A 108538-nucleotide genomic window follows, 5' to 3' on the forward strand; every position below is an offset into this window, starting at 1 on the left:
CGGCTTCATCAAGGTCGACCGCGTCTCACGCACGTCCGCTCGCGGGGTGTACGCCGCCGGCGACTGCACCGGAGTCCTGATGCTCGCCTCGGTGGCCGCGATGCAGGGCCGGATCGCCATGTGGCACTTCCTCGGCGACGCCGTGGCGCCGCTCGACCTGAAGAAGGTCTCCTCCAACGTCTTCACCGCCCCCGAGATCGCGACGGTCGGCTGGTCGCAGCAGGCCGTCGACGCCGGCGAGATCCGTGCCGACGTCGTGATGCTGCCGCTCGCGGGCAACGCGCGGGCCAAGATGCAGGGCGTACGCGACGGGTTCGTCAAGCTCTTCATCCGCCCCGGCACCGGCATCATCGTCGGGGGAGTGGTCGTCGGACCGCGCGCCTCCGAGCTGATCCACGTCGTGTCCCTCGCGGTCGCCGAGTCGCTGACCGCGGACAAGCTCGCCCGGGCGTTCACGGTCTACCCGTCGCTGAGCGGCTCGATCGCCGAGGCTGCTCGCCGGTTGCACAAGGTCTGACGCTCGGGTGTTGCCCGACCCCACGTCCAGACTCCGCTTCCGTGAGATGACGGAGACCGACCTGCCGGACATCACGACGCTGGACGTCGCCGCCTCGCGAGGGCCGGAAGGCTGGATCGCCCTGGAACCGGCGCAACTATGCCGAGCTCGGGTTCGGGTTGTGGGTGATCGAGACCCACGCGGGGAGTTCGTCGGTGACTGCGGCTTGACCATGCAGGAGGTGGACGGCAGCTGGTGGGTCGAGGCCGGTTGGCACGTGCGCTCCGACCTGTGTCGTCAGGGGTATGCGACGGAGGCGGCCGTGGCCGTGCGAGAGACCGCTCGCGTCGCCGGTGTCGAGCACTTGATCGCGATCATCCGTCCGCACAACGTGGCCTCGCAGCGGGTAGCGGCGAAGGTCGGACTCGTCCTCGAGCGCGAGATCGACAAGTTCGGCGGTCCGGCCCCCGGTCTTCGGCGCACGCCCGGGGCTCTGACCCCGGTCAGGCCGTTTCGCAGATGTAGATCTGTAGCGCCGCGTCTGCGGTGAATGGCGTACGGGACCAGTCTCCGAAGCGTTCCACGACCCGGAGACCGCCGAGCGAGAGCAGCAGCGGCAGTTCTTGGGGGAAGATGCACCTGATCTCGAGCGGCGCGATCACGAAGTCGGGCTTGGAATCGGTCGAGAAGAACCACCTCCCGCGGGTCACCTGCGCGGCCGCGTCGTAGGTCTCCGCGACATCGACATGCACGACGCCACGATCGGGATCCACGAACGACAACGCGTCGCGCCTGCGTCGCGTGCCGTCGGCTCGGGCAAGCATGTGCACGCTCGGGTTGAACACGTCGAAGCCGAGCCGCGCTCCGGGCGCCAGTGTCGTCGCACCGACCGGAAGCAGCGCACCAAGTCCTCAGCTTCCAGCAGATGGAGCAGTGAGTTCGCGGCGATGAGCACGAGGTCGAACGTTCGGTCCAGGTCGAACTCGCGCATGTCGCCCTGCACCCACTCCACGTCCACGCCGCGCTCGTCCGCCTTGCGCCGAGCCTCGGCAAGCATGTGCGGCGACAGCTCGAGGCCCGCGCACGGATGACCGTCGGACGCGATCGGGATCAGCTTCCGTCCCGTACCACTTCCGAGTTCCGGGACGGAGCCGCCTTGTTGATCGGCCTCGGTCCGGTAGAAGTCGACGGCTTGCTCTCGTCCGGGAAACAGTCGGTCGTACAACGTCGCATCCGAGTAGAACTGCTCGCTCATGAGGTCTCGCTCCATGCCGGATCTCGGGACAGCGCCCACTCCTCGGCGAGCAGCGCATACTCCACCTCGTCCAGCCAGCCAAGGATCCGGTGCCACAAGGCCTTGCGGGCCACGCGCTCCCCGGCGCATGCCCGCGCGCTGGAGCACAGCTACGGACGCAATGTTGTCGGCGTTTGCGGCGGCCGTGACCCGCCGCAGGCCGAGCCCGTCGAACGCCGCGCACAGGAGTGCTCGCGCGGTTGCCGTACCGACGCCTCGTCCTGCGACCCGGGGGTCAACGATGTAGCCGATGACGCCGTCCGTGCCCGTGGGACGTCCGGGCTGACCGGGACCATCAACGACGTCGAGGAACCCCATCGCCACGACACGGCCGTCCAGCTCCACGACGCAGGAGTAGTCCGTCGGGTTGCTCGGTACGGCGAGCCACTCACGGCGCAAGTCGTCGGGATCCACGAAGGTGCGCACCATGAAGTGATTGACCCCGGGGTCGTTCCGGAAGGCCTGCAAGGCCTCGATGTCCGACGCGACGGCCTCACGGAAGAGGAGGCCATCTCTCCGCATCGGCCAAGGACCCTCATGCATGGCCCAGAGCGTTGCAGGCCCACCACCGGGCGGCAACGGGATTTGGACCTTCGGCAGACGGTGCTCGCCGGGGCGGTGGGCCGCGATCAGCGGTTCTTGCGTGCCTTCCCGGCGACTCTGATCCCCGCGGTCGAGGTGATGAACTTGTGGATCACCGGGTTGTTGACCTCGCCGTACACACCCGGAAACGCGGGTACGGCGCATCCGAGTCCGTAGCTGACGATGCCGACTCGGACACGGCGACCGTTGGCGAGGTTGCCGAACAACGGGCCACCCGAGTCGCCCCGGCAGGAGTCACCACCCAGTGTCTCGGCACAGAGCTCGGAGCCCGGTTGGAAGCCCATCAGCCCGTTCGTCACGCAGTTCTCGTCCGCGACCGCCTCGACGTCGACCGCCTTCAGGTTCGCCGAGACGAACGGCGAGCCGAAGAACTCCGTCCCCCAGCCGGCAACCGTGAGCGGCGCACCGTCCTGTTCGAGGCTGTTGTCCCTGAGCGGGACCAAGGAGATCGCCGGCGCAGCGATGTCGCTGGAGACGTGGATCAGCGCCGCGTCGAAGGTGCCGGTCTCCTCGTAGTCGGGGTGCACGACGATCCGGTCGACTGACAGGGTCTGCCCGGTCGAGAGATCGTCGATGTTGGTCCGGCCGACACCGACTCGGATGTCTTGCGGGTTGGTGTCCACCATGCAGTGGGCAGCCGTGAGCACCCACCGCTTCGCGACCACCGAGCCGCCGCAGAAGTGGCCGTCGCTGCCTGAGGAGCCCTTGTCCCGGATCGAGGCCATGAACGGGAATTCGCCGTCCCGGGCTTGGTAGCCCCCGACGATGGCTTCGGCTGGGCCGCTCGCGAGTCCTGAGGCGAGAGCGAGCCCGAGGCCGGCAACGCCGGCGGTCAGACGGGACGGGAGACGCATGGGGGTCCTTCCAGTAGTGGCCCAGACCAGTTCCAACGACTCGACCGCCCTCGGGGTTATCCCGCCCGGTCGGGGTTTGCCCCGTTGAGTCCAAAGCGTGCAGCAACCGCGCGTATCGCGGCAGTTGAGTGCGCTCGCGCCTAGTGGCCGGGAACGGTCTTTACCGACGACTGAATAAGGGTGAGAGTCGTGCCCGGCTCAACACACGGCATGCCCGGTTCGGCTCTTGTCGCTGCGGCTGCGCCCCCGGCTTCGACCAAGTCGCCCTCGGCAATCTCTCGGCCATCAGCGGTGACGACGACCTGCTCTCCATCCGGCTTCACGGAGGAAGTGAAACCATCGGGCCAAACGACACCCATCACCGTGCCGATGTGTGGGCATCCCCGGGACGTAAAGCCGAGCGCCCCACTGATCAGTGCCTTACGCGAAGGGTCGCCCGGCCGCCGGGACGACTTGCTGATTTCCACGCTGGTATCTGATGCGGTCGAGGTCACGAGGTCAGTGACTTCGTAGCATTCCTCGTCGTCGATGCCATTTGGAATGGGATCGAGGCTGAGCGACCGAGGCACTCCCGTGTCGTCCACGACGTATTCGACCGCGTCGGGTCGGGCGGACTCAGCCAAGTCAACAATGCCTTGCAGGGTTGGAATCTCAGTAAGCTCCGGCTCGTACAGGGTAGTCGTCGTTCAGGTTTTCGACGGCCCGTACTTGTTCGTCGCGCACGGTGATCCGATAGTCCCCAAGCAGGCCCCGTTCACCGCACGAGGATGTCAGCGTGAATGCGTACGACTCTGGCAGCGTCATGGCCACGTCAGTTTCGGTCGAGGTTGTCGCCGAGGCAGCAGGCTCAGCCGGGTCTGGTCCCGTCTGATCGCCACACCCGGTGAGCGAGGCGCACACGGCGGCGAAGAGCGTGGCGAACGCAGTACTACGTCTGGTCACGGTAGAGAGACGGTTCTGCCCGGAATGGGTTCCCGATCACCTGCTCTGGTGCACCACGAGCAGGGATCCCCTCGTCGTAGTGCTGTCGGGCCAGCAGCCCTGCGCACCCACATCAAGCAGTTGAGTGCGCATCATGAAAGTGCACGCCTCGCGTTGGTCTACGTGCGCCCGGTGAAGCGGTAGTCGCCGTTGGGGAGTTGTTGGGTGAGGTAGCGGGTGTCGTGGGCTCTGTGGTGGTGGTGGCAGCAGAGGAGGGCGGCGTTGTCGAGGTCTGTTTTGCCGCCGGCGGACCGGGCGTGGGGGTGGTGGGTTTCGCACCGGGGCTGCGGGGATGGTGCAGCCGTCGGTCTGGCATTGGTGGTGCTGGATCCGGATGGCCTTGCGTTGGGCGGCGGTGTGGAGCCGGCGGGATCGGCCGAGGTCGAGGATCTCGGACTTGCCGCTGAGGACGGCGGGCAGGATCTTGGCCCGGCAGGCGAGCCTGCGGGCCTGTCCGGCGGTGATGGTGTCGCCGGTGTCGAGGGTCGCGACGCCGGACTTCTCCAATGACGCGGTGAGCTGGTCGAGGTTGAGGTGGACGGTGACGGTGGTGGCGGTGCCGCCGTGCGCGGGGAGCACGTCAGCGGGGAGTGCTTCGAGGAGGTCGCCCAACGCGAGGCCGAGGAGTCTGGCGGTGGGGATGCGTTCGCCGTCGTTCTCGGAGGCGGTGCGTCGGGGTGAGGCGAAGGCTTCGAGGTAGGTCATGAGCCGGGCGGTGGTGGCGTTGGAGATGATGCCGCCGATCCGGTTGGTGCCGTCGCCGCGCGGGGTGACCGTCAGTCGGGTGTGTTCGGTGGCGCGTTGTTCTTCGCGTTCGAGGGCTTTGCGTTCGGCTTCTTCGCTGAGCTCGGGCGCGACGACTTCGAGGACCTTGCTCGCCGGGCGCTGTAGTTCGGTGGGGGCGAAGTCGTCGGCGAGGCTGATGAGGTGCAGCTCTGCCTGCTCGCGGACCTCGGTCGGGACTTCTTCTGGGAGGTCGTCGAGGGCGCGGGCGATGACGACGGCCCGGTCGAGGTTGACCCGTCCGTCGAGCACCGCGGCACCCAGTGCACGTGGTCGGTGTCGAGGGACCGGGCGAGGTGGTCGAGGCCGATGCTGGGTCGGTGGTCGTGGCGGGTGGTGGCGGCGTACCAGTGGCCGACGCGTTTGGCGCCGTGTTCGTCGGCGACGTCAGCGGAGGCTGCCATGACGGTGAGCAGGAGTCCTTGGGCGCGGGTGATGAGCGTGGAGAGCTGACGCATCGTGGTGGCTTTGTCGGTGGTGGGGACGAAGGTCGGGTTGAAGGTGGTGGCCTTGTCGAGCTGATCGGAAAGGCTCGCGACAATGTCCAGCAGCGGGTGCTGGTGAACATTGTCGTGGGTGGTTTCCATGACGTGATTCTACGCCTGAAAAGCATAGATTAAAACAGGTGTTCGAGTTATCCACAGGCGAATTCGCGCATTTCGATATCCACAGGCATTTCGCCCGAAAGTGGCCCACGATTGCGTCGCAGTGATGAGTTCTCGCGCCCGCATCCGTCATACCTACGACAGGTTTCGATGAGGCGGAAGGATGACGGTGATGAGCGTGGACACGCGGGTGGAGGAGCTGGGCATGGGCGAGATGGACGAGTGGGAGTTCTCGGGGTTGGCGCAGCGCCATCACCGGGAGCTGCACGTGCACTGCTACCGGATGCTCGGTTTGTTCGAGGATGCCGAGGACGCCGTACAGGAGACGCTCCTGCGGGCCCGGCGTCGGCGGGAGACCTTCGAGGGGCGGTCGACGTTCCGGGCCCGGCTATACCGGATCGCCACCAACGCCTGCCTCGACCTGCTCGCCAAGCGCCGACCGGACCCGGCGACCGGCGGCGAGGTGCTGTGGCTGCAGCCCTACCCCGACCGGCTGCTGGATGAGCTGCCCGCGGACGACGCCGACGAGCCGGAGGTCCTCGCCGTCGCGCGGGAGACGATCGAGCTGGCCTACCTCGTCGCCGTACAGCATCTGGCGCCGCGACCGCGGGCGGTGCTGATCCTGAGGGACGTGGGCGGCTGGTCGGCGAAGGACGTTGCGGAGACTCTCGGGGACTCGGTCAACTCCGTGAACAGCGCGCTGCAACGTGCCCGCGCCGACATGCGGGAGCACCTGCCCGCCGAGCGGCAGCATTGGAGCAGCGACGAGCTGGACGCCGAGACGCTGGAGCTCGTGCGCCGCTACGCCCACGCCGGGGCTGCAGGTCGGCCGCGAGGCGGTGGTGAGCTACTGGATCGAGAGCGGCTTCGAGCGGATGACGGGTCTGCGCGCCGTCCCCACCGCCGTGAACCGGCAGCCGGCCGTCGCCTTCTACCAGTGGGACGAGGAAGAGGAGGCGTACCTTCCACTGACCATCGACGTCCTGCGGGTCATCGACGGCAAGATCGCTGAGATCACCACGTTCCACGACGACCAGTTCATGCGCCTCGGGCTCCCGACCCCCTCGTGGGGTACATCCGCGACGGCTCGTACGGCGACGACTTGACGACTGCCACGCTGGCGCTCCTGAACGCGGCCGACCCGGCTGCTGCCGAAAAAGGAGAATCAGATGGGGAAGACGCTCGTACGTCGATCGATCACGACGGGAATCGCCACCTTTGCCGCCATTGCCGTGGCCGCGGGACCCGCCAGCGCACACTTCTGCTTCAAGACGAACCTCAATGACAAGGCGGCCGAGGGCATGGCCGGGTCCGCCAACTGGATGTCGTTCCACGACCCGGCCTTCGAGTTCACTGGACTGTGTGACGCCGGGATCGAGGTCCCGGCCGACGCCGCGGGAGCCAGCTCGGACACCCTGATCAACTCGCACGGCACGATGGCAGGCGGCACCCTCCGCAAGGGACCGGACGCGGGAACGAAGTCGATCTCCCACCTCGACTTCGAGGCGATCGATGCGGCCTTCCCGGCGGCGGCTGCTGCCTGCGCCTGATCGGGGTTTCGTGACGGGCGTGGGGCGCCCTCCTCAACCGCCGGACATCAGGCGGTGAGGACCGTCTCATAGTGCTCCACGACCGGGAACGGGTCGTAGAAGTGGTGCAGCAAGGCTCGCCACTCCCGGTATTCGGCCGACCCACGGAAGCCCTCGGTGTGGTCCTCGAGCGTCTCCCACGTCACCAGCAGGAGATAGCCCGAGGGCCGCTCGAGGCAGCGGGACAACGTCAGTCCGCCGAAGCCGGGCATCGAGGCGATGATGTGCCGGGCTTCGTCGAAGGCGGCCTCGAACTCGGTCTCACGGCCGGCGATGACGGGCAGGACGGCTTGTTCGAGGATCACCGGACGATCGTGTCACTGCCCGCCGCCACCGCTGTCACCGCTGCCCTCCCCACCTGCGCCGCCACCACCGAACGTTGCGCCGATGCCGCGCGCTCGCAAGTGGGCCTCGGCCATGTTCTTGCGGTTGCGCGACGTCGGTCGCTCGTTCATGAGGCTGCGGTGGCTGTCGAGGATCGCTGCGACGCCGCCCGCCTCGTGGACCGGGACGTAGCGGTCGCCGATCCTGATCAAGCGCGTCACCGGAGCCTCGCCGCCCGCCAGACGTCGTGCGTCGGCGGCACAGACCGGCACGGTGCGGGCCACGCCGCCGAGCGGCGTCCAATCCACGTCGCTCATGCTCGGGCCGTGGCGCGGGTCGAAGAAGCAGGGCTCGCGTCGGGCGGGCAGGGGTTCGCCCGCCACCAGCGCGAGCACGGCCGCGCGGTGGTAGTGGGCGTCGGCGAGGAGCTGCTCCGATGCGAGGACGTCCTCGACCGTCGTCGACGTGTCGACCTTGTCCTTGGCCTGCTCGTAGTGGACGAGCGCTTGCCGGTAGTGGTGCGCGGTCTCGGAGCTCAGGTCGTCGGCCGGGGGTGTCGATGTGCAGCTCGGCCAGCTGCTCACCCGGGTCTGTCACGTCACCGTTGGCCAGCTTGCGCGCGACGCGCCGGGCATCGAGCTCTGCGAGCCTGCGCCGGCGTGCCTTCCGGAACGGCCTCCACCCCATCACCGGACCCTAGACCACCAAGCACAACTACAGGTTTGTAGTTCTCGCCGCCCTGTTGTCCCGCGTGGACCGGCCATGTTCTGATCAATCGTCACGCCAGTCACACCCGTCCCACAGATCACGGAGTCCGACGCCCTCATGCGCCGCCTTTCCCGATTCCTGACCATCGTCGTCGCGACCACGATGAGCCTCACCACGCTCGCCGCGCCCGCCGAGGCGCGCCGGGTCGAGACCTTCCCGGTCAGCGGCGCCGCCACGATCACGATCACGGGGCACGGCTACGGGCACGGCAAGGGCCTGTCGCAGTACGGCGCCGAGGGGGCCGCGCAACAGGGGCTCACGTGGCGCCAGATCATCGATTTCTACTACCCGGGCACCACATGGGGGAGCACAGGGGAACGATCAAGGTGCTGATCTCCGGCGACACCTCGAGCGACGTTCAGGTCCTCGCGCAGCCGGGGCTCAAGGTCACGCGGCTCACCCAGCGGACGACGTGGACGCTGCCGGCCAACGGCGCCAAGCGGTGGCGGCTCCAGCCGTCGGGTGCCGGGACCCGGGTGCAGTTCAGGAAGTCGGCGGGCTGGCAGACCCGGAAGTCCTTCCCGGGCGAGGCGGAGCTCTCGGCGGCCTCGAAGAAGCTCGCGCTGGTCAAGAACGGCACCACCTCGACGTACCGCGGCAGGCTCCGCTCGGCCATGCCGACGCCCGGAGCGGGCACCCGCGACACCGTCAACCTGCTGAGCCTCGAGGCCTACCTCAAGGGCGTCGTGCCGCTCGAGATCCCGGCGCTGTGGAGCCGGGACGCGGTGAGCGCGCAGTCGGTCGCGGCCGGGACCTATGCCGCCGCGGAGCGCTCGCACCCGAGTGCCGCGCACTACGACCTGTGCGACACCAGCCACTGCCGGGTCTACGGCGGCTACGACGTCGAGCACCCGAGCGCGACGACCGCGATCAAGGCGACGGCCCGTCAGGGCCTGTTCTACGACGGACTGCCCGCGTTCACCCAGTTCTCCGCGAGCAGCGGCGGCTGGACGGCGGCCGGCTCGACGCCCTACCTCGTGGCCAAGGAGGACCCCTACGACGGCTGGGCCGGCAACAGGAACGCGACCCGGACGTTCGACGTGGACGACGCGACGCTGGAGCAGCACTACCCGACGATCGGCGACCTCACCTCGATCGAGGTCGCGACCCGCGACGGCAACGGCGAGGTGGGGCGGACGGGTGCAGGCGATGACCCTGTTCGGCAACGCCGGTCGCGCCGACATCAGCGGCGACACCCTGCGAACCGTGCTCGGCCTGAAGTCGTCGTGGTTCACCTTCACGGTCACGCCGACGACCACACCACGAAAGCGCTAACCCGGGACCAGCACCGGGTCGCCGCCCTCGACCGCCCGGGTTCCCGGTACGGCGATGCGCGCGACCGTGCCCGCACGCGGAGCCGTGATCGAGGCCTCCATCTTCATCGCCTCGATCGTCGCCACCGTCTGGCCGGCCTCGACCGTGTCGCCCTCGGCGACCCCGACCGTGACGACGCCGTCGAACGGTGCCGCGACGTGCCCGCCGTCGGAGGTGTCCGCCTTCTCCGCGGACGCCACCGCGGAGGCGACGTTGCGGTCGCGGATGCCGACCGGTCGGAGCTGGCCGTTGATCGTGCACATCACGGTCCGGATGCCCCGCTCGTCGGGCTCGCCGATCGCCTCCAGCCCGATCAGCAGGGTCTTGCCCTCGCCCAGCGAGACGGAGTGCTCCTCGCCGGCACGCAGGCCGTAGAGGTAGTCCGGGGTGCGCAGCACCGACACGTCGCCGTACGTCTCCCGCGACTCACGGAAATCCTTGGTCGGGCCGGGGAAGAGCAGCTCGTTGAGGGTCGCGCGGCGGTCGGTGGCCAGTCCGGCCGACTGCTCGGACGTGAGGGTCGACGCGGGTTCCTTCCACGTCCGGCCCGCCAGCGCCTTGGTGCGGAACGGCTCGGGCCAGCCGCCGGGCGGGTCGCCGAGCTCGCCGTTCAGGAAGCCGATCACCGAGTCGGGGATGTCAGAACGAACCGGGGTCCTCCTCGAAGGCGCGCGGGTCGGCGCCGACGGCCACGAGGTGCAGCGCGAGGTCGCCGACGACCTTGGACGACGGCGTCACCTTCACGACGTTGCCGAGGATGTCGTTGGCCGCGGCATACATGTCCTCGACCTGCTCGAACTTCTCGCCGAGGCCGAGCGCGATCGCCTGCTGGCGCAGGTTGGACAGCTGGCCGCCGGGGATCTCGTGGCGGTAGACGCGGCCGGTCGGCGCGGGCAGGCCGGACTCGAAGGGCGCGTAGACGCGCCGGGTCGCCTCCCAGTAGGGCTCCAGCGCGTTGACGTGCGCCAGCGACAGCCCGGTCTCGCGGGGGCTGTGGTCGGTCGCGGAGACCAGCGCCGACAGCGCCGGCTGCGAGGTCGTGCCGGCCATCGACGCGCACGCGGCATCGACCGCGTCGACGCCCGACTCGATCGCGGCGAGCAGCGTCGCGAGCTGGCCGCCGGGGGTGTCGTGCGTGTGCAGGTGCACCGGCAGGTCGACTCCCGGCGCAGCGCGGTCACCAGCGTGCGCGCGGCCGGCGCCCGCAGCAGCCCGGCCATGTCCTTGATCGCGATGACGTGCGCGCCCGCCTCGACGATCTGCGCGGCCAGCTTGAGGTAGTAGTCGAGCGTGTAGAGCCGCTCGTCCGGGCTCGACAGGTCGCCTGTGTAGCAGAGCGCGACCTCCGCGACGGTCGTCCCGGTGGCCCGCACGGCCTCGATGGCGGGACGCATCTGCTCCACGTCGTTGAGCGCGTCGAAGATCCGGAAGACGTCGATGCCGGTGGCAGCGGCCTCCTGCACGAAGGCCTCGGTGACCTCGGTCGGGTACGGCGTGTAGCCGACCGTGTTCCGGCCGCGCAGCAGCATCTGCAGGCAGATGTTCGGCACCGCCTGCCGCAGCTGGGCCAGCCGCTCCCACGGGTCCTCGGCCGGGAAGCGCAACGCGACGTCGTACGTCGCCCCGCCCCACGCCTCGAGGGACCACAGCTGCGGTGTCGTGCGGGCGACATGACCGGCGACCGCGACCGGGTCGCGGGTGCGGACCCGGGTCGCGAGCAACGACTGGTGCGCGTCGCGGAACGTGGTGTCGGTGACCGCCACGGTGTCCCGGGCGCGCAGCCGACGGGCAAACTCCTCGGGGCCGAGGTGCAGGAGCTGCTGGCGGGTCCCGTCGGGTGCCGGGGCGGCCGGGTCGATGCCGGGAAGCTTGGTGACCGGGTCGATGGTCACCGGCGCGGCGCCGTACGGCTGGTTGACGGTGACGTCGGCGAGGTAGGTCAGCAGCTTGCTGCTGCGGTCGCCGGAGGCGCGAGCCGAGAGCAGGTGCGGGTGCGTCTCGATGAAGGAGGTCGTGACGCGACCGCCGGCGAAGTCGGGGTCGTCGAGCACGGCCCGGAGGAACGCGATGTTGGTGGAGACGCCCCGGATGCGGAACTCGGCGACCGCGCGGCGGGCCTTCTCGACGGCCTTGTCGAAGGTCCGGCCCCGGCAGGTGAGCTTGGCCAGCATCGAGTCGAAGTGCGCGCTGACCTCGGCACCGGTGTAGGTCGTGCCGCCGTCGAGGCGGACGCCGGAGCCGCCGGGCGAGCGGTAGGTCGTGATCTTCCCGGTGTCGGGGCGGAACCCGTTGGCGGGGTCCTCGGTGGTGATCCGGCACTGGAGGGCGGCGCCACGCACCGAGACCGTCTCTGGGACAGGCCGAGGTCGGCCAGCGTCGCGCCTGCCGCGATCAGGATCTGCGACTGCACGAGGTCGACGTCGGTGATCTCCTCGGTGACCGTGTGCTCGACCCGGATCCGAGGGTTCATCTCGATGAAGACGTAGTTGCCCTCGGGATCCAGCAGGAACTCCACCGTGCCGGCGTTGCGGTAGCCGATCTCGGTCGCGAAACGGACCGCGTCGGCGCACATCCGATCCCGGATCGCCGGGTCGAGGTTGGGCGCAGGCGCGATCTCGATGACCTTCTGGTGGCGGCGCTGGACGGAGCAGTCGCGCTCGAAGAGGTGCATCACGTTGCCCTCGCCGTCGGCGAGGATCTGCACCTCGATGTGGCGCGGGTCGACGACGGCCTGCTCGATGAAGACGGTCGGGTCGCCGAAGGCGCCCTCGCCCTCGCGCATGCAGGTCTCGATCGCCTCGCGGAGCTGCGAGCGGTCGTTGACGCGGCGCATCCCGCGACCGCCACCGCCCGCGACGGCCTTGACGAAGAGGGGTGCGGGGATCGCCTCGGCGGCCGCGACGAGCACGTCGACGTCGGTGCCGGGCTCGACGCTCTGCAGGGTCGGCACGCCGGCCGCCTTGGCGGCGGCGATCGCGCGCGCCTTGTTGCCGGTCAGCGTCAGCACCTCGGCGGTCGGGCCGATGAAGGTGATGCCGGCGTTGGCGCAGGCCTCGGCCAGCGCCGGGTTCTCCGAGAGGAAGCCGTAGCCGGGGTAGACCGCGTCCGCGCCGGCCTTCAGCGCGACCGCCACGATCGCGTCGGGATCGAGGTAGGCACGCACGGGGTGGCCGCGCTCGCCGATCTCGTAGGCCTCGTCCGCCTTCAGGCGGTGCTCGGAGCCACGGTCCTCGTGGGGGAACACCGCGACCGTGCGCGCCCCGATCTCATAGGCAGCACGGAAAGCGCGGATCGCGATCTCGCCGCGGTTGGCGACGAGCACCTTGGTGAACATGGGCCGAAGGCTACGAGACCCAGTGTCACACCCCTTTGCTACTCGTCCGTACCGCGGGCGATCGCCCGGCCCGCGGCGCGTCCCGAGAAGATGCAGCCGCCCGGGAACGTGCCCTCCGGGGCGTTGTAGCCGTGCACTCCGCCGCCGCCGAAACCCACGACCTCGCCAGCGGCGTACAGGCCGGGCAGGGGAGTGCCGTCGGCGCGCATCACCCGGGAGTCGAGGTTGGTCTCCAGCCCGCCGAGAGTCTTGCGGGACAAGATGTTGAGGCGTACGGCGATGAGCGAGCCGTGCCCGCCATCCAGGGATCTTGTGCGGCTTGGCGACTCGCATGAGCTTGCCGGTGCGGTCCTTGCGCCCGTTGTGGATCGCCATCACCCGGACGTCCTTGGTGAAGGGGTTGTCGACCTGTCGGTCGCGATCCTCGATCGCGGAGCGGATCTGAGCGTGGTCGAGGACCTTGTCGCCACGTGCCAACGCGTTCATGCCGTCGACGAGCTCCTCGAGTGTGTCGGCCACGACGAAGTCCTCACCGTGCTCCTTGAACGCCTCCACCGGCTTGGTCGCGCCCTTCCCGAGGATCCGCTCGGTGACCATCATCTTGAGATCCTTGTCGGTCCAGTCGGGGTTCTGCTCGGAACCCGAGAGCGCGAACTCCTTCTCGATGATCGACTGCGTGAGGATGAACCACGAGTAGTCCGCGCCGGCGGCCGGGACCTGCTTCATCGACCCGATCGAGTCGGACCCCGGGACGCCGGACAGGCCGACGAGGCGCTTGCCGTTGGCGTCGAACCACATCGATGACGGGCCGGGCAGGATGCGGATCGCGTGGTCAGGCCAGACCGGGTCCCAGTTGTGGACCCCCTCGACGTAGGCCCACATGCGGTCGCGATTGACCACGCGGCCGCCGGCCGACTCGCTGATAGCGAGCATCCGCCCGTCGACGTGCGCCGGCACCCCGGCGATCATGTGCTGCGGCACGGGTCCGACCCGCTCGACCGGCCAGTTCTGCCGCATCAGGTCGAAGTTGTGCCCGATGCCACCGGACGTGACGACGACTGCGGGCGCATTCAGCTCGAAGGTCCCGGCCGCTTCGCGGCTCGACTTCACTCCGCGCGCGGAGTCGTCCTCGACCAGTCGGGTGCCCCGGACGCCGACGACGGCACCGTCCTCGACGACGAGCTCGTCGACCCGGTGACGGAAGCGGAACTCGACGAGGCCGGCCTTCTCGGCCTCCGGGACGGGCTCGGCGAACACGCGGACGACCTCGGGGCCGGTGCCCCACGTGAGGTGGAATCGCGGCACGGAGTTGCCGTGACCGCTGGCGCTGCCGTCACCACGCTCGGCCCAGCCGACGAAGGCCAGCGACCTCAGCCCCGGGGCCCGCAGGTAGTCGCGCTTCTCGGTGGCCGCGAAGTCGACGTACGCCACGGCCCAACGTCGTCCCCACGTGTCCTCGGCGGCCTCGCCCTCGAGGCGGTCGGGCTCCGGCGGAGCCGAGCCAGTCGGCCAGTGCGAGCTCGCGCGAGTCCTTGATGCCCATCCGGCGCTGCTCGGGGGAGTCGACGAAGAACAGTCCGCCGAGCGACCAGAAGGCCCGGCCGCCGAGGTTGTTGCGGTTCTCTGGGTCGAGCACCAGCACGGACTTGCCGGCCCGGACGAGCTCGTGGGTGGCGACGAGGCCGGCGATGCCGGCTCCGACGACGATGGCGTCCGGGGTGCTCATGGTGTCTCCCGGTGTGAGGTGAAGAAGGGCTGGGTCAGGCCGGCGAGGAGGCGCAGCGTTGCGTCGTCTCGCCGCGGATCGGGGAGGACCTCGGCCACGGCGGCCTCGCCGTCGAGGTAGTTGACGATGATCCGGAGCACGGCACGGAAGTCGTTGCTCCACAGGTCGCCGGCGAAGGCGTTGCCCGCGATGGCGGTACGCCGGTGGTAGTCGCGCAACGCGGGTTCGAGGTCGGCACGGAGCTCCGCATCGGTGCGGGCGGCGCGCACGAGCTCGTGCCAGACCCGGTTGGAGCGTGAGCGCACGAGCCGGCGCAGGGCGACGAGCGCGTCCGAGGACCGTGTCACCGCTCAGGGTCACGCCGGCGAACTGCGAGGCGAACTCGTCGGTCTGCCGCTCGGCCACCCGCTCAGCGGTCGCGACGAGGAGAGCCCGGCGGTGCGGGAAGTGCCGGAAGAGCGCGCCCCGGCTCAGCCCGGCCTCCGCGCACACCGCGGCGACGGTCGTGTGGGCGTAGCCGGCTGCGGCGACGACCACCTCGGTCGCGTCCGAGCAGGCGCCCGATGGTCTCCTCGCGGCGCTCGGCCCGGCTGCGGCGGCTGGTGGTCGGCGTGGGCATGACGACACCGTAGCATTTAGAAAGTGAATGCTCTCTAAGTTGGATCGTGAGGGAGTCGGTGACATGATCGGTCGATGCGCCGCTTCGCCGTCCCGGCTGTCCTCCTCCTCACGACCACGGCGTGCTGGAGCGGCGATGCTGCCGAGGGGATGCTCGAGCCCCGCACCTTCGGCGACCTGCCGGCCGAGATCGACTACGTCGCGCTCGGCGACTCCTACAGCGCCGGCCCGCTGATCACCACCATCCGCTCCGACCCCTCGGGCTGCGTCCGCTCCACCGACAACTACCCGGCCTTCCTCGCCGGCTGGCTCTCCGTCGAGACCTACACCGACGTCACCTGCTCGGCCGCCGACACCGACGACCTCACCTCGCGCCAGCGCCCGGTCGACGGCAAGCGCGTGGCCCCGCAGCTCGCCGCACTGTCCGCCGAGACCGACCTCGTGACGCTGGGCATCGGCGGCAACGACTTCGGCATCTTCTCGTCGCTCCTCGAGTGCGTCGACGGTTGTACGGCGACCCGCGAGCAGGCACTCCTGCGCAACGCCGGCCGGGTGGAGCAACGGGTGGCGGGCGCCGTACGCGCCATCGCGAAGCGGGCTCCGGACGCCGAGGTCTTCGTCGTGGGCTACCCGCAGGTGCTGCCCGAGGAGAAGACCTGCCGGGCCGTCCCGCTGCCGCCCGCCCAGCTGTCGGCCGCCGCCGAGGTCGCGGCCCGCCTCAACGCGTCGCTGCGCGCGGGTGCTGAGGCCGGCGGTGCGGCGTACGTCGATGTCGACCCGGCCTCGGAAGGACACGACGTCTGCGCGGGCAAGGCGGCGTGGATCAACGGTCCGCAGATGCGGCTGGGCATCGCGGCGCCCTTCCACCCGGTGCTCGCGGGGATGCGCGGCGTCGCCGCCGAGGTGTTCGCGGCCGTCACCGGTGACCACGCGCCGGCGGGCGAGCGGGCCACGCCGCCGCGGGACGCGATCGTCCGCAACTGACGGGCGTAACCGACCAGCGCCCGGGGTAGTCCCAAGGGCATGACCGTCTCTCGCGTGGCCCTGACCGTCCTCGTCGTCGCCTCCGGCCTCGGCTGGTCCGGCGCCGCAGCTTCCTCCGAGGGCGCCCCGTGTCGCGGCGAGGTCGCGACCCTCGTCGGCACCCCGGGAAAGGACGACCTGCGCGGCACGGACGGACGCGACGTGATCGTGGGGCTCGCGGGCAACGACCGGATCGACGGCCGCGATGGCGACGACCTCGTCTGCGGCGGTGACGGCCGGGACCGGATCAGGGGCGGCGATGGCGACGACCGGCTCTACGGACAGCTGAACGGGTTCACGATCGATCGTGGCGGCGGCACGTGGTACGGCGACACCCTCGAGGGCGGGCCCGGGGACGACCGCCTCGTGCCGGGCGTCGACCCGCGCGGCAACGACTACGACGGCTACGAGCAGGTCACGATGGCGCACTCGGACGTGGCGGTCGTGCTGGACCTCTCGGCACCGGGTCGGTGGGGATCGGTCAGCGGGGAGGGCCATGACCGGATCCGACTCGTCAGCAAGCTGTGGATCATCGGGTCGGCCCACGATGACACCATCACCGGGTCGGACGGCAACGACATCCTCATGGGCGGCCCGGGCGACGACACGCTCGAGGGACTCGGGGGCCGAGACCTGCTCGACGGCGGCTCCTACCGGCCCGCGGCCGGGGGCGACGACGTCGTGGAGGGCGGCGAGGGCCCCGACACGATCTCGAGCTTCGGCGGCCGCGACGTGCTCCACGGCGGACCCGGCAGCGACCGTGTCAATGCGTGGGGCACCCTGCCGGTCCAGGGCGTACGGCGACGAGGGCCACGACGACCTCCGGGGCATGGCGGTCGCCGAGGGCGGCTACGTCGTGGACGGTGGGCCGGGTGACGACTCCGGGCTCCTGAGCAGCCCCGTGCTCGACAGCTTCTCCACCGAGTGCTGCCCGCAGGGCGGCACGGCCGTCTTCGACGAGGCCACGGGCGCCCGGGAGGTGAGCTTCTTCGCCGGCCGGGTGTCGTCGGCGGCCGTCTCCTCGACGGGCACCGCGGTCGGCCTCGAGGACGTCACCCCGGGTGACGAGTTCTGCCCTGGACCTACTCGGGCACCGACGGTCCCGACGTCGTCGTCGGCAGCTACTACTTCCCGCTGCACGCCGCCATGCTCGGCGGCGACGACGTCGTCACCGGGTCCAGCAAGGCCGACACCATCGACGGCGGCGACGGCCACGACCGGGGCTTCCGGATCACCGCGAAGGACACCGTCACCGGGCTCGAGGAGACGTCCCGGACCGAGCTGATCAGTCCTTGAGCTCGCAGATGACCGCGCCGTTGGTGACGGTGGCGCCGACCTCGGCCACGAGGCCGGTCACGGTGCCGGACTTGTGGGCCTTGAGCGGCTGCTCCATCTTCATCGCCTCGAGGACGACGATGACGTCACCCTCGGCGACGACCTGACCCTCCTCGACGGCGACCTTGACGATGGTGCCCTGCATCGGTGAGGTGACCGAGTCGCCGGACGCCGCGGCGCCGGCCTTCTTGGCCGCACGCTTGGGCTTCTTCGGTCCACCCGCGCCGCCGCCCACGGACAGGCCACCGAGACCTGCGGGGAGGACGACCTCGAGGCGGCGACCGCCGACCTCGACGGTGACCTTCTGGCGCTCCTCGGGCTCGTCGGCGTCGGCCGAGGCTCCGGAGTAGGGGACGATCTGGTTGTCGAAGTCGGTCTCGATCCACGTCGTGTAGACGGTGAAGTCGCCCTCGCCGGACGGGGTGGACGCACCGACCCGGGCCGGGTCGTTCACGACGACCTCGTGGAAGGTGATCGCGGTCGGCATGCCGTCGACCTCGAACTCCGACAGTGCCCGGCGGGAGCGCTCGATCGCCCGGGTGCGGTCCTTGCCGGTCACGATCAGCTTGGCCACGAGGGAGTCAGAAGTTGCCGGGGATCGTCTCGCCGGCGACGTAGCCGCCGTCGAGGCGGACGCCGGGGCCCGACGGGGGTTCCACACCGTCAGCGTGCCGGGGGCGGGCATGAAGTTGTTGCCGCCGTCCTCGGCGTTGATGCGGTACTCGATCGAGTGGCCACGGACCTCGGGGTCGTCGTAGCCGAGCTCCTCGCCGGCAGCGATGCGGAACATCTCGCGGACCGGGTCGATGCCGGTGACCTCTTCGGAGACGCAGTGCTCGACCCGGAGGCGGGTGTTGACCTCGAGGAAGGAGATGGTGCCGTCGGCGGCGACGAGGAACTCGCAGGTGCCGGCGCCGACGTAGCCGGCTTCCTTGAGGATCGCCTTGGAGGAGTCGTAGAGGCGCTTGTTCTGCTCGTCGGTCAGGAACGGCGCGGGCGCCTCCTCGACGAGCTTCTGGTGGCGGCGCTGCAGCGAGCAGTCGCGGGTCGAGACGACCACGACGTTGCCGTGCTGGTCGGCCGGGCACTGGGTCTCGACATGGCGCGGGCGGTCGAGGAACTTCTCGACCGGGCACTCGCCGCGACCGAAGGCGCTGATCGCCTCGCGGACGGCCGACTCGAACAGCTCGGGGATCTCCTCGAGCGTGCGGGCGACCTTGAGGCCGCGACCGCCGCCGCCGAAGACCGCCTTGATGGCAACCGGGAGGCCGTGCTCCTTGGCGAAGCCGATGATCTCGTCGGCGTCCTTGACGGCGTCCTTGAGGCCCGGAGCCAGCGGGGCCCCGGCGGCGAGGGCGATCTGCTTGGCCTTGGCCTTGTCGCCGAGGCCCTCGATGGCCGCGGGGGACGGTCCGATCCAGATCAGGCCGGCGTCGATCACGGCCTGCGCGAACTCGGCGTTCTCGGCGAGGAAGCCGTAGCCGGGGTGCACCGAGTCGGCGCCGGAGTCGGCTGCGACCTTGAGGATCTTGGCGATGTCGAGGTAGGTCTCCGCCGGGGTCGCGCCACCGAGCGCGTGGGCCTCGTCCGCGAGCCGGACGAACTGGGCGTCGCGGTCAGGGTCGGCGTAGAGCGCGACGCTGCCGATACCGGCGTCCTTGCAGGCGCGGATGACGCGCACTGCGATCTCGCCACGATTGGCGATGAGGACCTTCTGCAACCCCCGGTTCTCGGGCACGAAATACTCCCCGGCTTCCTCGACGACTTCCGTTGCGGAGACTATCGCCCCCCGTCGGACGCCCCCGACCGAGGTCTCAGTCGCGGACGGGAGCCGGGTAGGCGTGTACGGCGCCCCTGGACCCGGATCCGGACGGTGTCACCGGCCGCCGGGGCCGAGGGGCCGGGCACTCGCGCCACGAGCGCGGTGCTGCCGGCGGTGAGTCGCAACGCGGCGTCGTGGCCGTAGAAGCTGACCTCGTCGACGTGCGCCTCGACGCCGCCGGGGTCGAGCACCACCGGGTCCGGGCGGATGACGAGCACGAGCGCGTCGGCCGCCGCGGGGTGCGTCAGGGTGACCGTGCCGAGGGCACACGTCGCCGCACGACCCTCACCGGTCCGGCCCTCGAGCGAGGTGGCGCCGCCGACGAAGCGGGCGAGCTCGGGGTCGTGCGGGGTGAGGTAGACGTCGGCGGGGGAGCCGGCCCGGATCAGGCGCCCGTCGCGGAGCACGGCGACTGGTCGGCCAGCGACAGCGCCTCGGACTGGTCGTGGGTGACGAGCAGCCCGGTGGCGCGCGCGGCCCGGAGGGCACGGGCGACGGCGCGCCCGGTGGACTCGCGCAGCGAGGCGTCGAGGGAGGAGAAGGGCTCGTCGAGCAGCACGACGCTGGGGCCCGGCGCCGGGGCGCGGGCCAGCGCGACCCGCTGCTGCTGCCCGCCCGACAGCTCGTGCGGCTGGCGGGTGCGGAAGACGCGCGGCAGCTCGACCGGGTCGAGCATCTCGTCGATCCGGTCTCCTTCTGCCCCCGGGGATCGGCGGAGTGCCCGCGGCAGTCCGAAGCCGATGTTGCCGGCGACGTCGAGGTGCGGGAAGAGGGCGCCCTCCCCGGGGGACATAACCAACCTTGCGCTCCTGCGGCTGCACCGGTCGGCCCCGGGCCCGCGACGATCCGGTCGTCGAAGGCGATCGTGCCCGCGTCGGGGGCCGGGGAAGCCGGCGATCAGGCGGAGCAGCGTGGTCTTGCCGCACCCGCTCGGGCCGAGCACGGCCGTCAACGAGCCGTGCGGCACGTGCAGGCTGACGTCGTCGACGGCGACGGTGTCGGTGAACGCCTTGCGCACTCCCGTCATGGTCAAGGCACTCATGGCGTCAGTCTCTCCTGCCGCATCAGCAGCAGCGTGGCGGGCACGGAGATCAGGACCAGCAGCAGTGCGTGCAGCGCCGCGGCGCCGTACCGAAGCTCAGAGGACGCCGACCAGAACTCGGTGGCGAGGGTGCGGGTGCCGATGGGGCTGAGCATCAGCGTGGCGGTCAGCTCGGTCGAGATCGCCGGGAAGACGAGCGCGGCCCCGGCGCCGAGGCTGGGCGCGATCAGCGGCAGCGTGACGCGCCGGGCGGTGGCGATCGGGCCGGTGCCGAGGCTCTGCGCGACGTGGTCCAGCACGACGGGCGCCTGCTCGAGGCCGGAGCGCACGGAGACGACGGCGCGGGGCAGGAAGAGGATCGCATAGGCCACGATCAGCAGCAGCGCCGTCTGGTAGATCACCGGCACCGGGCGCAGGCTCGCGACGACGAGCGCGAGGCCGACGACGATCCCGGGCAGGGCGTTGGCGACGTAGGTGCTGCGCTCGACGAGGGTGCTGACGCGGTTGCGGTGTCGGACGGCCAGCCGGGGCGACCGGGATCGCGGCGAGCGTGGTGGCGATCGCGCCGACGGCGGCCAGTCCGACGGTGCTGCCGGTGGCGGCGAGGAGCTCACCGATCGGGAACTCGGTGGAGGCACCGACGACGAGCCAGTGCACGAGTGCATAGGCGGGCACGCCGACCGCGAGCCCGACCGGGGGCGGCGACCAGCGCCACCAGCGGCCACCGGAGGGCGCGGAGCTGCGCCGGCTCCGACAGTCGCGCGGCGCCGTGGCCGATGCGGGCGTAGTGGCGGCTGCCGCGCAGGCGCAGCTCGGCGAGGAGGAGGAAGAGGCACAGCAGCACGAGGACGCCGGCCATCGCGGTCGCGGCGGAGCCGTTGAAGGTCGAGCCGTACTGGTCGTAGATCGCCGTCGTGAAGGTGGGGAAGCGGAGCAGTGCAAGGGCGCCGAACTCGGCGAGCAGGTGCAGCCCGACCAGCAGCACGCCACCCAGCAGGGCGGGTTTCAGCTGCGGGAGGACGACCCGGGCGAACGTCTGCCACCGGCTGTGGCCCAGCGACCACGACGCCTCCTCCAGTGCGGGGTCGAGGCCGCGGAGCGCGGCGACGGCGGGGAGGTAGACGAGGCGGGTAGTAGGAGAGCGTGATGACCGGGAACGCCCCACCGAAGCCGTGGATCGAGCGGTCCAGCGAGATCCACGCATAGCCGTTGACGAAGGCGGGTACGGCGAGGGGCGCGACGAGCAGGCCGTGCCACAGCCGACGTGCCGGCAGGTCGGTGCGCTCGACGAGGACCGCCAGCGCGACGCCGAGCGCCGCGGTCGCCGCCATGCAGGCCATCGCCAGCGTGACCGTGTTGCGCAGCAGCTCCGGGATGCGCAGTCGGACCACGAGCTCCCAGAGCTCGACCGGCCCGATGATGACGGTGTAGACGGCGACGTACGCGAGGGGGATCAGCGCCAGCAGCACGACGACCACCCCGGCCGCAAGCAGCAGGGGTGGTGTCGGGGGCTTGTTCAGCTTGCTCAGAGCAGGCCAGCTTCGGTCATCAGCTCGGTGACACGGGGGCCGTTGAGGCTGGAGACGTCGACCGTCGGCGGCTCGAGCTCGTCGAAGGGCTTCACGTCGGGGTTGAGCGTCGCCTCGGGGTTGAGGGGATATTCGAGTGCGTAGGACTCAGCCATCGCCTGTTGGGCCTCGGTGCTGGTCAGCCACTCGACGAACTCCTCGGCGGCTGCGGCGTGCTCCGAGCTCTTGAGGATGCCGGCACCGGAGACCGACAGGAACGCGCCGGGGTCCCGGTCGCCGAAGAAGTGCAGCGCGGAGCTGTCGGAGTCGGCGCCGCTCTCCTGCTGGTCGCGGTACCAGTAGTAGTGGTAGGCGATGCCGGCGTCGATCGCGCCCTCGTTGGCCTCCTGCATCACCACCGGGTTGTTCTGCAGGATGACCCCGTTGGCCTTGAGACCCTCGAGCCGGGCGCGGGTGGCGTCCTCGCCCTCGAGCTCGAGGACGGCGCTGACGATCGCCCGGAAGTCGGCGCCCGTGGGGGAGAAGCCGACGCGGCCCTCCCACTCGGGCTCGGCGAAGTCGAGGATGCTCGTGGGGAGATCGGCCTCGGTGACGTTGTCGGTGTTGTACATGACCACGGTCGAGCGGCCCAGGAAGCCGACCCAGTTCTTCGAGCTCGGGACGTAGGCCGCCGGGATGGTCTCCAGCGCACCGGCCGGCGCGGGCGCGAACAGGTCGGCGTTGTCCACGATGCTCATGGCCGGGGAGTTCTCCGTGAGGAGGACGTCGGCCGGGGAGTCGCTGCCCTCCTCGACGATCTGGTTGGCCATCTCGAGGTCCTTGCCCGGACGCAGCTCGACGTCGAGGCCCGACTCCTCCTCGAAGAGCGGCACGATCTCGTCGAGCAGCTCCTCGTGCTGGGCGTTGTAGATCACCGGGTCGGGCGGGTTGAGGATGCTGCACGCGCTCAGCGGTGCGACCCGGGGCGGCGGTCGCGACGACGGCGAGCAGGCGGCGAACAGGAGTTGTCACGTGGCAGTCCTCAGTCGGGGCTTTAGGGTCGCCTAACCTTAGCGCTGTCCGGGAGGTTAGCGATCGTTAACCTCTCGCGCTACGCTGCCGCCCATGACCTTCGAGTTGTCGCCCGAGCACGAGCAGTTCCGTCGCAGCGTCCGTGACTTTGCGCAGGCCGAGATCGCGCCGCATGCCGCGCAGTGGGACCGCGACCATCACTTCCCGACCGACGTCGTGCAGAAGATGGGCGCGCTCGGCCTGATGGGGCTCACCGCTCCGGAGGAGTACGGCGGGTCCGGGCTGGCCGGGGAGGACGGCGGCTTCACCAGCCTCTGCATCGCGATCGAGGAGATCGGCCGCGTCGACCAGTCGATGGGGATCACGCTCGAGGCCGCGGTCGGGCTCGGCATCAACCCGATCCTGACCTACGGCACGGCCGCGCAGAAGGAGGAGCACCTCCCCTCCCTCGTCGCCGGTGAGCAGCTCGCCGGCTTCGGCCTGACCGAGCCGGGTGCCGGCTCCGACGCGGGCGCCACTCGCACGAAGGCCGACCCGGTCGAAGGCGAGTGGGTCGTCAACGGCGCCAAGCAGTTCATCACCAACTCCGGGTCCTCGATCACCTCACTGGTGACGGTCACCGCGAAGACCGGCGAGCGCGAGGGCGGGCGCCCCGAGATCTCCACGATCATCATTCCCAGCGGCACGCCCGGCTTCACTGCCGAGAAGGCCTACGACAAGCTCGGCTGGCACGCCTCCGACACCCACCCGCTGTCCTTCGAGGACGCGCGTGTCCGAGGCCAACCTGCTCGGCGACCGCGGTCGCGGCTACGCCCAGTTCCTCGCCACCCTCGACGACGGCCGCGTCGCGATCGCCGCCCTCGCCGTCGGCTGCATCCGAGCCTGCCCGGACCTGTCGCTCGGAATACTCCATGGACCGCCAGACCTTCGGCGGCCCCATCGGCCGCAAGCAGGGCGTCGCCTTCCGTGTCTCCGACCTCCGGGTGATGCTCGAGGCCTCTCGCCTGCTCACCTACAAGGCCGCCGCCATGAAGGACGCGATGGACGCCGGGGCCGGTGTCTCGACCAAGGACTTCAAGCAGGCCGCCGCTATCGCCAAGCTCTACTCCACCGAGTCGGCGGTCACCGCGACCCGGATCGCGACCCAGATATTCGGCGGCTACGGCTTCATGGAGGAATATCCCGTCGTCCGCTTCTACCGCGACGCCAAGGTCCTCGAGATCGGCGAGGGCACCTCCGAGATCCAGCGGATGCTGATCGCCCGGGGTCTCGGCCTGCCGGTGGAGTAGACCGGGGCAACCTGCAGGCACTGCGGCGCGTCTCTCTCGTGACGAGAGGGGCGCCCATGCCCGGTCTGTTCGTGCGGCGCCCGGGTGGCGTCGCTCCTGCCGGTGCTCCTGCTTGCCGGGTGCACGGAGGGTGCCGAGCGCCCCGCGACAGCCGCTCCGACGCAGCCCCCGACCTCGAGTCCGACCGTGACTGAGGAGGTCGTCGACCGCCCGAGCCCCGAGGAGATCGTCGACGACCCCGAGTCACGACTCGTCGACGTGCAGTTCGTGCCGGGGGACCGCGACCGCCGCGTCGCCCTGTGGCGCCTCTGCGCCGGCGCGAGCTGTCTGTCCCGAAGGCTGGCCATCGCCGTCACGACCGACGGCTTCAGGACCCGGGACCTTGGCCGACGCCACCCGGCACCACGCGTTCGTCCGGCTCTCCGCCGGCGGTGAGGTCGTCGTGCTCGACTACCAGCGTGGCTTGAGCCTTGATGTGGTCCGGGCCGACGGGTCAGTGCTGCCCGTGGACATGGTCAAGGACGTCGCGCCGGTCGCGCGCGGCGAAGTGGTCGCCGGCATGGTCTTCCGGCCGGCGAGGAACCGGTTCTGGGCGACGGACCCGGAGACGGCGACGGCGCATCTGGTGCCGGTGCCCGACGGAACCCACGAACTCATCCAGACCGACACTGGCCAGCTGCGCGCGTTGATCGAGCGACAGTCCTATGCGTGGTCCGTCGACGGGGAGTCACGTGGTCACGGGTCTTCGACGGCCCGGGGCGCAACTTCCTGACGAGCTTCGTCGCGTCGACCGATGACACTCACGTGGTGGTCCATGGCGGCGACGGCGCCACCCTCTTCCCGTTCTCCGAGATCCGCCGACTCGAGAGTGATGGGGACTGGTCCGTGGTCGTGCCCGCCGACGACCCGATGGCCTACCTCGGACCTACCCCGGTCCCGGCCGACGGCCGCTTCGTCGCCAGCGTCCACTTGTGGAGCGACAACGGCCCGGCAAGGCAAAGGCCGAGGGGCACGCCGCCGGGCATCTACGTCTCCGACGGCGAGGACTGGTCGACGTACGAACGCATCGAATCGGGTGCGCCCTTCGAGACTCCGGTGCCATTCGAGCCGATGGTGACCGACATCGACGTGACCGCCGACGGCGCCCTCATCACCGCGATCGGGCCGGACCAGACCACCGCGTGGACCTCGCGAGACCTCGGGGGCGACATGGCGCGAGATGCGGGTCCGCTGAGGCGATAGCCGTAGCCTTGCAGGCGTGACACCGAGGGGCCGCCAGCTGGCGGGGGAGATAGGCCGCTATCTCGCGGTCGGTCTCGGCGCGACCATCGTGTCCTTCTTCCTCTTCAACGGACTGGTCCACGGCCTCAACACCGCCGATGTCGCGCCCCTCAACGGGCACCCGATCCCGGGCTATGTCATCGCCAATCTCGTCGGTACGGCGATCAGCTACCGCGGCACGCGTTCGTGGGCCTTCCGCCACCGATCGACCACGCACCTCGACGGCGGTCGCACCGCGTTCGTGGCGATCAGCGTCGCCACCATGATCATCCCGATGGCCTGCCTCTGGTTCAGCCGCAACGTGATGGGCCTCGACGACCCGTTCTCCGACAACATCTCGGCCAACGTGATCGGCCTCGCACTCGGCAATGCAGGCACGGTTCGTGCTGACGCGACAGTTCGTGTTCGGCGTACGCGACGAAGCCGAGGCACTCGACAGCGTCTGACGCCGGGTGCACGATGAGGCGCATGCGACCTCGCCGCGTCACTGCCCTGATCGGGAGCGTGGCGCTCGTGCTCGGACTTGCCGGGTGCGGTGTCACCCGCGGCGACGACAGCAGCGACATCTTGATGATCATCCCCAACAGCCCCGGTGGCGGTTACGACTTGACGGGTCGCGACGCGGTGCAGGTGCTGGAGGACGACGACATCACGGGCGGCAGCATCACGGTCCAGAACATCGTGGGCGCCGGCGGCGCCGTGGCCATGACCGAGCTCTGTCGGCGAGGTCGGCAACGAGAACACCCTGATGACGGTCGGGCTCGGGGTGGTCGGCTCGACCTACTCCTTCGGCAGCCAGTTCGGCCTCAGCGACGCCACCCCCATCGCCCAGCTGATGAGCGAGCCCGAGGGAATCCCGGTGCCCGGCGACTCGCCGTACAGGACGCTCGACGACTTCCCCGGCGGCCCGGAAGGCAGACCCCGGCTCGCTCGCCGTCGGCGGTGGGTCGTCGCCGGGCGGCCCCCGACCACCTCTTCCCGATGCAGCTGGCGGCGGAGGCCGGCATCGACCCCAACGAGGTCAACTACGTCACCTACGACGGCGGCGGCCCGCTGACCAGCGCGCTGCTCGGCAAGAAGATCGACGCCGGCTTCTCGGGCCTCCCGGAGTTCCGGGGATCGATCGAGTCCGGCGAGCTGCGGGTGCTGGCGGTCTCGGGGGAGGAGCGCTACCCCCGATGGCAGCCCCTTCGCGGAGGCGCCCACGCTGACCGAGTCGGGTGTCGACCTGGTCTTCCTCAACTGGCGCGGCGTGCTGGCGCCGCCGGAGATCAGCGACGAGCGCACCGCCGAGCTGATCGGCTACTTCGAGGAGATGCACGAGACCCCCGAGTGGCAGCAGGTCGTGGCGGACAACGGCTGGACCGACGACTTCAAGACCGGTGAGGAGTTCGGTGAGTTCATCACCGAGCAGGACGACCGGGTGTCTTCGACCCTCGAGGAGCTGGGACTGCTGTGAGCGACCAGAAGACCGCCGTCCCGTCCGGTATCGACCGCGCGCAGTTCCGGGCTCGCCGTCGTCCTCGCGCTCGTCGGGGTCTACACGATCGTCGACGCCCGGGGGCTCAACGTCGGGTTCGGCGATCCGATCGGGCCACGTGTCTTCCCCTACGCGATCGGCACGGTCATGGTCGTGCTGGCGGTGCTGCTCGCCGTGGCCACGGCTCGTGGCGACGTACCGCAGGCGGAAGAGGGTGAGGACGTCGACCTCACCACCCCGGCCGACTGGCTCACGGTCGGCAAGCTCGTCGCGATCCCGGTGCTCAACATCCTGCTGGTGAACATCCTCGGCTGGGCCATCACCGGGGCGCTGCTCTTCGCCGGCTGCGCGTGGGCCCCGGGCTCGCGCACGCTCGTGCGCGACCTGATCGTCGGCGTGGTGCTGGCCGTGGGCAGCTGGTACTTCTTCTACGTCGGCCTCGGGGTGCCGCTCTCGCCGGGCATCCTCGACGGGATCCTGTGAGGCCGCCGTGGACACCCTGAACCTCCTCCTCGACGGCTTCGCCAGCGCGCTGACGCTGGAGAACCTGCTCTACGCCGCCATCGGCGTGCTGCTCGGCACCTTCGTCGGCGTGCTGCCGGGCATCGGCCCGGCGATGGCGCTGGCCCTGCTGCTGCCGGTGACCTACGGGCTCGACGCCACCCGGGCGCTGATCATGTTCGCCGGCATCTACTACGGCGGGATGTACGGCGGGTCGACCACCTCGATCCTGCTGAACACGCCGGGTGAGTCGGCATCGGTGATGACGGCGATCGAGGGCAACAAGATGGCCAAGAAGGGACGGGCCGCGCAGGCCCTAGCGACCGCCGCCATCGGCTCGTTCATCGCCGGCACCATCGGCACCCTGCTCGTCGCCTTCTTCACGCCGTCCATCGCGACGTGGGCCGTCGAGATCGGTGCGCCGTCCTACTTCGCGATCATGCTGCTCTCGATGGTGCTGGTCAGCAGCGTGCTCGGTGCCTCCAAGCTCCGTGGCTTCATCGGCCTCGCGATCGGGCTGACCATCGGGCTGATCGGCCTCGACCCGTCGACGGCCCCGGGCCCGGCTGACGCGCGGCTTCCTCGAGCTGGCCAACGGCGTCGACATCGTCGTGGTCGCCGTCGGCGTCTTCGCCATCGGCGAGGCGCTGTGGACCGCGGCGCACCTGCGCCGCAGGCCGATCGACGTCATCCCGGTCGGGCGCCCCTTCATGGGTCGCGACGACTGGCGCCGCTCCCGGGCGCCATGGCTGCGCGGCACCGCCTTGGGCTTTCCGTTCGGCGCCCTGCCCGCCGGCGGTGCCGAGACGCCGACCTTCCTGTCCTACATCACCGAGCGCAAGCTCGCCGCCCGCCGCGGTGGCGCCGACGAGTTCGGTGAGGGCGCCATCGAGGGCGTCGCCGGGCCGGAGGCCGCCAACAACGCCAGCGCCGCCGGCATGTTCGTCCCGCTGCTGGCCCTCGGCCTGCCGGTGACGGCCACGGCGACGATCCTGCTCGCGGCGATGACGAAGTACGGCATCGTGCCCGGCCCGACACTCATGACAGACCAGCCCGACCTGATCTGGACGCTGTTGGCGAGCCTGCTGATCGGCAACACCCTGCTGCTGGTGATCAACCTGCCGCTCGCGCCCCTCTGGGCCAAGCTGCTGCAGATCCCGCGCCCCCAGCTCTACGCCGGCATCCTCTTCTTCGCCTGCCTCGGCGCCTACAGCGTCGGCCAGAGCTCGTTCGACCTGCTCCTGCTGCTGCTCTTCGGCGGCCCGGGCTTCGCGATCCGGCGCTTCGGCATCCCGGTGCTGCCGCTGATCCTCGGCGTCATCCTCGGGCCGCTCATGGAGTTCAAGATGCGCGAGGCCCTCGACCTGTCCAACGGCGAGGTCAGCGGACTGTTCAACGAGCCGCTCGCGATCTTCGTCTACTTCCTCGTCGTCCCGGCCGTCGTCGTGCCGCTGCTCATCGCGCGGTTCCGGCCACCGGCGCTGCTCGAGCACCATGACCCGGAGGTCTCCTGATGGCTGTCGTGATCGGCTTCATCCCGGACGAGTACGGCGAGGCGGCGCTGACCGCAGGCCTCGAGGAGGCCCAGCGTCGCCGTACGGGCGTGGTGGTCGTCAACAGCACGCGCGGCGACTCGCTCATCGACAAGCGCTACCTCGGATCCTCGGGCCGGACGCTGCTCGACGAGCGGCTCGCGGCGAGCGGCGTCGACCACGAGGTGCGACAGACGATGGGCCGCGACGTCGCCGAGGAGATCCCGGCCGTCGCCGGCGAGATCCATGCCGACGCGATCGTCATCGGCATCCGGCACCGCACCCCGGTCGGCAAGCTGATCATGGGCAGCGTCGCCCAGCGCGTCATCATCGATGCCGCGTGCCCGGTGGTGGCGGTCAAGCCCTAGTCCCGGTCTCCCGCCACAGGTCGGTCCACTCGTGGCCGAGCTCGGCCACCGTGTCGCGCACCAGCGGCAGGCTGACACCCACCACGTTGTGGTGGTCGCCCTCGATCCGCGTGACGAACGCGCCCCCGAGGCCGTCGACCGTGAAGGCACCGGCCACGTGCAACGGCTCGCCGGTGGCGACGTAGGCGGCAATCTCCGCGTCACTCAGGTCGGCGAAGTGCACGATCGTGCTGGCTGTCGCGGCGGCCACCCGGCCGGTAGCCGTGTCCGCGCAGGCAGTGCCCGGTCTGGAGCACGCCCGAGCTGCCGCGCATCTTCAGCCACCGGTCGACGGCGTCCTCGCGCGACTCGGGCTTGCCGAGCGCCTCGCCGCGCAGCTCCAGCACCGAGTCGCACCCCAGCACCAGTGCGTCCCGGGGCAGGTCGTCGCGCTCCGCGACGGCGGCGCACTTGAGCTCGGCCAGCTGCAGCGCGAGCTCGGCCGGTGGCAACCCGTCGAGCTGGGACTCGTCGACGCCGCTGACGATCACCGTCGGGTCGACCCCCGCACTTCGCAGCGTCGCGAGGCGGGCGGGGGAGGCGGAGGCGAGGACGAGCTGCATGGGACGACCCTAGGGGCTGAGCCCCGCTCGCCCCGGCAGCGGTGAGTGAGCCACATTCTGGGGACGGAAAATGTGGGTCAGTCACCTCCGGTTGGCGCGTCCTCGTACGACTTGCCCGACAGCGGTGAACCACCCACATTCTGGAGCAGGAAAATGTGGCTGAGTCACCGCTGTCGGCGAAGCAGGCGAGGTCAGAGGCGGGCCAGCGCCGCCTTCAGCGGGTCGAGGCCCAGCGAGCCGAGGTCGAGGGCCGCGCGGTGGAAGGCCTTCAGGTCGAAGGCGTCGCCCCGGCGCTGCTGCACCTCGGCACGGGACTCGAGCCAGATGCGTTCGCCGACCTTGTACGACGGAGCCTGACCCGGCAGGCCGAGGTAGCGCTTCACCTCGAACTGCAGCACCTCGTCGTCCATCCGGCAGTGGAGTCGCATGAACTCCAGCCCCAGCTCGGGCGTCCACGTCTCGCCGGGGTGGAACGCGGTGCCGTCGGCGCCGAGGGTGTTGTCGGCGGGGATCTCGAGCTCGAGGTGCATGCCGATGTCGACGATCACCCGGGCGGCTCGCAGGGACTGGCCGTCGAGCATCCCGAGCTTGTCCGCCGGGTCGGCAAGATGCCCGAGCTCGTCCATCAGGCGTTCGGCGTAGAGCGCCCAACCCTCACCGTGGCCGCTGCACCAGCACATCAGCCGCTGCCAGCGGTTGAGGCTCTCCTTGCGGTAGGCCGTCTGGGCGACCTGCAGGTGATGGCCGGGGACGCCCTCGTGGAATACGGTCGTGACCTCGCGCCGGGGGTGGAAGTCCTCGATGCCGTCAGGCACGGACCACCACATGCGGCCGGGACGGGTGAAGTCCTCCGACGGGCCGGTGTAGTAGATGCCGCCGTCGTTGGTGGGGGCGAGCTTGCACTCGATGCGGCGGATCGGCTCGGGGATGTCGAAGTGCACGTCGGCCATCTCGGCGATGGTGCGGTCGGCGAGGTCCTGCATCCAGTCGCGGAACGTCTCGCGTCCCTTGATCACCCGGGTCGAGTCGGCCTCGAGGTGGGCGACGGCGCCGTCGACGGTCGAGCCGGGAAGGATCTTGTCGGCCGTCTCGGCCATCAGGTCGGAGAGGCGCTGGAGCTCGATCCAGCCCCGGGCGTAGGTCTCGTCGAGGTCGACCTCGGCGCCGAGGAAGTAGCGGCTGGCCAAGGCGTAGTGCTCGCGCCCGACCCCTTCCTTGTCGCGGCCCTGCGGCTCCAGCTCGTCGGAGAGGAACATCCCGAAGCTCGCGAAGGCGCGGCTCGCGGCCTTCGCGGCGTCCGCCAGCTCGGGTGCGTTGACCCGCTCGATCAGGCCCGCGAAGAAGTCGCCGCCCTCGCCTGTCTCGCCGGTCCAGCGGCGTACCTGCTCGGCGACCTCGGCATATTGCCGCGCCGCGACGACGTTGCCCTTGCGGGCCTCGTCGGAGAGCGTCACGCGCAGACCCCTCGACAGCGGCGGGCACGGCGGCCGGGCGCGCGCCGATGTTCGCGACCGCCTCGTCACCCTCGGTCGGCATCAGGTCGAAGACCTCGCGGATCTCGTGCAGGCCGCTCCACAGCACCGACATCCGCGAGCGGCTCAGCCCGGCGGCCTCCAGCTCGAGCTCGAGGCGGTTGCGCTCCGGGAACGAGTCGCGCGCGGCTGCCTCGCGGTCGTCGACCGGCGTGGCCGCCTCGACGGCCTCGACGGCTGCGCGCACCAGCGCGATCCGCTCGTCGTAGCCGGCCGGCGACAGGTCGGTCAGTCGGTCGTCATGGCCCGCGACACCGATGGCGGTCGCCGCGATCGGGTCGAGGGACGCATAGTCCTCGACGAACTGGTCACACAGGGCATCAATGGTCCGTTCGGTCACGGCACCACCCAACCACTCGCCGCCGACATCGGCGAACGAGATGTGCTCAGCGCGGCAGGCTGCTGGCGCGCCAGCCGCCGGGGCCGTGCGCGAGGGGCGTGCGCACGCGTCGCGCGGGCTGAGACCACTCGGGCGTACGGCGTGGAGCCGGCGCGCCCGTCGACGACCCGAGCGCCGAGAAGACCGCCACGAGCGCGGCGATCTCCTCGGGGGTCGCGTCGGTGTTGACGACCTTCAGCAGCGGGGCGTCGGGCTTGTCGGCAGTCATCAGAGCGGGATGTTCCCGTGCTTCTTCGCCGGCAGCGTGGCGCGCTTGGAGCGCAGCAGCCGCAGCGAGCGGACGATCTCCGAGCGCGTCTCGTGCGGCATGATCACCGCGTCGATGTAGCCGCGCTCGGCCGCGATGTAGGGGTTGGCCAGCGTGTCGTCGTACTCTCGGACCAGCTCGGCCCGGCGCTCGGGCTCGTTGCCCGCGGCGACCGCCTCGGCGATCTCGGGGCGGTAGAGGATGTTGATGGCGCCACGGGCGCCCATCACCGCGATCTGCCCGGTGGGCCAGGGAGACGTTGATGTCGGCTCCGAGGTGCTTGGAGCCCATCACGTCGTAGGCGCCGCCGTAGGCCTTGCGGGTGATGACGGTGACGAGCGGGACGGTGGCCTCGGCGTAGGCGTAGATCAGCTTGGCGCCGCGGCGGATGATGCCGTTGAACTCTGGTCGGTGCCGGGCAGGAAGCCGGGCACGTCGACGAAGGTCAGCACCGGGATGTTGAAGGCGTCGCAGGTGCGCACGAAGCGCGCGGCCTTCTCCGAGGCGTCGATGTCGAGACAACCGGCGAACTGCATCGGCTGGTTGGCGACGATGCCGACGGGACGGCCCTCGACGCGGCCGTAGCCGACGATGATGTTGGGCGCGAACATCGCGTGCACCTCGAGGAACTCCCGGTCGTCCAGGGACCGACTCGATGACCGTGTGCATGTCGTAGGGCTGGTTGGCCCCGTCGGGGATGAGCGTGTCGAGCTCACGGTCGAGGTCGCTGACCTCGAGGTCGGCGGGCTCGTCGAAGGTGAACGGCTCGTCGAGGTTGTTCTGCGGGAGGTAGGACAACAGCGCCTTGGTGTACTCGATCGCGTCCTCCTCGTCGGAGGCCATGTAGTGCGAGTTGCCCGACTTGGTGTTGTGCGTGCGCGCACCACCGAGCTCCTCCATCGTGACGTCCTCGCCGGTGACGGTCTTGATCACGTCGGGGCCGGTGATGAACATCGCCGACGTCTTGTCGACCATGATCGTGAAGTCGGTGACGGCGGGGGAGTAGACGTGGCCGCCGGCGCAGTTGCCCATGATCAGGCTGATCTGCGGGATGACGCCGGAGGCGTGCACGTTGCGCTTGAAGATCTCGCCGTAGAGGCCGAGCGAGACGACGCCCTCCCGGATGCGGGCGCCGGCGCCCTCGTTGATGCCGATGATCGGGCAGCCGGTCTTGATCGCGAGGTCCATGACCTTGGTGATCTTCTCGCCGTAGACCTCGCCGAGGGAGCCACCGAAGACGGTGAAGTCCTGCGAGAAGACGCAGACTGGCGGCCGTCGACCGTGCCGTAGCCGGTCACCACGCCGTCGCCGTAGGGGCGCCGCTTCTCGAGGCCGAAGGCCACCGAGCGGTGCCGCGCCAGCTCGTCGAGCTCGACGAACGAACCCTCGTCGAAGAGCATCCCGATGCGCTCGCGGGCGGTCTTGCGACCCTTCGCGTGCTGCTTCTCGATCGCCTTCGCCGACCCGGCGTGCACGGCCTCGTCGAGGCGACGCTCGAGATCGGCGAGCTTGCCCGCGGTCGTGTGGATGTCCCTCTGCCCGAATTCTTGGCCGGTCGGGACGTCGGTGCCCTCGCCGGGCTGCACCTGTGCGCTCACTGCAGTGGCCTCCTGTGGTCTCCTGCGCCAATCTAGTGCCCATGACTTCCGTCCCCGCACCGCGCCCAGCCCTCGATCCCGAGCGCATCGCCACCCCCCGGGGGTGGCGGGTCGAGATCACCGACGCCTCGCCCTCCACCAACGCCGTCGTCGCCGAACGTGCTCGTGCGGGTGAGGACGAGGGCCCGGTGGTCGTCACCGAGCACCAGACCGCGGGCCGGGGCCGCCTCGACCGGGTGTGGGAGACACCCGCTCGGAGCTCGCTGACCTTCTCGGTGCTGCTGCGACCCGACGTCCCGGCGCAGGACTGGCCGTGGCTGCCGCTGCTCACCGGCTACGCCGTCCGGGCCGCACTCGCCGACCGGTTGCCGGACATCGCGCTGAAGTGGCCCAACGACGTCCCGGGTCGAGGAGCGCAAGGTCGCCGGGATCCCGGTCGAGCGCATCGACACCCCAGCCGGCCCCGCCGCCGTCGTCGGGATCGGGATCAACGTGTCGCAGTCGCTCGAGGAGCTCCCGGTCGCCCCGGCCACCTCCGTCGAGCTCGAGACCGGCGAACCCGTGGACCGGACCAGCCTGCTCGGCCGGGTGCTCGGCTCCCTGCACGGACTGCAGGGCCTGCTCCACGACCCGGAGGCACTGCGGACGGCGTACGCCGACGTGTGCTCGACCATCGGCCGCGAGGTCGACATCCACCTGCCCGGGGGCCCGGACGGTCAGCAGGTCCGCCGGGGGAGGCCCTCGACATCGACGCCCGCGGCGCCCCCGGTCGTGAGCTCGGGCGACGGGACCTTCACCGTCGGAGCCGGAGATGTGATTCACGTGCGCCCGCAGCAGTGACATGATCGGTGCGTGGCCTACCCGACCAAGCTCCTCAACGACGGTGAGCACGTCGTCATCTCGACCCGCACCCACCCGAAGGCGCTGATCGGCCCGGCGATGATCCTGATCGTCGTCGTCGCTGCCGTGCTGACGCTGGCGAACATGACCGACTCGACCGTGCTGGGCGCGATCGCCGGTGCTGTCTCGGCCGGCATCGTCGTGTGGTTCGTGCTGCGGCCCTTCATCGACTGGCTCACCACCACCTACACGTTCACCAACCGCCGCTTCATCAAGCGCTCGGGCCTGATCGCGAAGGAGGGCCGCACGATCCCGCTCAACCGGATCAGCGGCGTCGACTTCGAGATCGGCGTGATCGACCGGATCTTCGGCTGCGGCACGCTGATCGTCTCTGACGCGAGCACCAACGGACGCGTGCTGCTCGACGACATCCCACATGTGGAGCAGGTTCAGCTCAAGGTCGCGGAGGAGCTCCATGCCCCGGCGGGCGGCGACCGGTCTGACGATGGCACGTGAGGGGCGGCGTCCCTCCTCGGACAAGTCCGCCGAGGCGGAGCTGAGCGTGCCCGAACGACTCGACCTCGCCGTGCTCGGCGAGGCCCCGACGCTGAACGCCGCCGAGGTGGCGGCCGAGACCGGGGTGACCATCGACCGGGCCCGCCGCCTCTGGCGAGCCCTCGGGTTCCCGGAGATGGGCGCGGAGCGCGCCTTCAGCTCGGTCGACGTCCGTGCCGTCTCGTCGGTGATGTCGATCATCGACTCCGGCAGCGTCGACTTCGACATGGCCCTCAACCTCACCCGCGGAGCCGGCCAGACGATGGCCCGGCTCGCCGACTGGGAGGTCTCGACCCTCGCCAACCGGGTCGAGGAGCTGGAGGCCGGTGAAGAGGCGACGGGCTCGCGGGTCGGCTCCGCCCTCCGGCTCATCGACGAGCTCAGCGGCCCCTTCGAGGAGATGCTCGTCTACACGTGGCGACGCCACCTCGCGGCGGCCGTGGCCCGGATGGAGGCGATGGGCGCCGCCCACGACGACCTCCACACCATCGACGTCACCGTCGGCTTCGCCGACCCGGTGTCCTTCACGGCCCTGTCCAACCAGCTCGACCGCGAGCAGATCGGCGACCTCGTCGAGAAGTTCGAGACCCGCTGCCGGGACGTCGTCAGCGTCCACGGCGGTCGGATCATCAAGAGCCTCGGCGACTCGGTGCTCTTCGTCCTCAACGACCCCGTCCCCGCGATCGAGGTCGCCGAGGGGATCATCAACGTCATCGGCCGCGACCCGCGGATGCCCGACGTGCGCGTCGGGCTGGCTTCCGGCCCGGTCGTCCCGCGGCTGGGCGACGTGTTCGGCCCTCCGGTCAACCTCGCGTCACGCCTGACGGCCGTGGCGCGTCGCAACCGGCTGATCATCGACCGGGCGACGGCCGACCTGCTGCCCGAGGACGACTTCGAGTCCCGCCGGCTCCCGGCCCGTCCGGTGCGTGGCTTCGGGCTGGTCGAACCCGTCGCCGTACGCCGCCGCTGAGCGCGCGCCGCGATCGCGGACGTGCTCCGGCCCGGTCTGGACCAGTCCTCCGACTTTCGTCGAACGCGCAGCGCGCCGGGTCGCCCGTTCCTACGTTGTCCCGGTGCTGTCCGTTCAGGATGTTCTGGTGGACCCGCACGCTCGACGGGTTTGGCGGGGGAACGGGAGCTCGAGCTCTCGCGCAAGGAATTCGACCTCCTGCTGGCGCTGATGAGCCGTGCGGGCGATGTGGTGACCCGTGCCGAGCTCATGCTCGAGGTCTGGAACACCAACTTCTGGTCCTCGTCCAAGACGATCGACGTCCACACGGGCTGGCTCCGTCGCAAGCTCGGCGACGACCCGCGCTCGCCGGCGCTGATCACCACCGTCCGCGGCGTCGGCCTCCGGTTCGAGGACGGCTCGAATGCCGCGGAGTCGACCGGAGAGTCACTGCCCTAGGGTTCAGGGCGTGTCAGAACGCGCACCGACCCTTGCCGTGATCGGCGGCGGCCAGCTCGCCCGGATGATGGCGCAGCCCGCGATCGCACTCGGGCTGCCGCTCCGGCTCCTCGCCGAGGCCCCCGGTGTCTCCGCTGCCCGGGTGATCCCCGACCAGCTCGTCGGCGACTACACCGACTCGGCCACGCTGCGCGCGGTCACGGCCGGGTGCCCGGTCGTCACCTTCGACCACGAGCACGTCCCGACCGACCACCTGCACGCACTCGAGGCCGACGGCATCGCCGTGCGACCCGGGCCGGGCGCCCTCGTGCACGCCCGGGACAAGGCCGTCATGCGGGCCCGCCCGGCCGAGCTCGACGTGCCGTGCCCGCGCAACGCCGTCGTCGCGACCTCGGCCGACGTCGAGGCCTTCGGGCTGCCGTGCGTGCTGAAGACGACCCGCGGTGGCTACGACGGAAAGGGCGTCTGGGTGGTTCGCGACCTTGCGGAGTCGGACGCCGCGTTCGCGGCCGCAGAGGCCGCCGGTGTGCAGATCCCGGCCGAGGAGCTCGTCGACTTCCGCCGCGAGCTGTCCGCGCTGGTGGCACGCTCGCCGAGCGGTCAGGCTGCGGCGTACCCGGTCGTCGCCTCCACCCAGCTCGACGGCATCTGTCACGAGGTCATCGCCCCGGCGCCGGACCTGTCGCCCGCACTGGCCGGTCAGGCGCAGGAGATCGCCCTGCGCATCGCCGGTGCGCTCGACGTCACGGGCATCCCGGCCGTCGAGCTCTTCGAGACTGCCGACGGTCGCATCCCGGTCAACGAGCTGGCGATGCGCCCCCACAACACCGGCCACTGGACCCGGGACGGCGCCGTGACGTCCCAGTTCGAGAATCATCTGCGCGCGGTCATGGACCTCCCGTTGGGTTCGCCCGCCCCGCGGTCTCGCTGGACGGTGATGGTGAACATCCCGGGTGGACCCACCGACAGTGGGCATCTCTACGACGGGCTGCCGCACGCGATGGCCCGCGATCCGCACCTGCGCGTACACCTCTACGGCAAGGACCTGCGCCCCGGCCGCAAGGTGGGACACGTCAATGCGTACGGCGACGACCTCGATGATTGCCTCGGAGCGGGCGCGGCACGCGGCCGCGTGGTTCCGCGGAGACCTAGGAGAGACCAGTGACTAGCAGCGCCATCAGTTCTGGGCCGAGCGTCGGCATCGTGATGGGCTCGGACTCCGACTGGCCGGTGATGCAGGCGGCCGCCGAGGTCCTCGACGAGTTCGGCATCACGTGGGAGGCCGACGTGCAGTCCGCCCACCGGATGCCGCAGGAGATGCTCGACTACGGCAAGGGTGCCCACGGTCGCGGGCTGAAGGTCCTGATCGCGGGCGCCGGCGGTGCCGCGGCGCTGCCCGGCATGCTCGCCTCGGTGACGCCGCTGCCGGTCATCGGCGTGCCCGTGCCACTGAAGTACCTCGACGGCCTCGACTCGCTGATGTCCATCGTGCAGATGCCCGCGGGCATCCCCGTCGCCACCGTGGCGATCGGCAACGCGCGCAACGCGGGCATCCTCGCCGCCCGGATCCTCGGCACCGCCGACGAGGTGCTCCAGCGCAAGCTCGTCGAGTTCGAGGCGTCCCCCGGTCGAGACGGCCCGTGCCAAGGGGCAGGTCGTGCGCGACGCATCGCGCGGCCCCCGCAAGGTCGGCTTCTGACGGCAACCAGCGCCTCCCTGCGGGCGTCAGACGCTGTATGAAGACACTTCTCGCCGTCCTCGTGTCGGCCCTCCTCGTGATCGGAGTCGCCCCGGTCAGCGCCGCGGCCGCTCCCGACACGCAGCTCGAGGGCACGACCCGGCGGCTGCACAGGATCGCGAAGGTCCCGTTCATCAGCGACATGGGCAACGTGTGGCGCACTCGCGGTCAGGAGCTGCGGATCGCCGACGGCAGGATCAGTGTCGACACGGGCTGCAACAGGGGTCGTGGCAAGGTCCATGTCCTCGAGGAGACCCCGGAGCTCGGCCCCCTCGCCACCACGCTGATCGGCTGCGAGCGGCGCGCCGCCAAGATCGAGAAGCTGATCCTCAAGGTGTTGGTCGACGGGGCGAAGTGGCGGATCAAGGACGACCGCCTCCGGATCTCGATCATCATCGGCAACTACGACTATCGGTTGCAGTACCGCGCCGCCTGATGCGGCACGATGGCTCGGTGACCACTCGTTGGGCAGTAGCCGGAACCGGCTCGATGGCCGAGGTCTTCTCGGCCGACTTCGCGCACGTCGATGATGCCGAGGTCGTCGCGGTCGGCTCCCGCACGACCGATCGGGCGCGCGAGTTCGCGTCGCGGCACGGCGTCGCCACCGGCTGCACCACCGCCGAGCTGGTCGCGTCCGACGTCGACGTCATCTACATCGCGACGCCACATCCTCAGCACCACGCCCTCGCCGTGGCCGCCCTCGAGGCCGGCAAGCCGGTGGTGGTGGAGAAGGCTTTCACGGCCTCGCTCGCCGACACCCGTGAGGTCGTCGACCTCGCCCGTTCCAAGGGCGTCTTCTGCATGGAGGCGATGTGGACGCGGTTCCAGCCGGTGGTCGTCGAGGCCAAGCGGCTGGTCGCGGACGGCGCGATCGGTGACGTGATCGCCGTCCGGAGCCGACCTCGGCGCCTTTCGCGACTACGACCCGGCCTCTCGGCTCTTCGCGCCCGAGCTCGGCGGCGGCGCCACCCTCGACCTCGGCGTCTACGTCATCTCGATCGCCCAGCACTTCCTCGGCACCCCCGACACGGTCACGGCCAGCGGGACCCGCTACGCCAACGGGGTCGACGCCAGCGCCGTGATCCAGCTGTCGTACGGCGACGGGCGCGCCGCTTCCCTCGCCTGCGCGCTCACCACCGAGTCGCCCGGACGTGCGGTCGTCTGGGGCACGGGCGGCTCCATCGAGATCGCGCCCCGCTTCCACCACCCGACCCGGCTCGTCGTGCGTCGCAACGGAGCCGGCGCCGAGACGATCGACTGGCCGTGCGTGGTCGTGGCTACGTCCACGAGATCGACGAGGTCAACCGCTGCCTCGCCGCCGGGCTGCTCGAGTCGCCCACCATGCCGCTCGACGACACGGTCGCCGTCCAGTGGGTGATGGAGGAGACGCTGGCGCAGGTCAGTCGCTCACGCGTCCGCGCATCGACTTGAGGTGACTGCGTTCCTTCTTCGCCTTCAGACGGCGCTCCTTCGAGCCGCGGGTCGGCTTCGTCGGCCGGCGAGGCGGCGGAGGCGGAGCCAACGCCGTACGCAACAGGTCGGCCAGCCGTTCGCGGGCGGCGGCCCGGTTGCGGTGCTGGGACCGGTGCTCGGAGGCGGCGATCGCGATCACCCCGCCCGGCCAGCGTTGCAGGGCCCGGCGACGCTGGACGTCGGAGAGCGACGACGCCGTGCGGAGGTCCAGCTCCAGCTCGACCCGGCTGTCGCTGGTGTTGACCGACTGCCCGCCGGGGCCGGGGGAGCGGGAGAAGCGCTCGACGAGGTCGCTGTCGGGGATGACCATGCCGTCTGGCAGGCCCGGCCCGGACGGGACCCGCAACGGCGGGGAGCTCATCGGCCCCGCTTGCGCCACTCGATCGCCGGGCAGGTGTCCATCACCATCGGCACGCCCGCTGCGGTCGTCCGGTCGAAGGCGGCCTCGTCGATGACGCCCAGCTGGAACCACACGCCCTTCGCGCCGACGGCAACGGCCCGGTCGGCGAACTGGCCGGCCTCCTCGGGGCGCCGGAACACGTCGACCACGTCGATCGGGAACGGCACGTCGGCCGGGGTGGCGTAGCCCTGCTGGCCGTGCACGATCGGCGCGGCCGGGTGGATCGGCACGATCCGCTTGCCGCGCGACTGCAGCAGCTGCGCGATCGACCGACCGGGCCGTGCGCGACGGATTGTCCGAGAGGCCGACGACCGCCCACGTCTCGAGGTCGTCGAGCATCAGCGAGACGGAGTCAGGGTCCTGCCACTGGGTCATGCGTCGAACCTACGACAGGGCCTCACGGACCGCGGCCAGTGCCCGGTTGAGGTCGGCGCCGGGACCGAGCACGATGACGTGCCCGGCCTTCGACTCACGGGTCGAGAACAGCTGCTCGACCTCGGCCATCGCGGTGTCGAACTCGGCCACGGGATCCTCGGTCGTGCCCCGCAACCAGCGACGGAGCACGTGGTTGTGGGCCGTCACCGGGGAGGCCGCGAGCAGCTCGGCATGGAGGTCGACACGCGGGACGTCGGCCGGGTCGACCTCGACGTCCCAGCCGCGGATGAAGGCTCGGAAGGTCTCCCCGGTAGCGCTGCATGCCGGCGATCTCGCGCTCGCGCAGGGCCGGGACACTGCGGGTCAGGCGGTAGCGCGCGCGGGCGTGGTCGCCCTCGTCGAGGTAGTGGCGAAGCACCAGCCGCGCGGCTTCGCGCAGCGCCGGGAAGTGCTGCCCGGGCTCGGCCACCTCGAGCCGGGCCTCGATCCGCGCGAGCACCTCCTCGTGGTCGGGGAAGATCACCGCTTCCTTCGTGGGATAGGTGCGGAAGTAGGTCGAGCGACCGACCCCGGCCCGCTCCACGATCTGGTCGACGCTCGTGGCGTCGTAGCCCTGCTCGACGAAGAGGTCGAACGCCGCGTCGCGCAGACGGTCGGCAACGGTGATGTTCGGCACGACTTCCTCCCGGTGATGAAACTCAGTTTCATTGGTATCGTACCGAGTGTCAGCCCTTCCTACGACCACCAAGGTGATTCGGTGTCCGACTTCTCGCTCTACGCCCTCTCCGACGAGCACCGGGCCATCCGTGAGGCCGTGCGCGCCCTCTGCGACGCGAAGGTTGCGCCGTACGCCGCCGCCGTCGACGAGGAGGCCCGCTACCCGCAGGAGGCGCACGACGCGCTCCAGGGCCGCCGACTTCCACGCCCCGCACGTGCCCGAGCAGTACGGCGGTGCCGGTGCCGACGCCCCCGGCGACCGTCATCGTGATCGAGGAGGTCGCGCGCGCCTGCGTGGCGTCGTCCCTGATCCCCGCGGTGAACAAGCTCGGCTCCCTGCCCGTCCAGATCGGCGGCGGCGAGGAGATCAAGCAGAAGTACCTCTCCAAGCTCGCCGCGGGTGAGGGCGGCTTCTCCTACTGCCTGTCCGAGCCCGACGCCGGCTCCGACGCGGCCAACCAGAAGACGACCGCCGTGCGCGACGGTGACTTCTGGGTCCTCAACGGCGTGAAGCGCTGGATCACCAACGCCGGTGTCTCGGAGTTCTACACGGTGCTCGCCATGACCGACGCCTCGAAGCGCACCCGCGGCATCACGGCCTTCGTCGTCGAGAAGTCCGACGAGGGCGTCTCCTTCGGTGCGCCCGAGAAGAAGCTCGGCATCAAGGGCTCCCCGACGCGCGAGGTCTACTTCGACAACGTGCGCATCCCGGCCGACCGGATCATCGGCGAGGAGGGCCGGGGCTTCGACATCGCCATGCGCACCCTCGACCACACCCGCGTCACGATCGCCGCCCGGGCCGTCGGTGTCGCGCAGGGTGCCCCTCGACTACGCGCTCGACTATGCCAAGACGCGCATCCAGTTCGGCAAGCCGATCGCGGAGCAGCAGGGCCTGCAGTTCATGCTCGCCGACATGGGCATGAAGGTCGAGGCCGCGCGCCAGATGACCTACGCCGCCGCCGGTCGCTCCGAGCGTGGCGACAAGGACCTCACGTTCTTCGGTGCCGCCGCCAAGTGCTTCGCCTCCGACGTCGCCATGGAGGTCACCGTCAACGCCGTCCGGGTCCTCGGCGGCTACGGCTACACGCGCGACTACCCGGTCGAGCGGATGATGCGCGACGCCAAGATCACCCAGATCTACGAAGGCACCAACCAGGTGCAGCGGATCGTGATGGCGCGCCAGCTCCTTGCCGGGATCCAGTCCGAGCTCTGACCCGGCTCACGCCGCCGACGTGAGGTCGGGCCGGCGCGTCGCCGTACGACGGGAGTCGAGGAGGCGGCAGCGCAGCCGGCGGCAGATGCTCGACAGCAGGCGCGAGACCTGTGCCCGGGTGATGCCGAGCTGCTCGCCGATCTCGGCCCGGCTCGCACCCCGGAAGAAGCGCAGCTCCGGGATGCGACGCTCGCGCTGCGACAGCTCCCGGACGAGCGGCCCGAGCACCACCCGGGCCTCGGCACTCGCGAACCCGGTCTCCGGGCCGGAGAGCTGGTCGTACGGCGAGTGCCCGCCGGCCAGCTTCACGTCGAGTGAGTCGACCGTGAACAGCCCGCTGGCGGACACGGCCTCGATGACCTGTCCGACGTCCACCGACAGGTGGGCGGCGAGCTCACTGGGGCGCGCCGTGCGGCCGAGCTCCCGGAGCAGGGTGTCCTGCGCGGCACTGATCCCGGCCTGCAGGTCCCGGACCGGGCGCGGCGGTCGCACCATCCAGCCGCGGTCGCGGAACCAGCGGCGCAGCTCACCGCGGATCGTCGGCACGGCGAAGCTCAGGAAGTCGGTGGCCTTCGCGGGGTCGTAGCCGCGCACGGCCTTGACCGGGCCCAGTGAGGCGACCTGTCGCAGGTCCTCGATCTCGATGCCACGGCCCTCGTAGCGACGGGCCTCCTGCATGGCCACGACCGGGGTTGATCCGGATGATCTCGTCCTCGACCTCGCGCCGCGAGCAGCCCGGGTCGCTCAAGCGGGCCAGCAGCTCGCTGGTCACGGCCGCTCGCGCGGAGCGGGACAGACGGGCTTGCGGAGAAGTGGGATTCAGCGTCAGCGACACGACTCGGATCCTTCGTACGGACCGGCGCGGCAGGCTGCTCAACCACTCGGACCCATGTAACCAGCCGACCGGCGACCGGGCAAGTCCGGTTTCCGGACAGGGGCGTATGTCGGCGTGAGATGCGGGTACGGCGAGCGCATGACCCCCACCAAGAACCACCCAGCGCCCGTGCGCGTGACCTTGGCGCGAGAGCGAGCTGGTGACCCGCGGCTTCACGGCCCTGATGGCGCCGTACTCGAACCGGATCACCGTGCTGCCCGCACACGGTGGCGTGCCCGCCGACGGTGCCGACCTCACGCTGCACGACTCGCTGGCCGACGTCCGGGTGCTGCCCGGGGTGCTCGGCGACCCGGTCCCGCACGACGGGCGGCTGGTGACCTGGACGTGGAATGCGCGCCCGGACCTGACGGAGATGGCACTGGGCAGCGGCGCGAGCGGGGTGCTGTCCAAGGCGCTGCCGGGCGACGTCCTCGTGGCGGCGCTGGAGGCCATCCACCGGGGGCGCGTCGTGGTGGACCTCGGGGAGGGGCGCACGTCGCCGCGCCGCCAGCGACCCGATCCGCTCACGCCCCGCGAGGCCGACGTGATCGGGCTGATCACGAGCGGCCCGGACAACCAGAGCATCGCCGACACGGCCTGCATCAGCATCAACTCGGTCAAGTCCTACATCCGCTCGGCCTACCGCAAGATGGGCGTCACGTCCCGCTCGCAGGCGGTGCTGTGGGGCGTGCGGCACGGCTACCTCGGGCCCGCCCGCATGCAGGACGAACCGCGGTCGGGCCTGACCGCCTGAGCGGCGAGCTCAGCTCGGCAGCTTCCCGGTGTCGATGAGGCGCTGCGCCACTGAATTGAGCTTGAGGTTGTTGTCCCGGGAGTAGCGCTTGAGCACCCGGAAGGCTCGGTCGGCCTCGATGGAGAAGCGCTCCATCAAGATGCCCCGGGCCCGGCCGATCAGGTTGCGGGCATCGACCGCTCGCAGGAGGTGCTCGGTGCCGCGGGCCGACTCGAGGGCGACTGCCGCGTGCCGCGCCAGCATGTGCGCGACATCGACGTCGACCCGGTCGAAGCCGTCGACCTCGAGGGCGTAGAGGTTGAGGCTACCGAGCACCCGGCGCGTGGTGTAGAGCCGCGCGCCCAGCATGCTGCGGATGCCGGCGTCCTCCACTGCGGCGGTCCACGTGGGCCACCGCGTCTCCTCGGCGATGTCGCAGATCAGGACGCCCGGCCGGTCGGCGATGATCTCGATGTCGGGCCCTTCGCCGGCCTCGAGCTGGATCGTGTCGAGGTGGGCGACGATCTCGTGGTTGCTCGCGACCGTCTCCACGCGTGACCCGTCGTGGACCGGGATCACGCCGGCGTAGGCGCAGTTGAACATCTTGCAGGCGAACTCGAGGATGCGCTCGACGGTCTCATCGAGGGTCGAGACCTCGTGCAGGTCGAGCGCGAGCTCGGCGAACGACTCCGCGTCAGGGTTGAGCGACAAGGGGACCTCCCCGGAGCGACAGCGAGTGCCGGGCTCTGGGCTGAACCCCTCGACGGTGGATCTTCTCACGCGCAGGAGCGGCTCGTCCGGCCGTTGTGAGCATGGAATCCGTGCATGCGACGTCCCCGTGCCCGGGGCCGCTTGAGGAGGACGACCGGGCCGATCAGCCAGACCCACCGGGGCACGTCGAGCGCCGCGACGAGGAGTACGGCGCCGACGACCAGCATCCACATCGGGAACCGCCAGTCGCGACCGCGCGGGCGTGCGACCGGTGAGGGTCGAGGTGCGGGCCGTGGCGTGGACACGACGGGCAGGTCCCAGAACACCGGTCCGGGTCGGCGCTGGTGCGAGCCGACCAGATCGCGTCCAGCCGCTCGTCGTACTCCTCGTGGTCGAGGCGGCCGGCGGCGAAGTGGTCGCCCAGTCGGGCGGTGGCGACGTCGCGCTCGGCGTCGCCGATCCGGGGCTCCATCACAGGTCACCTTCCTCGTCGAGGGTGTCGGCGTCGCGAGGGGCTGCTCCGTCCGCGAGGATCCCGTAGAGCGCACGCCGGGTGTCGACCAGCACGCCGATCGCGGCCTTGCGCTGGGCGTCCGAGCCCTGCGTGACGATCTGCCACACCGCGCTCATCATCTGGCCGATCTCGGACTTGAGGTCGCCGGAGGTGCCGCTCGTGGCGCGCTGCGACGCGCGCTCGAACGGAGTCCACACCGCGTCGAGGTCGGCGGTGTGCGCCTCGACGTACGCCGTGCCCTCGACCGTCAGACGAAGCGTCTTGCGGCCGCGCTCGTCGTCGGTCTCGACCGGGCCCTCGTCCCGGAGCTGCTGGATGGTGGGGTAGACCGAGCCGGGGCTGGGGCGCCGAGGCGCCGTCGCTGCGCTCCGCGATCTGCTGGATCACCCGGTAGCCGTTGATCGGCTCCTCGCGGCGAGCTGCATCCGCGATGACCGACAAGATGGCGAGCCGGACGTCGCCGCGCTTGGCCCGCGGCCCCGGTCCGCTCGGCGTCGCGCCGGGGGCGCCCCAGCCTAGGAGGCCCTGCACCCATGGCGGGGGCCGCCGTGACCGCCGTGCCGGCGACGTTGGCCGCCGTCCCAGCCCTGCCGGGACGACGCGCCGTGCTGCTGGAGGCGCTGCTCCCAGTTCGTGTTGCCCATGATGTCTCCCTCGAACGTCTGTCGTCGTGATATCGCCAACCTATTGCGATATATCGCGATAGTAGACGCGACTGAGCGTCCCGTTCAAGGGGATTGCGTCAGAAGATCTCGGGAACCTCGGAGGCCCTGCCGGTGAAGGACGGCGAGCGCTTCTCCCGGAAGGCGGCCACGCCCTCCTTGCCGTCGCCGATCGAGGTGTGGAACATCGCCAGCGAGTCGGCGATGTGGGCGTCGAGCGGGTGGGGAGCGGCGGTGCCGGCATAGATCAGCCGCTTGGCCAGCGCCGGGGCTACAGGAGAGAGCGGTCGACGACGAAGGAGCGGGCCAGCTCGAGGGCGGCGGGCACCGGGTCGTCGGGCTCATGGAGCTTGCTCAGGAGGCTGCCGGCGAGCGCCTGCTCGGCGGTGAGGATGTCGGCGGAGTAGACCCACTCGAGCGCCTGCTGGGTGCCGACGATCCGCGGCAGGAACCACGAGGAGCACGCCTCGGGCACGATGCCGAGCCGACCGAAGACGAAGCCGATGCGGGCCCGGGTCGAGGCGAGCCGGATGTCCATGGCCAGCGTCATCGTCGCGCCGATGCCGACCGCGGCACCGTTGATGGCGGCGATCACGGGCTTCGGGCAGGCGTGGATGGCGAGCGTGACCTTGCCGCCGGTGTCGCGGACGCCGGACTGGAACGGCTCCTCGGTGAGGTGCTCTCGCAGGCTCGCCGGTGTCGGTGACACCGACTCGTCGAGGCCGAACACGTTGCCGTCCGCGCTCAGGTCCATCCCGGCGCAGAAGGCCTTCCCGGACCCGGTCACCACGATCGCGCGGATGGTGTCGTCCTCGGCGGCGGCCGGGAAGAATGCCTCCAGCTCGCGCGCCATGGTGACGGTGAACGAGTTCATCGCCTCGGGTCGCGACAGGGTCAGCAGGGTGACCCCGTCGACATCGGTCTCGACGGTCAGGGTCTCGAAGGTCACTAGCGGGCTCGTCCTGTCGGTGTGCAGAGGTTCTTCGGAACGACGTCGTCCTCGATGATCGCCTTGAAGACGCCCGGTGCGCGGTCGGGGTCGGCGATGATCCGGTTGGGGTCGCTGGGTGCCGACAGGTTGGGCATCGTGCACGTGCGGCTGTCGCCGGTCATCGCCGGGGCGAAGCGGCCCCGGGGAGATCGGGCCCATCTCCTCGTCGATGCGGATCGCGTGCGCCGACGCGTTGGTGAGCTGCCAGTAGCGCACCGGGTTGAGGAACGTCCGGGGCGACTTGGCCTCGGAGCCGAGTGCGCCGATGACCTCGCCCCGGCGGCCGACCCGGTCGAGGTCGCTGAGCGCGCTGACATAGCGCGAACGGGAGTAGGCCAGCGCGGTCTCGCCGTCCACCTCCTGACACCCCTTCTTGATGTCCAGTCGCGCCTTCGGGTCGTCCATGTCGGTCTTCGGGCAGATCTCGATGCCGCCCGGGGCGTCCACGGTGTTGATGACGCTGCCGAAGCCGAGCTCGACGTAGTGGTCGATGTGGATCCCCGTGAGCTTCTCCACGCTGGCCACCAGCAGGGGAGCCTTGCCCGGGGCAGAAGGCGGCGTTGATCATCTGGGTGCCGTGGCCCGGCACCTCGGCCAGCGTGTCGCGGGGGATCGACATCCGCGTGTCCGCGCCGGAGCCCGTGTGCAGCACGATGATCGTGTCGGTGTTGGTGCCGCCGGGCCCGGTCCCCGAGGGCCTTCTGCTGGGCGGCGGTGAGGTCATCGGCCTTGTCGGAGCCGACGATGAGGTAGTTGGTGCCCGGCTGGTCGTCGGGTCGTGCGCCCGTGGGCTCCGCGTCGACCTTGTCGATCTTCGACCCGGGCCCAGAACGGCACGGCCACCATGAAGACCAGCCACAGCAGCAGGACCAGCTTGACGACGCCGAAGCGGAACCGCGGCCGACGACGGGGCCGGGCGGGCCTCGGGGGCGGGGCGGACGTCGCCATGCGGCTGCCGCCACCGGGTGGACGACCCGAGGAATCCGACGTGCGGGGCTGGACCGGCAGCACCCGGGTCTCGTCATGGCGCTCCCCGGGACGCTCCTGCTGGGGCACCATGCGGGTCGCGTCATCGGGGCGCCCGGTGCCGCGCGAGCCGTAGAGCCAGTCGTATTCGGGGGTTCCCTCCTCGGGACCGCCCTTCCCGGGGGACGTTCAGCCATGCTCGAGACGCTACCGTGCGGACATGAGTGAACCGCTCACCGCGCGTCCGGTGTCCTTCTCGCGAGTGTCCCCGGCCATCGTCGCCAGCTCGACCAACGCCAACGTGCTCGGCAACGTCCACGGTGGCGACATCATGAAGCTGGCCGACTCGACCGCTGGTGCGGTGGCGTTCCGGCACAGCGACGGCCCCGCGGTCACCGCGGCGATGGACGAGATGACCTTCCTGCGGCCCGTGCACGTCGGCGACATCATCAGGACGTACGCCGAGGTGAACTGGGCCGGCCGCTCGTCGATGGAGATCGGGGTGCGCGTGGAGGCGCAGCCCTTCGGCAACGCCACCGACGAGCCGGTGCACGTCGCCAGCGCCTACTTCGTCTTCGTCGCGATCGACGAGTCCGGGGAGTCGCGACCCGTGCCCGGGCTGATCACCGAGACCCCGACGGAGGTCCGCCGCCAGCGTGAGGCCGAGATCCGCCGCGCCCACCGCCTCGCGCGCAAGATGGAGATCGACCGGGGCCGCGACGAGTGACTCGGGATCCGGGACGGTCCTGATCGAGCGGTGAGTGAGCCACATTTGACCGCGCTCGAATGTGGCTGGTGCACCTGAGCGTCGGCGCGTCCTCTGCGACACGCGCACCCCGGGTTGCTGAACGACATTTTCTCGCCCGGGAATGTGGCTCACGCACCGCTGCTCGCGCCGGAGGTCGTACGGCGACCAGCGGCCGATCAGGCGCAGTCGGCGCGTCGGAGCCGGATGTGACGGGTGGGACTGGTGATACTGGGCGTGCTGACTTCCCCCAGCAGAGGAGCACCCCTGATGCCGCCCGCATCTTCCCCCGGGTCGCAGGTCGCCCGGTTCTCGACCCCGGACCGCGCGCAGCGTCCGCTTCCGTCGCGCCGTGGCGCTGATGGTCATGACCGTGCTGATCCCCGGTTCCGCCCAGCTCGTCGCGGGCAACCGGCGCATGGGCCGACTCGCGATGCGGATCTGGATGGGCCTGATCGCGACGGGTGTGCTCTCGGTCGTGGTCTCCTACTTCTCGCACGGCTTCGCGTTCTGGGCGATCTCCAACACGATCGTGCTCGGTGTCGCCCGTCTGGTGCTGATGGCGCTGGCCATCGGCTGGGCGCTGCTGTTCATGGACGCCCGGCGGCTGGGGCAGCCGCTCGGCCTGCAGCGCCAGCACCGGCTCGCCGTGGTCGGCGTCAACGGTGTCCTCTGCTTCTCCGTGGCGGGTGCGCTGCTCTTCGGCGCCCACATGGTCGGCGTACAGAGAAACTTCATGATCACGATGTTCGGCGACGGCGAGGTCGTCGGTGCGCACGACGGCCGCTTCAACGTGCTGCTCCTCGGCGGCGACGCGGGCGCCGGGCGCTGGGGGCTGCGCCCCGACTCGCTCACCGTGGCCAGCATCGACGCGCGCACCGGCAAGACAGTCCCGGTCGGGCTGCCGCGCAACATGAGCAACTTCCCCTTCGCCGAGGGCTCGGTGATGGACAAGCAGTTCCCGAAGGGCTTCGACTGCGACGAGTGCTACCTCAACGGCGTCAGCACTGGGCCGGTGACAACACCGAGCTGTTCAAGGGCTCCAAGACGCCGGGTGTCGACGCGACCGTGATGGCGGTCGAGGGCATCACCGGCCCGGAGATCAACTACTGGTCGATGGTCAACCTCGCGGGTTTCCGCAACCTCGTCGACGCCGTCGGCGGCGTGACGCTGACGGTGCGCGACCGGATCCCCGTGGGACTGCCCTCCGACGACTTCTACCGCTTCATCGAGCCCGGCACCCCGCAAGCTCGACGGCATGGACACGCTCTGGTTCGCGCGCGCCTGCGACGGGTCCGACGACTACTCCCGGATGGCGCGGCAGAAGTGCGTCATGAACGCGATGCTCCAGCAGATCAGCCCGCAGGACGCGCTGCGCAACTTCTCCAAGATCGCGGCGGCGTCGTCCGAGATGATCTCGACCAGCGTGCCGAAGAGCGAGGTCGACCGGTTCCTCGACCTCGCCATCAAGGCCAAGTCGCAGAAGATCGGCACCGTCAGCCTCGTGCCGCCGAAGGTCGTCACCGCCGACCCCGACATCGACGTGGTGCACGCCATGGTGGCCGACGCGATCGACCGAGCCGAGGGTGAGCAGCCCACTCCGGAACCCACGACCGAGGCGGCCCCGCCCGCCAAGGGTGGGAAGGCGCCGGTCGCCACGACACCCGCCCCGGTGACGGGTGGTTCGGTCGGCTCGCTCAAGGACGGCTACGCCGCCAACCGAGCCGACGACCTCGGATCGGTCTGCTGACCGGGGGGCGTGACTCCCGACCCCATGGCCTGCTGCGCGCCGCCCGGCACGCACGCTGGCTGCGTTGTCGTCAGTCGCCATGGCTCCGCCATGTCTCCCTCCTCCGCCTTGCCATCGCACGCCCCGGACGACGCTCGCGACGGCCGAGGATCGGGAGGCACGCCCCCGACCCCTAGGGTGTAGCGCGTGGCTCACGGACCGGATCGACGCGTCGTCGCGGTCGTCGTCACCTTCAACCGGCTCGCCCTCGTGCAGCGGCTGATCGAGCGGCTCGGCGAGGTCGATGGGCTCCACGAGGTGCTGGTCGTCGACAACGCCTCCACGGACGGGACCGGCGCCCGGCTGGCCGGCACGCCGACCACGGGAGAGATCCCCGTGCTGGGGCGCACGCTCGAGCGCAACCGGGGGCGGCGCCGGCGGGTTCCACGACGGGCTCGCTCGGGCCATCGACCGCGACGCCGACCTCGTCTGGCTGATGGACGACGACGGCCTCCCCCGACCGCGACTGCCTCGGGGTCCTGCTCGAGCACGACTACGACTTCTGGGGCCCGCTCGTCGTGGACGAGAACGACGGCGAGACCCTCGTCTTCCCGGTCCGCCCGCCCGGCAGCCCCACCGCCCTGCGCACGGTCGCGCAGACCCGGGCGAAGGCGCGCGACGGCGTGCTGGTCGACATCGTCATCCCCTTCAACGGGGTCCTCGTGACCAACGAGCTGGTGGACCGGATCGGGCTGCCGCGCGAGGAGTTCTTCATCTGGGGCGACGACGTGGAATACCTCTGGCGCGCTCGCGAGGCCGGCGCCCGCGTCGCCACGGTGACCGACGCGGTCGTGCGGCATCCGAGCGTGGGCGAGCTCGGCACGCCGATGGCGTTCGGCCGCACGACCTACAACCACAGCCCCAGCGACCTCAAGCACTACTGCATGGCGCGCAACAACCTCGTCAACCTGCGCGACTACCGCGGCCCCCTGCACGCGATGGCGTTCGTGGCGAAGACGATCTGGTTCTACACGTTCACCCGCCCCAACCTCGCCCGCCTCCGGCTCAGTGCGCGCGGATGCGCGACGGGCTCTGCGGGGGAGTACGACGGCCACGAGAGGTTCCTTGAGTGAGCAACCTTGGTTTCGACACGGGCGCGGGGCGCCCTGCTCAACCAGCGGTTGAGAGCGTGGCGGTCGTCATCGTCACCTACAACCGCGCCGACCTGCTGGTTCGCATGCTCGACGGACTGGCCGCGCAGGAGCACCGTCCGGATGCCGTGATCGTGATCGACAACGCCAGCACCGACCACACGCGCTCGGTCCTCGACGCGCGCGGTGACCTGCCCCTCCACATCACCACCACCGAGAGCAACCTCGGCGGCGCCGGCGGTTTCCATGTCGGGATGCGTGCGGCGTTCGACGGTGGGTGGGACCGCATCTGGCTCATGGACGACGACGTGGTGCCCGACCCGGACTGCCTCGCCGTGCTGATGGCCACCGACGAGGCCTGCCTGATGGCGGTGCGCGACGACATCGACGGGCACCTGGTCGAGAAGGCCGCGATCCGCTTCGACCTGTCCAACCCGCTGGCGATCCGGCCCAAGACGGCCAGCGTCGACTCGACGTACGCCACCCGTGCGGACCTGCCCGAGCGGGTCGAGATCGAGAACGTCGCCTTCGAGGGCTTCATGGTCCGCCGCGACGTGGTGGCCGCGATCGGCTTCCCCGACCCCGAGTTCTTCATCTTCTACGACGACGTCGACTTCGCGATTCGCGCTCGCCGGGCTGGCTTCCGCATCTGGGCCGTGCGCGACGCGCGGCTCGTGCGCCAGCTCGACTTCAACCAGCAGCACGACATGGCTGGCTGGAAGGGCTTCTTCATGTACCGCAACCTCTTCGTCGTCCATTTCCGGTACGGCGACAACGTGCTCGTGCGCCTCAAGCCGTGGCTGATCACCCTCGTCGTGGTGCTGCTCAGCCCGCTGCGCGGCGGTCGCGGCGAGGCGGGCAACGTGATCCGTGCCATCCGGTCGGCGCGGGGGATGCGCAGGCTTTCCGGATCTGCCGCACCCCCTCGCTAGACTCGGCCCGCCTTCACACCTCAGGAGAACCCCCTTGTCCCGGGGCTCAATTTCCCAGCCAGACCTCGTCGTCGTCGGATCCGGCTTCTTCGGCCTCACCATCGCCGAACGCTGTGCCACCGAGCTCGGCCTCAAGGTCCCGGTGCTCGAGCGTCGCTACCACCTCGGTGGCAACGCCTACAGCGAGATCGACGAGGAGACCGGGATCGAGGTGCACAAGTACGGCACCCACCTGTTCCACACGTCGAACGAGCGGGTGTGGGCCTACGTCAACAAGTTCACGACGTTCACCAACTACCGGCACCGGGTCTTCGGCAAGTACAAGGGGCAGGTCTACTCGCTGCCGATGAACCTCGGCCTGATCAACCAGTTCTTCGGCAAGGCCCACACGCCCGACGAGGCGCGTGCCCTGATCGCCGAGCAGGCCAGCGAGTTCGACACCGCGACGGCCAGCAACCTCGAGGAGAAGGCGATCAGCCTGATCGGGCGCCCGCTCTACGAGGCGTTCATCAAGGGCTACACCGCCAAGCAGTGGCAGACCGACCCCACCGAGCTGAGCGCCGACATCATCACGCGTCTCCCGGTCCGCTACACCTTCGCCGACGGGTGGTTCAACGACACCTACGAGGGCCTGCCCACCGACGGCTATGCCGCGTGGCTCAACAAGATGGCCGACCACCCGAACATCGAGGTCCGTGTCGACACCGACTGGTTCGACGTGCAAGAGGAGTTCAAGGGCAAGGTGCCAGTCGTCTACACCGGCCCGGTCGACGAATACTTCGACAACTGCGAGGGCCGCCTGTCTCGGCGCACGGTCGACCTCGAGCAGGAGACGGTCGACGTCGACGACTACCAAGGCACCGGCGTGGTCAACGCCAACGACCAGGACGTCCCGTTCACGCGCGTGCTCGAGTTCAAGCACCTGCACCCCGAGCGCACCTACCTGCCCGGCAAGTCGATCGTCGTGCACGAGTACAGCCGGTTCGCCGAGGAAGACGACGAGCCCTACTACCCGATCAACACCGCGGACGACCGCGCCAAGCTGCTGAAGTACCGCGACTCGGCCAAGAAGGAGCCGATGGTCCTCTTCGGCGGCCGCCTCGGCACCTACAAGTACCTCGACATGCACATGGCCATCGGGTCGGCGCTGTCGATGTTCGACAACAAGCTCAAGCCGCACTTCTCCGACGGAGTGCCGCTCACGAGCGGAGGAGTGGACGAATGAGCGAGCAGACGTTGACCGACACCGGCACCGTGACGCGGTTGCTGCAGCGGCAGATCCTGCCGATCGACAAGGACACCGACGTCTTCGCGCTGTACGTCGACCCGGAGGAGGCCAAGCTCGACACCTCGCGGCACGAGGTCGGCGGCAACAAGGCGGCCAAGGACCTGAACAACGCCGCGATCCGGCAGTCCACCTCGACGGGTCGCAAGCTGCACCCGGACCAGATCCTGTCGCGTACGGCGCTGCGGATCCCGCAGGGCCAGCAGCTCTCCTTCGGCACCTACTTCAATGCGTTCCCCGCCTCCTACTGGCGGCGCTGGACCGTCGTCGACAAGGTGCGCCTCACGGTGACCATCAAGGGCAGCGGCGCCAACGTCACCGTCTACAAGTCGATGGCCGCCGGTCACTCCCAGCGCGTCGACTCCGCCTCGGTCGAGGGCGACTCAGGGCACCTTCAGCTTCGACCTGACGCTCACGCCCTTCGTGGACGGTGGCTGGTACTGGTACGACGTGGTCGCCGGTGACGAGGACGCGGTCGTCGAGTCCGCCGAGTGGAGCGCCGAGGTCCCCGCGGACCGCGCCGAGCACGGCACCGCCGACATCTGCATCACCACCATGAACCGCCCCGACTTCTGCGCCAAGCTGCTCGGCCAGCTCGGTGAGGACGAGGCGCTGAGGCCCTACCTCGACTCCGTCTTCGTGATGGAGCAGGGCACCCAGCCCGTCACCGAGTCCGAGTTCTTCAAGCCGGCCCAGGGACTTCCCGGGCGACCGGCTCCGCGTGATCGTCCGGGGAAACCCGGGCGGCTCCGGTGGCTACGCACGAGGACAGCTCGAGTCCGTGCGCAAGGGCACGGCGACGTACGCACTGATGATGGACGACGACGTGGTCTGCGAGCCGGAGGGCGTCATCCGTGCCGTCACCTTCGGCGACCTCGCCAAGCGCCCGACCATCGTCGGCGGGCACATGTTCTCGATCTACTCGCGCTCGCGGCTGCACTCGTTCGGCGAGATCATCCAGCCGTGGCGCTTCTGGTGGCAGACCCGCCTCGACGGCTACAGCGACTGGGACCCGGCGGCGCGCAACCTGCGCTCGTCACGCTGGCTGCACAAGCGCGCCGACGTCGACTTCAACGGCTGGTTCATGTGCCTGATCCCACGCCGGGTGCTCGACGAGATCGGGCTCTCGCTGCCGATCTTCATCAAGTGGGACGACTCCGAGTTCGGCCTGCGGGCCAAGGAGGCCGGCTACCCGACCGTCACGTTCCCCGGTGCCGCCGTGTGGCACGTGCCGTGGACGGACAAGAACGACGGCGTCGACTGGCAGTCCTACTTCCACCAGCGCAACCGCTTCATTGCCGCGCTCCTGCACTCGCCGTACCCGCGTGGCGGCCGGATGGTGCGCGAGAGCCTCAACCACCAGATCAAGCACCTCGCTTCGCTGCAGTACTCCACCGCAGAGCTGCGTCACCCGGCGCTCGAGGACGTCCCGGCCGGGCCCTACACGCTGCACGAGGCACTGCCCACGAAGCTCGCGGAGATCAACGCGTTCCGCAAGCAGTTCAGTGACGCGCAGCTGCACGCCGACCGGGACGACTTCAAGCCCGTTCGCCGCAAGAAGCCCCCCGAAGAAGGGCAAGAGCGACATCGAGATCCCGAGCCGGCTCGGGACGATGCTCGCGGCCGGTATGGCGCCGATCCGCCAGCTCCGCCCGCTGAGGCCGATGTCGAAGGAGTACCCCGAGGCCGAGCTCCCCGCGCAGGATGCCGCCCGGTTCAACCTCGTGAAGTACGACTCGGTGATCGTCTCGATGAACGACGGCTCGTCGGCCGCGCTCTACCAGCGCGACCCCGCGCTCTACCGCGACCTGCTCAAGCGCACACTCGAGATCCACCGTCGCTTCAGCCGGGAGTGGCCGCGCCTCGCAGAGGAGTACCGCGCCGCCCCGGGCGACATCACGTCCCCCGAAGCCCGGGACAAGACCTTCGAGCCCCAGGAAATGACCACGGGGACACCCACGCCTGCACGCCGTCGCAGCACCCCCGAGCAGCTGGAGGCGCTGCCCCCGGTGCCGCCGGCGGCGACGGGACTGGCCGAGGTCGTCCGTCGGCGCTACCTGCTGAAGATGCTGGTGCGCAACACGATCCAGTCGCTACCGGGGCACGGCGCTCGGGTGGCTGTGGAGCTATCTCCAGCCCGCGATCCGCTTGTGCCTGTTCTACTTCCTGTTCCGGGTGATGGTGGGTCGCGGTGCCGGCATGGAGAACTTCGCCGTGCACCTGTTCGCCGGCATGGTGATGGTGCACTTCTTCACCGAGACGTTCAACGGCGGCACGCAGTCGCTGGTGCAGAACCGCTCGTTGATCACCAAGCTCGCCGTACCGCGCGAGATGTTCCCGGTGGCGCGGATGCTGGTGGCGGCGTGGCACACGGTCCCGATGCTGATCATCCCGGTGTTCGTCTGCGTCCTGCTGGGCTGGGTCCCGGACCCGGCCGGTATGGCCGCGGCGCTGCTCGGGTTCCTGCTCGTCGCGCTCCTCGGACTCTCGCTCGGCCTCCGGTGTTCAGCGTGGCCAACGTCTTCATGCGCGACTTCGGCAAGGTCGCGCAGACGCTGACGCAGTTCGTGACGTTCAGCGTGCCGATGATGTATCCCTTCACGCTGGTCCAGGGACCGCTTCGGGTGAGTCCGTTGCCGCCTACTACCTCTACAACCCGATGGCCGAGGCCGTGCTGCTGATCCAGCGCGGGTTCTGGACCGGGGACCACCAGCGACCCGAGCTACACGCAGGCCATCCACCTGCCCGACCACCTCTACACCCGTGGGCTGATCATGACCCTGATCGCGCTGGTCTGCGTGGTGCTGGCCCAACGTCTCTTCTCGCGGCTCGAGGCCCGAGTGCCGGAGCGCCTCTGATGACGACGATGATCCGGGTCGAGAACGCGACCAAGTCGTTCACGCTGTCCTACCACCGCTCGCTCAAGCAGCTGGCGCTCGCCAAGGCACGCGGTCGCAAGACCCACGACGTGTTCAACGCCGTGGACGACGTCAGCTTCTCCGTCAAGGAGGGTGAGGCGATCGGGCTGATGGGGCTCAACGGCTCCGGCAAGTCCACCCTGCTCAAGCTCGTCAGCGGCGTCATGCGCCCCGACTCCGGCTCGGTGCTCACGCGCGGCCGGATCGCCGGCCTGATCGCGACCGGTGCCGGCTTCGACCCGCAGCTCACGGGTCGCGACAACCTGTTCCTCAACGCCGCGATCCTCGGGATGTCGCGCAACGAGACGCTGCGCAAGTTCGACGAGATCGTCGACTTCGCCGACCTCGGCAAGTTCCTCGACACCGAGGTGGCCTACTACTCCTCGGGCATGAAGGCGCGGCTGGGCTTCGCGGTGGCGATCAACGTCGACGCCGACATCTTCATCGCCGACGAGGCGCTCGCCGTGGGGGACCGGCCCTTCAAGCGCAAGTGCAAGAAGCGCATGGACGAGATCGTGAAGTCCGGCGTGACGATGTTCTACGTCTCGCACGCGCCCGGCGCCGTACGCAACCTGTGCAGCCGCCTGCTCGTGCTCGAGCAGGGCCGCCCGGGTCTTCGACGGTGACGTCGACGAGGGCATCACGTTCCTGCAGTACGACGACGATGACGACGACGAGCGCGGCAAGGCGAAGTCGGACGACAGGCTCAGCGCCGACATCTGACGAGTCGGCGCATGTTGCACGGCGAGTCGGCGCATGTTGCACGGCGAGTCGGCGCAAACAAACCGCCGAGTCGGCGCATGTTGCACGGCGAGTCGGCGCAAGCCGACGTTTTCCACAGGCCGTGACCCGCGGGGTGACGACTCCACGACGCGGGTATCTGGCATGCATGTCGTCCGGACACCGATTCCCTCCGGGCTGGCCGCTGCCACCTGATCAACCGTTCACGCTCGAGCAGGCTCGCGCCGCCGGCGTCAGCAGGGCGCTCCCGGCCCTGCTGAGGAGTCGGGTCGTACGCCGACCACTGTGGGGTGTCTACGTCTCGACCGCTGTTCCCGACAGCATCGTCCTGCGGGCCACCTGCGTGGCGCTGGTGATGCCGGCGGGCTGTTTCGTGACGGATCGGTGCGCCGGGTGGTTGCACGGCGCGGACATGACGCTGGCGCCCAATGAGGACGTCCCGGTGCCGCGAGTCACCTTCTTCCGGCCCAGCGACGAGGGCCGGCTGCGCAACGGTCTGTGCCTCAGTGGTGAACGTCATGTCCAGAAGGACGAGCTGACCGAGATCCACGGGATCCTCGCCACCACCCAGCTGCGCACGGCGCTCGACCCGGGGTCGGCTCCAGCGGCCGGATGCGGCGCTCGCCGGCATGGATTCGATGGCGAGGCTCGGCGGCTTCGACGTCGGCGAGCTGATCGCGGGTCTCCCGGCTTTCAAGGGCCAGCGCGGCGTCGTACAGCTGCGCGAGCTGGCGCCGATCGTTGATCCGGGCGCGGAGTCGTTCGGGGAGTCCGCCTCACGACGACGGTGGCACGCCGCGGACCTGCCCCGGCCGACGACGCAGATCAGCGTCGAGGACGGGGGCGTGGAGGTGTATCGCGTGGACCTCGGGCTCCCCGAACTGCGGTGGGGAGTGGAGTACAAGGGCCGTCGCTGGCACACCGCCGCGACCGATGTCGAGCGCGACGTGGCGCGGGTTGAGTGGCTGGAGCGTTGCCGCGGCTACGTGATCGACGAGCTGGACCACAGGAACGTCTTCGGTAGTGACGCGGATGCGGTCGAACGACTGCGCGCCGGCTTCGAGCACGCGCGGGAGACGTTCGCCTCGCGCCGCCGCCGGTTCTGGGTACTGACGTCAAGTTGCGCCGACTCGGCGTGCAAGTTGCGACGACTCGGCGTGCAACTTGCGCCAACTCGGCGAATTTGGGGGTGAAAACTTGACTTTTCATGAAGTCATCGGCGTGGCGAGTGGAAATTACAACGTTGTAGTTACTCACGAAACCTAGCGAACCAGTGTGACTGGTGTGAAAGTTGCTTCTCGTGTGACCTTCCCCTTCGCACTTGGAGTCGTTACTGATGCGTCCTGTTCAAGCCCGTTTCATCACCGCCTGCCAGCAGCTGCTGGCCCTCGGCGTGGTCCTTGCCGTCCTCACGCCGGCGGCGGGAGTGCTGTCCCTCGACATCGTGGGCGCCCGTCCGATGCCCGCCGGTGCCCCGGCGCTGAGCGGTGCGCTGGCCTCGGCCACCGTGCCGACGGAGGCCGTGGCGTCCGAGGTCACCGAGGTGCCGCTCACCACACCCAGCGGCAACACCCGGTCGTTGGCGGGCTCGACGCTGATGCGTGGCGCCATCTCCGCCACCCGCGTGACGAGCCGCCCGCAGACGGTGACCGGCTACGGCGCGGTCGGCGTGACCCGGGCGCACGGCGAAGCGGTCGAGGAGGGCGGCATCACGGTGCTCGTCCGCACTCGCGAGGGCAACGAGTGGAGCGGCTGGAGCGCCATCGACTACCACGACGACCACGCCCCCGACGCCGGCACGCCCGACGCGCTGACAGACCGCCCCGGCACCGACCCGCTGATCATCGGCGATGTCGACGCCGTCCGGTGAAGGCGGCCGTCGACGGCGAGGGAGACCGCCGCGTTGCCCGACGACCTCAAGCTGGCCGTGGTCGAGCCCGGTACGGCGGAGGACACCGAGACCGAGGCCCCCGACTCCGGCGACAAGAGCTCCTACGACGACGAGTTCGAGCAGCGCGGAGAGGACGCGCTCTCGTTGCGCTCGGCCGCGTCGAAGCGGACCCCCGCGATGCCGACCATCTACAGCCGCGCCCAGTGGGGTGCCGACGAGTCGATCCGCAACAAGTCTGCGCTGCGCTACGGCACGGTCAGTGCTGGCTTCGTGCACCACACGGTGAACGCCAACGACTACACCGAGGCGCAGGTCCCGGGGATCATGCGCAGCATCTACGCCTACCACGTGAAGTCGCGGGGCTGGAGCGACATCGGCTACAACTTCCCCGGTCGACCGGTTCGGTCGCATCTGGGAGGGCCGCTACGGCGGCGTCGACAAGAACGTCGTCGGCGCCCACACGCTCGGCTACAACGACTACTCCTTCGCCATGTCGGCCATCGGCAACTTCGACGTCGTCGACGCGCCCGACGTGATGATCCAGTCCTACGGTGCGCTCTTCGCCCGGAAGCTCTCCCTCAACGGTGTCGACCCGGCCTCGATGAGCCAGCAGGTCGGCAAGTCCACCTTCGCCGCCATCAACGGGCACCGCGACGCCGGCAAGACGGCCTGCCCCGGTCGTTACCTCTACGCCAAGATCCCGACCATCCGCTCGCTCGCCGCCGCCGCCGCGCCGGCCGCCCCTCCGCCCCCGCCGCCGCTCGAGATCAGCGACCCGGCACCACAGTCCAACCTCGTGGGCGCCGGCTACCCCGACCCGGTGGTGCGCCGAGCCAGCGACGGACGCGCACTGATCCTGCCCACCGGCGGCCTGACCTCCTTCAGCAAGGCGACGGTCTCGTCCGCCAAGGGCTGGTCCAAACGACCCGAGGTGCTCGTCTCCCCGGACCTGACCGGCGACGGCGTCCTCGACCCGGTGTCCACCAGCGAGCAGGGCGTGCTGCGGATCCGCCCCGGCAAGGGCAACGGCAAGTTCAAGGCGACCTCCAAGGTCGTCAAGACGACCAAGGACCACACGCTGATGACCGCCGTCGGTGACATCAACAAGGACGGCCGCAACGACTCGGTCGCCCGGCACAAGGGCCGCATGGTCGCTCTCCTCGGCACCGGGAAGGGCGGCTTCAAGCGCGACGTGCTGGACAAGGGCATGGGCAGCTACAGCCAGTTCATCGGAGTCGGTGACCAGAACGGCGACGGCGCGAACGACGTGTTCGCCCGCGACGCCAAGGGTCGTCTCTTCCAGTACGCCGGCACGGGCTCCGGCACGTTCGGCGCCCCGCTCCGCCGTGGCGGGGTCGTGGTCGGCGTACAACCGGATCACCGGCGGTGCGGACTTCAACGGCGACGGACGCGGCGACCTGGTCGCCCGCACGGCGAAGGGCAAGGTCTACATCCACCTCGCCCACGGCGACGGCTCGTTCTCCCTGCCGATCGGTCCCGCGGCCAACGTCCGGGCCCTGCGCTCGCTCACCTCGGCCGGTACCCTCGTCGGCGACGCCGCGCCCGACCCGGTCGGCGTCAAGGGCAACAGCCCGGTGGTGGTCCCGAACAAGGGCACCTTCGAGCTCGGAGCTCCCATCGACACCGGCGCCGACTCGGCGGACGCCAACCTGATCATCAACGCGGGTGACTGGGACCGAGACGGCGCCGGCGACGTGATCGCCCGCGGCACTGACGGCGGCCTGTGGCTGTACCGCGGCAACGGCGCCGGCCAGCTGGCCGCACCGATCCAGATCGGCACCGGCTTCAACGGCGTCGACGGCCTCACTGCCGTCGGCGACGTGACCGGCGACGGTTTCCCCGACCTGCTGGGCACGCCGTCCGGCGGCGCGCTCACGGTCTACGCGGGCACCGGCACGGGTATCGCCGCGGGTCGCACGGTGGCGGGTCGCACGGTTGCACGAACGGGACTTCCGGCCGACCTCACGCCCTTCGACTGGGTGATCCAGGTCAGCGACATCAAGGCCAACGGAGCCGGCGACTACCTCGTGCGCCAGCCCAGCACCGGCTACCTCTACCTCTACGCCGGCACCAAGGCCGGCGTGGCACCGCCCCGCTTCCTCGGGGAAGGGCTGGGGGCGTACAACCCGGCCGGCTAGAGCCGGTGCGTCGCGCGCTCCGTGTCGTACGTCGACTGCGACCGCTCGGACGCGAGGTGCCGGACAAGGACCAGCGAGCCGCTCAGTGCGAGTGGCTCGGTGACGGTGACGATTCCCGGTGGGGAAGCCGGGTTCGTGACCGAGAAGAGACGGCCGCCGTCGGTGAGGACACTCCCGGCGGCGGCCGCCTGCATGAGCGCTCCCTGCGTCAGGCGCACCCCGTCGACGTCGAACGCGAGGTCGTCGGCGGTCGGCGGGTCCCACGGCGAGAACGCGTCGGGCTGGGTCCAGATCTCGATGCCGACGTCGTGCACACCGGGTGGGACCGGCTCGGCGAACCGCATGCCCAGCGGACGCAGGCTGCACGCGAAGACCGGCAGGTCGTCGGCCCCGCTCCGCCCACCCGGTCAGCGTCTCGGGACCGCACACCACCGCGTCCGGGTCGACGTCGTCGGTGATCGTCAGTCCGACGGTCCGGCGCGCCGCCATGAAGACCGGTCCGAGCCAGTGCGTCGGCAGGTCGAGGCGCAGACGCATCCCGCGCTCGAGGTCGCCCTCCTCGACCAGCAGCCCGGCGGCCTTGGCCACCCAGTTGGCGTAGGTCGTCAGCGACAGCTCGACCCGCTCGTCGGTCTCGTGGTCGTAGAAGGTGATGAACGGGCGGCCGGCATCGCCGCGCAGTTGCCGGGCCAGCACGGCTGAAAAGGTCGTCACGAGCACACCCTAGGGTTGCGGCCATGACCGACCAGACCGCCCTCGACCACTTCTGGGCCGTGATCCCGGCCGGTGGTGCCGGCACCCGACTCTGGCCGCTGTCGCGGCAGGGGTCGCCGAAGTTCCTGCACGACCTCACCGGGAGTGGGCGCACGCTGATCCAGGCCACCGTCGACCGGCTCGAACCGATCGCTGCCGACCGGATCCCGGTCGTCACGGGCCGGGCCCACCACGAGGCCGTGGTCGCCCAGCTGCCCGAGCTCGGTGCGGACTCGGTGATCGCCGAGCCCTCGGCGCGCGACTCGATGGCCGCCATCGGCCCGGCCGCCGCGCTGCTCGAGGCCCGCGACCCCGACGCCGTCATGGGCTCGTTCGCGGCCGACCACGTCATCACCGGGACCGCCGGGTTCCGACGCGGCGGTCGCCACCGCGGTGGAGGCCGCGCGCAAGGGGTGGCTGGTGACCATCGGGATCGAGCCGACCCACCCGGCCACCGGCTTCGGCTACATCAGCGCCGGCGACGCCCTCTCCGACGTGGGCGGCGCCTTCGGTGTGCTGGAGTTCGTGGAGAAGCCGTCGAGCGAGGTCGCGACGGCGTACGTCGAAGCGGGCTACCGCTGGAACGCCGGCATGTTCGTGGTGCGACCCGCAGTGCTGCTCGACCTGCTGGCCCAACGTGACCCCGACTTCGCCGCCGCCCTGCGTGGGATCGCGGAGGATCCCTCGACCCCCGGCCGACGTCTGGCCGAGCCTGCCGAAGATCGCCGTCGACCACGCGGTGGCGGAGCCAGCGGCCGCGGCCGGTCGGGTGGCGGTCGTGCCGGGCAGCTTCGGCTGGGACGACATCGGTGACTTCGCCTCGCTCCAGACCCTGCTCGCGGGCGACGACCCGGTGACCGTGCTCGGCGATGCCGGGCTCGTGCGCACCGTCGACGCCACCGGCCCAGGTGATCCCCGGTGGCCGCACGATCGCCGTGGTCGGGCTGCGCGACGTCGTCGTGGTCGACACCGGCGACGCACTGCTGGTGACCACCCTCGAGCGCGCGCAGGACGTGAAATCGATCGTGGCCGCCCTCAAGGAGGACGGCCACGATCACCTCACGTGAGGCGGTCCCGGATCAGATCGCGTCGGGCTCGGGGGAGTCGGTGTAGGGGTACTTCTCCATGAACTCCGCCGGGGGCCTCGCCGCTGGGCGCCGAGCAGTACTGGAAGACGCCGACCTGCTTCTCGGCCGGCGTCGCACCCTCGCCATTGACGGACCAGTGGGTCATCGCGACGTGCTGCTTGCCCGGGAAGGCCTCGCCGTCCTCGGAGGTCCACGGCACGGCCTTGAACTTGTTGCGGTAGTTGGCGTTGTCGTCGAACTTGCTGGCGATGCCGCGCAGGTCGTCCATCATCGCGTCGTTGTCGGCCACGGTCTTGTCGTACCAGAGGATCGTGTAGCCGTGCTCCGGGTTGTGCACGAGCTCGCCGACGTCGGGGCGGTCGGTGGTCTTGTAGAGCTTGCGGTCGATCGTGTCCCAGACGTTGTAGTGCTCGCCGAAGGCCGGCGGTGCGTCCTCGTAGGCGATCGGGGTGCCGGGCTCTACGTGCTGCTGCTCGCCGGTGGCCTTCTTGGTGGTGATCTCCCGGCAGTCGTCGGCCGCGGCGCCGATCTCGTCGAGGCTCTGCGAGTCGAAGGTTCGCAGGTCGTACCAGTCCTTGATCGGCTGGTAGGCCGCGGCTGCGACGATCAGCAGGGCGATGGTGACGCAGACGCCCACGATGGCGAAGCCTCGCCGCTTGTCGGCACTCTTCTGCTTGTTGCGGATCGAGTCGATGACCGCCTGACGGTCGGTCCTGTCCTTCTTGGCCACGGCGTGTGAGTCTCTCGAAATCGGTGGGCTCGCCCGGGGCACAGGCGGGGTCGGGGGCAGAGTCTACGGAGTCCTCGGTGAGACCTGCGCCACCACTCCCGAAACGCCCGGCTGCCACTCGACCAGCCGCCAGCCGTGGGCGAAGCAGACCGCCGCGGTCGCGGTCCTCCCGGGCGTCCCCGCGATCTCGAGCGTGTACGGCGAAGCGCTGCCGTCGACGGCCGCAACCGCGATCCGGCCGGTGGTGTGCACGCGACTGATCGCCTCGACGAGATCGTGCACCTCGGCGGGCTCGCCGAACGGAGCCCGGTCCTCATCGGCGCCGGCCAGCGCCCGGATGACGGCCTCGCGTGCGCCGTACCCGAAGAGGTCGGCACCCTCGGGCCGGATCAGCGACGCGGCGCCCGGTCCGTCCCGGTCGATCGGCAGCACGAGGTCGCCGCGGCCGCGGACGACGGCGACGGGGCGCCCGCCGAGCTTGCCCTGCGCGAGCTCGGCGGCGCCCGCGATCTCGTCGGCGACGGCGGGGAGGGTGACCACGAGGTCGTTGCCGTAGGAGTCGGTGCGACCGGCGAAGTCCTCGGCGACGCGCAGCCCGGCCGCGCCGATCGCGATGTCGGTCTGCCCGTCACGCCGGGCGCGCCCGGCGGTGTCGGTGACGACCACGCCGACGGTGAGGCCCGTCAGGTCGCGCAGCCGCGCCCGGAGCGCGCGACTTGCGTCCGGGTCGAGCGGCAGCAGCACGATCGAGCCGGCCTCGACGTTGGACGCGTCGACGCCGGCGGCGGCCATGGTCAGCCCGAGCCGGTTGCGCACGATCACGGTCGGCCCTCGCCGGGCGACGACGCGCACCGTCTCCTCGGTGATGGCGTCGTCGCGGTCGCCGGTGCGGACCCGGCCCTCCGCCTTGCTGACCACCTTGCTGGTGACGACGACGATGTCACCGTCGGCCAGTGCGGTCGCGGACGCGATCAGCTCGGCGAGGTCGGACCCGGTGGTGACTTCAGGGAAGCCCGTCGGGTGCGGTGACCTCGAGCTTCACGACGGCCGGACCAGCTCGATCGCCGCGGTCGCCATCGCCGCGGTCGCGTCGACGTCGGTCATCATCAGGGGTACGGCGACGCACGAGATCCCGGCTGCCTCGACCGCGGCGACGTGGTGGGCGTCGGTCTCGTCGACCAACCAGCCGTCGAGCACCCCGCCGGCGGCGCGGGAGCCGTAGTGGACAGCGACGGCGGCCGCGGTCACGTCGACACCGATCGCGGTGAGCATCTGGTGGGCCATCCCGCGCACGTGCGTGTCGCCGACGATGGGGGAGAGGCCGACGACCGGCGCGGACGTGGCCGTCAGTGCGGCCCGGATACCGGGGACGCCCGGGATCGTGCCGACCGAGACGACCGGGTTGGACGGCGGCAGGATGACGAGGTCGGCGTCGCGGATGGCCTCCAGCACGCCCGGTGCGGGGGTCGACTGGTCCAGACCGACGAAGACCGGGGTCTCGGCCGGGACCTCAGCATGGAGGCGCACCCAGTACTCCCCGGAAGTGGATGACGCGCTTGCCGCTCGGAGCCTCCGGGTCGGCGATCGCGACGTGCGTCTCGACCCGGTCGTCGGACATCGGCAGCAGTCGGATCCCGCCCCGAGAATCGGCCGCGCTCCAGCGCTTGCACAGTGCCTCGGTGACTCGGCTGAGGGAGTAGCCGGCCTCCAGCATCTGGCTGCGCACGAGATGGGTCGCGATGTCCCGGTCGCCCAGTCCGAACCACGTCGACTCCACGCCGTACGCCTCGAGATCCGCCTTGGCGCTCCACGTCTCGTCGCTGCGGCCCCAGCCGCGTTCGAGGTCGATGCCCTGCCCGAGGGTGTACATCACGGTGTCGAGGTCGGGACACACCTTGAGGCCGTGGATCCACAGGTCGTCGGCGGTGTTGGCGATGACGGTGATCTCGGCGTCGGGTGCCACCCCGGGCAGCGAGCCCTGCGCGATGCCCCGGATGAGGCCCCCGGAGGAACCGGGCGCCGCCCATGCCGCCGGAGAGAACGGTGATCTTCTGCATGCGATCAGCCTGCCCTACCGCTCATCGCCCACTTGGCGCAGGCCTATGGCCCGTTCCGGGCCATACCAGATCTGGGCTTGACTTCATGGGTACGACAGGCATGTAATTCCCACAGTGTTGTTCATAAAGTTCGACACGCACCACCAACGGGTCGAAAGGGCGAAAGCCATGAGAGCAGAACTGTTTCTCCTTGAGCCGGATGCCGAAGACATGGGTTGGCAGGACCGTGCGCTGTGCGCGCAGACCGACCCCGAAGCCTTCTTCCCGGAGAAGGGTGGCTCGACGCGTGAGGCAAAGAAGGTCTGCCTGACGTGCGAGGTCCGCAACGACTGTCTCGAGTCCGCATTGATGAACGACGAGCGCTTCGGAATCTGGGGCGGTCTCTCCGAGCGGGAGCGCCGCAAGCTGAAGAAGCGTGCAGTCTGAGCGCAGCACCTAACACCAGTCACGTCCCGGGTCGTCCTCGACCCGGGACGACTGCATTTCTGGGGAGCAACCGCCCCCTCGCTAGGGTGCTCCGGTGACCGTCACCGCCCTGCTCGTCAGCCATGACGGGGCGAGATGGCTGCCCGCGGTGCTCGACGGCATCGCCACCCAGCACCGCCCGGTCGACGCCTTCCTCGCGGTCGACACCGGCAGTCGCGACGAGAGCGCCGACCCGGTCCGCGCGGCCCGGGGCGACGCCGCGGTGCACGTGGTCGAGGGCTCGACGACCTACCCCCGGGCAGTTCCGGGCGGCGCTCGCGACGCTGCCGGCTCTCACCTCTGATCCTTCCGGGGATGACGAGTGGATCTGGCTGCTCCACGACGACGCCAACCCCGACCCCGACGCGCTGCTGGCGCTGACGCTCGCGATCGAGGAATACCCCGACGCCGACATCCTCGGCCCCAAGCTGCGCGAGTGGCCCTCGCTGCGGCGCCTGCTCGAGGTCGGCCTGACCATCACCGGCACCGGCCACCGCGAGACGGGGCTCGAGCGCGGCGAGTACGACCGGGGGCAGCACGACGAGCCTCGGCGTGTCCCGGCCGTCAACACCGCCGGGATGCTCGTACGCCGACGGGTGCTCGAGGAGCTCGGCGGGTTCGACGACGAGTTGCCGATCTTCGGCAACGACATCGACTTCGGCTGGCGCGCCGCGCAGGCCGGCCACATCACGATGGTGATCCCGCAGGCGGTGCTCTTCCACGCCGAGGCGGCGCACCGCGGCGTACGCCGAACGCCACTGACCGGACGCCACACCCACTACCGGGAGCGCCGGGCCGCGCTGTTCACGCTGCTCGCCAACGCGCCCTCGCGGCGATTGCCGTGGCAGCTGGTGCGACTGTTCCTCGGCTCGTTGCTGCGGGTGCTCGGCTTCCCGGCGGTCCGCTCGGTGGGCGAGGCGCTTGACGAGCTCGCGGCGGTGCTGTCGGTCTACTCACGGCCCGGGCACCTGCTGGCCGGCCGTCGGGCGCGCGCCTCCCGGCGCGGGCAGGAGAGTGACGTGCGCTCCCTGCTGGCGCCGGTGTGGCTGCCCTACCGTCACGGCCTCGACTTCGTCACCGACCCGGCCGCCGCCGCGACCAACCCGGGCATCCGACGTTGCGGAGCGTCGCCGTGCGGCGAAGCTGGCGGACTCGCCGCCGGTGGAGACCGGCGGGCCCCGCGTTGCCACCGACGAGGAGGACGAGCTCCTCCAGGACTCCGGGATCGTCGCCGGGTTCGTCACCAACCCCGTCGCGATGGCGCTGACCCTCTTCGCGGTGCTGGCCGTCATCGCGGCGCGGCCCCGCCTTCGGCACGATTACCGGCGGGGCGCTGTCGCCGGTGCCGGCCGACGCCGCCGACTGGTGGCGGTTGCACATCGAGTCGCGGCATCCGATCGGCACCGGCACCGACGTGCCGGCCCCTGCCTACGTCCTGCCCTTCGCCCTGCTCGCGACGCTGTTCGGCGGCAGCACCGGCGCGGTGATCTCGACGCTGATGCTGCTCGCGATCCCGTTCGGGGCCCGGGGAGCCCGGCGGTTGCTGAGCGTCGTCGGCCACCTCGTCGAGACCCGTGCGCTGCCCCGGTGGGTGCACGTGTGGGGCGCGATCACCTACGGCCTCGTGCCCGCCACGTCCGGAGCCCGGGGCGAGGGCCGCTTCGGGACAGTCGTCGTCGCCGCACTGCTGCCGTGGACCGCGCGCGCCGCACTCGGCTTCGCCGACCCGGAGCGCGACGGCCGGTGGCGCGCCGCGTGGCGCACCGCCCTGCTGGTCGCGCTCGGTGCCGCCTTCGTCCCCGGGGTCTGGCTCTTCGCCCTGCTGGTCACCGCGATCGTCTTCGGCTCCGCGGCATTCGTCGCCCCCCGGTTGCTCAAGGACCGCGACGTGTGGGGTCCGCCGGCGGCGGGCCTGCTCGCCGTTCCGGTGCTGCTCGCTCCGTGGTTGCTCCCACTGGTCACCACCGGCTCCGGGCCCGGCCTGCTGCTCGAGGCCGGCCGGCTCCCCGGGGGACCGCGTCGACTTCGTCGGCCTCGTCACCGGCCGGCTCGGGGACCCGGGGCGCGCCGTGGTGGCTCGGCGCGCTGCTCGCCGTGCTCGCCGTGCTGGCGCTGGTGCCGCGCTCGACCCGGGTGCCGGTGATCGTGTGCTGGCTGGTCGCGCTCGCGGCCGCCCCGGGTCGCCGCGGTGCTGGGCTTCGTGCGACTGTCCCTGCCCGCGACGGAGACGCGGCCGAGCCTCGGGCTCTTCGTGGTGATCCTGCAGGGCGTGGCGGTGATCGCCACGGTGCTCGGTGCCGAGGCCTACCTGCGCCGCCTCCGGGACGGCGCCGCCCACCCGATCTGGCAGCGCGGCCCGGCCGCCGTGCTCGCGGTCGCGGCCGCGGTCGTGCCGCTCGGCGGCCTCGGCTGGTGGCTGGTCAACCGGGACGACGCCCTGACCCGCACCGAGCAGGCGATCGTGCCGGCCTACATGGAGCAGAGCTCGCAGCTCGGCGCCGAGCACGGCGTGCTCGTGATCCGCGGCTCGATCGACACCGGCGTCGACTACCGCATCCGTCGCGGTGACGGCATCACGCTCGGCGAGGACGAGATCTTGTCGCTCGCCGACGTCGACCGCGAGTTCGACGCGCAGGTGCGCGCCCTCGTCTCGGCTCCGACGTCCTCGGTCGTGAAGGCGCTGGGTGACGCGGGCATCGAGTACGTCGTCCTGCCCTCGCCTGCCGACGGTGTCGTCGCCGCCGGGCTGGATGCCACCGCGGGGCTCGACCCGGGCGAGTGCCGAGGACCGCTCGACCCGCGCGTGGCGCGTCGACCGGCCGCTGGCCGCGGAGGACGTCGAGAGCCGCAACGGTGTCTTCCGGACGTTGCTGCTGATCATCCGGGGGACTCGCGATCGTGGTGGTGCTGGTGCTGGCTGCCCCCACCCTGCGGAAGGCGCGCGAGGATGACTGACACCAACGCACCGGGCCGCGGCCGCCGCCCCGCCGCCTCCGTCCGCGGCGCGCTCAGCGGTCGGATCGGACCGCTCGAGCTGATCGCGATCATCGTTCCGTTGCTGACGGTCGCCGCGCTCGCGCTGGTGCGGCCGATCGGCGACACTGACGACATGCGCCCACCGACCGACGTCCCGCTGACGCGCGCCACGCTGGTCTGCCCGCCGGCCCTGCCGGGCACCGGGCACCGTCGCTCTGGCCAACGCCGACGGCACCACGGGCGAGGTCACGACCCGCCTCCCGGTCGAGGACACGATCTCCCTCGACGGCACTGTCCGAACGGGGACGAAGAAGGCGCTGGTGGCGCAGGCCGAGGGCGGGCTCGCGGCCGGCCTCCTCGGAGTGCGGTACGGCGACGCGTCGGCGGTCGCCTGCGCCGTACCCCCCGTCCCGAGCAGTGGTTCACCGGGTGTCGGCGCCGCTCCCGAACACTCCTCGACCCTCGAGCTGGTCAACCCCGACGGCGGGCCGGCCGTGGCGGACGTGACCGTGCTCGGGCCGTCCGGGCCGGTCGACGTGCCCGCCCTGCGCGGCGTCACGGTGCCGGGCGGTCGGACCATGCGCTTCCGAGCTGGCCGACGTCGTGCCCACCCGTGACGAGCTCGCCCTGCATGTCGTGGTCGCGCGCGGCCGGCTCGGGGTCGACGTCGTCGACCGGGTCGACGAGCTCGGCCGGGGCGCCCGCAGCCGGGACTGGCTGCCGTCCCGGGGCGAGGCCGGCACGTCGGCGTACCTCCTCGGGCTGGGGGGAAGTCGGGAGACCGCACGCTCGTGCTCGCCAACCCGGGGGAGAGCGAGGCACGTGTCGCGGTCAAGGTGGTCACCAAGGAGAGCGAGTTCGCGCCCGCTGATGCCGACGAGATCCGCGTCGCGCCGGGCTCGACGGAGACGGTCGACCTCACTGACCTGATGGAGGGACGGGCCGCCAGCGGGGCGCTCGGCCTACGGCTGGACTCGACCCAGCCGGTGACCGCATCGCTGCGCAGCTTCGCGGGTGGTGACCTCTTCCATGCGGCGGCCGCGAGCCCGATCTCGGCGCGCGTCGCTGGCGATGCCGCGGGGGCCGTCGCGGCTGGCGCTCGCCGGCGCTGGTGCGGTGGGCGTGGCGACCTACGTCGTGATCGACGACGACGGCAAGGAGATCGCCCGCGAGCGCGTCGAGCTCAAGCCGGGCGCCGCGAGCCGGGTCAAGCTCCCGCGCGACGGTGCCATCCCCGGACCTGATGGTCGAGCGCTCGGGCGCCTTCGCGGCGCTCGAGGTCGGGCCGCCGGGACTCACGGTGCTCCCGCTGTCCGAGCTGCTCCCGGCCGGCCGGGTGCCGTCCGTGCGACCGGCGTTGCGTTAGGTGTCGTAGCGCGGATCGACGTCCTCGGGCGGCAGGCCGAGAAGCTCGGCGACCTGCTCGACGACCAGCGTCAGCACCATCGCCTCCAGCTCGGCGCGGGACTCGCACCGGTGCTCGATCGGTCGCCGGAACAGCACGAGCCGCGTGGCGTCCCCGCCACTCCCACGGACCAGTGACGAGAGGGGGACCGTCTCTTCTCCCCAGTCGTCGGGCAGCAGCGGGGTGTCCTCGACGGCATACTCCACGAGGCCCAGCTGCTTGTGCCACCGCGCGTCGATCTCGGTGACGATGTCGAGGACGAGCCGGTCGAAGCGCTCGCGGCGGGTGGGTCGCTCCGGGACTCGGGGGTCGCGGGGCACGATGCCGGGGCCGCGTTGCCCACGCCCACGCCGGTCGCGGGTCAACCGCCTGCCCTCATTCACATGCGCGAGCCTAAAGGTCTCTTGATGGCTGGACAGGTAGCGTCGTCCGCGTGAGTCTCCGTCGCTGTTCGCGCACCGCCTGCGGGCGCAGCGCCGTCAACACGTTGACCTATGTCTACGCCGACCAGACCGCCGTTCTCGGGCCGCTGGCGACGTACGCCGAACCGCACGCCTACGACCTGTGCGAGCTGCACTCCGAGCGACTCTCCGCCCCGCGCGGTTGGGAGGTCTTGCGGCTCCAGTCCGACATCAAGTCCCGTGGCCCCAGCAACGACGACCTCCTCGCGCTCGCCGACGCCGTCCGCGAAGCCGCCCGCCCGCCCGAGCGACCCGCCCCGATCCACTCCGCCGACGACCCGCGGATGGGCGAGAAGCGCGGCCACCTCCGGGTCTTCAGCTCCGACTGACGCCGGTGCCCTACTGGCCGCCCGGCACGCGGATCGTCTGGCGTGAGGGCTCCGGTCCGCTCGGCACCGGCCCACTGGTCGTCGATCCGTCGGTGCCGCACTTCGCGGCGCCCGTCACCGTGGTGCAGGACGACCCTGCCGGTCTGGTCGTGTGGCTGCCGATCGGGACGCCGGTGCTACGCGCCGCTCGTGCGGATGGGCTGGGAAAACGCGAGGACCCTCAGTCCTTGTTCACGGCCCCGCTGGTCGCTTCGCGCGACATCCATGGTCAGTTCGACCAGCTGCGGATCGCGCCGACGGGTTGCCCGTGGTCGGTGTGGCTCTTCTTCTCCTCCGGTGGCTTTGCCGGTTGGTACGTCAACTTGGAGCGCCCGCACGTGCGTACCGACCGTGCGGTCCTCACCAGTGACCGTGTGCTCGACGTCGTCGTCGCCCCCGATCGAACGGTGACGTTGAAGGACGAGGACGAGCTGGAGCTCGCGGTGGCGCAGGGCGTCTTCACGTCGTCCGAGGCTGCGGCCATCACGGCGGATGCCGCCTCGATCCCGGCCCCCGGTCGACTCCCGGGCCTCGCCGTTCTGCGACGGCTGGGAGAGCTTCACGCCCGATCCCGACTGGCCGCCCCCGACTCTCCTCGAGTGATCTCGACGATCAGGACGGATGAACGAATGATCGGCACGGCACCCCGTCGTAGTCCTCGGCCCCGGTGTCGACGAAACCCACCTTCTTCAGCACGCTGATGCTGGCGTGGTTGCCCACTGCCGCGAGCGCCGTCAGGGTCGCGCCCTCCGCGTGAGTCCGGTGCCAGTCCACCAACGCCTCAGCGATCTCGGTGGCTAAGCCTCGCCCCCAATGGGAACGGCGAACCAGCAGTGCGATCTGGCGTTCGCCCGCATCGCCTCCGAATCCCGCCCTCCCGATCAGTCCGCCATCGGGGTCCGCAAGACGCCACTTCGTCCAGCCCCGGGCGGCGTGCTCGGTGATGTAGTGGTCGATGAGCTGCTCGGTCTCGGCTCGCGACTCCGGACGGCCATGCCGCACGAACCTCATGCTCTCGGGATCAGAGTGGACCTCGAGCAGCGGTCCGACATCACCGGGCACCCATGACGTCAGCACCAACCTCGGCGTTGTCAGCACGACATCACGGTCATCCACGGCTCTCATGCTGTCATCCTCGAGTCGGTGGTTGAGGAGGTCGTGTAGCGACGCCATTGTCGGCGGTTGAGGAGGTCGTCCGGCGCCGTGGATCTCGGCGATTGAGGAGGTCGCAAAGCGACCGTCACGAAACCCCGAAAACTTTTTGAAATTCTTTCCCCAGACCCCCGATCCGGTCGTTTTCGGGGCCTCATTGTCGGTGGCTTCTGGTTGGGTTTTCGTATGGCGACCAGCACCCGCAGCGGCACCGACACCCTGCCGGACACCCCGGCCGGAGTGCTGTCTGCCCTGCGGGCCGAGCAGGACGCCCGGGAGTCCTCCGAGGTCCGATCCATGCGCCTCGCCGCGCACTGGGTGGCCCTGCACCCGGTGCTCGACGACTCGTGCCCCGACGCGTGCTTCCAGTCCCCGAAGACCCTCGCCGGCGTCGGGTCACCGGTGATCGACGAGTTCACCATCCCCGACATCGCGACCATGCTCGGCCAGACCTGTGACGCGGTCGGGTCCTATCTGACCGACGTGATCGAGCTGCGCTACTGCCTCCCGCAGCTCTGGGCCGGGATCCTCGCCGGGGTGGTGACACCGTGGCGGGCGCGGCGGATCGCACAAACCACGGTCGGCCTCTCGGTTGAGGCGGCGACGTTCGTGGACGAGCAGACCGCGTGGTGCGCCAACCGGCTCACCCCCGACCGAGCTGGGCCGGCTGGTCGACCACGCCCGCGCCCGGTTCATGCCCGACCAACTCGCCAAAGAGACCGAGGACGCGGCGGATCGGCGGCACGTCACCTTCGACACCGACCCGGGTCTCCTTCGACGGCACCCTGCACCTCGAGGCCGACCTCGACATCCCCGACGCCCTCGGCCTCGCCGAAGCCGTCGCCGCCGGTGCCGCCCACCAACTGCGACTGGGCTCGACCGACACCCTCAACGGCCGCCGGGCCACCGCCCTCGGCGACCTCGCCCGCCACCAGCTCGCATTCGGCTTCGACGAACCCGGCCGCCGGTTGAGCAGCGACGAGCGCAGCGAGGAGCGTGTCGAAACCCGTGCAGCCCCGACCACCCAGATCGTCCTCCACGCCCACCTCTCCACCGACGCCATCACCCGCTGGGACCTCGCGAACAACGGCCAGTGCCTGACCGGGTTCCTGGGAGCAGGCCGGCGGCCGGGTCCTGACCGCCGAGCAGATCGCCGCCCGGTGCGGGCGCCCCGATGTGACCGTGGTCGTGAAACCGGTCATCGACCTCCGGGAGCGCCTTGCGACCGCCGGCTACGTCCCGACCGAGCGGATCCGTGACCACGTCATCGCCCGCGACCGGACCTGTGTGTTCCCGTGGTGCGGACGCAACGCGAGGCTCTGCGACCCGGACCACGTGGTTCCGTTCGACCATGACGCACCGGATCGTGGCGGCACCACATCGACCGACAACCTCGCCGCGCTCTGCAGGCGGCATCACCGCCTCAAGACCAAGGGCCGATGGCGTTACGAGATGACCGAGCCAGGGCGTGTTCGTCTGGACCAGCCCCCACGGACACCACTACCTCCGCGACCACACCGGATCACGACCCATCGACGCGACCGGTCACCCGCCCGACCTCTGACCACACCGCCCCACACCCCGCAGGGTCTCGACAGCCTCCATCGCCGAGACCCTGCGGGGTCACTGGCACGTCCGGACTCACCGACCCGGGTCAGATTGGCCTGACTCCGCTCGACCGCGGACTGCCAGATGCGTTCGGCCGCCTCCTGCGGTGTGAGCCCGCCAGATGGCCCGCGCGACGAGCCACGATCGGGCAGCGGCGTAGATCGGCAGGGGTCGAGGCGCCACGCGCTCTCGACGCGAACTGCCGACGCCAGCTGGGCGGGTTCCCGTCCGTACTGGGCAACCGGACAGGCTCACCCCTCCGACTGGACGGTCCGCACCACCGTTCGCGAGATTAGCGTCGAAGGCCACAGGGTGGCCCGACCCAGTGGGCCACGTGGACCACATGGAGGACTCGTGAAGACACGCGGCGCGGTGATCAAGGAAGCTCCGGGCACCTACGAGGTCGTCGACCTCGAGGTCGACGACCCTCGCCGGGGCGAGCTCCGTGTGCAGATGACGGCGTCGGGGCTGTGCCATTCCGACGACCATGTCGCCACGGGTGACATCCCGGTCGGCATCTATCCCTTCTGCGGTGGGCACGAGGGCTCGGGCGTCGTGAGCGCGGTGGGACCCAACACGCCCGGCTGGAAGGAGGGCGACCACGTCGTCTTCTCGTTCCTGCCGGCGTGCGGGCACTGCACCCGGTGCGCCCGCGGCATGTCCAACCTGTGCGACCTGGGCGCCGGGCTGCTCGCCGGCTCGCGCTGGGACGACCTGACCAGCTACCGGCTCAGCATGGACGGCCAGCCGGTCGGCCAGATGTGCGGCATCTCGACCTTCGCCGAGATCACGACGGTCGCGGTCGACTCCGCGATCAAGATCCCCGACGAGATCCCGCTGGAGAAGGCCTGCCTCGTCGGCTGCGGCGTCGGCACGGGTTGGGGCTCGGCGGTCAACTCCGCCGAGGTGCGCCCCGGCCAGACCGTGATCGTGATGGGCATCGGTGGCATCGGCATCAACGCTGTCCGGGGTGCTGCCCATGCCGGTGCGAGCAACGTGATCGCGGTCGACCCGGTGGCGTTCAAGCGGGAGAAGGCGCAGGAGCTGGGAGCCACGCACGCCGTGGAGACGATGGAGGAGGCGACCGAGATCGCGCAGTCGTTCACGAACGGCCAAGGCGCCGACTCGGCCATCATCACCGTCGGTGTGACCACGGGCGAGCACCTCGGCCGGGCGATGGCGTCGATCCGCAAGGCCGGCACCGTGGTGGTGACCGGGCTGGGCAACATCGCCGAGGTCGGTGCTCCGGTCTCGCTCGCCGACATCACGCTCTTCCAGAAGCGCATCCGGGGATCCCTGTTCGGTGCCTCCAACCCCGGGAGCGACATCCTCCAGATGCTCCGGCTCTACACCGAAGGGCGTCTCAAGCTCGACGAGCTGGTCACCAAGACCTACTCGCTCGACGAGATCGCCCTCGGCTACAAGGACATGCACGCGGGCAACAACCTGCGGGGCGTCATCGTCTACTGAGCAATCGGTGCAACGACGGGCCGCGGCGTACGCGCCAGGGATCGCCCTGACTACGCTTCTCGCATGCCAACGAGCTCCAGCACGCTGGACCCTGCCAACATCAATGCGATCTTCAAGGCGTACGACGTCCGCGGCACCGTCCCGGACCAGCTGGACCACCAGCTGGCCGAGGCCACTGGCAAAGCTTTCGTCGAGGTGATCGACCCCGGGACCATCGTGATCGGCTACGACATGCGCCCCAGCTCGCCCGAGCTGGCGGGGGCGTTCGCCAAGGGTGCGACCGAGGCCGGTGCCGATGTGATCATGATCGGACTGGCGTCGACCGACCAGCTCTACTTCGCGTCCGGCCACCTCGGCCACGCGGGCGTGATGTTCACCGCCAGTCACAACCCGGCGCAGTACAACGGCATGAAGATGTGCCGCGCGGGCGCCACCCCGATCGGCACGGACACCGGTCTCGCCGACATCGCCGCCTCGGTCTCGCGCGGGGGTCACAAGCCCGCGCCCAACGTCGGGAGCGTCACCCGGGAGGACGTCCTCGAGGCGTACGCCGCACACCTCCTGTCCCTCGCCCCGGTGACGGGGAGACGGCTGAAGATCGTCATCGATGCCGGCAACGGCATGGCGGGCCTGACGGCACCGACCGTGTTCGGGCGGCTGGGGGAGGACCTCGTCGAGGTCGTGCCGATGTACTTCGAGCTCGACGGCACCTTCCCCAACCACGAAGCCAACCCGATCGAGCCGGCCAACCCGGTCGACCTGCAGAAGCGCGTGCTCGCCGAGGGAGCCGACATCGGTCTCGCGTTCGACGGCGACGCCGACCGCTGCTTCCCCGGTCGACGAGCGAGGACAAGCGGTCAGCCCCTCCACCCTGACCGGCCTGATCGCGGCCCGCGAGCTCGCCAAGGAGCCCGGCTCCACGATCATCCACAACCTGATCACCAGCCGCGCCGTCCCCGAGCTCGTCACCGAGCTCGGCGGGAAGCCGGTTCGCACGCGGGTGGGTCACTCCTACATCAAGGCCACGATGGCCGAGACGGGCGCGATCTTCGGCGGCGAGCACAGCGGCCACTTCTACTTCCGCGACTTCTGGAGGGCCGACTCGGGCATGCTCGCCGCGCTGCACGCCCCGGCCGCCCCGGCGGAGACCGACCAGCCGCTGAGCGGGTTGCTGTCGGCGTACGAACGCTATGTCGTCAGTGGCGAGATCAACTCGACCGTGACCGACCAGGGCGAGCATCGTCGACGGCCCGGAGAAGCAGTTCGCGGGCGCCGACGGCGTCAGCACCGACCGCCTCGACGGGCTCACCGTCAGCCACGACGACTGGTGGTTCAACGTCCGCCCGTCCAACACCGAACCGCTGCTGCGGCTCAACGCCGAGGGCCGCGACCGTGCGACCATGCAGCGAGTGCGCGACGAGATCCTCACCATCATCAGGAGTGCCTCATGAACATCGACCGGGGTCTGCTGGACATCATCGTCTGCCCCGACTGCCACGGAGACCTCAAGGCAGAAGCCGCAGAGCTCGTCTGTACGGCGTGCGGGCTGGCCTATCCGGTCCGAGACGACATCCCCGTCCTGCTCGTCGACGAGGCGCGCAAGCCCGGCTGATCCGCCCGATCGGAAGAGAGTCGTCATGGCGTCCCGGTTCGACGAGTCCCGTCTCGACGACGAGCGCGCGCTCGCCTCGATCGACGTTCGCCTGCGCGCCTTGGCCGAGAGCGGAGCGCGGGTGCGCCGCGAGTCGCACGATGCCGAAGCGGCCACCGCCGAGGCGATCGCCCGCGACAAGATGGCGTCCCGGCCGCGTGCCGTGATCGCCGCCGGTCCGGACTCACGACTGCTCCGCGCCGTGCTCGAACCGTGGTGCCCGGTCCCGTTCGTCGCTCGGCCCGGTCCGGCGCTGCCCGGCTGGGCGGGCAGCCTCGACTGGGTGGTGATGCTGGCGCCCGAGGGCTCCGACACCGGCTCCGCGTCGGCGGTCGCCGAGGCCGTACGCCGCGGGGCGCAGGTGGTCGTGGCGTGCCCGCCGACCTCGCTGGTGGCCGACCACGCCGCCGGTCGCTACACGACGATCCTGCCGACGGTGACCGGCGACCAGCTGGCCACCGCGGTGGTGATGCTCGACTACCTCGAGCAGGTCGGGCTCGGCCCGCGCGCCGACTCCGAGTCCGTGGCCACGGCCCCGGACGAGGTGGCGATGTCGTGCTCGCCGCACCGCGACCCGGCGGTCAACCCGGCCAAGATGCTGGCCATCGCCCCGGCCGACGCCACCCCGATCGTGTGGGGCGGCTCTGTGCTGGCCGCGCGCGGCCCGTCGCGTGGCCGAGTCGCTGCGCCGCTCGAGCGGTCGCGGCGCCCTCGCCGCCGACGCCGAGCACCTGCTGCCGCTGCTCGAAGCGGCCCGGCAGCGTGACGTCTTCGCCGACCCGTTCGCCGACGACGGGGGAGACCTGCGACCGCTGCTGGTGGTCCTCGACGACGGTGCCGACGACCCGGTCGTCCGCGAGCAGCGCGGCCGGCTCCGGCGGCGGCGGCGGGTCGCGGCGTACGCGTCGAGACCCTCACCGCCGAGGCCGAGACCGAGGTCGCGCGCTACGCCTCCCTCATGCTGCAGGGGACCTACGCCGCGGAGTACCTCCGCCTCGGCCTCGTCGACGACTGAGCGGTCGATAGGCTGCGCGCGTGACCGACGTGAGGGAGATCGCCTGATGGCCGCAGGACTGTTCGCCCTGCTCGACGACGTTGCGGCGATGGCGAAGCTCGCGGCCGCATCCGTCGACGACATCGGCGCGGCCGCCGGTCGTGCGAGCGCCAAGGCCGCCGGTGTGGTGGTCGACGACACGGCGGTGACCCCGCAGTTCCTCGAGGGCTCCGCCGCCGAGCGCGAGCTGCCGATCATCAAGCAGATCGCCATCGGCTCCCTGCGCAACAAGCTGCTCTTCATCCTGCCCGCCGCGCTGATCCTCAGTCAGTTCGCGCCCCGGCTGCTGCCGATCCTGCTCATCTTCGGTGGCACGTTCCCCGGCCTACGAAGGCGCCCACAAGGTGTGGGAGAAGGTCAGCGGTCACGAGGAGCACCTCGAGGAGGCCGTCGAGGAGCTGGCCACCAAGGGCGTCATGACGCCCGAGCACGAGAAGGAGACGGTGGCCGGTGCGATCCGCACCGACTTCATCCTCTCGGCCGAGATCATGGTGATCGCGCTCAAGGAGGTCGTGGACTCCTCGCCCGACGCGGGCTTCGTCAGCAGGGCCGCGATCCTGATCGTGGTCGCCCTGTTCATCACCGTCGCCGTCTACGGCTTCGTCGCCCTCCTCGTGAAGATGGACGACATCGGCGTGCACCTCGCGACCAAGTCGTCCTCGTTCTCCCAGAAGCTCGGTCACGCACTCGTCACCGGCATGCCCAAGGTGCTCTCGGTCATCTCGATCATCGGCACCGCCGCGATGCTCTGGGTCGGTGGCCACATCCTGCTGATCAGCCCTGGACGAGCTGTCCACGTCGCTCAGCGGCACCACGGCCGACGTGCTGCACGCGCCGTACAGCTGGGTGCACCACCTCGAGGAGGACGTCCACCACGCCCTCGGTTCGATCGGCGCCGTCGCCGGCTGGTTGACCAACACGGTGCTCTCCGCGCTGGTCGGGATCGTGGTCGGCGCGATCGTGGTTGCGGTGATGAACGTGCTGCCATTCGGCCACGGCGAAAAGGCCGCTCACTGACCCTCGCGGCACACCCCGCGAGGATTCTGTGATTGCGAGACAGCAGTCCTACGCTTCTGATGTCCGCGCGGGAGATCCCCGACGATGCACAGACGTGCGGCGCAGACGCGCTCCACAGACTTCAGGAGACACGATGGACTTCAAGGTTGCCGACCTCAGCCTCGCGGACTTCGGCCGCAAGGAACTCACCCTCGCCGAGCACGAGATGCCCGGCCTCGTCTCGCTTCGCACGACGTACGCCGACGCGCAGCCGCTCAAGGGCGCGCGCATCGCCGGTTCGCTGCACATGACGATCCAGACCGGTGTCCTCATCGAGACCCTCGTCGCCCTCGGCGCCGACGTCCGCTGGGCCACCTGCAACATCTTCTCGACCCAGGGACCACGCCGCTGCCGCGGTCGTCGTCGGCCGCCCCGAGACCGGTGGCACGGCGGAGGACCCGAAGGGCACCCCCGTCTTCGCGTGGAAGGGCGAGAGCCCGGCGGAGTACTGGGACGAGGCCGAGAAGGTCTTCGACTTCCGTGACGAGGCCGGCAACCTGATCGGCCCCAACATGCTGCTCGACGACGGTGGCGACATCACGATGCTCCTCCACCTCGGCGTCGAGTTCGAGAAGGCCGGCGCTGTTCCCGGTCAGGACTCCACCGAGAACGAGGAGTTCAAGGAGGTGCTGCGCGTCCCGGCTCGCTCCCTCGAGAACAACCCGTCGCACTGGACCGGCATCGCCAACGAGATCAAGGGTGTCTCCGAGGAGACCACCACCGGCGTGCTCCGTCTCTACGACCGCTTCAAGGAGGGCTCGCTCCTCTTCCCGGCGATCAACGTCAACGACTCGGTCACCAAGTCGAAGTTCGACAACAAGTACGGCTGCCGCCACTCCCTGATCGACGGCATCAACCGCGGCACCGACGTCATGATCGGCGGCAAGGTTGCCGTCGTGTGTGGCTACGGCGACGTGGGCAAGGGCTCCGCCGAGTCGCTCCGCGGCCGGGGGCGCTCGCGTGATCATCACCGAGATCGACCCGATCTGCGCGCTGCAGGCGGCGATGGACGGCTACGAGGTCAAGCGCCTCGAGTCGGTCGTCGAGACCGCCGACATCTTCATCACCACGACGGGCAACTTCGACATCATCAAGGTCGAGCACTTCGAGAAGATGAAGCACCGGGCGATCGTCGGCAACATCGGCCACTTCGACAACGAGATCGACATGGCCGGCCCGGCCAAGATCCCGGGCATCGTCAAGGACGAGATCAAGCCGCAGGTCCACCAGTGGATCTTCCCTCCCAAGGATGGAGCAGAGGGCAAGAAGGTCATCGTGCTGTCCGAGGGCCGTCTGCTCAACCTCGGCAACGCGACCGGGCACCCGTCCTTCGTGATGTCCAACTCCTTCACCAACCAGTGCTGGCCCAGATCGAGCTCTTCACCAAGACCGAGGAATACCCGGTGGGCGTCTACGTCCTGCCCAAGCACCTCGACGAGGAGGTCGCCCGGCTGCACCTCGACGCCCTCGGTGTCGAGCTGACCGTCCTCACCCGGGGAGCAGGCCGACTACCTCGGCGTGCCGGTCGAAGGCCCGTTCAAGTCCGACGCGTACCGCTACTGAGGCAGACTTGCCCGCATGAGCATGACCGAGCAGCCCACGAGGGGCAGCGTCCCGGTGGTGGACGACGATTCGTCGTTGGCCGAGATGCTGTCCATCGTGCTGCGCCGGGAAGGCTTCGATAGCCGGATCGTCACGCGTGGCGACGAGGCCCTCGAAGCCTTCCGCAGCTTCCGTCCTGACCTGGTCCTGCTGGACCTGATGCTGCCGGGCAAGGACGGCATCGACGTCTGCAAGGAGATCCGCGCCGAGTCCGGCGTGCCGATCGTGATGCTGACGGCCAAGGGCGACACGATCGACGTCGTCCCGGGGCTGGAGTCCGGCGCCGACGACTACATCGTGAAGCCGTTCAAGCCCAAGGAGCTCGTGGCTCGCATCCGCGCCCGGGTGCGCCGCAACGATGCTCCCACCAGTGAGTCGTTGACCATCGGCGACCTCACGATCGACGTCTCCGGGCACTCCGTGACCCGCGCCGGCAAGCCGGTCAACCTGACGCCGCTCGAGTTCGACCTGCTCGTGTGCCCGGCCCGCAAGCCGTGGCAGGTCTTCACGCGCGAGGTGCTGCTCGAGCAGGTGTGGGGCTACCGCCACAGCGCCGACACCCGCTTGGTCAATGTGCACGTCCAACGTCTCCGGTCCAAGGTCGAGCACGACCCGGAGAACCCCGAGATCGTGGTGACGGTCCGGGGCGTGGGATACAAGGCTGGTACGGCGTAGGCCGATCATGTTCACCCCGCCGGCAGGGCCTCGGGCCAGCACCACGTTGGATCGCGCGAGTCACGGCATCCGCCGCGCACTCACGTTCTGGCGGCGTTCCATCCGGGCCCGGGTCGTGGCGAGCACGGTCCTGCTCTCGGCGATCGTCGTCGGGATCGTCGGCGCCTTCCTCATGCAGCAGACCCGCGACGGCTCGGTGGACAACCGCGTCGACCGGGTGATCGCCGAGGCCGAGAACGAGACCGCTGATGCTCGCAAGAAGCTGTCCGCGACCCCGGGCATCGAGGTCGACGTCTCGGGACAGCTGGACGACCTGATCCTGCCGATCATCAACCGGGGCGCCTCGCGCGGGTTCGCCGCGATCCTCTCGCCCGCTGTGGACGCGGGCGGCCGGCTCTCCGGCGGTGGTGCGAAGTTCACCCGGGGCCTCGACACGCAGAGCGTCCCGGAGTCGCTGCAGCAGCACTTCGAGGGCACCGCGTCGACCGCGTGGGCGTTCACCAGCATCGACACCACCCGGGCCATCCCCGGGCTCCCCGAGGGGCCGGGGATCGTCGTCGGCAGCCGGGTGACCCTGCCGGCCGACAACAACACCTACACCATCTACTACCTCTACTCCCTCGACGAGGAGCGCGAGACGCTCGCCCCGGTCGGGCGCGCACTGGTGACCGCCGGGGCGCTGCTCCTGCTGCTCGTCGCCGGGCTGGCGTGGCTGGTCGCGCGCCGGGTGGTGACCCCGGTGCGGATGGCTCGCCGCGTTGCGGAGCGGCTCGCGGCCGGTCACCTCCGGGAGCGCCTGCGGGTGACCGGGGAGGACGACCTCGCCCGGCTCGCGACGTCCTTCAACCAGATGGCCAGCAACCTGCAGAAGCAGATCCGCCAGCTCGAGGAGCTGAGCCGGCTCCAGCGCCGGTTCGTCTCCGACGTCTCCCACGAGCTGCGTACGCCGCTGACGACCGTGCGGATGGCCGGCGACGTGCTCCACGACGCGCGCCGGTTTCGAGCCCGGCACGGCCCGCGCCGCGGAGCTGCTGCAGACCGAGCTCGACCGCTTCGAGCGGCTTCTCGCCGACCTGCTCGAGATCAGCCGTTTCGACGCCGGCGCTGCCGTGCTCGAGGCCGACGACGTCAACCTCGTCGATGTCGCCCACCGCGTGGCCGACACGACGCGGGCACTGGCCGACCAGCGCGACACCCGGGTGATCGTGGACGGCCCCGACCATCCGTGCACGGCGGAGGCCGACGTGCGCCGCGTCGAGCGGATCGTGCGCAACCTCGTCACCAACGCCATCGACCACGCCGAGTCCCGCGACATCCACATCCTCGTCGGCGGCGACGAGCACTCGGCGGCGATCGCCGTCCGCGACCACGGCGTGGGTCTGGGCCCGGGTGAGTCGGCCATGGTGTTCAACCGCTTCTGGCGGGCCGACCCGGCCCGGGCGCGCACCAGCGGTGGCACGGGTCTCGGCCTGTCCATCTCCCCTGGAGGACACCCACCTGCACGGCGGTTGGCTCCGGGCCCGGGGCCGACCGGGCGAGGGCTCGCAGTTCCGGCTGACGCTGCCGCGCCAGCTGAGCCAGCCGTTGCGCCACAGTCCGCTCCCGCTGGTGCCCCTCGACGCCAAGGAGACCGCATGACCAACGTCCCGGCCCGCCTGTCGCTCACACTGTGCGCAGCGTTCCTCGCCACCGCGTGCGTCCGCATGCCCAGCGAGGGTCCGGTCACCGAGGTCGACACCGAGGCGTCCGGCACGACGACACCGGGCACCTACGACTACGACCCGCAGCCGCCGCAGGAGGGGGAGACGCCGACCGAGATCGTCGCCGGCTTCCTCGAGGCGATGAAGGCGACGCCCAGCCGGACCAACGTCGCCAGCCAGTTCCTCACGCCCGGTGCCCGCCAGCGCTGGGCGCCGGACCAGAAGATCGTGACCTATGCCGACTTCGACGACCCGGTCGGCGACCAGCTGGTGACCGTGCCGTTGTTCGGCATCGAGGAATACGACTCCCGCGGTGCCCGGCAGCAGTCGCGCGACGGTGCGGTGGTGGACTTCGACCTCACGCTCCAGGGACGGCCAGTGGCGCATCGACGGCCTGCCTGACGCCTTGATCGTGCCGGCCACGTGGTTCGAGGACTTCTTCCGCCGGATGTCGCTCTACTTCTTCGACCCGACCGCGCAGATCCTCGTCCCCGAACCGGTCTTCGTCCCCTCGGGCGAGCAGCTCGCCTCCTCGCTGGTGGGTGGTCTGCTCGACGACCCGACCTCCGACCCCCGCATCACCCGGACGTTCATGCCGCCGGGCTTCACCTACGACCTCTCGGTTCCGATCACGGCCGCCGGCATCGCCGAGGTCACCCCAGGTCGGTGACGAGGCCGCGGTGACCGACGAGGTGCGGCAACGGATCCTCACCCAGTTGGTGTGGACGATGCGGCAGGAGCAGCGGATCCGGGCGGTCCGGCTCGCCATCGGTGACGAGGAGCAGGGCCTCTCGGGCAACCCCACGCAGGTCAACCTCGACGTCGGCGAGGTGTTCGACCCCACCGGCGCGCAGGCGAGTGCAGACCTGTTCGGCCCGGTCGACGGCCCGGTGGTGCGCGGGTCGATCGACTCGCTGTCCGCCACGTCGGGGCCGATGGGCGTCGACCAGCTGGGGGTGCGCTCGATCGGCGTCAACCCGGCCGGCGACCGCGTGGCCGGCATCTCCGGCGACGGCAGGAGCGTGCTCGTCGCGCCGGTCGAGGGCGAGGGCAGCGCCGTGGAGGTGGCCAGCAGCGCCCGCAACCTCCTCGCTCCCGCCCGGGACTTCGCCGACCGCATCTGGCTCGCGGACCGTGCCGGTGGCAGCGCCGTGATCAGCGTCGTCGCCGGTGGGCAGCCGGCCCGGCAGATCGTGGTGCCCGGGGTGAGCGGTCGTGACATCCGGCACCTGCTCGTCTCTCGTGACGGCAGTCGCCCGGTCGCTGTCGTGCGTACGCCGAGGGGCGATCGTGTCTTCGCGAGCCGGATCCTGCACGGCGAGGCCGGGCGGGTGCTGCGCGCCAGCCGGGCCGTGGAGCTCGACTTCGAGCCCGACGCGGCCGACGAAGTGATCCGCGACATCGATTGGCGCTCGCCGACCGCGATCTCGGTGCTGACCGACAACGCGCAGGACCTCTCCCGGGTCGAGACGATCTCGGTGGAGGGCGCGCCCGGCGACCTCGGCATCCGGGGCGTGTCCAGGCTCCGCGGCGGTGCCGGACAGCTCGTGAGCTCGCCGGTCGAGGGCGTCGAGGTGTTCGCGGTGGCAGGCCAGTCCGTGAGCGACCTGACCGCCCCCGAGCGTCCGCTCGATCCGCTGCCCCGGGGACTCGCCTCCCTGACCTACGTCGGCTGAGGCGTTCTCCACAGCCAGCGAGAAGGTCCTTGTCCCGGGCCGTCGGCCCTGCTGCGATGGTGGGATGCGCGACGTCCTGCTCGACCTCGTCGTCGGCAGCGAGTGCGTGGGGTGCGCGGGGCCCGGGCGCATGCTGTGCGACCCGTGCCGCGCGAGCCTGCCGACGAGCGCGCGTCTGCTGGCCGCAGCCGACGCCGCCCGGGCTGGTGACCCCGTGGTCCGTGGCCGACTACGACGGCGCCGTACGCGCGATGATCGTCGGGCACAAGGACCGCGGCCAGTTCTGCCTTCCGGCGGGTGCTTGCGGACCTGCTCGCGACCTCCGTGCGTGCTGCCCTCGCCTCCTACGACGGACCGCTCGTCCCCGGTGCCCGTGCCGTCGCGACCCGGGTCCAGCCGACGGCGGGGCTACGACCCGATGGGCACGCTGGCTCGGCTCGCCGTCGCGAGCCTGCGGGCCGAGGCGTACGACGTGTCGCTGGCGCCACTCCTCGTCTCGAGCCGGCGCGTGGTGGACCGAGGCGGGGCTGTCGGCGGGCGAGCGGGCGCGCAACCCGGCGGGATCCATGTCGTGCCCTTCGCCTCCCGTGGCCCGGCTGGCGCGGCGACACGCGCGGGCGCGGGTGCTGATCTGCGACGACGTCCTGACGACCGGAGCGACGGCCGCCGAGGCGGGCCGGGCCCTGCGCGCCGTGGGCTGGGAGCCGGTCGCCCTCGCGACCGTGGCGGCGACGCGACGTCGCATTCCGGACCAAACGCGGGGATTCCTTTTGTCCCGGGCCAAGAGGGGCTAGCGTCGCTTCATGGAGTCCGTCCGGGTCCGTGGTTGCGTCATCCGGACCGGTGCGCGTGCACCACCCCCCGAGGGCAAGCCGATGCCAGTCGCAGGCGAAACGGCCCACGTAAGGCTGGCAACAGCCGATCACGGTGCGGCTTAGAAGTAAGTCCTGCCTCGGCGCCGCCGTCAGATACGGCGCTCGTCGGGAGAGGGCCGGTAGTGGCATTCAAGCTGCGAAAGCTCCCGCAGGCGATTGTGGGGACGAAGACCGGGTCGGCCGGGCGGGCTCCATCTCACCTTGCCAAACAGAGTGCAGGAGTGTGCGCGCAGTAGTAGCCCTGCTACAAGGAGGTTCACATGGATGTTGTGGTCACCGGCCGGCACTTCGAGGTGTCAGACAGGTTCCGTGAACATGTATCAGAAAAGCTCGCTCGGCTCGAGAAGCACGATCACAGGATCATTCGAGTCCGGGTCGAGGTCGAGGAGGAGAAGAACCCCCGACAACACGACCGCTCCATCAAGATCGAGCTGACCGCCTTCTCCAAGGGCCCGGTGATCCGCGCGGAGGCAGCAGCCGACGACAAGATGGGCGCGCTGGACCTCGCGCTCGACAAGATGGCCTCCCAGATGCGTCGCGCCGCAGACCGCCGCCGCGTGCACCGTGGCCGCCACACCCCGCAATCCGTCGGACAGGCCATGGCCGGCAGTGCTGACGCCATCCCGGTCACCAACGACGACGCCGACGAGGTCGTGACCGAACGCCGTGGGGACCGATCACGGTCACCGGCGACGGACCGCTCGTGGTGCGCGAGAAGTCGCACGCGGCCGCGCCGATGACCCTCGACACGGCCCTCTACGAGATGGAGCTCGTGGGCCACGACTTCTTCCTCTTCGTCGACAAGGAGAGCGAGAAGCCTTCGGTCGTCTATCGCCGTCGCGGCTACGACTACGGCGTCATCTCGCTCGACCCGGACTGAGCTGGACGGACCCACACGGCCCGACGGAGGGTCCGAGGGCGACCGGTCACGCCCGTGTCTGTCATGATGCGGGCGTGACCGAGGCAACAGGAACGCCGGGGACCGAACCCATCCGCGTGCTCGTGGTCGACGACCAAGAGCTCTTCCGTCGCGGCCTGACGATGCTGCTGGCGCAGGACGCCGATATCGAGGTCGTCGGGGAGGCCGCCGACGGCATCACCGGCACCGATCTGGCCGAGTCGCTCGCGCCCGATGTCGTGCTCCTCGACGTACGCATGCCGCGTCGCTCCGGCGTCGACGCCTGCCGGGCGATCAAGGAGGCCGTGCCCTCGGCCAAGATCATCATGCTCACCGTCTCCGACGAGGAGGGTGACCTCTACGAGACCGTCAAGAACGGTGCGTCGGGCTATCTCCTCAAGGACTCCTCCATCGAGGAGGTCGCGCAGGCGATCCGCGTGGTCAACGAGGGCCAGTCGCTGATCAGCCCGTCGATGGCGATCAAGCTGATCGACGAGTTCAAGCAGATGTCCAAGCCGGACAAGCAGCAGAACACCGCGCTCAAGCTCACCGAGCGCGAGCTCGAGGTGCTGCGGCTGGTCGCGCGCGGCCTGAACAACCGCGAGGTCGCCAAGGAGCTCTTCATCTCCGAGAACACCGTGAAGAACCACGTGCGCAACATCTTGGAGAAGCTGCAGCTGCACTCGCGCATGGAAGCCGTCATGTATGCCATGAAGGAAAAGCTTCTCGACCTGCCGTAGGTCCGGACGATGGAGTCGATCAGCAAGCTGCAGGCCCGCCGCATCGCGCTGGCCGCCCGGGGCTTCACGGACCGCACGCACGCGGCCCCGTCGATGAAGACGCTCGAACGCACGCTGGCTCGCACCGGCGTGCTCCGGGTCGACTCGGTCAACGTGCTGCAGCGCGCGACTTCATGCCGCTCTACTCGCGGATGGGCGACTACGACGTGAGTCTGTTGAGCCGGGCCGCGGGTGATCATGGCAAGCGGCCGCGCCGGATGGTGGAGTACTGGGCACACGTGCAGGCCTTCATGCCGGTCGACCTGTGGCCCGTCATGCAGCATCGGATGGACCGCTACCGCGGCGAGCGCGGCAAGTGGGGCTTCACCGCAGATCCCCTGCTGGAGCCACGGATCCCGGCCGCCGTCCGCGAGCGTGGGCCGGTGACCGCGCGCGGTCTCGACGAGGAATTCAGCGGTCCCCGGGTCAAGGAGCACTGGGGCTGGAACTGGTCCGACGCGCGCCGGGTCCCGGACTTCCTCTTCCTCACCGGCGACGTGGCCATCGCGGGCCGCACCAGCCAGTTCGAGGTGCTCTACGACGTGCCCGAGCGGGTGCTTCCCGCCGACGTGCTGACGCTGCCGACGCCCACCGGGGCGGAGGCGGACGTCGAGCTCGTACGCCGGGCCGCTCGCTCGCACGGTGTCGGGTCCGTCAAGTGCTTCGCGGACTACTACCGGATGCCGGTCGCGGACACCGGGGCCGCGGTCGACACGCTCGTCGAGACCGGCGAGCTCACCGCCGTACAGGTGCAGGGGTGGCGCAGACCTGCGTTCCTGCACGCGGACGCCAAGGTGCCGCGACGCGTCGGCGCCCGGGCCCTGCTGAGCCCCTTCGATCCCGTGGTGTGGGAGCGGGACCGGGCCGAGGCGCTGTTCGACTTCTTCTACCGCATCGAGATCTACGTCCCTGCCGCCAAGCGCGTCCACGGCTACTACGTCCTGCCGTTCCTGCTGGGCGACGCGATCGTCGCGCGGGTCGACCTGAAGGCAGACCGGGCCACCGGGCGGCTCCTCGTGAAGGGCGCGTACGGCGAAGCGGGAGCCCCCCGAGGAGACGGCCGAGGAGCTCGCGGCGGAGCTGGACAGGCTGGCCGGGTGGTTGCGGCTGATCGAGGTCGTGGTGGAACAGCGCGGGGATCTGGCGTCCGCACTCGCTGCCGCTTCGGCCACGGCTGGGTGGCGTGGGTAGCATGATCGACGGCCATCCGGCCGCCCCATTCTCTGCTTCACCCACTTCATACGGAGTCGCATCACCGTGCCTGCCATCATCGACAAGCTCCTCCGCATCGGCGAAGGCAAGATCCTGCGTCAGCTGGAGACGATCGCCAAGGCGGTCAACGCCATCGAGGACGACTTCGTCAAGATGACCGACGCCGACCTCCGTGGCCATGACCGGAGAGTTCAAGGAGCGGCTGGAGAAGGGCGAGACCCTCGACGACCTGATGCCCGAGGCGTTCGCGGTGGTCCGCGAGGCCTCCAAGCGCGTCATCGGCCAGCGGCACTACGACGTCCAGATCATGGGTGGCGCGGCGCTGCACCTCGGCAACATCGCCGAGATGAAGACCGGTGAGGGCAAGACCCTCGTCTCCACGCTCCCTGCCTACCTCAACGCGCTGTCCGGCAAGGGCGTGCACGTGGTCACGGTCAACGACTACCTCGCGAAGTACCACGCCGAGTGGATGGGTCGCATCCACCACTTCCTCGGCCTGACCACCGGCGTGATCCTGCCGAGCATGCGCCCCGACGAGCGTCGCGTCGCCTATGCCGCCGACATCACCTACGGCACGAACAACGAGCTCGGCTTCGACTACCTCCGCGACAACATGGCCGACGACCCGGCCGACTGTGTCCAGCGCGGGCACAACTTCGCCGTCGTCGACGAGGTGGACTCGATCCTGATCGACGAGGCCCGGACGCCTCTCATCATCAGCGGTCCGACCCGGGACGAGGTGAAGTGGTACGGCGAGTTCGCGACCATCGCCTCGTCGCTGCGCAAGGACGTCGACTACGAGGTCGACGAGAAGAAGCGCACCATCTCCGTCCTCGAGCCCGGCATCACCAAGGTGGAGGACCACCTCGGCATCGAGAACCTCTACGACTCGGTCAACACCCCGCTCATCTCGTTCCTGAACAACTCCATCAAGGCCAAGGAGCTGTTCCGCAACGACAAGGAATACGTCGTCATGGACGGCGAGGTGCTCATCGTCGACGAGCACACCGGCCGCATGCTGGCCGGGCGTCGTTACAACGACGGGCTCCACCGAGCGATCGAGGCCAAGGAGGGCGTGACCGTCCGCGAGGAGTACCAGACCCTCGCCACCGTCACCCTGCAGAACTACTTCCGCCTCTACGACAAGCTCTCCGGCATGACCGGTACGGCGATGACGGAGGCCAGCGAGTTCGACAAGATCTACAAGCTCGGGGTCGTGCCCATCCCGACCAACAAGCCGATGTCGCGCATCGACCGGGGGCGACCTCGTCTACCGCACCGAAGAGGCGAAGTACGACGCGGTCGTCGAGGACATCGCCGAGCGCAACGCGGTGGGCCAGCCGATCCCGGTCGGCACCGTCTCGGTCGAGAAGTCCGAGCTGCTCTCCGGCCTGCTGAAGAAGAAGGGCGTGCCGCACACCGTCCTCAACGCCAAGGTCCACGCCGACGAGGCGAAGATCGTCGCGATGGCCGGCCACAAGGGCGCGGTCACCGTGGCCACCAACATGGCCGGTCGAGGCACCGACATCATGCTCGGCGGCTCGGTGGAGTTCCTCGCCGACCGGGGAGCTGCGCAAGCAGGGCCCGGAGCCGACCGGTGAGACGGCCGAGGACTACGAGGCCAAGTGGGCCGAGACCCTCGAGTCGGTCAAGGCGACCGTCGCCAACGAGCACGACGAGGTCAAGGCCCTCGGCGGCCTCTACGTCGTCGGCACCGAGCGCCACGAGTCGCGCCGCATCGACAACCAGCTGCGCGGTCGCTCCGGCCGTCAGGGCGACCCGGGCGAGTCCCGGTTCTACCTGTCGCTGCAGGACGAGCTGATGCGCCTGTTCAAGTCCGACTGGGTCGACCGCATCCTGCAGGTCCTCAAGGTCCCCGACGACGTGCCGATCGAGAACAAGCGTGTCACCGGCGCCATCGCCAGCGCGCAGGGCCGGGTCGAGTCGCAGAACTTCGAGTCGCGCAAGAACGTCCTCAAGTACGACGACGTGATGAACCGCCAGCGCGAGGTCATCTACGGCGAGCGCCGTGGCGTGCTCGAGGGCGCTGACCTCGAGTCGCAGATCCGCAGCTTCGCAGACGACGTGATCGTCGGCTTCGTCACCGGCTCCACCGAGGGCTATGCGGAGGACTGGGACCTCGACGGCCTGTTCACCGCCCTGCACCAGACCTACCCGAGCGAGATGACCGCCGAGTCGGTCGTCAAGGCTGCCGGGGGTCGCGCCGGTCTGAGCCGCGAGGCGCTCATCGAGGACCTGAAGAAGGACATCCGGGCGGCGTACGACCGACGCGAGGCGGAGATGGGCGAGGAGGTGATGCGTGAGCTCGAGCGGCGCGTCATCCTGTCCGTGCTCGACCGCAAGTGGCGCGAGCACCTCTACGAGATGGACTACCTCCGTGAGGGCATCGGCCTGCGCGCCTACTCCCAGCGTGACCCGCTGGTGGAATACCAGCGCGAGGGCTTCGAGATGTTCTCCGCCATGATGGACGGCATCAAGGAGGAGTCGGTCGGCTTCCTGTTCAACCTCCGTGTCGAGGTCGAGGAGGAGGCTCCGGCCGACACCTTCACCGACGCCGACCGCCGGGGGAGCGCACCCGCGCTCGACCCGACGACGCCGCAGATCGACTTCCGCGCAGGCGCAGGCCCACGCGCATGACCACGATCACGATCACCCGCATGCTGCCCCGCAGATCCGGGCCAAGGGCCCGGAGCGCAAGGCGAGGCCGACCAACCTCAACTACTCCGCCCCCGAGCGAGGACGGCGAGGCCGAGGTGAAGGCCGCCCCGGTCGCCGACGACCCGTTCGCCGGCACCGGTCGCAACGAGAAGTGCCCCTGTGGCTCGGGCAAGAAGTACAAGCAGTGCCACGGTGCACCCGGCGGGGCCTCGGGTCACGCCACCGTCGGCGGCTGACGGCAGCCGCTGGTTGAGCAGGCGCGCCAGCGCCGTGTCGAAACCAAGGCCACCCGGCTCCGGAACGGACTGGGTTTCGACTGCTCACGCCCACTCGAGGGCCGGGCACTGCCAGCGACCGTCGACGACCTCGAAGCGAGCGGCCGGGGCGCGGGACCGGGCGCCGTAGCGCACGTGCGCCGCAGCCTCGAGGGCGTCGTCACGGACCGGGCTGGTGCGGGTCGATCGCAGCACCGGCCGGATGGCACCACGACCGCGACCGAGCGCCGGGGTGGTCCCCGCCGCCTTGGCCACGAGCCGGGCGCGGCGCGTGAGCTCGCCGTAGACCTCGGGGGAGCAGTGCCGCAGCAGCTGGGCCGCGGGCCGGTCGCCGCACGCGATCTCGACGGCGCAGGCCGGGTGACGGCGGACGAACTGGTCGAGCTCGGCGCGCTTGCAGGGCCTCGGACGCCACGAGGTCGCTGCTTCGTTGGGGAGGGTGGTGGGGCGACGGTGCCCGGACCTCGGTGTCCGGCGGGTCGAGCCGAGGCGTCAGGTCGAGGGCGAGCGAGCCCCCGGACGCTGGCGACCGGGACGGTGCGTCGGATCGGGATGACGTTGGCGGCGCTCATGCACGTACTCGCTTCGCTCCGTGCGCGCATGAGGCACCATCCGCGCTGTGTTGATTGACTCGCTCGCTTCGCTCGCTCATGGTCGTGCCTTTCGGTTCCGAACCCGGCTCGAGGTCGAGCCCGGGGTGGATGAGGTCGGGGTCGGCGCCGACGGCCTGCCGGTTGGCCGCATAGAGCTCGCGCCGGGCCGCGTCGATGTCGGCGGTTGAGGCAGCTGGTCCCAACCGCTCGGATGCGATCGACCACAGCGAGTCGCCGGCCCGAACGGTGATGGCTGCGGGCGTCTCGAGGGCCACCCGGGCCGGCTTGGGGGCGGGTCGCTGGATCGGGTGCGCGACCGCGTCGGCGACGGCCCGGTCGGGCATCGGCAGGCCGACCGGGGAGTGGTCCCCGGCGCCGCTGCCGGCCATCGCCGGGGCGGAGACACCGGCCGGGACGGCGGCACCGCAGGCGGCCAGCACCGGGCGTCGCGTGAGTCCTCGCGGCGCCGTGGAGGCGGGGCGACCGCGCACCGGGTCGGCAACGGTGGCGGTGGTGACGAGCCATAGCCAGCCCGCGCACGCGACCAGCGCCGCCGAGGCGACCGCCACGAGCAGGTCCTCGAACGAGCCGTGCCAGACCGTGGACGACGTGAGCGACCCGGCCGCGTCGGCGACGGCCGACCAGGTCGCGAGCACGGCCGTGGTGACGAGCAACCAGACCGCCGGGCAGCGGCCCACTGATGAGTTCTTCCCCCGAGACATCCCCGAACCTTTCGTTTGCGTCCGTTTGCATCATCTAAGGCAACTTTGGGCGCGATGTCAAAGGGTTGTGCACAGGCGGGCTAGGGTCGGCACATGGCGCCACATCCCTCCCGGGACGACCAGCTCTTCTCCCTCTTCGACGACCCGGAGGGTCAGGCGTCGGCGCTCTACGAGCAGGAGCGCGACGCGGAGCTCCTCGATCGCAGCCGTGCGGAATACCGCCGGGTCACCCTCGACTCGAGACTGATGGCCAGCGTCGGCGACCGGTTGGCGCTCACGGTCGTGGGCGTGGGACGCATCGAGGGCGAGCTGCAGCGCATGGGGCTCGGCTGGTGCCCGGTCAGCGGCCACGCGCAGGACTGGATCGTGCGCACGCCCTGCATCGAGGTCGTCCAGGGTGCCTCGGACCGCTCGATCCCCGAGGTCGCTCGGTCGCCGCTGCACAAGCTGGGGGTCACGTCGGCGCTGCGCCGACTGGCCGAGTCACGGGTGCGCTGCGTCGTACACCTCGTCGACGGCGGCCAGCACGAAGCCGTCGTACGCCGCGTCGGCGCCGACTTCGTCGAGATCACGACGCCCGGCGACGAGGCGGTGCTGATCGCCTATGACGCGATCAGTGCGGTGCAGAGCCGGGATTGATCCGCCGGCTCAGGTCGCGTCGACGTCGTACGGCGGGCGCTGGCCCTCCGCCGGGGCGGGCTCGGCGAGGGGGCGGGCGTCCTCGTCCTCCATCGCCTCGATGATGTGGCGCCGCACGATGGTGCGGGGGTCGAGGTCGCGCAGCTCAAGATCGGCGTAGTCGGGGCCGAGCTCCTCGCGGATCTCGTCGCGCGCGGAGTTGGCCATGGCCTTGGCCTTGCGCATCATGATGCCGGCCTGCTTGGCCAGCACCGGCAACCGGTCGGGGCCGAAGGCGATGATCGCGACGAACGCGATCAACGCCATCTCAGCCAGCCCGACGCCGAACACGGGTCAGAACTTCGCGCTCGGCGTGAGGCCCAGCTGCATGCCGGCCGGGCCGCGTCCGCGACCGATCAGGTCTTCGGCGACCTTGACCAGCTCGACGGCCGCCACCGACGTGGGATCGGAGTCGACGATCGGCTTGCCGGCGTCGCCACCCTCCCGCAGCGAGGGATCGAGCGGGATGCGGCCGAGGACCCGGACGTCGTAGCCGAAGCGCTGCGACAGGGTCGCGGCGACGCGGTCACCGCCGCCGCTGCCGAAGACCTCCATGGTGGAACCGTCGGGCAGCGTCAGGTAGCTCATGTTCTCGACCACGCCGACGACGCGCTGGTGCATCATCGAGGCCATCGTGCCGGCGCGCTCGGCGACCTCGGCGGCGGCCTCCTCCGGGGCGTCGTGACGACGACGAACTCGGCGTTGGGCAGGTGCTGGCCCAGCGAGATGGCGACGTCACCGGTGCCCGGGGGCAGGTCGAGCAGGAGCACGTCGAGGTCGCCCCAGTAGACGTCGGAGAGCATCTGGACCGGGGCCCGGTCGAGGCATCGGGCCGCGCCACGCGACGACCTGGTCGCGCCGCGGCTTGAGCATCCCGATGGAGATGACCGAGACGCCGCTGGGGGTCGGCACCGGCATGATCAGGTCGTCGACCTGCGTGGGGCGCGTCGGCGACGCCGAGCATCGCGGGCACCGAGTGGCCGTAGATGTCGGCGTCCACGATGCCGACCTTCAGCCCCTGCTTGGCCATCGCCAGCGCAGGTTGACGGTCACCGAGGACTTGCCGACCCCGCCCTTGCCGCTGGCGATCGCATAGACCTTCGTCAGCGAGCCGGGCTGGGCGAAGGGGATCTCGCGCTCGGCCTTGCCGCCGCTGAGGACCTCCTTGAGACCGCCGCGCTGCTCCGGGGTCATCACGCCGAGCGTCAGGTCGACACCGGTGACGCCGGGGACCGTGTTGACGGCCGCCGTCACGTCGCGCGTGATCGTGTCCTTGAGCGGGCAGCCGGCCACCGTGAGCAGCACGGTGACGGCGACCTCGCCGCCGTCCGAGATGGTCACGGAATCGACCATGTTCAGCTCGGTGATGGGGCGCTTGATCTCGGGGTCGTTGACTCGGGCGAGGGCAGCGGTGATCTGATCGACAGTCGGGGTGCTCATGATGGAGTCGAGTCTACGAGCCGACCGGGCGTCTCACCCCAGTGGTGGCTGATCGCGGTCGTCGTCTTCGTCACTTCGGGCGAGCTCCTCGAGGTCCGCATAGAGCCCCTTGAGCTCCGAGCGCAGGAAGTCGCGCGTCGCGACCTCGCCCACGGACATGCGCAGCGAGGCCACCTCGCGGGCCGGGAACTCCATGTCGGCGTGCGCTCGCGCGTTGGCTCGGCGGTCCTGCTCGGCCACCACCTTGTCGCGGAGCTCCTGCCGGTTCTGGGCGAGCAGGATCAGCGGTGCGGCGTACGACGCCTGCAGGCTGAGCATCAGGGTCAGGAAGATGAAGGGGAACTCGTCGTATCGCCACTCGGACGGCGCCAGCGTGTTCCACGCCATCCAGACGATCACGAACAGCGTCATCCACATCAGGAACTTCGCGGTGCCCATGAAGCGCGCGAACTGCTCGGCGAAGGAGCCGAACGCATCGGCGTCGTAGTTGGGGCGACGCATCAGCGGCGGACGCCGGGTCTCGCGGGGAGTGTCGAGGCGGGCGCGGGTGCGGGGTTCGCTCATCGGCCACCCGCCCCGGAGATGGGCCCCGGCCGGTCGGCCCGGTCACGCCAGTTGTCGGGCAGCATGTGGTCGAGCAGGTCGTCCACCGTGACCGCGCCGAGGAGGCGCCCCTCCTCGTCGACGACGGGACAGGCGACGAGGTTGTACGTCGCCGGGTGCGCGGCCACCTCGTCGATCGTCGCGTCGTGGCGCAACGGGTCCATCGACTCGTCGAGGGCGGCGGCCACCAGCGTCGACGGGGGCTCGCGCAGCAGTCGCTGGATGTGTGCGGCGCCGATGAGCCGCCCGGTCGGCGTCTCCAGCGGCTGGCGGCAGACGTAGACGAGCGCGGCCAGCGCGGGGGTCAGCTCGGGGTTGCGCACGTGCGCGAGCGCGTCGGCGACCGTGGCGTCGGGGGAGAGGATCACCGGCTCCGGCGTCATCATGGCGCCGGCCGTCTTGTCGGCGTAGGACATCAGTCGGCGTACGTCCTCGGCCTCCTCCGGCTCCATCAGTCCGAGCAGCGTGGCCGCAGTGTCGGGGTGGAGGTCGGCGATCAGGTCGGCCGCGTCGTCGGGCGACATCTCCTCCAGCACGTCGGCCGCACGCTCGCGGTCCAGGAGCTCGAGGATCTCGACCCGGTCCTCCTCGGGCAGCTCCTCCAGCACGTCGGCGAGCCGCTCGTCGTTCATCGCCGCGACCACCGCCAGCAGGCGCTCGCGCGGCAGCTCGTGGATGACGTTGGCCGCGTCGGCGGGCCGCATCTCGCTCAGCGTGGCGTTGAGGTGGGTCGCGCCCTGCGTCTCCTCGCGCCGGGTCAGCCCCTCGACGTCGCGCCACTCGAGGGTGTGGGTCTGGCCGCGTCGACGGAAGCCCTTCGACGGTTCCTGTACGGCGACGCGCGAGAGCACCCAGTCGCGGTTGCGCGCCTGCTCCATCGCGACGTCGTAGACCGTCCCCTGCACGCCGGTGTCCTTGATCACCACGCGGCGATCGAACATCTGACCCATCACCGGGGTCTCGGTGCTGCGCTGCTCGAAGCGGCGCATGTTGAGCAGCCCGGTCGTGTAGACCTGCCCGCTGTCGATGTTGGTGACCCGGGTCATCGGCACGAAGATCCGGCGCCGGCCGAACACCTCGGCCACCATGCCGAGCACCCGTGGCTGGTTGGTGGAGTCGGAGCGCAGGGCCACGACGACGTCGCGGACCTTGGCGACCTGATCGCCCTGCGGGTCGAAGATGGGCAGACCCACGAGGCGGGCCGGGTAGACCCCCGGTCGGAGTGCTGCTCATGGCATCGAAGGCTACCGGGGGCGAGCGCGTCGCAGGACGCGACGCCACGGTAGCGGGTGTGCGCGAGATGTGGTCGTGCTGCTGACTTCACCTACCATCGGTGGTATGGCAAATCTGCGGAGCAGGCTCTCGGCCGTCCTCGTCGTCCTCTGTGCCGTCACCGCGCTCGGCGCGTGTGGCAACAGAAGCGGACAACGACCGGGCCACCGACCCGAGCTCGGAGACCACGTCCGAGACGCCCAGCGAGTCGCCCAGCGAGGCGACGACCGAGGCGGGCGCACTGCCCGAGTGCGCGGACGTCTGGGTCGACGGGCAGGTGCTGCCGGCGGACTACACGGCCTGCACCACCGACGGGGAGACGATCAAGCCGGCGAAGAAGAAGTGCGGCTACGGCGCCACCTTCATCGAGCAGGACGGCCGATTCTTTGCGATGAAGGGCAACGAGATCACCGACGCGGGCGATCTCGAGACCAACGCCGACTACCAGCAGCTGCTGGCGACCTGCCAGAGCCTGAACAACTGGCTCGCTGGCACAACCAATGGGGCCGCGGCGCCATCACAGCACTACCAGCACTACCTGCACGCCCGCTCGTTTGCGCACTGAAGTTTCGTCTGACACACAAGGGGACAAGTCACCACCATGAAGTCACGGATGACCATCACGGTCGCGGCCTCGATCCCGGCGGTCATTGCACCGCTGACGATGCTCGCGACCCGTGCCAATGCCCTCGAGCGATCGGCGGAGTCGTCGTCGACGCCGACCCCGGTCCCGACCACCCCGGCGCCCACGACGCCAGCGCCGACCACCACCACGCCGGTCCCGACGACGACCACCCCGGCGCCGACCACGCCGGTCCCGACGACTCCGACCGAGGAGCCCACGCAGTCGACCAGCAAGTGGCAGCCGAAGCCCGGTGTCCGCTTCAACGAGCCGCGTGACCCGGAGCAGTCCCACAAGATCAACCGCTACATCCGCAACGCCATCGCGAACAGCCCCGAGGGCTCGAAGATCCGCCCCGGTGACCCGGAACTACAGCAACGCCCTCTACGTCAACGACCTGATCGCGGCGCACAAGCGCGGTGTCAGCGTGCAGATCATCATGGCCAACGGCCCGGCGCAGTCCCGGGGTGCGGGCAGCTACTACCCGCACACGCGCGACGCGCTGGCCAAGGGCAACAAGAAGCGCTCCGACGAGATGGTCAGCTGGTTCCGCACCTGCAAGAACTCCTGCCGCGGCAAGGAGGGCATCCAGCACGGCAAGTTCTTCATGTTCTCCCACACCGGCGGGCGCAACAACGTTGTCATGTCCACGTCCGCCAACCTCACCGACGCCGCGGCGTACGTCCAGTGGAACGACCTGTTGACGATCGTCGATCGCCGGGTCACACGGGGACAACTACGCCCACGTCTTCTGGCAGATGTCGCGGACAAGCCGATCAAGAAGGCGTTCTACACGTTCGAGGACGGCAACTACGAGGGCTGGTTCTTCCCCAACATGGGCAAGCTCCGCAACTACAACGTCATGCGCCTGCTGGACAAGGTGAAGTGCAAGGGCGCCGTCGGTGACGCCGGCAAGAACGGCACCACCGTCATCCGGGTCTCGCAGGCAGTGTTCAACGGCAAGATCGGCACCGCCGTCTCCGGCAAGCTGAAGGGGCTCAAGGAGCGGGGCTGCAACATCAAGCTCGTCTACGGAGTGCTCAACAACAACGCGCGGACAACCTCAAGAACATCCCGCGCAAGACGATCCTCGAGGACACCAACGACGACGGCTACGTCGACCGCTACATCCACATGAAGGCGCTGACGATCTCCGGCAACTTCGACGGCAAGCGTTCCTCGCACATCGTCTACCGGGGCAGCGCCAACTGGTCGGGCATGAGCACTCTGTCCGACGAGCAGGGATTCATCGTCCGCAGCCAGTCGCTTGAGGAGGACTACTCCGGCTTCATCAACTACCTCTTCAAGAACCCGCCCCCGCAGGGACAGGAGCTGGTCAAGGAGATCGTGCTGCGCCAGCAGGCCGGCTTCGACCCGTTCGCGCAGGTCCGCCGAGAAATGGGTCTGGGCAAGATGAAACCCGCCATGTGATAACCCGAGGGCGCTGACACGCGTCACTCACTGCAGGGGCCACGCCGGTCACGGTCTGGCCCCTGTTGCATTGTGAACTACCGTGACAGATGTTGCTCAAGTTGTCTTTTGTTGCCTGTTCTTGCCAGACCTGCCCGTGTCGTCTATCTCGGAGGTTGCCATGAAGGCGCCCGTCGCCCTCATCGCCCTGATCGCCAGCGCGTTCATGCCGATCACCCCCGGCCGCCCCCGCGGGCGCCGGGGCATCGATCGTCAGCGCCAGCGCTCAGACGTCCATCCAGTCGTCCACCCAGTCGTCCCGGCAGGAGCGTCCGGTCGAGCGGAAGGTGCGCCGCGCCGCCGTCGAGACCCTGTCCAGCGGCGGTGAGCACGGATGCCGGCTGCCCGGCGACGGCTCGCTCCTGTGCTGGGGGCGTGACCAGTACGGTCAGCTCGGCGACGGCACGGTGGGCCCGGACGTGGCCACGGCGCAGCGCGTGAAGGGCGGCAACAAGTGGCGCTCCGTGTCCGCCGGTGGCGCGTCGACATGCGGTATCAAGAACAGCGGCAAGCTCTTCTGCTGGGGCCTCAACCACCGCGGCCGGGTCGGCGACGGCACCACCAAGGTGCGCGCCAAGCCCGTCGTGGTGGCCAAGGGGACCAAGTGGAAGAGCGTCAACGCCTCCCGGTTCAACACCTGCGCCATCACCAGCCGGGCCAAGCTCTACTGCTGGGGTGACAACGCGGCCGGACAGCTCGGCCCCCGTCGCCGCCAAGCAGAAGGCGAAGCCCTACAAGCTGCCCGGTGGCAAGTGGGCGACCGTCTCGGTGGGCAGCCGCTTCGTGTGCGGCACCAAGACCGACGGCTCGCTGTGGTGCTGGGGCGGCAACCTCTTCGGCCAGCTCGGCATCGGGTCCTTCGCCGGCAAGAACAAGCCGGCCCGCATCGGCACCTCCACCAACTGGGCCGAGGTCTCGACCTCGTGGTCGCACACCTGCGCAATCGCAACGACCGGCGCGGTCTACTGCTGGGGTCGCAACACCTACGGCGCACTCGGCAACGGAAACGTCACCACCACCGCCGACCCGCAGCTCGTCCTCGGTGGCCGCAAGGCCGTCGACATCACGACCTTCGAGGGCGGCTCCTGCCTGCTCAGCGACTCGGGCCAGGTCTTCTGCTGGGGCAACAACGCCTACGGACTCATCGGCGACGGCAGTGCGCCGTTCGCCATGGAGCCGGCTGCCGGCCCGGCGGGGATGACCCAGATCGAGGGTGGGTGGCGCCACGTCTGCGGCCTCACCAGCTCCGGGGCCACCTGCTGGGGCGCCAACGACCGCGCCCAGCTCGGCAACGGCACGCTGACCAGCAGCCCCTCGCCCACCGAGGTCGAGCCGCTGCCGCCGGTCGACCCCGCCGGCGCGACCGACTTCCGGATCGCCACCGTCAACGCGCTCGGCAACGGGCACACCCGGCCCTACGCCGGCGACGACTCGTTCGGTCCCGCCACCACCCGCATGGGCTGGATGGCGGACCAGCTCGACGCCAGCGCCATCGACATCATGGGCCTTCAGGAGCCCAACTCCGACCAGATGTTCCACTTCCTCAAGGCCGCTCGGGGCACGTGGGACGTCTGGCCCCGGCCCGAGTCTGGCGACGACGCCTCCGAGGCTGCCCCGGCGTGGCGCACGAGCGTCTGGGAAGCGGTCGAGAAGACGTCGATGATGAACCAGTTCATCAGCAAGGAGCTGCCGCGCCCGATCGTGAAGCTCCGGCACCGGGTCACCGGCAAGGAGATCTACGTCATCAACGTGCACAACGCGCCCCGGGACTACCAGTTCAAGCGCGACCGGGCGACCAACGTGCAGATCGCCAAGATCAACGAGCTGCGCGCGACCGGACTGCCGGTGTTCTTCGTCGGCGACATGAACGAGAAGCGCACCCTGTTGTGCAAGGTGCTGTCGAAGACCGACCCGGTCAGCCCGTTCGGCGGCTCCTACGACCCGGCGACCGGCAAGTGCACCAACCCGCCCAGCCGGATGCGCGTCGACTGGATCTTCGGGCCGCCCGAGGCCGCCTACGCGAACTTCGAGTACACCCGGCCGCCGCTCCTCAGCATCGTCACGGACCACAACATGGCCCTCGTGGATGTGCGCCTGCCGTAGGGTCTTCCACGCACTACCGGCCAACCGGGGCCGGCTGCACGATGCCGACGGCATCGAGGAAGGAGTCGGGCGTGGCTGAATGCGTCGTCCTCCACATCGGCTCGATGAAGTCGGGCACCAGCTTCATCCAGAACGTCCCGGGCAACAACGGTGACGAACTGGCACACCACGGCATCTCCTTCGCCGGCGAACGCTGGCGCGACCAGTCGCCGCAGTGCAGGACCTGATCGCGCACGGCGGGCCAGACCAGCCGCCGCTCGATCCGGCCGGTCCGTGGTGCTCGCTGGTCGACTCCGTCAACGCGGCCCCGGGGACGGTCGTGGTCTCGATGGAGTTCCTCGCACCGCGCGTCACGCGCAAGATCGAGATCATCCGCGCCTCCCTCGAGGGTCGTCTGGAGGTCGTCCTGACCGGTCGCGACACGGGCCGCAACATTGCCGCAATGTGGCTGGAGTCCGTGCAGAACGGGTCCGCGGTGACTGGGGACGACTACCTCGGCGCCATGCGCTCCGAGGACAACGCCAACCCCGTCGCCCGCAACTTCTGGAACCACCGGGGCACGGCCCGCGATCGCGCAACGGTGGAGCGACGCCGTCGGCGCCGACCACTTCACGCTGATGACCGTGCCGGCGAAGGGTGCCCCGAGCAACCTGCTGTGGGAGCGGTTCGCGCAGGTGCTGCAGCTCGATCCCGAGGCCTTCGAGCTCAACGTGCGCGCCAACCGTTCGATCGGGCTGGCCACGGCGATGACGCTGCGCCACCTCAACGAGATCCTCGGCCGCGACGGCACGCCCGCCGCGGACCACAAGTTCTACGACCTGCTGGTCAAGCACCTGCTCACCAAGCGGGGGCTGGTCGCCCGCCGCGGCGAGCCGACGCTCGGCGTCGACGAGCGCTGGGTGATCAAGCGCGGTGCCGCCGAGGTCGCCGCGCTGCGCAAGCAGGGGCACCGGGTCATCGGCGATCTCGACGAGCTGCTGCCGCAGAAGGTCAGCGGGGTGCACCCCAAGCAGGTCTCGCTCGAGCAGCAGCTGGACGCGGCGATGGAGGGCCCGGCCCGGATGACCCAGATCGGCATGGAGCGCGAGGACAAGCACCGCCAACGGTTGCGCCGGAGCAAGAAGCAGAGGAACGCATGAACGGGCTCCCGAACGTCGCCGTCATCACGATGGCCCGCGACGAGGGCACGATGCTGCGTCGCTGGGTGGAGCACTACTCCCGCGAGGTCGGCGCGGAGAACCTCGTCGTCGTCGACGACAACAGCTCCGACGGCTCCACCGACGACCTCCCGTGCCCGGTGCTGCGGATCCCGCCGCTGACGAAGAAGTCGTTCGAGCCGGCCCGGATGGGACTGCTCGGCGGTCTCTCAGCCGGCCTGCTCGAGGCGTACGACGCAACGATCTTCTGCGACGTCGACGAGTTCATCGTCGCCGACCCGAAGGTGCACGAGTCGCTGCGCCACTTCGTCGCGGCCCGGCCGGGCCGCCGGGCCGTCGGCGTGATGGGCCTCAACCTCGTGCACGACGTGGCCGCCGAACCGGCCCTCGTGGACGGCGAGCCGATCCCGGGGCAGCGCCGGCTGGCGAAGTTCCTGCCGCTGATGTGCAAGCCCTCCCTGAAGTGGGAGCCGGCCAACTGGGCGCTTGCCTCGCACGGCATCAAGTGCCCCTTCGAGGTCGATCCCGAGCTGTTCATGTTCCACATGAAGTTCGCCGACCGTGACCACCTCAAGGCAGTGGCCGACCACCGGCACGAGATGTTCCGTAGCGATGGTCGGGCGGCCCGCACCAGCTGGGAGCGCAGCGGCGGCGACATGGTCAACCTGCTCGACGAGATCACCGCCGAGATCGACCACGACGAGATCAAGCCCTTCGGCCCACCGCTGAAGAAGCTGCCGAGCATCGTCGAGCAGGCCGGCCCCGACACGTGGCGCGCGGTCGGCGGCGGCCGTGTGCAGGCGATGCGCAACCGCCCGTTCGTGCGCATCCCGGACCGGTTCCTCGGCCGGGTCTGAGTCAATGCTGAAAGACATTCACGTCGACGACGACGGTCTGCGCTTCGCCGCGACCGACGACGTGCTCTGCAACCTCTCGTTCGACGGCCGCCGCATCTGGTCCTTCTGGTCGGTGCGTGACAGCTCGTCGTTCGGGGCGTCCGAGCGGACGATCGCGTGGCCGGAGCGACTCACCCTGCACCTCGTCGGTGTGACCCAGCTGAGCATCGCGCTGGGCGACGGCACCACCGTCTTCGACAAGGAGGTCCGCTTCGGCGACGACGACCGGCGGCTGACCGTGGTCGGCCGCGACGGTGCCCCGCTCGGCATCGACATGTACGGCAAGCTGGTCAAGACGTTCGAGACCAAGGAGGCGGCCGAGCTCACGCCGCTGCTGGATGCACTGGAGACCGTGCTCGGACTGCTGCAGGAGCAGGGGCTGGAAGCGTTCCCCGCCTACGGCACGCTGCTGGGCGCCGTGCGCGAGGGCACGTTCCTCGGCCACGACAACGACGCCGACGTCGGCTACGTCAGCGAGCACAGCCACCCGATCGACGTGATCCGCGAGTCGCACCGGGTCCAGCGCGCCGTCGAGCGCCGGGGCTACGCCACCAGCCGCCACAGCGGGGGAGCGTTCAAGATCGACGTGCCCGACGCGGACGGCTCGATTCGCGGCCTCGACGTCTTCGGTGGCTTCTTCTCCGAGGGACACCTCGCGCTCCTCGGCGAGATCTGGGCGCCGTACAGAACGCGAGTGGATCTTCCCGCTCGGCACGGTCACGCTCGACGGTCGTCGACTGCCCGCGCCGGCCGATCCGGAGCGGCTGCTGGCGGCGACCTACGGGCCGGGCTGGCGGGTGCCGGACCCGGCGTTCCGCTACGAGAAGGACCCGGACGTCCAGCGCCGGTTCGACGAGTGGTTCCGCGGCACGCGGGTGAACCGCGGGCCCGGGACCACCGCTACGGCCTCGCGCGGTTGCTGCCGCCCTACCAGCCGCCGCACGACATCTCCCGGCACCTGCACGAGCGTGAGGACCCCGACACGTGGGTGCTCGACGTCGGCTGCGGCCGTGGTCGCGACGTGCGCTGGCTGGCCAAGCAAGGACGACCGGCGGTCGGGCTCGACTACTCCGGCGTGGCGATGGACTTCATCAAGGCGAAGGCGGCGGAGCAGGGCTGGCCCGCGGAGCTGCGGACCATGAACCTGCTCGAGCTGCGGCACGTGCTGTCGTGGGGGGCGTTGCTGCAGGCGCGTCCCGGCCGGCGCACCGTGCTGGCGCGACACCTGATCGACTCGACGTCGCCGTACGGCGTGGACAACTTCTGGCGCCTCGTCTCGATGGTGCTGGAGTCGGGAGAGCGGGTGCACTGAGTTCCTGACGTCGCCGATCGAGGGATCCCGAAGGGCGACCTTCGTTGGTGCGCGCACTGTCGCCGGGCGACGTGATCGACGATGTCGAGGCGCGTGGTGGAGTGGTGACCGGGATGGTCGACCCGGTCGGGCAGGCGATCGACTACGGCTACGGCGAAGAGTTGTCCGACGGAAAGCAGTGGCGGTCCTGCCGCCCGGAGGTGGAGTGGCAATGAGAATGTCCAAGAAGGACCTGTCCGCACGCGTCGAGGACCCGGAGGCACAGGTCGCCGCGCTGACGGCTCGCGCCGAGGAGAGTGCGGTGCTCAACCAGCGCTTCGCCGAGCTGCTCGACGTGGTCACCGAGCTGCTGCCCGCCGCCGATCCGGCGAAGGTCGAGCAGTACGTCGACGAGCTGGGGTCATGATCACCCCACGGCGTTCTTCTCCCCCGCTTCGCTCCTCCGGAACAACGCCGCGGGGACCCCGATGACCCGCCGGGTCTTCGTCCACATCGGGCTCCCGAAGACCGGGACGTCCTACCTGCAGGCCATCGCGTGGCCCGGGCGGGCGCAGCTGCGCGCCGCCGGGCTGCTGCTGCCGGGTGCTCGCAAGAGCGACCACCTGTTCGCGTCGATGATCGTGCGCGACGACCCGGGCATCGCGCGCCGAGGAGCGGGTGCCTCGGAAGCGTGGTCGCGGATCCGCGCGGATGCTTCGGCGTTCGACGGCGACGCGTTGATCAGCCACGAGTTCTTCTGCGCCGCGTCGGCGGAGCAGGCGACGCGCATGGTGGCTGAGCTGGCGCCGGCCGAGGTGCACGTGATCATCACGACGCGCGACCCGCTCGGGCTGCTCACCAGCAGCTGGCAGGAGTCGCTGAAGAACAAGGCGACGGCACCGCTGGCCGACTACGGGCGCACCGAGAGCGACGACCCGCGCGACGTGTGGGACTGGCGCTCGCTGGACCTCGGGCTGGTGCTGGACCGCTGGTCTGGATCGGTCCCGCCCGAACGGCTGCACCTGATCGCCCCGTCGTCGGCGGGCTCCCCGCGCGAGGAGCTGTGGGAGCGGTTCTGCTCCGTCCTCGGCATCGCACCTGACACCTGCGACACCTCGCGCGGGTTCGCCAACTCGTCGATGGGAGTCGTCGAGGCCGAGACGCTGCGCCGGGTCAACGAGCGGCTGACGGGCTTCAACACCGCCCGGTCGCGCGGCGTGTGGCTCCGGTCGTTCCCGGCGGACGATCGGCTCGTGCCCCCGCCGGGGCGAACCGTTCTGGCCGGCGGCCGACCGGGTCGAGGACGCTCGAGTGCGGGGCGCTCGCGCGGTGGCGAAGATCCGCGCTGCGGCGTACGACGTGATCGGGGACGTGGACCTGTTGCTCGTCCCCGACGAGCTGCCCCCGCGCCGGCACCCCCGACTCGGTCACCGACGCCGAGGTCGCCGACGTGGCGCTCGACCCGGTGGCCACGTTGCTGGGTGACCTGCGCCGGCGCAGCGAGCGGACGCCGCCGCCAGCGGACCCGCCCACGCGCCGGCCCGGCTGCGCCGGGCTCTCAAGGGCGTGTGACGACTCTCATGCCGGACGCCGGTCGGCGCTTCGCCGTACGCACCTAGACTCACCTGTCGTTCGACAGCGATTGTTCATCTGCCAGCTCAACCGGAAGGACCTCTCATGGGTCGCCTCTGCCAGACCGACGGACTCACCGAGGACCAGACCGAGATCCTCAAGGCGGTGCGCCAGTTCGTCGACGAGCAGATCATCCCGGTAGCGCAGGAGCTCGAGCACGCCGACGAGTACCCGACCGACATCATCGAGGGCCTCAAGGAGCTCGGTGTCTTCGGCCTGACGATCCCCGAGGAGTTCGGCGGGCTCGGCGAGTCGATCCTGACCTACGCGCTCGTCGTCGAGGAGATCGCGCGCGGCTGGATGAGCGTCTCGGGCGTCATCAACACGCACTTCATCGTGGCCTACCTGCTGATGCAGCACGGCACCGACGAGCAGAAGCAGAAGTACCTCCCACGGATGGCGACCGGCGAGGTCCGCGGCGCGTTCTCGATGTCCGAGCCGGGCCTCGGCTCTGACGTCTCCGCCGTGTCGACCAAGGGCACCAAGCTGGACGACGGGTCCTACTCCATCACCGGCCAGAAGATGTGGCTGACCAACGGCGGCACCTCCACCCCGGTCGCGCTGCTGACGAAGACCGACGAGGGCAACGACTCGGTCTACAAGAACATGACCACCTTCCCGGTCGAGAAGACCCCCGGCTTCGGCGAGACCGCCCGGGGCGTCACCATCCCCGGCAAGCTCGACAAGATGGGCTACAAGGGCGTCGAGACCACCGAGATGATCCTCGAGGACCACAAGATCTCCGCCGACCAGATCCTCGGCGGCGAGCCGGGCAAGGGCTTCTTCCAGATGATGGACGGCGTCGAGGTCGGTCGCGTCAACGTCGCCGCCCGCGCGTGCGGTCTCGCTCGGCGCGGCTTCGAGCTCGGCATCGCCTACGCCCAGCAGCGCAAGACCTTCGGCAAGATCATCGCCGAGCACCGGGCGGTGCTGTTCCGCCCGGCCGACATGGCGACCAAGGTCGAGACGGCCCACACGATGATGGTCCGCGCCGCGCGCCTCAAGGACGCCGGCGGTCGCGTCGACGTCGAGGCCGGCATGGCCAAGATGCTCGGCTCCGAGTTCGCCAACGAGGTCGTCGAGGACTCCTTCCGGATCCACGGCGGCTACGGCTACTCCAAGGAGTACGAGATCGAGCGGCTGATGCGCGAGGTCAAGTTCATGCTGATCGGCGAGGGCACCTCCGACATCCAGAAGATGATCATCGGACGCAGCCTCCTCAAGGACTACAAGCTCAAGTCCTAGGCTGACCCCATGTCCCGTCGGCTGCTCCTTCACGTCAGGGGCGATGAAGTCGGGCACGTCCTTCATCCAGTCGCGGCTGTTCGCCAACAAGCCGATGCTCCCGGAGGAGCGCGGCATCCCGGTGCCGGGCATGAACTGGCTGTCCCGGGTGATGGCCGCCCGCGACGTCCTCGGCTCCGGCGAGGAGCAGTGGGCCAAGATGGCCGGCAAGGTGAACGCCCACGACGGCACCTCCGTGATCTCGATGGAGTACCTCGGGCCGGTGCGTGCGGTCGTGGCCGAACGTGTCGTCGCGTCCTTCCCGTCGCACTCGATCGACGTCGTGATCACCGCCCGTGACCTGAACCGGTCGATCGCCGCGATGTGGCAGGAGACCGTGCAGAACGGACGCACTCGGACGTTCGCGGAGTACCTCGCCGGGATCGAGGCCCGGCGGCCGGGACATCGCGCCCCGGATCTCCCCGCGCCTCCCGAATCGGGACGAACCTTCTGGCGCCAGCAGAACCTCGCGCGGCTGGCCCGCACGTGGGGTGCCCTTGCTCCTGTG

The 108538-nt window shown here is 70.2% G+C and carries 126 protein-coding genes and 27 pseudogenes (2 of these 153 only partly in view); 104 read left to right on the plus strand and 49 right to left on the minus strand.

The genetic code is table 11. From position 1 onward, the window contains the following. Together LP418_RS18160 and LP418_RS18165 are read left to right on the plus strand one after the other, a co-directional pair. Window positions 1–517 (plus strand): annotated as a pseudogene (locus LP418_RS18160) (NAD(P)H-quinone dehydrogenase); it begins 875 nt to the left of the window's first position. 7 nt (window positions 518–524) lie between these two features. Next, window positions 525–1046 carry a GNAT family N-acetyltransferase gene (locus tag LP418_RS18165; protein WP_257953123.1) on the plus strand — a complete coding sequence of 174 codons (522 nt, stop codon included), beginning with the start codon at window positions 525–527 and terminating at the stop codon, window positions 1044–1046. A gap of 156 nt (window positions 1047–1202) precedes the next feature. Here LP418_RS18165 and LP418_RS18170 read toward each other — a convergent pair whose 3' ends face one another. The 4 genes from LP418_RS18170 to LP418_RS18185 form a co-directional block, all read right to left on the minus strand. Then, window positions 1203–2333: a bifunctional GNAT family N-acetyltransferase/class I SAM-dependent methyltransferase gene (locus LP418_RS18170; RefSeq protein ID WP_257953124.1), complete on the minus strand. Its 1131-nt coding sequence runs from the start codon at window positions 2331–2333 to the stop codon at window positions 1203–1205. A gap of 86 nt (window positions 2334–2419) precedes the next feature. Beyond that, on the minus strand, window positions 2420–3247 hold the full coding sequence (locus tag LP418_RS18175; RefSeq protein ID WP_257953125.1) for a S1 family peptidase: 828 nt from the start codon (window positions 3245–3247) through the stop codon (window positions 2420–2422). A 140-nt stretch (window positions 3248–3387) separates the two neighbouring features. Continuing rightward, entirely contained in the window at window positions 3388–3870 is a 483-nt protein-coding gene (locus tag LP418_RS18180; protein ID WP_257953126.1) for a hypothetical protein, read from the minus strand. A 355-nt stretch (window positions 3871–4225) separates the two neighbouring features. Continuing rightward, a complete protein-coding gene (locus LP418_RS18185) occupies window positions 4226–5362 on the minus strand; it encodes a DUF222 domain-containing protein (protein WP_336276099.1) in 1137 nt (378 codons plus the stop codon). Here LP418_RS18185 and LP418_RS18190 point away from each other — a divergent pair. The 3 genes from LP418_RS18190 (at window position 5281) to LP418_RS18200 (ending at window position 7166) form a co-directional block, all read left to right on the plus strand. Next, window positions 5281–5631 carry a hypothetical protein gene (locus tag LP418_RS18190; RefSeq protein ID WP_257957272.1) on the plus strand — a complete coding sequence of 117 codons (351 nt, stop codon included), beginning with the start codon at window positions 5281–5283 and terminating at the stop codon, window positions 5629–5631. The two genes, LP418_RS18185 and LP418_RS18190, sit on opposite strands and share 82 nt — an antisense overlap. A gap of 157 nt (window positions 5632–5788) precedes the next feature. Then, a complete protein-coding gene (locus LP418_RS18195) occupies window positions 5789–6628 on the plus strand; it encodes a sigma-70 family RNA polymerase sigma factor (protein ID WP_257953127.1) in 840 nt (279 codons plus the stop codon). Between the two features lie 157 nt (window positions 6629–6785). After that, window positions 6786–7166, plus strand: a complete 381-nt coding sequence (locus LP418_RS18200; protein ID WP_257953128.1) for a hypothetical protein — start codon at window positions 6786–6788, stop codon at window positions 7164–7166. A 47-nt stretch (window positions 7167–7213) separates the two neighbouring features. On the opposite strand, the gene LP418_RS18205 is transcribed toward LP418_RS18200, so the two are convergent. After that, complete coding sequence (locus LP418_RS18205) at window positions 7214–7510, minus strand: antibiotic biosynthesis monooxygenase family protein (RefSeq protein WP_257953129.1); 297 nt, start codon at window positions 7508–7510, stop codon at window positions 7214–7216. A 12-nt stretch (window positions 7511–7522) separates the two neighbouring features. Beyond that, on the minus strand, window positions 7523–8113 hold the full coding sequence (locus LP418_RS18210) for a hypothetical protein (RefSeq protein WP_257953130.1): 591 nt from the start codon (window positions 8111–8113) through the stop codon (window positions 7523–7525). 241 nt (window positions 8114–8354) lie between these two features. On the opposite strand from LP418_RS18210, the gene LP418_RS18215 reads away from it, so the two are divergent. The 3 genes and pseudogenes from LP418_RS18215 to LP418_RS18225 all read left to right on the plus strand — a co-directional run bounded on the left by LP418_RS18215 (window position 8355) and on the right by LP418_RS18225 (window position 9572). After that, window positions 8355–8630, plus strand: a complete 276-nt coding sequence (locus LP418_RS18215) for a hypothetical protein (protein ID WP_257953131.1) — start codon at window positions 8355–8357, stop codon at window positions 8628–8630. A 281-nt stretch (window positions 8631–8911) separates the two neighbouring features. Next, window positions 8912–9349 (plus strand): annotated as a pseudogene (locus LP418_RS33790) (SpoIID/LytB domain-containing protein); the annotation flags it as partial. Window positions 9350–9446: 97 nt separating this feature from the next. After that, window positions 9447–9572: a hypothetical protein gene (locus tag LP418_RS18225; RefSeq protein WP_257953133.1), complete on the plus strand. Its 126-nt coding sequence runs from the start codon at window positions 9447–9449 to the stop codon at window positions 9570–9572. Here the strand turns inward: LP418_RS18225 and LP418_RS18230 are convergent. The 7 genes and pseudogenes from LP418_RS18230 to LP418_RS18270 form a co-directional block, all read right to left on the minus strand. Further along, window positions 9569–10237 (minus strand): biotin/lipoyl-containing protein, encoded by a 669-nt coding sequence (locus LP418_RS18230; RefSeq protein ID WP_257953134.1) that lies wholly within the window; start codon window positions 10235–10237, stop codon window positions 9569–9571. The two genes, LP418_RS18225 and LP418_RS18230, sit on opposite strands and share 4 nt — an antisense overlap. 13 nt (window positions 10238–10250) lie before the next feature. Further along, window positions 10251–10433, minus strand: coding sequence for a hypothetical protein (locus tag LP418_RS33795; protein ID WP_442940281.1), 183 nt, complete (start codon window positions 10431–10433; stop codon window positions 10251–10253). Then, window positions 10352–11950: a hypothetical protein gene (locus tag LP418_RS18240; protein ID WP_442939943.1), complete on the minus strand. Its 1599-nt coding sequence runs from the start codon at window positions 11948–11950 to the stop codon at window positions 10352–10354. Before LP418_RS18240 ends, LP418_RS33795 begins: the two co-directional genes overlap by 82 nt. Before the next feature lie 89 nt (window positions 11951–12039). Next, window positions 12040–14376, minus strand: a pseudogene (locus LP418_RS33800) (FAD-binding dehydrogenase); the annotation flags it as partial. Further along, window positions 14279–14671 carry an FAD-binding protein gene (locus LP418_RS18260; protein WP_257957090.1) on the minus strand — a complete coding sequence of 131 codons (393 nt, stop codon included), beginning with the start codon at window positions 14669–14671 and terminating at the stop codon, window positions 14279–14281. The gene LP418_RS18260 and the pseudogene LP418_RS33800, both read right to left, overlap by 98 nt. After that, window positions 14668–15018, minus strand: coding sequence for a hypothetical protein (locus tag LP418_RS18265; protein ID WP_257957273.1), 351 nt, complete (start codon window positions 15016–15018; stop codon window positions 14668–14670). The genes LP418_RS18260 and LP418_RS18265 overlap by 4 nt, the downstream gene beginning before the upstream one ends. Window positions 15019–15148: 130 nt before the next feature. Beyond that, a pseudogene (locus LP418_RS18270) lies at window positions 15149–15355 on the minus strand (hypothetical protein); the annotation flags it as partial. A gap of 9 nt (window positions 15356–15364) precedes the next feature. Between LP418_RS18270 and LP418_RS18275 the strand changes: the two are divergent. Genes LP418_RS18275 through LP418_RS18295 form a run of 3 tightly spaced genes read left to right on the plus strand, consistent with a single transcriptional unit; the run spans window position 15365 to window position 17597 of the window. Further along, window positions 15365–16273 carry an SGNH/GDSL hydrolase family protein gene (locus LP418_RS18275; RefSeq protein ID WP_257953135.1) on the plus strand — a complete coding sequence of 303 codons (909 nt, stop codon included), beginning with the start codon at window positions 15365–15367 and terminating at the stop codon, window positions 16271–16273. 39 nt (window positions 16274–16312) lie between these two features. Next, on the plus strand, window positions 16313–17188 hold the full coding sequence (locus tag LP418_RS29945; RefSeq protein WP_272496280.1) for a calcium-binding protein: 876 nt from the start codon (window positions 16313–16315) through the stop codon (window positions 17186–17188). Then, window positions 17142–17597, plus strand: a complete 456-nt coding sequence (locus LP418_RS18295; protein ID WP_257953136.1) for a hypothetical protein — start codon at window positions 17142–17144, stop codon at window positions 17595–17597. Before LP418_RS29945 ends, LP418_RS18295 begins: the two co-directional genes overlap by 47 nt. Here LP418_RS18295 and LP418_RS29950 read toward each other — a convergent pair whose 3' ends face one another. From LP418_RS29950 to LP418_RS18330, 6 genes are all read right to left on the minus strand, one after another. After that, window positions 17598–19385 carry an acetyl/propionyl/methylcrotonyl-CoA carboxylase subunit alpha gene (locus LP418_RS29950; RefSeq protein ID WP_272496281.1) on the minus strand — a complete coding sequence of 596 codons (1788 nt, stop codon included), beginning with the start codon at window positions 19383–19385 and terminating at the stop codon, window positions 17598–17600. Between the two features lie 41 nt (window positions 19386–19426). Then, window positions 19427–19876 carry a TOBE domain-containing protein gene (locus tag LP418_RS18310; protein WP_257953137.1) on the minus strand — a complete coding sequence of 150 codons (450 nt, stop codon included), beginning with the start codon at window positions 19874–19876 and terminating at the stop codon, window positions 19427–19429. Further along, window positions 19855–20511 (minus strand): ABC transporter ATP-binding protein, encoded by a 657-nt coding sequence (locus tag LP418_RS18315; RefSeq protein ID WP_257953138.1) that lies wholly within the window; start codon window positions 20509–20511, stop codon window positions 19855–19857. Before LP418_RS18315 ends, LP418_RS18310 begins: the two co-directional genes overlap by 22 nt. Continuing rightward, window positions 20508–21176 carry an ABC transporter permease gene (locus LP418_RS18320; RefSeq protein ID WP_257953139.1) on the minus strand — a complete coding sequence of 223 codons (669 nt, stop codon included), beginning with the start codon at window positions 21174–21176 and terminating at the stop codon, window positions 20508–20510. Before LP418_RS18320 ends, LP418_RS18315 begins: the two co-directional genes overlap by 4 nt. Further along, window positions 21122–21715 carry an ABC transporter permease subunit gene (locus tag LP418_RS18325; RefSeq protein WP_257953140.1) on the minus strand — a complete coding sequence of 198 codons (594 nt, stop codon included), beginning with the start codon at window positions 21713–21715 and terminating at the stop codon, window positions 21122–21124. The genes LP418_RS18320 and LP418_RS18325 overlap by 55 nt, the downstream gene beginning before the upstream one ends. A gap of 321 nt (window positions 21716–22036) precedes the next feature. Then, the gene (locus LP418_RS18330) at window positions 22037–22954 is read right to left on the minus strand and encodes an iron ABC transporter substrate-binding protein (protein ID WP_257953141.1); all 918 of its coding nucleotides are present in this window, start codon (window positions 22952–22954) and stop codon (window positions 22037–22039) included. A 190-nt stretch (window positions 22955–23144) separates the two neighbouring features. On the opposite strand from LP418_RS18330, the gene LP418_RS18335 reads away from it, so the two are divergent. From LP418_RS18335 to LP418_RS18390, 12 genes and pseudogenes are all read left to right on the plus strand, one after another. Further along, a complete protein-coding gene (locus LP418_RS18335; protein ID WP_257953142.1) occupies window positions 23145–24038 on the plus strand; it encodes an acyl-CoA dehydrogenase family protein in 894 nt (297 codons plus the stop codon). Beyond that, on the plus strand, window positions 23963–24340 hold the full coding sequence (locus LP418_RS18340; protein ID WP_257953143.1) for an acyl-CoA dehydrogenase family protein: 378 nt from the start codon (window positions 23963–23965) through the stop codon (window positions 24338–24340). Before LP418_RS18335 ends, LP418_RS18340 begins: the two co-directional genes overlap by 76 nt. Before the next feature lie 56 nt (window positions 24341–24396). Continuing rightward, window positions 24397–24534, plus strand: a complete 138-nt coding sequence (locus LP418_RS18345; RefSeq protein ID WP_257953144.1) for a hypothetical protein — start codon at window positions 24397–24399, stop codon at window positions 24532–24534. Further along, entirely contained in the window at window positions 24527–24775 is a 249-nt protein-coding gene (locus LP418_RS18350; protein ID WP_257953145.1) for a hypothetical protein, read from the plus strand. Before LP418_RS18345 ends, LP418_RS18350 begins: the two co-directional genes overlap by 8 nt. After that, window positions 24723–25112, plus strand: coding sequence for a hypothetical protein (locus tag LP418_RS18355; protein WP_257953146.1), 390 nt, complete (start codon window positions 24723–24725; stop codon window positions 25110–25112). Before LP418_RS18350 ends, LP418_RS18355 begins: the two co-directional genes overlap by 53 nt. A gap of 35 nt (window positions 25113–25147) precedes the next feature. Further along, window positions 25148–25582, plus strand: coding sequence for a hypothetical protein (locus tag LP418_RS18360; RefSeq protein ID WP_257953147.1), 435 nt, complete (start codon window positions 25148–25150; stop codon window positions 25580–25582). Between the two features lie 16 nt (window positions 25583–25598). Continuing rightward, window positions 25599–26084 (plus strand): GtrA family protein, encoded by a 486-nt coding sequence (locus LP418_RS18365; protein WP_257953148.1) that lies wholly within the window; start codon window positions 25599–25601, stop codon window positions 26082–26084. Further along, the gene (locus tag LP418_RS31135; RefSeq protein WP_336275754.1) at window positions 26081–27007 is read left to right on the plus strand and encodes a Bug family tripartite tricarboxylate transporter substrate binding protein; all 927 of its coding nucleotides are present in this window, start codon (window positions 26081–26083) and stop codon (window positions 27005–27007) included. The genes LP418_RS18365 and LP418_RS31135 overlap by 4 nt, the downstream gene beginning before the upstream one ends. 139 nt (window positions 27008–27146) lie before the next feature. Beyond that, window positions 27147–27584: pseudogene (locus tag LP418_RS18380) on the plus strand (tripartite tricarboxylate transporter TctB family protein); the annotation flags it as partial. Between the two features lie 109 nt (window positions 27585–27693). Then, window positions 27694–28095, plus strand: a pseudogene (locus tag LP418_RS31140) (tripartite tricarboxylate transporter permease); the annotation flags it as partial. A gap of 118 nt (window positions 28096–28213) precedes the next feature. Next, window positions 28214–29116, plus strand: coding sequence for a tripartite tricarboxylate transporter permease (locus LP418_RS31145; RefSeq protein WP_336275755.1), 903 nt, complete (start codon window positions 28214–28216; stop codon window positions 29114–29116). Next, window positions 29116–29502: a universal stress protein gene (locus LP418_RS18390; protein WP_257953149.1), complete on the plus strand. Its 387-nt coding sequence runs from the start codon at window positions 29116–29118 to the stop codon at window positions 29500–29502. Before LP418_RS31145 ends, LP418_RS18390 begins: the two co-directional genes overlap by 1 nt. Here LP418_RS18390 and LP418_RS18395 read toward each other — a convergent pair. The 4 genes and pseudogenes from LP418_RS18395 to LP418_RS18415 form a co-directional block, all read right to left on the minus strand. Continuing rightward, window positions 29492–30104, minus strand: a pseudogene (locus LP418_RS18395) (Maf family protein). The gene LP418_RS18390 and the pseudogene LP418_RS18395 sit on opposite strands and share 11 nt — an antisense overlap. 191 nt (window positions 30105–30295) lie before the next feature. After that, window positions 30296–31976, minus strand: a pseudogene (locus LP418_RS18400) (DUF885 domain-containing protein). 46 nt (window positions 31977–32022) lie between these two features. After that, window positions 32023–32244 carry an acyl-CoA carboxylase subunit epsilon gene (locus LP418_RS18410; RefSeq protein ID WP_257953151.1) on the minus strand — a complete coding sequence of 74 codons (222 nt, stop codon included), beginning with the start codon at window positions 32242–32244 and terminating at the stop codon, window positions 32023–32025. Further along, window positions 32244–33683, minus strand: a pseudogene (locus tag LP418_RS18415) (acyl-CoA carboxylase subunit beta). Before LP418_RS18415 ends, LP418_RS18410 begins: the two are co-directional and overlap by 1 nt. A gap of 239 nt (window positions 33684–33922) precedes the next feature. On the opposite strand from LP418_RS18415, the gene LP418_RS18420 reads away from it, so the two are divergent. The 9 genes and pseudogenes from LP418_RS18420 to LP418_RS33810 form a co-directional block, all read left to right on the plus strand. Continuing rightward, window positions 33923–34726: a biotin--[acetyl-CoA-carboxylase] ligase gene (locus LP418_RS18420; protein WP_257953152.1), complete on the plus strand. Its 804-nt coding sequence runs from the start codon at window positions 33923–33925 to the stop codon at window positions 34724–34726. Window positions 34727–34733: 7 nt separating this feature from the next. After that, window positions 34734–35237, plus strand: a complete 504-nt coding sequence (locus LP418_RS18425) for a PH domain-containing protein (RefSeq protein ID WP_257953153.1) — start codon at window positions 34734–34736, stop codon at window positions 35235–35237. A gap of 46 nt (window positions 35238–35283) precedes the next feature. After that, window positions 35284–36246 (plus strand): adenylate/guanylate cyclase domain-containing protein, encoded by a 963-nt coding sequence (locus LP418_RS18430; RefSeq protein WP_257953154.1) that lies wholly within the window; start codon window positions 35284–35286, stop codon window positions 36244–36246. 150 nt (window positions 36247–36396) lie between these two features. Beyond that, complete coding sequence (locus tag LP418_RS18435; protein ID WP_257953155.1) at window positions 36397–36684, plus strand: winged helix-turn-helix domain-containing protein; 288 nt, start codon at window positions 36397–36399, stop codon at window positions 36682–36684. A gap of 64 nt (window positions 36685–36748) precedes the next feature. Then, window positions 36749–37853, plus strand: a pseudogene (locus LP418_RS18440) (5-(carboxyamino)imidazole ribonucleotide synthase). 37 nt (window positions 37854–37890) lie between these two features. After that, complete coding sequence (gene purE, locus LP418_RS18445) at window positions 37891–38424, plus strand: 5-(carboxyamino)imidazole ribonucleotide mutase (RefSeq protein ID WP_442940282.1); 534 nt, start codon at window positions 37891–37893, stop codon at window positions 38422–38424. After that, window positions 38421–38858 (plus strand): META domain-containing protein, encoded by a 438-nt coding sequence (locus LP418_RS18450; protein ID WP_257953156.1) that lies wholly within the window; start codon window positions 38421–38423, stop codon window positions 38856–38858. Before purE ends, LP418_RS18450 begins: the two co-directional genes overlap by 4 nt. Beyond that, window positions 38858–39217 (plus strand): annotated as a pseudogene (locus LP418_RS33805) (Gfo/Idh/MocA family protein); the annotation flags it as partial. The gene LP418_RS18450 and the pseudogene LP418_RS33805, both read left to right, overlap by 1 nt. 178 nt (window positions 39218–39395) lie before the next feature. Then, window positions 39396–39800: pseudogene (locus tag LP418_RS33810) on the plus strand (Gfo/Idh/MocA family protein); the annotation flags it as partial. Window positions 39801–39821: 21 nt separating this feature from the next. On the opposite strand, the gene arfB reads toward LP418_RS33810, so the two are convergent. The 3 genes from arfB to LP418_RS18470 all read right to left on the minus strand — a co-directional run bounded on the left by arfB (window position 39822) and on the right by LP418_RS18470 (window position 41346). Next, window positions 39822–40205, minus strand: coding sequence for an alternative ribosome rescue aminoacyl-tRNA hydrolase ArfB (gene arfB / locus LP418_RS18460; RefSeq protein WP_257953158.1), 384 nt, complete (start codon window positions 40203–40205; stop codon window positions 39822–39824). A 47-nt stretch (window positions 40206–40252) separates the two neighbouring features. Beyond that, window positions 40253–40525 (minus strand): CoA-binding protein, encoded by a 273-nt coding sequence (locus LP418_RS18465; protein ID WP_257953159.1) that lies wholly within the window; start codon window positions 40523–40525, stop codon window positions 40253–40255. 239 nt (window positions 40526–40764) lie between these two features. Then, window positions 40765–41346 (minus strand): TetR/AcrR family transcriptional regulator, encoded by a 582-nt coding sequence (locus LP418_RS18470; protein ID WP_257953160.1) that lies wholly within the window; start codon window positions 41344–41346, stop codon window positions 40765–40767. Between the two features lie 81 nt (window positions 41347–41427). Between LP418_RS18470 and LP418_RS18475 the strand changes: the two are divergent. Next, window positions 41428–42600 (plus strand): annotated as a pseudogene (locus tag LP418_RS18475) (acyl-CoA dehydrogenase family protein). A 6-nt stretch (window positions 42601–42606) separates the two neighbouring features. On the opposite strand, the gene LP418_RS18480 reads toward LP418_RS18475, so the two are convergent. Further along, window positions 42607–43278: a sigma-70 family RNA polymerase sigma factor gene (locus LP418_RS18480; protein WP_257953161.1), complete on the minus strand. Its 672-nt coding sequence runs from the start codon at window positions 43276–43278 to the stop codon at window positions 42607–42609. Window positions 43279–43634: 356 nt separating this feature from the next. Between LP418_RS18480 and LP418_RS18485 the strand changes: the two genes are divergently transcribed. Then, window positions 43635–44228, plus strand: coding sequence for a helix-turn-helix transcriptional regulator (locus tag LP418_RS18485; RefSeq protein WP_257953162.1), 594 nt, complete (start codon window positions 43635–43637; stop codon window positions 44226–44228). A 9-nt stretch (window positions 44229–44237) separates the two neighbouring features. Here LP418_RS18485 and LP418_RS18490 read toward each other — a convergent pair whose 3' ends face one another. The 6 genes from LP418_RS18490 to LP418_RS18515 all read right to left on the minus strand — a co-directional run bounded on the left by LP418_RS18490 (window position 44238) and on the right by LP418_RS18515 (window position 48144). Then, window positions 44238–44918 (minus strand): GAF and ANTAR domain-containing protein, encoded by a 681-nt coding sequence (locus LP418_RS18490; RefSeq protein ID WP_257953163.1) that lies wholly within the window; start codon window positions 44916–44918, stop codon window positions 44238–44240. Between the two features lie 163 nt (window positions 44919–45081). Further along, entirely contained in the window at window positions 45082–45390 is a 309-nt protein-coding gene (locus tag LP418_RS18495) for a DUF1707 SHOCT-like domain-containing protein (RefSeq protein ID WP_442939946.1), read from the minus strand. Then, window positions 45390–45629 (minus strand): hypothetical protein, encoded by a 240-nt coding sequence (locus LP418_RS18500; RefSeq protein ID WP_257953165.1) that lies wholly within the window; start codon window positions 45627–45629, stop codon window positions 45390–45392. The genes LP418_RS18495 and LP418_RS18500 overlap by 1 nt, the downstream gene beginning before the upstream one ends. 318 nt (window positions 45630–45947) lie before the next feature. Beyond that, window positions 45948–46076 carry a hypothetical protein gene (locus LP418_RS18505; protein WP_257953166.1) on the minus strand — a complete coding sequence of 43 codons (129 nt, stop codon included), beginning with the start codon at window positions 46074–46076 and terminating at the stop codon, window positions 45948–45950. A gap of 289 nt (window positions 46077–46365) precedes the next feature. Then, window positions 46366–47601 carry an enoyl-CoA hydratase-related protein gene (locus LP418_RS18510; protein WP_442939947.1) on the minus strand — a complete coding sequence of 412 codons (1236 nt, stop codon included), beginning with the start codon at window positions 47599–47601 and terminating at the stop codon, window positions 46366–46368. Between the two features lie 204 nt (window positions 47602–47805). Further along, window positions 47806–48144 carry a hypothetical protein gene (locus LP418_RS18515; protein ID WP_257953168.1) on the minus strand — a complete coding sequence of 113 codons (339 nt, stop codon included), beginning with the start codon at window positions 48142–48144 and terminating at the stop codon, window positions 47806–47808. Between the two features lie 127 nt (window positions 48145–48271). Here LP418_RS18515 and LP418_RS18520 point away from each other — a divergent pair, with 127 nt between their 5' ends. The 18 genes and pseudogenes from LP418_RS18520 (at window position 48272) to LP418_RS18605 (ending at window position 61602) form a co-directional block, all read left to right on the plus strand. Then, window positions 48272–48778 (plus strand): acyl-CoA thioesterase, encoded by a 507-nt coding sequence (locus LP418_RS18520; protein WP_257953169.1) that lies wholly within the window; start codon window positions 48272–48274, stop codon window positions 48776–48778. A 385-nt stretch (window positions 48779–49163) separates the two neighbouring features. Further along, the gene (locus LP418_RS18525) at window positions 49164–49868 is read left to right on the plus strand and encodes a hypothetical protein (RefSeq protein WP_257953170.1); all 705 of its coding nucleotides are present in this window, start codon (window positions 49164–49166) and stop codon (window positions 49866–49868) included. After that, window positions 49868–49930: pseudogene (locus LP418_RS18530) on the plus strand (hypothetical protein); the annotation flags it as partial. The gene LP418_RS18525 and the pseudogene LP418_RS18530, both read left to right, overlap by 1 nt. A gap of 124 nt (window positions 49931–50054) precedes the next feature. Continuing rightward, window positions 50055–50546: a hypothetical protein gene (locus LP418_RS18535; protein ID WP_257957274.1), complete on the plus strand. Its 492-nt coding sequence runs from the start codon at window positions 50055–50057 to the stop codon at window positions 50544–50546. Window positions 50547–50732: 186 nt separating this feature from the next. Further along, complete coding sequence (locus LP418_RS18540) at window positions 50733–51251, plus strand: glycosyltransferase (protein WP_257953171.1); 519 nt, start codon at window positions 50733–50735, stop codon at window positions 51249–51251. Between the two features lie 403 nt (window positions 51252–51654). Beyond that, window positions 51655–52608 carry a glycosyltransferase gene (locus LP418_RS18545; protein WP_257953172.1) on the plus strand — a complete coding sequence of 318 codons (954 nt, stop codon included), beginning with the start codon at window positions 51655–51657 and terminating at the stop codon, window positions 52606–52608. A gap of 34 nt (window positions 52609–52642) precedes the next feature. Continuing rightward, window positions 52643–53833, plus strand: coding sequence for a UDP-galactopyranose mutase (gene glf / locus LP418_RS18550; protein ID WP_257953173.1), 1191 nt, complete (start codon window positions 52643–52645; stop codon window positions 53831–53833). Then, window positions 53830–54255 (plus strand): annotated as a pseudogene (locus LP418_RS18555) (glycosyltransferase); the annotation flags it as partial. The gene glf and the pseudogene LP418_RS18555, both read left to right, overlap by 4 nt. 359 nt (window positions 54256–54614) lie before the next feature. Then, window positions 54615–55388 (plus strand): annotated as a pseudogene (locus tag LP418_RS18560) (glycosyltransferase); the annotation flags it as partial. 169 nt (window positions 55389–55557) lie between these two features. Next, window positions 55558–55764: pseudogene (locus LP418_RS18565) on the plus strand (glycosyltransferase); the annotation flags it as partial. A 277-nt stretch (window positions 55765–56041) separates the two neighbouring features. Then, a complete protein-coding gene (locus LP418_RS18570) occupies window positions 56042–56452 on the plus strand; it encodes an ABC transporter permease (protein WP_442940357.1) in 411 nt (136 codons plus the stop codon). Continuing rightward, a complete protein-coding gene (locus LP418_RS18575) occupies window positions 56419–56574 on the plus strand; it encodes a hypothetical protein (protein WP_257957275.1) in 156 nt (51 codons plus the stop codon). Before LP418_RS18570 ends, LP418_RS18575 begins: the two co-directional genes overlap by 34 nt. Continuing rightward, the gene (locus LP418_RS18580) at window positions 56553–57437 is read left to right on the plus strand and encodes an ABC transporter ATP-binding protein (RefSeq protein WP_257953174.1); all 885 of its coding nucleotides are present in this window, start codon (window positions 56553–56555) and stop codon (window positions 57435–57437) included. The genes LP418_RS18575 and LP418_RS18580 overlap by 22 nt, the downstream gene beginning before the upstream one ends. 263 nt (window positions 57438–57700) lie before the next feature. Further along, a complete protein-coding gene (locus LP418_RS18585; RefSeq protein ID WP_257953175.1) occupies window positions 57701–58297 on the plus strand; it encodes a hypothetical protein in 597 nt (198 codons plus the stop codon). A gap of 100 nt (window positions 58298–58397) precedes the next feature. After that, window positions 58398–58745 (plus strand): hypothetical protein, encoded by a 348-nt coding sequence (locus LP418_RS18590; RefSeq protein ID WP_257953176.1) that lies wholly within the window; start codon window positions 58398–58400, stop codon window positions 58743–58745. Between the two features lie 128 nt (window positions 58746–58873). Further along, window positions 58874–59422 (plus strand): hypothetical protein, encoded by a 549-nt coding sequence (locus LP418_RS18595; protein ID WP_257953177.1) that lies wholly within the window; start codon window positions 58874–58876, stop codon window positions 59420–59422. A gap of 511 nt (window positions 59423–59933) precedes the next feature. Further along, on the plus strand, window positions 59934–61133 hold the full coding sequence (locus LP418_RS33815; protein WP_257953178.1) for an FG-GAP-like repeat-containing protein: 1200 nt from the start codon (window positions 59934–59936) through the stop codon (window positions 61131–61133). Beyond that, the gene (locus LP418_RS18605) at window positions 61039–61602 is read left to right on the plus strand and encodes an FG-GAP repeat domain-containing protein (RefSeq protein ID WP_257953179.1); all 564 of its coding nucleotides are present in this window, start codon (window positions 61039–61041) and stop codon (window positions 61600–61602) included. Before LP418_RS33815 ends, LP418_RS18605 begins: the two co-directional genes overlap by 95 nt. On the opposite strand, the gene LP418_RS18610 is transcribed toward LP418_RS18605, so the two are convergent. Both LP418_RS18610 and LP418_RS18615 read right to left on the minus strand, forming a co-directional pair. After that, window positions 61599–61946, minus strand: a complete 348-nt coding sequence (locus tag LP418_RS18610) for a hypothetical protein (protein WP_257953180.1) — start codon at window positions 61944–61946, stop codon at window positions 61599–61601. The two genes, LP418_RS18605 and LP418_RS18610, sit on opposite strands and share 4 nt — an antisense overlap. Window positions 61947–62043: 97 nt before the next feature. Continuing rightward, window positions 62044–62322: pseudogene (locus tag LP418_RS18615) on the minus strand (TIGR03089 family protein); the annotation flags it as partial. 17 nt (window positions 62323–62339) lie between these two features. Between LP418_RS18615 and LP418_RS18620 the strand changes: the two are divergent. From LP418_RS18620 to LP418_RS18630, 3 genes and pseudogenes are all read left to right on the plus strand, one after another. After that, window positions 62340–62738, plus strand: a pseudogene (locus LP418_RS18620) (sugar phosphate nucleotidyltransferase); the annotation flags it as partial. A gap of 37 nt (window positions 62739–62775) precedes the next feature. Then, a complete protein-coding gene (locus LP418_RS18625) occupies window positions 62776–63168 on the plus strand; it encodes a sugar phosphate nucleotidyltransferase (RefSeq protein ID WP_257953181.1) in 393 nt (130 codons plus the stop codon). 56 nt (window positions 63169–63224) lie between these two features. Beyond that, window positions 63225–63422, plus strand: a complete 198-nt coding sequence (locus LP418_RS18630; protein ID WP_257953182.1) for a hypothetical protein — start codon at window positions 63225–63227, stop codon at window positions 63420–63422. Here the strand turns inward: LP418_RS18630 and LP418_RS18635 are convergent. The 4 genes from LP418_RS18635 to LP418_RS18650 all read right to left on the minus strand — a co-directional run bounded on the left by LP418_RS18635 (window position 63415) and on the right by LP418_RS18650 (window position 66136). Next, complete coding sequence (locus LP418_RS18635; protein WP_257953183.1) at window positions 63415–64173, minus strand: DUF3105 domain-containing protein; 759 nt, start codon at window positions 64171–64173, stop codon at window positions 63415–63417. The genes LP418_RS18630 and LP418_RS18635 overlap by 8 nt on opposite strands. A 63-nt stretch (window positions 64174–64236) precedes the next feature. Next, window positions 64237–65148 (minus strand): coenzyme F420-0:L-glutamate ligase, encoded by a 912-nt coding sequence (gene cofE, locus LP418_RS18640; protein ID WP_336276102.1) that lies wholly within the window; start codon window positions 65146–65148, stop codon window positions 64237–64239. Window positions 65149–65211: 63 nt separating this feature from the next. Further along, the gene (locus LP418_RS18645) at window positions 65212–65700 is read right to left on the minus strand and encodes a 2-phospho-L-lactate transferase CofD family protein (RefSeq protein ID WP_257953184.1); all 489 of its coding nucleotides are present in this window, start codon (window positions 65698–65700) and stop codon (window positions 65212–65214) included. Further along, the gene (locus tag LP418_RS18650) at window positions 65684–66136 is read right to left on the minus strand and encodes a 2-phospho-L-lactate transferase CofD family protein (protein WP_257953185.1); all 453 of its coding nucleotides are present in this window, start codon (window positions 66134–66136) and stop codon (window positions 65684–65686) included. The genes LP418_RS18645 and LP418_RS18650 overlap by 17 nt, the downstream gene beginning before the upstream one ends. A gap of 262 nt (window positions 66137–66398) precedes the next feature. Between LP418_RS18650 and LP418_RS18655 the strand changes: the two genes are divergently transcribed. The 8 genes from LP418_RS18655 (at window position 66399) to LP418_RS18680 (ending at window position 71037) form a co-directional block, all read left to right on the plus strand. Further along, window positions 66399–66656, plus strand: a complete 258-nt coding sequence (locus LP418_RS18655; protein ID WP_010833819.1) for a WhiB family transcriptional regulator — start codon at window positions 66399–66401, stop codon at window positions 66654–66656. Window positions 66657–66778: 122 nt separating this feature from the next. After that, complete coding sequence (locus tag LP418_RS18660; protein ID WP_257953186.1) at window positions 66779–68182, plus strand: glycosyltransferase family 2 protein; 1404 nt, start codon at window positions 66779–66781, stop codon at window positions 68180–68182. Next, complete coding sequence (locus LP418_RS18665) at window positions 68110–68838, plus strand: hypothetical protein (RefSeq protein WP_257953187.1); 729 nt, start codon at window positions 68110–68112, stop codon at window positions 68836–68838. The genes LP418_RS18660 and LP418_RS18665 overlap by 73 nt, the downstream gene beginning before the upstream one ends. Continuing rightward, the gene (locus LP418_RS33820; RefSeq protein ID WP_442939948.1) at window positions 68790–69263 is read left to right on the plus strand and encodes a hypothetical protein; all 474 of its coding nucleotides are present in this window, start codon (window positions 68790–68792) and stop codon (window positions 69261–69263) included. Before LP418_RS18665 ends, LP418_RS33820 begins: the two co-directional genes overlap by 49 nt. Before the next feature lie 116 nt (window positions 69264–69379). Further along, the gene (locus LP418_RS33825; RefSeq protein ID WP_442939949.1) at window positions 69380–69646 is read left to right on the plus strand and encodes a hypothetical protein; all 267 of its coding nucleotides are present in this window, start codon (window positions 69380–69382) and stop codon (window positions 69644–69646) included. A gap of 387 nt (window positions 69647–70033) precedes the next feature. Beyond that, a complete protein-coding gene (locus LP418_RS33830; RefSeq protein WP_442940283.1) occupies window positions 70034–70288 on the plus strand; it encodes a DUF5719 family protein in 255 nt (84 codons plus the stop codon). 174 nt (window positions 70289–70462) lie between these two features. Then, window positions 70463–70915 (plus strand): DUF5719 family protein, encoded by a 453-nt coding sequence (locus tag LP418_RS18675; RefSeq protein ID WP_257953189.1) that lies wholly within the window; start codon window positions 70463–70465, stop codon window positions 70913–70915. Beyond that, window positions 70915–71037, plus strand: coding sequence for a hypothetical protein (locus LP418_RS18680; RefSeq protein WP_257953190.1), 123 nt, complete (start codon window positions 70915–70917; stop codon window positions 71035–71037). Before LP418_RS18675 ends, LP418_RS18680 begins: the two co-directional genes overlap by 1 nt. On the opposite strand, the gene LP418_RS18685 is transcribed toward LP418_RS18680, so the two are convergent. Next, entirely contained in the window at window positions 71034–71459 is a 426-nt protein-coding gene (locus LP418_RS18685) for a metallopeptidase family protein (RefSeq protein ID WP_257953191.1), read from the minus strand. The genes LP418_RS18680 and LP418_RS18685 overlap by 4 nt on opposite strands. Before the next feature lie 50 nt (window positions 71460–71509). Between LP418_RS18685 and LP418_RS18690 the strand changes: the two genes are divergently transcribed. Continuing rightward, window positions 71510–71866, plus strand: coding sequence for a DUF3499 domain-containing protein (locus tag LP418_RS18690; RefSeq protein ID WP_257953192.1), 357 nt, complete (start codon window positions 71510–71512; stop codon window positions 71864–71866). Between the two features lie 5 nt (window positions 71867–71871). Beyond that, window positions 71872–72606 carry a DUF402 domain-containing protein gene (locus LP418_RS18695; RefSeq protein WP_257953193.1) on the plus strand — a complete coding sequence of 245 codons (735 nt, stop codon included), beginning with the start codon at window positions 71872–71874 and terminating at the stop codon, window positions 72604–72606. Here LP418_RS18695 and LP418_RS18700 read toward each other — a convergent pair. Next, window positions 72518–73030, minus strand: coding sequence for a GNAT family N-acetyltransferase (locus LP418_RS18700; RefSeq protein ID WP_257953194.1), 513 nt, complete (start codon window positions 73028–73030; stop codon window positions 72518–72520). The two genes, LP418_RS18695 and LP418_RS18700, sit on opposite strands and share 89 nt — an antisense overlap. A 213-nt stretch (window positions 73031–73243) precedes the next feature. Between LP418_RS18700 and LP418_RS18705 the strand changes: the two genes are divergently transcribed. The 24 genes and pseudogenes from LP418_RS18705 to LP418_RS18815 all read left to right on the plus strand — a co-directional run bounded on the left by LP418_RS18705 (window position 73244) and on the right by LP418_RS18815 (window position 92228). Beyond that, entirely contained in the window at window positions 73244–74029 is a 786-nt protein-coding gene (locus LP418_RS18705) for a hypothetical protein (RefSeq protein ID WP_257953195.1), read from the plus strand. Window positions 74030–74245: 216 nt separating this feature from the next. Continuing rightward, window positions 74246–74725 (plus strand): HNH endonuclease signature motif containing protein, encoded by a 480-nt coding sequence (locus LP418_RS18710; protein WP_257953196.1) that lies wholly within the window; start codon window positions 74246–74248, stop codon window positions 74723–74725. A gap of 294 nt (window positions 74726–75019) precedes the next feature. After that, a complete protein-coding gene (locus LP418_RS18715) occupies window positions 75020–76135 on the plus strand; it encodes an NDMA-dependent alcohol dehydrogenase (protein WP_257953197.1) in 1116 nt (371 codons plus the stop codon). A 63-nt stretch (window positions 76136–76198) separates the two neighbouring features. Continuing rightward, window positions 76199–76906 (plus strand): annotated as a pseudogene (gene manB, locus LP418_RS18720) (phosphomannomutase/phosphoglucomutase); the annotation flags it as partial. Window positions 76907–77072: 166 nt separating this feature from the next. Continuing rightward, entirely contained in the window at window positions 77073–77747 is a 675-nt protein-coding gene (locus LP418_RS33835; protein ID WP_442940284.1) for a Trm112 family protein, read from the plus strand. A 121-nt stretch (window positions 77748–77868) separates the two neighbouring features. After that, window positions 77869–78552, plus strand: a complete 684-nt coding sequence (locus LP418_RS18740; protein ID WP_257953198.1) for a hypothetical protein — start codon at window positions 77869–77871, stop codon at window positions 78550–78552. Window positions 78553–78889: 337 nt separating this feature from the next. Further along, window positions 78890–79099: pseudogene (locus LP418_RS18745) on the plus strand (DUF808 family protein); the annotation flags it as partial. An 85-nt stretch (window positions 79100–79184) separates the two neighbouring features. Further along, window positions 79185–79562, plus strand: a pseudogene (locus LP418_RS18750) (DUF808 family protein); the annotation flags it as partial. A 124-nt stretch (window positions 79563–79686) separates the two neighbouring features. Then, window positions 79687–79857: a hypothetical protein gene (locus LP418_RS18755; RefSeq protein WP_257953199.1), complete on the plus strand. Its 171-nt coding sequence runs from the start codon at window positions 79687–79689 to the stop codon at window positions 79855–79857. A gap of 133 nt (window positions 79858–79990) precedes the next feature. After that, window positions 79991–81459 (plus strand): annotated as a pseudogene (ahcY, locus tag LP418_RS18760) (adenosylhomocysteinase). Between the two features lie 15 nt (window positions 81460–81474). Next, window positions 81475–82173, plus strand: coding sequence for an MtrAB system response regulator MtrA (gene mtrA / locus LP418_RS18765; RefSeq protein ID WP_442939950.1), 699 nt, complete (start codon window positions 81475–81477; stop codon window positions 82171–82173). 7 nt (window positions 82174–82180) lie between these two features. Further along, a complete protein-coding gene (locus tag LP418_RS18770; protein ID WP_257953201.1) occupies window positions 82181–83566 on the plus strand; it encodes a HAMP domain-containing protein in 1386 nt (461 codons plus the stop codon). Beyond that, window positions 83463–84275, plus strand: a complete 813-nt coding sequence (locus LP418_RS18775) for an ATP-binding protein (RefSeq protein ID WP_257957098.1) — start codon at window positions 83463–83465, stop codon at window positions 84273–84275. Before LP418_RS18770 ends, LP418_RS18775 begins: the two co-directional genes overlap by 104 nt. Window positions 84276–84285: 10 nt before the next feature. After that, window positions 84286–84543: a hypothetical protein gene (locus LP418_RS18780; protein ID WP_257953202.1), complete on the plus strand. Its 258-nt coding sequence runs from the start codon at window positions 84286–84288 to the stop codon at window positions 84541–84543. Window positions 84544–84553: 10 nt separating this feature from the next. Continuing rightward, on the plus strand, window positions 84554–85549 hold the full coding sequence (locus LP418_RS18785; RefSeq protein ID WP_257953203.1) for an LpqB family beta-propeller domain-containing protein: 996 nt from the start codon (window positions 84554–84556) through the stop codon (window positions 85547–85549). 206 nt (window positions 85550–85755) lie between these two features. Continuing rightward, window positions 85756–86343 carry a ComF family protein gene (locus tag LP418_RS18790; protein ID WP_257953204.1) on the plus strand — a complete coding sequence of 196 codons (588 nt, stop codon included), beginning with the start codon at window positions 85756–85758 and terminating at the stop codon, window positions 86341–86343. Window positions 86344–86684: 341 nt separating this feature from the next. After that, complete coding sequence (hpf, locus tag LP418_RS18795; protein ID WP_336275756.1) at window positions 86685–87164, plus strand: ribosome hibernation-promoting factor, HPF/YfiA family; 480 nt, start codon at window positions 86685–86687, stop codon at window positions 87162–87164. Then, the gene (locus LP418_RS31160) at window positions 87161–87304 is read left to right on the plus strand and encodes a sigma 54 modulation/S30EA ribosomal C-terminal domain-containing protein (protein ID WP_336275757.1); all 144 of its coding nucleotides are present in this window, start codon (window positions 87161–87163) and stop codon (window positions 87302–87304) included. Before hpf ends, LP418_RS31160 begins: the two co-directional genes overlap by 4 nt. Window positions 87305–87378: 74 nt before the next feature. Continuing rightward, on the plus strand, window positions 87379–88062 hold the full coding sequence (locus tag LP418_RS18800; RefSeq protein WP_257953205.1) for a response regulator: 684 nt from the start codon (window positions 87379–87381) through the stop codon (window positions 88060–88062). 9 nt (window positions 88063–88071) lie between these two features. Beyond that, the gene (locus LP418_RS31165) at window positions 88072–88272 is read left to right on the plus strand and encodes a hypothetical protein (protein WP_336275758.1); all 201 of its coding nucleotides are present in this window, start codon (window positions 88072–88074) and stop codon (window positions 88270–88272) included. Continuing rightward, complete coding sequence (locus LP418_RS18805) at window positions 88236–89297, plus strand: winged helix-turn-helix domain-containing protein (protein ID WP_336275759.1); 1062 nt, start codon at window positions 88236–88238, stop codon at window positions 89295–89297. The genes LP418_RS31165 and LP418_RS18805 overlap by 37 nt, the downstream gene beginning before the upstream one ends. 248 nt (window positions 89298–89545) lie before the next feature. Next, window positions 89546–90445 (plus strand): annotated as a pseudogene (locus LP418_RS33840) (preprotein translocase subunit SecA); the annotation flags it as partial. A 437-nt stretch (window positions 90446–90882) separates the two neighbouring features. Further along, window positions 90883–91971 (plus strand): preprotein translocase subunit SecA, encoded by a 1089-nt coding sequence (locus LP418_RS33845; protein WP_442940285.1) that lies wholly within the window; start codon window positions 90883–90885, stop codon window positions 91969–91971. Next, the gene (locus tag LP418_RS18815; protein WP_257953206.1) at window positions 91968–92228 is read left to right on the plus strand and encodes an SEC-C metal-binding domain-containing protein; all 261 of its coding nucleotides are present in this window, start codon (window positions 91968–91970) and stop codon (window positions 92226–92228) included. The genes LP418_RS33845 and LP418_RS18815 overlap by 4 nt, the downstream gene beginning before the upstream one ends. An 84-nt stretch (window positions 92229–92312) precedes the next feature. On the opposite strand, the pseudogene LP418_RS18820 reads toward LP418_RS18815, so the two are convergent. Then, window positions 92313–92639, minus strand: a pseudogene (locus LP418_RS18820) (Rv3235 family protein); the annotation flags it as partial. Between the two features lie 196 nt (window positions 92640–92835). Beyond that, complete coding sequence (locus LP418_RS18825) at window positions 92836–93582, minus strand: LysM peptidoglycan-binding domain-containing protein (RefSeq protein ID WP_257953207.1); 747 nt, start codon at window positions 93580–93582, stop codon at window positions 92836–92838. Between the two features lie 93 nt (window positions 93583–93675). Between LP418_RS18825 and LP418_RS18830 the strand changes: the two genes are divergently transcribed. Continuing rightward, a complete protein-coding gene (locus LP418_RS18830; protein ID WP_257953208.1) occupies window positions 93676–94221 on the plus strand; it encodes a hypothetical protein in 546 nt (181 codons plus the stop codon). 9 nt (window positions 94222–94230) lie between these two features. Here the strand turns inward: LP418_RS18830 and LP418_RS18835 are convergent, their stop codons facing one another. From LP418_RS18835 to LP418_RS18850, 4 genes and pseudogenes are all read right to left on the minus strand, one after another. Beyond that, complete coding sequence (locus LP418_RS18835; protein ID WP_257953209.1) at window positions 94231–94551, minus strand: sec-independent translocase; 321 nt, start codon at window positions 94549–94551, stop codon at window positions 94231–94233. A 3-nt stretch (window positions 94552–94554) separates the two neighbouring features. Further along, window positions 94555–95700: pseudogene (locus tag LP418_RS18840) on the minus strand (Mrp/NBP35 family ATP-binding protein). Between the two features lie 33 nt (window positions 95701–95733). After that, entirely contained in the window at window positions 95734–96264 is a 531-nt protein-coding gene (locus LP418_RS18845; protein WP_257953210.1) for a DUF1003 domain-containing protein, read from the minus strand. Then, window positions 96261–97496 (minus strand): magnesium transporter MgtE N-terminal domain-containing protein, encoded by a 1236-nt coding sequence (locus LP418_RS18850; RefSeq protein ID WP_257953211.1) that lies wholly within the window; start codon window positions 97494–97496, stop codon window positions 96261–96263. The genes LP418_RS18845 and LP418_RS18850 overlap by 4 nt, the downstream gene beginning before the upstream one ends. 215 nt (window positions 97497–97711) lie before the next feature. Between LP418_RS18850 and LP418_RS18855 the strand changes: the two genes are divergently transcribed. After that, the gene (locus LP418_RS18855) at window positions 97712–98140 is read left to right on the plus strand and encodes a hypothetical protein (RefSeq protein WP_257953212.1); all 429 of its coding nucleotides are present in this window, start codon (window positions 97712–97714) and stop codon (window positions 98138–98140) included. Here LP418_RS18855 and LP418_RS18860 read toward each other — a convergent pair. Next, window positions 98110–98370 (minus strand): hypothetical protein, encoded by a 261-nt coding sequence (locus LP418_RS18860; RefSeq protein ID WP_257953213.1) that lies wholly within the window; start codon window positions 98368–98370, stop codon window positions 98110–98112. The genes LP418_RS18855 and LP418_RS18860 overlap by 31 nt on opposite strands. Before the next feature lie 185 nt (window positions 98371–98555). Between LP418_RS18860 and LP418_RS18865 the strand changes: the two genes are divergently transcribed. The 5 genes and pseudogenes from LP418_RS18865 (at window position 98556) to LP418_RS18880 (ending at window position 101770) form a co-directional block, all read left to right on the plus strand. After that, a complete protein-coding gene (locus tag LP418_RS18865; protein WP_257953214.1) occupies window positions 98556–99335 on the plus strand; it encodes a phospholipase D-like domain-containing protein in 780 nt (259 codons plus the stop codon). After that, window positions 99332–99628, plus strand: a complete 297-nt coding sequence (locus LP418_RS18870; RefSeq protein ID WP_257953215.1) for a hypothetical protein — start codon at window positions 99332–99334, stop codon at window positions 99626–99628. Before LP418_RS18865 ends, LP418_RS18870 begins: the two co-directional genes overlap by 4 nt. 160 nt (window positions 99629–99788) lie before the next feature. Next, window positions 99789–99995: a hypothetical protein gene (locus LP418_RS18875; protein ID WP_257953216.1), complete on the plus strand. Its 207-nt coding sequence runs from the start codon at window positions 99789–99791 to the stop codon at window positions 99993–99995. Next, window positions 99955–100323 (plus strand): annotated as a pseudogene (locus LP418_RS33850) (RCC1 domain-containing protein); the annotation flags it as partial. The gene LP418_RS18875 and the pseudogene LP418_RS33850, both read left to right, overlap by 41 nt. 19 nt (window positions 100324–100342) lie before the next feature. Continuing rightward, on the plus strand, window positions 100343–101770 hold the full coding sequence (locus LP418_RS18880; protein WP_257953217.1) for an endonuclease/exonuclease/phosphatase family protein: 1428 nt from the start codon (window positions 100343–100345) through the stop codon (window positions 101768–101770). Between the two features lie 13 nt (window positions 101771–101783). Here the strand turns inward: LP418_RS18880 and LP418_RS18885 are convergent, their stop codons facing one another. Further along, window positions 101784–102383, minus strand: coding sequence for a hypothetical protein (locus LP418_RS18885; RefSeq protein ID WP_257953218.1), 600 nt, complete (start codon window positions 102381–102383; stop codon window positions 101784–101786). Window positions 102384–102387: 4 nt separating this feature from the next. Here LP418_RS18885 and LP418_RS18890 point away from each other — a divergent pair, with 4 nt between their 5' ends. The 8 genes from LP418_RS18890 to LP418_RS18925 form a co-directional block, all read left to right on the plus strand. Continuing rightward, entirely contained in the window at window positions 102388–102909 is a 522-nt protein-coding gene (locus LP418_RS18890) for a hypothetical protein (RefSeq protein ID WP_257953219.1), read from the plus strand. Beyond that, window positions 102906–103784 carry a glycosyltransferase family 2 protein gene (locus LP418_RS18895; RefSeq protein WP_257953220.1) on the plus strand — a complete coding sequence of 293 codons (879 nt, stop codon included), beginning with the start codon at window positions 102906–102908 and terminating at the stop codon, window positions 103782–103784. Before LP418_RS18890 ends, LP418_RS18895 begins: the two co-directional genes overlap by 4 nt. A 4-nt stretch (window positions 103785–103788) precedes the next feature. Further along, window positions 103789–105135, plus strand: a complete 1347-nt coding sequence (locus LP418_RS18900) for a class I SAM-dependent methyltransferase (RefSeq protein ID WP_257953221.1) — start codon at window positions 103789–103791, stop codon at window positions 105133–105135. Window positions 105136–105179: 44 nt separating this feature from the next. Then, window positions 105180–105350, plus strand: a complete 171-nt coding sequence (locus tag LP418_RS18905; RefSeq protein ID WP_257953222.1) for a hypothetical protein — start codon at window positions 105180–105182, stop codon at window positions 105348–105350. Next, the gene (locus tag LP418_RS18910; RefSeq protein ID WP_257953223.1) at window positions 105347–105541 is read left to right on the plus strand and encodes a DUF6752 domain-containing protein; all 195 of its coding nucleotides are present in this window, start codon (window positions 105347–105349) and stop codon (window positions 105539–105541) included. The genes LP418_RS18905 and LP418_RS18910 overlap by 4 nt, the downstream gene beginning before the upstream one ends. A 61-nt stretch (window positions 105542–105602) precedes the next feature. Beyond that, window positions 105603–106733: a hypothetical protein gene (locus LP418_RS18915; protein ID WP_257953224.1), complete on the plus strand. Its 1131-nt coding sequence runs from the start codon at window positions 105603–105605 to the stop codon at window positions 106731–106733. Window positions 106734–106791: 58 nt separating this feature from the next. Next, entirely contained in the window at window positions 106792–107991 is a 1200-nt protein-coding gene (locus tag LP418_RS18920) for an acyl-CoA dehydrogenase family protein (RefSeq protein ID WP_257953225.1), read from the plus strand. A gap of 43 nt (window positions 107992–108034) precedes the next feature. After that, window positions 108035–108538 carry the 5' portion of a hypothetical protein gene (locus LP418_RS18925; RefSeq protein ID WP_257953226.1) on the plus strand. Its footprint extends 414 nt past the window's final position, so the window shows 504 of its 918 coding nt (coding positions 1–504); its start codon is at window positions 108035–108037; its stop codon lies off the right edge, out of view.

It is taken from the genome of Nocardioides sp. B-3 (assembly GCF_024703895.1).
Classification (GTDB): domain Bacteria; phylum Actinomycetota; class Actinomycetes; order Propionibacteriales; family Nocardioidaceae; genus Nocardioides.

Bases quoted from the DNA above. Each gene is read 5' to 3' on its own strand.
- LP418_RS18170 (WP_257953124.1), bottom strand. From the start codon at position 2,333: ATGCATGAGGGTCCTTGGCCGATGCGGAGAGATGGCCTCCTCTTCCGT.
- LP418_RS18175 (WP_257953125.1), bottom strand. From the start codon at position 3,247: ATGCGTCTCCCGTCCCGTCTGACCGCCGGCGTTGCCGGCCTCGGGCTC.
- LP418_RS18195 (WP_257953127.1), top strand. From the start codon at position 5,789: ATGAGCGTGGACACGCGGGTGGAGGAGCTGGGCATGGGCGAGATGGAC.
- LP418_RS18200 (WP_257953128.1), top strand. From the start codon at position 6,786: ATGGGGAAGACGCTCGTACGTCGATCGATCACGACGGGAATCGCCACC.
- LP418_RS18215 (WP_257953131.1), top strand. From the start codon at position 8,355: ATGCGCCGCCTTTCCCGATTCCTGACCATCGTCGTCGCGACCACGATG.
- LP418_RS18225 (WP_257953133.1), top strand. From the start codon at position 9,447: ATGACCCTGTTCGGCAACGCCGGTCGCGCCGACATCAGCGGCGACACC.
- LP418_RS18260 (WP_257957090.1), bottom strand. From the start codon at position 14,671: ATGAGCACCCCGGACGCCATCGTCGTCGGAGCCGGCATCGCCGGCCTC.
- LP418_RS18275 (WP_257953135.1), top strand. From the start codon at position 15,365: ATGCGCCGCTTCGCCGTCCCGGCTGTCCTCCTCCTCACGACCACGGCG.
- LP418_RS29945 (WP_272496280.1), top strand. From the start codon at position 16,313: ATGACCGTCTCTCGCGTGGCCCTGACCGTCCTCGTCGTCGCCTCCGGC.
- LP418_RS18295 (WP_257953136.1), top strand. From the start codon at position 17,142: ATGGCGGTCGCCGAGGGCGGCTACGTCGTGGACGGTGGGCCGGGTGAC.
- LP418_RS18315 (WP_257953138.1), bottom strand. From the start codon at position 20,511: ATGAGTGCCTTGACCATGACGGGAGTGCGCAAGGCGTTCACCGACACC.
- LP418_RS18320 (WP_257953139.1), bottom strand. From the start codon at position 21,176: ATGCACTCGTGCACTGGCTCGTCGTCGGTGCCTCCACCGAGTTCCCGA.
- LP418_RS18325 (WP_257953140.1), bottom strand. From the start codon at position 21,715: ATGCGTGGATCTCGCTGGACCGCTCGATCCACGGCTTCGGTGGGGCGT.
- LP418_RS18335 (WP_257953142.1), top strand. From the start codon at position 23,145: ATGACCTTCGAGTTGTCGCCCGAGCACGAGCAGTTCCGTCGCAGCGTC.
- LP418_RS18340 (WP_257953143.1), top strand. From the start codon at position 23,963: ATGGACCGCCAGACCTTCGGCGGCCCCATCGGCCGCAAGCAGGGCGTC.
- LP418_RS18345 (WP_257953144.1), top strand. From the start codon at position 24,397: ATGCCCGGTCTGTTCGTGCGGCGCCCGGGTGGCGTCGCTCCTGCCGGT.
- LP418_RS31135 (WP_336275754.1), top strand. From the start codon at position 26,081: ATGAGGCGCATGCGACCTCGCCGCGTCACTGCCCTGATCGGGAGCGTG.
- LP418_RS18390 (WP_257953149.1), top strand. From the start codon at position 29,116: ATGGCTGTCGTGATCGGCTTCATCCCGGACGAGTACGGCGAGGCGGCG.
- LP418_RS18410 (WP_257953151.1), bottom strand. From the start codon at position 32,244: ATGACTGCCGACAAGCCCGACGCCCCGCTGCTGAAGGTCGTCAACACC.
- LP418_RS18420 (WP_257953152.1), top strand. From the start codon at position 33,923: ATGACTTCCGTCCCCGCACCGCGCCCAGCCCTCGATCCCGAGCGCATC.
- purE (WP_442940282.1), top strand. From the start codon at position 37,891: ATGGGCTCGGACTCCGACTGGCCGGTGATGCAGGCGGCCGCCGAGGTC.
- LP418_RS18450 (WP_257953156.1), top strand. From the start codon at position 38,421: ATGAAGACACTTCTCGCCGTCCTCGTGTCGGCCCTCCTCGTGATCGGA.
- arfB (WP_257953158.1), bottom strand. From the start codon at position 40,205: ATGGTCATCCCCGACAGCGACCTCGTCGAGCGCTTCTCCCGCTCCCCC.
- LP418_RS18480 (WP_257953161.1), bottom strand. From the start codon at position 43,278: ATGCAGGAGGCCCGTCGCTACGAGGGCCGTGGCATCGAGATCGAGGAC.
- LP418_RS18495 (WP_442939946.1), bottom strand. From the start codon at position 45,390: ATGGAGCCCCGGATCGGCGACGCCGAGCGCGACGTCGCCACCGCCCGA.
- LP418_RS18505 (WP_257953166.1), bottom strand. From the start codon at position 46,076: ATGGGCAACACGAACTGGGAGCAGCGCCTCCAGCAGCACGGCGCGTCG.
- LP418_RS18515 (WP_257953168.1), bottom strand. From the start codon at position 48,144: ATGGTGCCCCAGCAGGAGCGTCCCGGGGAGCGCCATGACGAGACCCGG.
- LP418_RS18520 (WP_257953169.1), top strand. From the start codon at position 48,272: ATGAGTGAACCGCTCACCGCGCGTCCGGTGTCCTTCTCGCGAGTGTCC.
- LP418_RS18525 (WP_257953170.1), top strand. From the start codon at position 49,164: ATGACCGTGCTGATCCCCGGTTCCGCCCAGCTCGTCGCGGGCAACCGG.
- LP418_RS18535 (WP_257957274.1), top strand. From the start codon at position 50,055: ATGGACACGCTCTGGTTCGCGCGCGCCTGCGACGGGTCCGACGACTAC.
- LP418_RS18575 (WP_257957275.1), top strand. From the start codon at position 56,419: ATGCGCGACTTCGGCAAGGTCGCGCAGACGCTGACGCAGTTCGTGACG.
- LP418_RS18580 (WP_257953174.1), top strand. From the start codon at position 56,553: ATGGCCGAGGCCGTGCTGCTGATCCAGCGCGGGTTCTGGACCGGGGAC.
- LP418_RS18585 (WP_257953175.1), top strand. From the start codon at position 57,701: ATGTCGTCCGGACACCGATTCCCTCCGGGCTGGCCGCTGCCACCTGAT.
- LP418_RS33815 (WP_257953178.1), top strand. From the start codon at position 59,934: ATGTCGGCCATCGGCAACTTCGACGTCGTCGACGCGCCCGACGTGATG.
- LP418_RS18610 (WP_257953180.1), bottom strand. From the start codon at position 61,946: ATGCGGTTCGCCGAGCCGGTCCCACCCGGTGTGCACGACGTCGGCATC.
- LP418_RS18630 (WP_257953182.1), top strand. From the start codon at position 63,225: ATGCCGGGCTCGTGCGCACCGTCGACGCCACCGGCCCAGGTGATCCCC.
- LP418_RS18655 (WP_010833819.1), top strand. From the start codon at position 66,399: ATGAGAGCAGAACTGTTTCTCCTTGAGCCGGATGCCGAAGACATGGGT.
- LP418_RS18660 (WP_257953186.1), top strand. From the start codon at position 66,779: ATGACGGGGCGAGATGGCTGCCCGCGGTGCTCGACGGCATCGCCACCC.
- LP418_RS18680 (WP_257953190.1), top strand. From the start codon at position 70,915: ATGGTCGAGCGCTCGGGCGCCTTCGCGGCGCTCGAGGTCGGGCCGCCG.
- LP418_RS18700 (WP_257953194.1), bottom strand. From the start codon at position 73,030: ATGAGAGCCGTGGATGACCGTGATGTCGTGCTGACAACGCCGAGGTTG.
- LP418_RS18705 (WP_257953195.1), top strand. From the start codon at position 73,244: ATGGCGACCAGCACCCGCAGCGGCACCGACACCCTGCCGGACACCCCG.
- mtrA (WP_442939950.1), top strand. From the start codon at position 81,475: ATGAGCATGACCGAGCAGCCCACGAGGGGCAGCGTCCCGGTGGTGGAC.
- LP418_RS18770 (WP_257953201.1), top strand. From the start codon at position 82,181: ATGTTCACCCCGCCGGCAGGGCCTCGGGCCAGCACCACGTTGGATCGC.
- hpf (WP_336275756.1), top strand. From the start codon at position 86,685: ATGGATGTTGTGGTCACCGGCCGGCACTTCGAGGTGTCAGACAGGTTC.
- LP418_RS31160 (WP_336275757.1), top strand. From the start codon at position 87,161: ATGACCCTCGACACGGCCCTCTACGAGATGGAGCTCGTGGGCCACGAC.
- LP418_RS31165 (WP_336275758.1), top strand. From the start codon at position 88,072: ATGGAGTCGATCAGCAAGCTGCAGGCCCGCCGCATCGCGCTGGCCGCC.
- LP418_RS18805 (WP_336275759.1), top strand. From the start codon at position 88,236: ATGCCGCTCTACTCGCGGATGGGCGACTACGACGTGAGTCTGTTGAGC.
- LP418_RS18815 (WP_257953206.1), top strand. From the start codon at position 91,968: ATGACCACGATCACGATCACCCGCATGCTGCCCCGCAGATCCGGGCCA.
- LP418_RS18825 (WP_257953207.1), bottom strand. From the start codon at position 93,582: ATGTCTCGGGGGAAGAACTCATCAGTGGGCCGCTGCCCGGCGGTCTGG.
- LP418_RS18830 (WP_257953208.1), top strand. From the start codon at position 93,676: ATGGCGCCACATCCCTCCCGGGACGACCAGCTCTTCTCCCTCTTCGAC.
- LP418_RS18845 (WP_257953210.1), bottom strand. From the start codon at position 96,264: ATGAGCGAACCCCGCACCCGCGCCCGCCTCGACACTCCCCGCGAGACC.
- LP418_RS18870 (WP_257953215.1), top strand. From the start codon at position 99,332: ATGAAGGCGCTGACGATCTCCGGCAACTTCGACGGCAAGCGTTCCTCG.
- LP418_RS18875 (WP_257953216.1), top strand. From the start codon at position 99,789: ATGAAGGCGCCCGTCGCCCTCATCGCCCTGATCGCCAGCGCGTTCATG.
- LP418_RS18890 (WP_257953219.1), top strand. From the start codon at position 102,388: ATGACCGTGCCGGCGAAGGGTGCCCCGAGCAACCTGCTGTGGGAGCGG.
- LP418_RS18895 (WP_257953220.1), top strand. From the start codon at position 102,906: ATGAACGGGCTCCCGAACGTCGCCGTCATCACGATGGCCCGCGACGAG.
- LP418_RS18900 (WP_257953221.1), top strand. From the start codon at position 103,789: ATGCTGAAAGACATTCACGTCGACGACGACGGTCTGCGCTTCGCCGCG.
- LP418_RS18910 (WP_257953223.1), top strand. From the start codon at position 105,347: ATGAGAATGTCCAAGAAGGACCTGTCCGCACGCGTCGAGGACCCGGAG.
- LP418_RS18915 (WP_257953224.1), top strand. From the start codon at position 105,603: ATGACCCGCCGGGTCTTCGTCCACATCGGGCTCCCGAAGACCGGGACG.
- LP418_RS18920 (WP_257953225.1), top strand. From the start codon at position 106,792: ATGGGTCGCCTCTGCCAGACCGACGGACTCACCGAGGACCAGACCGAG.